This is a genomic window from Leisingera sp. ANG59, from assembly GCF_013317235.1.
Taxonomy (GTDB): domain Bacteria; phylum Pseudomonadota; class Alphaproteobacteria; order Rhodobacterales; family Rhodobacteraceae; genus Leisingera.
This window is the reverse complement of the sequence record NZ_WLCM01000007.1, coordinates 1-108,247: the sequence shown is the minus strand read 5'-3', so window position 1 is coordinate 108,247 and position 108,247 is coordinate 1. Positions and strand designations below refer to the sequence as shown.

Below are 108,247 nucleotides of genomic sequence, written 5' to 3'. Positions count from 1 at the left end.
TCGCCGTCCAGCTCATAGCCGGTGCAGATCTTCAGGGTTTCAAACCCGTCCAGCACGTCCAGCTTGGTCAGGCAGATGCCCTTGATGCCGGAGGTGGCGCAGGTCTGGCGCACCAGCGCCGCATCAAACCAGCCGCAGCGGCGCTGGCGGCCGGTGGTGGTGCCGAACTCATGGCCGCGGGTGCCCAGACGCTCGCCATCCGCATCCGGGGTGCCGTCTTCCTTCAGCAGCTCGGTCGGGAACGGGCCCTCGCCGACACGGGTGGTATAGGCCTTGACGATGCCCAGCACGTAATCGATCGAGCCCGGGCCGATGCCCACGCCGGTGGCCGCCTGGCCTGCAATCACGTTCGAGGAGGTCACAAACGGGTAGGTGCCGAAATCAATGTCCAGCAGCGCGCCCTGGGCGCCTTCGAACAGGATCCGCTTGCCCGCCTTGCGCTTCTCGTTCAGCACTTTCCATACTGGCGCCGCATAGGGCAGAATCTGCGGTGCGATCTCTTTCAGCTGAGCAATCAGCGCATCGCGATCGATGGGATCGACGCCCAGACCCTTGCGCAGCGGATCATGGTGCTGCAGCGCCCGGTCGACGCGGGCCACCAGAGTGGCCTCATCCGCCAGATCGGCCACGCGGATGGCGCGGCGGCCCACCTTGTCCTCATAGGCCGGGCCGATGCCGCGGCCGGTGGTGCCGATCTTGGTGCCTTTGCTTGACGCTTCCTCGCGCGCGCGGTCCAACTCGCCGTGCAGCGGCAGGATCAGCGGGGTGTTTTCGGCGATCATCAGCGTGTCCGGCGTGATCTCGACGCCCTGGGCGCGCACAGTCTCGATCTCTTTCAGCAGATGCCAGGGGTCCAGCACCACGCCGTTGCCGATGACCGACAGCTTGCCGCCGCGCACCACGCCCGAAGGCAGCGCGTGCAGCTTGTAGACCTTGCCGTCAATGACCAGCGTATGGCCGGCGTTATGGCCGCCCTGGAAGCGGGCGATCACGTCAGCGCGCTCGCTCAGCCAATCCACGATCTTGCCTTTACCCTCGTCGCCCCACTGGGCGCCGACTACGACGACATTGGCCATATCCGGTCCTTTACAGTCTGGTTCAAACCCACGCTCATATAGCGATGCTGCGCAGGCAGGGGAACCGCAAATTCGCCGCAGAGGATCGCTTAGCTGGGGATTTAGCACCATTCACCAAGGGCTGCGCCTGCCTGGGCGGGCGCGAATGCGTGTGCTTGCCGCTGATTCCCAAAGGACACCACACAGAATGGAGGGCGTGCGCCTGCCCGCGGGGCGGCGCAGCGACGCCTGTTCGGGGCACTTTATCCCTGCAACATCCGTACGAGTTAATGAAGGAGCGTTGCCCTCTCGAAAGCGCCAGCCCGGCGGGGCGGCCTCTCGCGCATTGCAAGGCAATGCGCGCCTTGTTCCGGGCTGGGTGTTGCGGACCCGGCGTACGGTGCCTTCACGCTATCCTCATTTCAATATTCCATACTCCCGGATGATCGCGATCCCCCGCCATGGTTCCCGCGCGCGGGCCCATGATACGAGGCGCAGGCATCTGTGGAGCTGCCTGCGCAACACCCGGAGACCGGCCCCGATAAAAAGGGGGTCGTCCAGGATATCCTGTCCGAGCAGGCCCCCCGTGGGGTCTGTCCACCTCCACCCGGCGGCGCCGCCCCCTTAACCGGGACACAGCGCAGACCCGAAGAATATGGAACGAAACAGACTATCAAGGTAAAACCGCCCCGGCACCAACCGCCACGGCGGCCAAAACTGCGCGCTCAGCCGCGCAGATGCACCGGTGCGCCATGCGGGGTGCTGAGATACGCCTCCTCCCAGCGGCTGCGCATCACCTCGGCCTCGGCGCGTGACGCCGCCCCATCCTCGGCCAGGAACATCTCCAGCGTCTCCAGCCAGGCGCGGAAGTAATCCTCGCCGCCGTCCAGCTCGCGGCTCAACCCATGGCGCTTGAGCGTCGCTGAAAACCGTTCCACCCAGTCGCCCCAGCTGAACCGGCCGCTTTCATTCAGATGCACGGTCAGGGCAAAGACCTGCGCGTGCCAGGGTTCGGCAAAGACCGGCTCCGGCGCGGATACTTCGGCACACTCACTCATAGCGGCTCCAGGTAGCTCTGCCACAGGTCCAGCACCACCTCGTCATCGGGATGCTCCGGATGCGCCCACAGCGCGCGGGAAAAGAAGCGCACCGCGTACAGCGGCTCCGGCGCCTCGCCCAGCCCGTGGGCATTGCTGTCGGGCAGCACATGCGTGCCATGCAGCCTCAGGATATAGCCCGGCACCCCGGCGGCGTATTGCGGCAGCCGGGTATGGCCGCCATCAACCAGGCTGTTATCCGCAGGGATTCGCGTCCGCACTGCCTGCCCGGGGGAGAACCGCGGCGCAGACCCGCCTACGCGGTCCGCAGGACCGCCTTTGGCCAGCGCTCCCGCCACGTTCTCCGCTTTCAAGGCCCGCTCCGCCAGCGCATGCAGCCCGGCGGCGCCCTTGCCCTGCAGGTCGTCCCGCGTCAGCACGCCCTTTTCGACCAGCAGATCCGCCAGCGCCGAGATCCATTTCTCGTAATAGGAAAACCGTGTGTAATCCTTGGGCGGCAGCTTCTCCCGCGCGTGGCGCGAGGTGTCGATGTTCCACTGCCCCAGCGCGCCGCAGGCCAGCGTCACCGCCAGCGCGCGGGCGTGCCAGTCCTCGGCAAAGACCGGCGCGTCCTCGGCCTCAGGCTGTACCGGCCCGTCGCCGAATCGCCCGCCCATGTCATGCACCCGGGTCATGCCGGCGCCTCCCCCGGCACCTTTGCCAGACCGGTGCCGATCATGCTGTCGCGGGTGACCAGCGCCGCCAGCTCCGCCTCGCTCAGGTCCTCAGCACCCTCGGGCCGCATCGGCAACACCAGATAGCGGACCTCCGCGGTCGAATCCCAGACCCGAACCGCAGCCTCCTTGGGCAGCGTCACCCCGAACTCCGCCAGCACCTTGCGCGGCTCGCGCACCGCGCGGGCGCGGTAGGCATCGGATTTGTACCAGCCCGGCGGAATGCCCAGGAGCGGCCACGGGTAGCAGCTGCACAGGGTGCAGACGACCATGTTGTGCAGCACCGGGGTGTTCTCCACCACCACCATATGCTCGCCCTGGCGGCCGTAATAGCCCAGCTCCGCCAGCACCGGGCCGGCATCGGCCAGCAGCGCCGCCTTGAAATCCGGGTCGTTCCACGCCTTGGCCACCACCCTTGCACCGTTCTGCGGGCCGATCCTGTTCTGATAGGTGTCGATGATCTCCTCCAGCGCGGCGGGGTCGATCAGGCCCTTTTCGGTGAGAATCGTTTCCAGCGCCTTCACCCGCAGGGCGGGATCGGGCGGCAGCAGGGCGTGCGGGTGGTCGGAATGATCATGGGGCATACCCCATGCTGCGCCCCCGCAGGGGCTGCTGTCCAGTCACGTTTCATGATGCAAGCATTCACGTTGCGTGACCTGCCGGGCAGTTCGCGTCAGCAGGCAAACTCCGCCCTTGCCCCCCCGGGCAATCTTGCCTATTTACCGCCCGGTACTTAGCCAACCGCCGCAGGGACCCATGGAAAACGTTGTTCTGATCATCCATCTTCTTCTGGCTCTCGGCCTGATCGCCGTGGTTCTGCTGCAGCGCTCCGAAGGCGGCGGCCTGGGCATGGGCGGCGGCGGCGGCGGCGGCGGCGCGATCTCCGGCCGGGCGGCGGCAACCGCGCTTGGCAAGGTGACCTGGCTGCTGGCCATCGCCTTCATCTGCACCTCGATCACCCTGACCATCATGGCGGCGCAGAAATCCGCGGGCTCCTCAGTGGCCGACCGCATCGGCGTGCCGCAGGAAGACGCAGGCGAGACACCCGAAGCCCCGGCGGCACCGCTGGGCAGCGATCTTCTGCCGCCCAGCGAGGGCGACAACGCTCCGCTGGTTCCCAGCGCAGACTGATCCACTACACCTTGAGAGGGTTATAGGAACCGCAACAGCATCTTGCGGTTCCCTTGCGCATTTCGCGCGAATCCTTTATATATGAAGTCCCGTGATGCTGCGGTTTTTGGAATGATTCCGATCACCGCCGGGCAGCTGAAATCTGACTTCTCACGGGGGCAGCCGAACACATATGGCGCGTTTTATCTTCATCACTGGCGGTGTTGTTTCATCCCTGGGCAAAGGCCTGGCTTCGGCGGCGCTTGGCGCTCTGCTGCAGGCGCGGGGCTACTCGGTCCGGCTGCGCAAGCTGGACCCCTATCTGAACGTCGATCCGGGCACCATGAGCCCGTTTGAGCACGGCGAGGTCTTCGTCACCGACGACGGCGCCGAGACCGATCTGGACCTGGGCCATTACGAGCGTTTCACCGGGGTTCCCGCGCGCAAGACCGACTCGATCTCGTCGGGCCGGATCTACACCAACGTGCTGGAGAAGGAGCGCCGCGGCGACTACCTCGGCAAGACCATCCAGGTGATCCCCCACGTCACCAATGAAATCAAGGACTTCATCTCGATCGGCGAGGATGAGGTCGACTTCATGCTCTGCGAGATCGGCGGCACCGTCGGCGACATCGAGGGCCTGCCGTTCTTCGAGGCGATCCGCCAGTTCGCCCAGGACAAGCCGCGCGGCGAATGCATCTTCATGCACCTGACGCTGCTGCCCTACATCAAGGCCTCCGGCGAACTGAAGACCAAGCCGACCCAGCACTCGGTGAAGGAGCTGCGCTCCATCGGCCTGGCGCCCGACATCCTGGTCTGCCGCTCCGAAGGCCCGATCCCGGTCAAGGAACGCGAGAAGCTGGCGCTGTTCTGCAACGTGCGCGCCGACTCTGTGATTGCCGCGCAGGACCTGAAGTCGATCTACGAGGCGCCGCTGGCCTATCACCGCGAAGGCCTCGACCAGGCGGTGCTGGACGCCTTTGGCATCGCCCCGGCCCCGAAGCCCAACCTGGAGCGCTGGGAAGATGTGGCCGACCGCATCTACAACCCCGAAGGCGAAGTGAAGGTGGCCATCGTCGGCAAATACACCCAGCTGGAGGACGCCTATAAATCCATCGCCGAGGCGCTGACCCACGGCGGCATGTCGAACCGGGTGAAGGTTAAGATCGAATGGGTCGATGCCGAGCTGTTCGACAAGGAAGACGCCGCCCCCTACCTGCAGGGCTACCATGCAATCCTGGTGCCCGGCGGCTTTGGCGAGCGCGGCACCGAGGGCAAGATCAAGGCGGCGCAATACGCACGTGAAAACAAGGTCCCCTACCTGGGCATCTGCCTCGGCATGCAGATGGCGGTGATCGAAGCCGCGCGCAACGTCGCGGGCATTTCCGAGGCCGGCTCCGAGGAGTTCGACCACGAGGCCGGCAAGAAGCGCTTCGAGCCGGTGGTCTACCACCTTAAGGAATGGGTGCAGGGCAACACGATGGTCGAGCGCAAGGTCGGCGACGACAAGGGCGGCACCATGCGCCTGGGCGCCTATGACGCGACCCTGGCCGAGGGCTCCAAGGTCGCCGGTGTCTATGGCAGCACCCACATCGAGGAGCGCCACCGCCACCGTTACGAGGTCGACACCAAGTATCAGGAGCAGCTGGAAAAATGCGGCCTCTCCTTCTCCGGCATGTCGCCGGACGGCCGCCTGCCGGAGATCGTGGAGTGGAAAGACCACCCGTGGTTCATCGGCGTGCAGTTCCACCCGGAGCTGAAATCCAAACCCTTCGCGCCGCATCCGCTGTTCGACGATTTCGTCCGCGCGGCCAAGGACGCCTCGCGGCTGGTGTAACCCCCGGCAGGCGGGGATCTCCCGCCCGCTGCTTTGCTCATGACACATGAGCAGCACCCGTTGGGCCCGGCGCCGCTGCGCGGCGCTGGGAGAGAACAGAAAAAGGCGGGCCGCTGGCCCGCCTTTTGCATTTTGATAGTCTGTTTTTCCGGCTCAGAAGCCGTGCATCCGCTTGGCCCATTGATAGGCCACCACCAGCCCCTTCATCCGCGGCAGCATGATCAGCGAGGCCCCCACCGTGATCACCGACATGATGATCGCCAGCGTCCAGGGGTCCGGGCGCAGCTGGGTGTAGACGATGTGCAGCGCAAAGCCGAGGATGTGGCCCACCACCAGGATGGTCAGATAGGCCGGGCCGTCATCGGCGCGCTGGTGGTGCAGCTCCTGGCCGCATTCGGTGCAGCTGTCGTTCACCTTCAGGTAGCTGTGCAGCAGCTTGCCGCCGCCGCAGTTCGGGCAGCGCAGCCGCAGCCCCTTCCACAATGCAGGCTTAAGCTCCCGCTGGTCCTGGTGCAAAACGTCCGCTTGGGTCATCGCGCGTCTCCTTGGGTTCCGGCGCCTGATAACGCGATTCCCGGATTGAATGCAATCAATATGCAAACATTGATGTTGCATTTATTGCCGCGGTCCGGCATTGAACCAGTCATTCAGGCAACAATGCGCCAACCGGAGACATGGCGATGAAACAATGGACCCCTGCCCGTCTGGACGGCACCCGGCCCCGCTACATTGAGCTTGCGGAGGCGATCGGCGCCGACATCGACGCCGGCGTGCTGGCACCCGGCGACCGGCTGCCGCCGCAGCGGCGGGTGGCGCAGGATCTGGGGGTGGATTTCTCCACCGTGTCTCGCGGTTACGCGGAGGCGGTGCGGCGCGGCTATATCGAGAGCTTTGTCGGCCGCGGCACCTTCGTGCGCAGCCGGGACGCGCTGCCCGAGCGCCCCGACCCGCGCCGGGCGCTGGAAGAAGACCCGATGATGAACATGCCGCCGGAGCCGGACGACCCGGCGCTGCTGGCACGGATGCAAAAGGGGCTGGAGCATGTCTCTGCCAACCTGCTGCCGCTGCTGCGCTACCAGTCGGTGACCGGCAGCCCGCAGGACCGCGCCCTGGCGGCGGAGTGGATGCAGGCCAACGGGCTGCCCTGCGCGCCGGAGCGGCTGGTGATCACACCGGGGGCGCATGCCAGCCTCTATGCCATTCTGACGGTGCTGTGCGAGCCGGGCTCCACCCTGCTGTGCGAGGAGGTGACCTATCCCGGCCTGCGCTCCATCGCGGCGCGGCAGGGGATCCGGCTGATCGGCCTGCCGGCGGACAAGGACGGCATCCTGCCGGATGCGCTGGAGAAGGCCATCACCGGCGACTGGCCTGCGGCGCTGTACCTCAACCCGACACTGCAGAACCCGACCACGAGGACCATTCCGGCCAAGCGGCGGCAGGAGATTGCCGCGGTGCTGCAGACACATGAGCTGCCGCTGATCGAGGATGACGCCTATTGCTTTGTCGACAACGGCGCGCCGCAGCCGGTCAGCAGCCTGATCCCCGATCTGGGCTGGCATATTGCCGGCCTCTCCAAGTGCTTCGGCGCCGGGCTGCGGCTGGCCTATACCACGGTGCCGAAACGCGCCCTGCTGGGCCAGTTCAGCCAGGCGCTGCGGTCGATGCATGTGATGGTGTCGCCGCTGAACCTGGCGCTGCTGGGCCGCTGGATCGAGGACGGCACCGCGGCCGAGCTTCAGCGCTTCATCCGCAAGGCCGCGGCGGAGCGGCAGGCGCTGGCGGCACAGGTGCTGCAGGAATGTTTTGTCGAGAGCGACCCGCTGGCCTTCAACCTGTGGCTCACCCTGCCCCGCGGCACCAGCCGGGCCGAGGTGATGGGCCGCATGGCGGGGCGCCAGATCGGCATCATGCCCAGCGACGCCTTCACCGTCTCCGGCCTGCCGGAGGAAGCGGTGCGGGTGTGCCTGGGCGGGCCGGTCGGCCTGGAGGAGCTGCGCGAGGACCTGCTGGCGCTGAACGATGCCGTCACCCGCAAGGACTGGCTGGGCTGAACAGGCGGGCAGCTGCGGCCCGGCCCGGCCCCGGTTGCGGAAATGCGCTGCAACATGGCGCGGGATGCGCGGAAATCCTTCTTCCGTTAGCGCAACACCCCGTTGTTTCCCGGCAGATTCGCGCTATAGACAGCGCCAAGACAGACCATTCCAAAGAAGAGTGACGCATTATGGCCAAAGACGCTTCTGTTCATCAGGAACAACTCGACCGCATCGCCTCCGGCAAGGGCTTCATTGCCGCGCTGGACCAGTCCGGCGGCTCGACCCCGAAGGCGCTGGCGCTTTATGGCGTGAACGAGGACGCCTATTCGAACGACGACGAGATGTTCGCCGAGATCCACAAGATGCGCACCCGCATCATCACCTCGCCGAGCTTCGGCAAGGAGCGCATCCTGGGCGCGATCCTGTTCGAGAAGACCATGGACGGCGAGATCGAAGGCAAGCCGACTGCCGAGTTCCTGTGGAGCAACTGCGGCGTGGTGCCGTTCCTGAAGGTGGACAAGGGCCTGGCCGATGAGGCCAACGGCGTGCAGATGATGAAGCCGATGCCGGAACTGGACGCGCTGCTGGCGCGCGCCAGCGAGAAGGGCATCTTCGGCACCAAGATGCGCTCGGTCATCAAGGAAGCCAATGCCGAGGGCATCAAGGCGGTGGTCGCCCAGCAGTTCGAGGTGGGCCAGCAGATCGTTGCGGCCGGCCTGGTGCCGATCATCGAGCCGGAAGTGGACATCAACTCTGCCACCAAAGCTGAGGCCGAAGAGCTGCTGAAAGCAGAGATCAAGGCGCAGCTGGATGCCCTGCCGGCGGACAGCAAAGTGGCGCTGAAGCTGACCATCCCGTCCAAGGCGGGCCTCTATGATGATCTGGCCGATCACGCCAATGTGGTGCGGGTTGTGGCGCTGTCCGGCGGCTACACCACCGATGACGCTTGCGCGCGCCTGGCGCAGAACAGCAAGATGATCGCTTCCTTCAGCCGCGCGCTGACCGAGGGGCTGAACGTGGCGATGTCCGACGCGGAATACGATGCGGCGCTGGGTGCCAACATCGGCAAGATCTACGACGCCTCGCTGTAAGGCTTTGCAGACCGGAAATTGAGAAGGCCGCGCCTGCACCCGGGCGCGGCCTTCTCCGTTGGTGTCACCAGCTGCTGTTGCGCCCGGCGCAGCACACCGCCAGCACCAGCCCGGCGCCGCTGAGGAAGGGCAGCCAAAAGAAGCGCAGCGCGGTCAGGGTGAACCAGCCGGGCTGCTCCTCCGGCGCCTGGCCCGCACCGCCGAGCCAGGCCCAGAAGATCAGCGCCGAGGCGGAGATCATCACCCCCGTCAGCGCCAGCAGCCAGCGCGCGGACCTGGGCATCTTTCCGTCGCTGACGGCAAGCCGTTCCGCCGTGCGGCTGGCGGTCAGCCACCCGCTCACGCGGCCTGGGTCAGCGACGGGCGCAGCCCGGCATAGCTGACCTTGTTCTCGTTCACCGCCAGATAGCGCTGCGCCTCCTCGCGGTCTCCGAAGCTCAGCGCCTCGTCGTAGAAATAGGTGATCCTGTCCCCGGTCCGGGACAGCAGGCCGCCGCTTTCAAACAGGATGAACCACTTCTTCTGCACCAGTTGCATCAGCCTCACTCCTTTCTGAAGCCCGGCCGCGGTGCGTCCTAGCCGCCGCCGGTTCTATTGCAGTTCTTCAGGGTGCAAGCGGCCATCCAGAGGCCCGCCGGGCCGCCGGTCAGCAGATTTCCAGATGCTGGATTGGCCATTCTTGCGCCCTGCTGAAGGCAGAATTCGCCCCCAGATGTTGCCAAAAAGTTAACGGGGATTGGCGCTGGTTTTACGCGGCATTTTCCTGCCGGCGGGCGGCGGTTTCCCGCCTGCCGGAAAGGGTTTCCAGACAATTTGGCGACATTCCGCTGTTGCAGAATCCGAAGACGTTACTGAAGCGTAAATTCCCTGTCCCGACGCGGCCCCGGGTGCCGCCGGCGGCACCGCCCGGCGGCACCGCCCGGCGGCACCCGGGGCATGGGTATTTTTGACCAGAAAAAAGCCGGACGGCGCGGATCAGCGGAAATCCGGCGGCCGCTTTTGCAGCTGGGCGGCCACCGCCTCGATCTGGTCGGGCTTGCCGATCAGCTCCAGCTGCTCGGCGCTTTCGCGCAGCAGCACATCCGCCTGGGAGGCACCGCTTTCGGCATAGGCAATCAGCCGTTTGGCGGCGCGCACCGCGGAGGGGCTCTTGCCCGCGATTTCCTGCGCCAGTTCATTTGCGCGGCTGAGCGGGCTGCCGGCCAGTTCGGTGACCAGCCCCCAGTCGAGCGCCTGCGGCGCCGCCACATTCTCCGCCGTCCAGGCGAGGCGGCGCAGCACGTCGCTGCGCACCAGCCGCGGCAACAGCGCCATGCCGCCCATGTCGGGGATCAGGCCCCATTTCATCTCCATCACCGACAGCTGCGCCTCCGGGTGGGCGATGCGGATGTCGGCGCCCAGCGCGATCTGCAGCCCGCCGCCGAAACAGGCGCCGTGGATGGCCGCAATCACCGGCACCGGCACCCGGCGCCAGACCATCGCCACCTCCTGGAACGCATTGGCGTCATGGTGGGTGCGCTCCATGATCAGGCTGCTGAGGTCGCGCTGCGCAAAGCCGGCCAGCGCCGCCATGTCGAGGCCCGCGCAGAAGCTTTTGCCGGCGCCTGAGAGCACCACCGCGCGGGCGTCCGACTCTGCCACCTCCTGGCCTGCGGCGATGATCGCATCAATCATCTCCTCATCCAGGGCGTTGTGCTTGTCCGGGCGGGCAAGCGTGACATAGGCGATGCGGTCCTTGTAGCCGGTGGTGACTTTTTTCATGGCTGCTCCCCCTCGGTTCCGGTTTACATGCAGCCTGCCCCGGAACCGGCGGACATGCCAGCCCTACCTGAGGTCAGGGGCGGGGCGTCAGGGGCATCCGGGCGAAGAACGGCGAGTCGAGGGTCATGACATAAAGCTGCCCGTTCATCACCTTGCCGCCGGTGGTAACGCCAAGGCGGCCGTCAGGGTCCTGCAGGCTGCGCAGCACATTCCCCTGCCCGTCCAGCTGCACCAGCATGCCGCGATGGACCGGCGCCGGGCGCACCATCGGGCCGAGGCGCCAGATCAGCTTGCGCAGGAAAGGATAGGGCATCAGTTTTTCCGACGGCACCCGCGGGCTGGCGAAGGCGAGCCAGTAGGTGCCGTCGCCTTGCGCCTCCAGATTGTCGGGGTAGCCGGGGAGGTTGTCGAGGAACACCTCGCGCTCGCCTGCCCGGTCCCCCTTGAGCCAGAGCCGGTGGATGCGGGCGCGGCCGGTCTCGTTGATCAGCAGGAAATCCTCCTCCGGCGAGAGCGCGATGCCGTTGGTGTAGACGAAGCCCGTGGCGATCTTCTCGGCACTGCCATCGGGGCGGATGCGGGCGACGTAGCCGCTGTCCGACTGCTCCCAGATCGTCAGGATCGAGGTCGGCTTGGTGCCGCCCATGGTTTCCGGGTCGAAGCGGTCGGAGGAGTTGGAGAAATAGACGGTGCCGTCGCGGGCCACGTCGAGCTGGTTGGCATAGACGATCGGGGCGCCGTCAATGCTGTCCGCCACGACCTCCAGCGAGCCGGGGCCGGACCAGCGCAGGATTCCGCGGAAACTGTCGGCGATAAAAAGCGCGCCGTCCGGGCCTGCCTTGAGCCCCAGCGGGCGGCCGCCGAGCTGATCAATCAGGACAGGTTCAGCGCCGTCGATACGGTAGAGATTGCCTGCGAGGCTGGTGGTGTAGATGGCGCCGTCCGGGGTTCGGGCGATGTCCTCCGGCCCCAGTTCTCCGTCTGGCAAATGGACCAGCGCGGCCGCATCCAGCGCATTGTTTTCCGCGTAATCGCCGGTGAAACCCGGCGGCTGCGGCGGGCCGTAGGCGACAGGGTCGACCGGCACCGGCCAGAACAGGAGGTAACCGAGGGCGGCAGCCAGCAGGGCCAGGGCAATGCGCATGAAAGAATCCCTTTGAAAACTTGATGCAGACTGCGCCTCCCTCAGGAGGGACGCAAGCCTTGCCCGCCGCCCGCGCTTGCGCTTATCTGCGGCCATGACTGGTCCCCGCTACACCCCGCTTGCCCAATCCCTGCCCGCCACCGTGCCCTTTGTCGGCCCCGAGACCCAGGAGCGCGCCCGCGGCCATGCCTTTGCCGCGCGGCTGGGGGCGAATGAGAACATCTTCGGCCCGTCGCCCAAGGCCGTTGAGGCGATGGCCAAGGCCGCGGCGGAAATCTGGAAATACGGCGATGCGGAGAACTTTGATCTGCGCCACGCGCTGGCGGCGCATCACGGGGTTAGCCCGGCGCATATCATCGTCGGCGAGGGCATCGACGGGCTGCTGGGGTACCTGGTGCGGCTGCTGGTCGGGCCGGGCGATGCGGTGGTCACGTCGCTGGGGGCCTATCCGACCTTCAACTACCATGTGGCGGGCTTTGGCGGGGTGATCCATACGGTGCCCTACAAGGACGACCGCGAGGATTTCGGGGCGCTGTTTGCCAAAGCGGCGGAGGTCGATGCCAGGATCGTCTACCTGGCCAATCCGGACAATCCGATGGGCAGCTGGCATAAGGGCGCGGAGATTGCGGCGGCGCTGGAGCATCTGCCGGAGGGCTGCCTGCTGCTGCTGGACGAGGCCTATGTCGAATGCGCGCCGGAAGGCACCGCGGCGCCCATCAGCGCGGATGACATGCGGGTGATCCGGATGCGGACCTTTTCCAAGGCCTATGCCATGGCCGGCGCGCGGGTGGGCTATGCCATCGGCCATCCCGAGCTGATCGCCGCCTTCAACAAGGTGCGCAACCATTTCGGCATGAACCGGGCGGCGCAGGCCGGCGCGCTGGCGGCGCTGCAGGATCAGGACTGGCTGGCAGAGGTGCTGGCGCAGATTGAGGCGGCGCGCGAGCGGATTGCCGGCATCGCCGCGGAAAACGGGCTGAGCGCCCTGCCCTCTGCCACCAATTTCGTCGCCATCGACTGCGGCCGGGACGGGGCATTTGCCAAGGCGGTGCTGGATGGGCTGGTGGATCAGGGGGTCTTTGTGCGGATGCCGTTTGCCGAACCGCAGAACCGCTGCATAAGGGTGAGCTGCGGGCCAGCGGCGGAGCTGGACGCCTTTGCCGCGGCGCTGCCGCTGGCGCTGGACACAGCACGGGGCGGCTGAAACCTGCCGGCGGAGGCCTGATCGCAGCAGTTTTACCGGACATTCACCGGTCCCGGACTACCATCAAAGGGTATCACCGGGAGAATTGTCATGCGTGACCCTGAACTGCCGGACGCCATGCCGGATTTCTTTACCGCCGCGATCATGTTTGCCGGCATCAACCTGATGTGGATCTTCTTTGTGCTCTGGGTGATGTACGGGCTGGTGCCGGTGCTGGTGCTGGCCGTGCTGATCAACCATTTCATCACCAGGCTGGAGATCCGGCTGAACTCGCATAAGGCGTGACCCCCGCGCAGCCCGGCTGCTGCAGACGGGCCTTCAGCGGCCCGCCAGCCCCCGTGCAGCTGCGTCCAGCGCGCCAGTGCCGTGCGGGATATTCAGCGCGGTGAGGCCGGTTTCTATGCCGCCCAGCAATCCCATCACCATCTGACCGTTCACGTGCCCCATGTGGCCGAGCCGGAAAAAGCCGTGCCATTCCGGGCTCTTTGGGGCGGCCATGCCGAGGCCGATGCCCAGCGTCAGGCCCAGGTTCTGCTCCAGCCAGGCGCGCAGCCGGGTGCCGTCCGGCGCGCCGATATGCAGCGCGGTGACCGCGTGGGAGCGCAAGGAGCGGTCCGCCACGTTCATCCGCAGCGGGCCGTCTGCGCCCCAGGCCTCGCAGGCGGCCCAGATGGCTCGGGCCAGGCGGGCGTGGCGGTCCCACACGTTTTCAAGGCCTTCGCCGTGGATCATGTCGAGCGCGGCGCGCAGCCCGTAGAGGTGATGGGTGGGCGCGGTGCCGCCGAAATACTGGTAGAACTCGGCCGGGTGGGCGCGCGGTTCCCAGTCCCAGTAGCGGCTGATCCGCGGCAGCGCCGCCCGCGCCGCGGCGGCCTTATCGTTGAAGAACACGAAGCTGAGGCCCGGCGGCATCATCAGCCCCTTCTGGCTGGCGGTGACCATGACATCGACGCCCCAGGCATCCATCTCGAAGCGCTCGCAGCCCAGGGAAGCGATGCAGTCGGCCATCAGCAGCGCCGGGTGGCCGGCCTGGTCCAGCAGGCGGCGCAGGCCCGCGATGTCGTTGCGGATCGAACTGGAGGTGTCCACATGCACGCCCAGCACCGCCTTGATGCGGTGTGTCTTGTCGGCGGCCAGCACCTCAGCAATCCGCGCCATGTCCCAGGGGGCGCTGGTGCCGAAGTCCAGGACCTCGGTCCCGATCCCCAAGCCTTCAGCCATTTCCGACCAGCCGATGGCAAAGCGGCCCGAGGCGGGCACCAGCACCAGGTCGCCGGGCTGCAGGGTGTTCTGCAGCGCCGCCTCCCAGGCGCCGTGGCCGTTGGCGATATATACCGCCGCGTGATGATCCGTGCGCGCCACCCGGCGCAGGTCCGGGATCAGGGCGGCGGTCATCTCCACCAGCTCGCCCGCGTAGATGTTGGGCGACGGCCGGTGCATTGCCTGCAGCACCCGGTCCGGCACCACCGAAGGCCCCGGTATGGCCAGATACTGCCGCCCTGCCGATACGTTCGCCGCTCCGCTCATGCCTGATATTCCCTGAAAGCGCGCCGCCCCGGGGCTGCCGCGGTTACCCATGACGGCACAGTATCTGCAGGGCGGGCAGCGTCAATTGCCAAGGACGCAGGGTCACGGCGAATTGCTTGCGCGCTGCCCCCCACCTGCTTAAATGGCGCAGGAACGACAGGGAAAGGCCCGCAATGACACGAATTTCCCGCAGGAGCGCGCAGTCATGAGCCAGCAGGAGCATAAATCCGCACGGGAGCTTCTGGGCTGGCTGTGGCGCGGTTATCTGCGCCGGTACATCGGGCTTCTGGGCATCGCCGTGATCTTCATGCTGATTGAAGGCGGCACCATGGGCGCGCTTGGCTACATGATGCAGCCGATGTTCGACCTGGTGTTTGTCGAAGGCAACACCGATGCTCTGTTCTGGGTGAGCCTGGCGTTCTTCTGCATCTTCGCCCTGCGCGGCGTGTCCGGCGTCACCCAGAAGGTGCTGCTGAGCAAGGTCTCGCAGACCTCCGCCGCGCATCTGCGCAAGGATATGCTGGCGCGGCTGATCCGGCAGGACCCGGCCTTTCACCAGGAGCACCCGCCGGGGGTTCTGATGCACCGCGTCCTGGGCGATGTCAGCGCCATCGATTCCGTGTGGCGGGCGGTGATCACCGGCGCCGGCAAGGATTTCGTCTCCCTGATTGCGGTGCTGGGCGTCGCCGTCAGCATCGACTGGCGCTGGACATTGGTGCTGTTGATCGGGGTGCCGGTGCTGCTGGCGCCGATCAAGATGGCGCAGCGTTATGTGCGCAGGAAGGCGACGCTGTCGCGGGACCTGAGCGCCAAGCTGTCGACCCGGCTGAACGAGATCTTCCACGGCATCGTGCCGATCAAGCTGAACCGGCTGGAAGACTATCAGAATGCGCGTTTCGGGACCGTGATGGACAATCTGGTCAAGGCCGATGTGAAGACCGCGCTGGGCGGCGCGTCGATCTCGGGGATGACCGACATCATGGCCGGTGCCGGGTTCATGGCGGTGCTGCTGTATGGCGGCAACGAGATCATCGCGGGCGAGAAAACCGTCGGCCAGTTCATGGCCTTCTTCACTTCGGTCGGCCTGTCGTTCGAACCGATGCGGCGGCTGGCGGCAATTTCCGGTGTCTGGCAGACCGCGGCGGCCTCGCTGGAGCGGGTCAAGGAACTGCTCGATGCGCCGATTCTGCTGACAGAGCCCGAGAACCCGGAACCGGCCCCCGAAGGGCTGCCGCCGATCAACCTCGAGAACGTCAGCCTCAGCTATGGCGACAGCAAGATCCTGCACAGTCTGTCGCTGGTGGCCGAAGGCGGCAAGACCACGGCGCTGGTCGGCGCCTCGGGGGCGGGCAAGTCCACCATCTTCAACCTGCTGACCCGCATGGTCGACCCGCAGGAGGGGCGTGTCTCGGTGGGCGGTGTCCCGGTGGACGCCCTGAAGACCGCCGATCTGCGCAGCCTGTTCTCGGTGGTGACCCAGGATGCGCTGCTGTTTGACGAGACGCTGCGGGAAAACATCGTGCTGGGCCGCACCGATGTGAGCGATGAGGAATTGCAGGCAGCGCTGGATGCCTCGCATGTGTCGGATTTCCTGCCCAAGCTGGAGCATGGTCTGGAGACCAGGGTGGGGCCGCGCGGATCGGCGCTGTCGGGCGGCCAGCGGCAGCGGGTGGTGATTGCCCGCGCGCTGTTGCGCGACACGCCGGTTCTGCTGCTGGACGAGGCGACCTCGGCGCTGGATGCGCAGTCGGAGAAGGTGGTGCAGCAGGCGCTGGACAAGCTGTCGGGCGGCCGCACCACGCTGGTGATCGCGCACCGGCTGTCGACCATCCGCAACGCCGACAAGATCGTGGTGATGGACCGCGGCCGGGTGGTGGACCAGGGCAGCCACGAGGAGCTGCTGGCCCGCGGCGGCATCTATGCCGACCTCTACCGGCTGCAGTTCCAGGACGGCAAGACGGTGGTGGACACCAAGGGCATCGCCGCCCAGGCCGAACAGGTGCCCGGCGGCAGCGCCCGCGGCAAGAACCGCTGGTTCCGCCGCTTTGCCAGCAAGGTGTTCGGCTGAGCCCGGCTCCTTTAACTTGCGACATAGGACAGCGCCCGGCAGATCACTTCACTTTCTGTAATCCGCAGCCAGTTTCTCGGGAGAGACCCCCATAGCGTATCTGGTCAGCGTCCACAGGTTGCGCCCGCCGCGCCGCAGCCAGCCCGCGCGCTGGTAGCGCACGGCGCTGGTCAGCGCGCTGCTTGGCAGCACCGTCAGCCTGTGCAGGCGCCGCACCAGCGCCACGTCTTCCATAAGCGGCTGATCCGGGTAGCCGCCCGCAGCCTCATAATCCGCGCGGGCAATCAGCAGGCCCTGATCGCCATAAGGCAGCCCGATCAGGCGCGTGCGCAGATTGGCCCAGGCCGCGACCCAGGCCGGCATCAAGCCGCGCGCCCGGAAGCGCAGCCGGAAACAGGCCGGGCTGCCGTGCCCCTCCTGCAGGTGCTGCGCCACCGCCGCAGCCCAGCCCGGCTCCAGATGGGTGTCGGCATGGATCACCAGCAGCCACTCCCCCTCTGCTGCCGCGCAGCCCCGGCGCAGCTGGCCGCCGCGCGACGGCGCGCCGCTGATCCATTCAGCGCCGGCGGCTTCGGCAATGGCGCGGGTGGCATCGGTGGAGCCGCCGTCTGTGATCACCAGCTCGCGGATCAGCCCGGCGGCCAGCCCCTCCATCAGATGCTCCAGCGTGGCGGGCAGCTCTCCTTCGGCGTTCAGGGTGGGAATGACGATGCTGAGCGGCGCGGGCATGAGCCCTCCTTGGGCGGATTTGCTGTTTTCTTCCGCCCTGCTTCCTATATCACTGGGCCAAGCAGTGAAACGCCCCCTGAGGCAGACAGGAGAAAACACATGAGCGACCGCCGCATCCTGCGCCTGAATGGCGCTGACGCCAAGAGCTTCCTGCAGGATCTTGTGACCAGCAATGTGGACCGGCTGAGCGAAGGCCTGGTCTATGCCGCGCTGCTGACGCCGCAAGGCAAATACATCGCCGACTTCTTTCTGGCGGCAGACGGCGATGCGGTGCTGCTGGATGTGGAAGCCTCGCTGGCCGAGGGGCTGCTGAAGCGGCTGAACATGTACCGGCTGCGCGCCGATGTGCAGCTGGAAATGACGGACCTGCAGGTGAAACGCGGCACCGGCGCGGCACCGGAGGGCGCGCTGGCGGACCCGCGCCACCCGGCGATGGGCTGGCGGCTATATGGCGCCGAGGGCGGTGATGACGGCACCGACTGGGACGCCATCCGGGTCGCCCACTGCATTCCCGAAACCGGCATCGAGCTGGGGCCGGAAACCTATATACTGGAAGCCGGGTTCGAGGCGCTGAAGGGCGTCGATTTCCGCAAGGGCTGCTATGTCGGCCAGGAGGTGACGGCGCGGATGAAGCACAAGACCGAGCTGCGCAAGGGCTTGCGCACGGTGGCGGTTGAGGGTGCGGCGCCGGTCGGCACGGAAATCACCGCCGGCGGCAAGGTGGTGGGCACGCTGTTCACCCAGTCCGGCGGCAGGGGCATCGCCTATTTGCGCCTTGACCGCGCCAAGGGGGAGATGCAGGCGGGGGACGCCCGCGTCACCTGGCAAGAGTGAGCGGGCTGGCCGAAACGGTTCTTTCCCTGCTAGGCGCGGGCATTGCGCGCAGCAGCCCGCTGCACGGCGGCGACCTGTCGGAGGTGCAGCTTCTTGACCTGACAGACGGCCGCCGGGTGGTCGCCAAGTCCGGGCCGCTGGTTGCGGCCGAGGCCGCGATGCTGTGCGCGATCCGGGACGCAGGCGCGCCGGCGCCGGAGGTTCTTGGCGTGGCAGGCCCTGTGCTGCTGATGGACGCGCTGGAGGAAACCGCGGCCGGCGCGGATGGCTGGCAGGCGCTGGGGCATTCCTTGCGGCAGCTGCATGCCGCGACCGGCCCGCACTACGGCTGGGCGGAGGACTACGCGTTTGGCGGTGTTGAGATTCCCAATGCGCCGTTGGAAAACTGGGTGGAGTTCTGGGCCAGCCGCCGCCTGCTGGCAAGCCCGGACGCCCTGCCCCGCGATCTGCGGCAGCGGGTTGAGGCGCTTTGCCTCCGGCTGCCGGAGCTGCTGCCCGCCGCGCCGCCCGCGGCCCTGCTGCATGGCGATCTGTGGAGCGGCAATGTGCTGTTCAGCGGACAGGCCGCCTATCTGATCGACCCGGCCTGTTACTGGGGGCATGGCGAGGTGGATCTGGCGATGCTGCATTTGTTCGGCGCGCCGCCCGCGGCCTTTCTCGACAGCTATGGCGCGCTGGAGCCAGGGTATGAGGCGCGCCGCGCCATCTATCAGTTATGGCCCGCGCTGGTGCATCTGCGGCTGTTCGGCAGCGGCTACCGCAGCATGGTGAAGGCCCGCCTGGAGGCATTGGGCTTCTGACAAGCCTCTGTTCATCTCCTTGCGTTAGGATCGCCGTCAGATTTGCTGAAAGGGTATTTGATGCGACTGTTGTTTGGAGTTTGTTTCGCCGCGCTGGCGGCCTTCCCGGTTTGGGCGGAGTACTGGAATTATAAGGACTGGCATGCCGCCACAGAGCCCCATGAGACCGAGCAGGACAGCTATCTGACCTGCCGCGCCTGGACCGGCGGCGATGGCGATCCGCTGCTGGCGCTGGAGGTGTTTTCCGGCGATGCGGGCCCGCCCGCGGTCTACCCGATGGCCAAGGTGCAGGAATATGCGCCGCGGCATTACCCGACGCTGATGCAGCAGGGCGGCACGGTGGATTTCATCTTTGACTTCGACCGCAGCTTTTCCATCGCGGCGGGGATCAATTCCTGGATCAGCGAGGAAGGGCTGGCCGAGGCCGAAAGCGCGCTGCGGCTCCAGGACCAGCTGGTGATGCTGCAGGCGATGAAACAGGGCAGCTGGGTGGAGTTCTGGGCCGGCAACGACATGTTCTACGAGGCCTCGCTCAGCGGGTTCACCGCAGCCTATGGCAAGATGATGGATGAATGCGGTTTTGATCCGGCGCTGCCGGCGGGGTGACCCGGCCAGCTGCCTGCGCAAAAGTTTTCAGAAAACTTTTGCCAAGACTTTTCTGAAAAGTCTTGGGCGGTGCGCAGAAACAGAAAAAGCCGCCCCCGAGGGAGGGCGGCTTTTCCGTTTTTCCGAAGGCGTCCCTGTTCAGGCGCGCTCGGAATATTCCATGGTCTCGGTGTTGACCACGATCATCTCGTCCTGGCCGACGAAGGGCGGCACCATGACCTTGACGCCGTTGTCGAGGATCGCCGGCTTGAAGGAGTTCGCCGCAGTCTGGCCTTTGACGACCGGCTCGGTCTCGACGATCTTGCAGGTCACTTTCTGCGGCAGGGTCGCGTTCAGCGCCTCGCTCTCGTAGAATTCCACCACGATGGTCATGCCGTCCTGCAGGAACGGGCGGCGGTCGCCCAGGAGGTCCGCGGGCAGCTCGATCTGCTCATAGGTTTCGGCATCCATGAACACCAGCATGCCGTCGCTTTCGTAGAGGAACTGCTGGTCCTTCTGCTCCAGGCGGACGCGCTCCACCTTGTCCGCCGAGCGGAAGCGCTCGTTCAGCTTGGAGCCGTTGCGCAGGTTGCGCATCTCGACCTGGGCGAATGCACCGCCCTTGCCGGGCTTCACGTGGTCGACTTTCACCGCTGCCCAAAGGCCGCCATTATGTTCCAGCACGTTGCCGGGACGGATTTCGTTGCCGTTGATCTTGGGCATGGGAAAATGCCTTTCAGATGGTTGATGATAATTTGCAAGACCCTATATCTGGCAGGCTTACCGCTGGCAAGACAAGGATATGGTGTGGAGGAAGCGTGAAAAAGCTATGCGCAATTTGCATGAAAGCTATGCATCTGCGCTCTATCCGAATCGTCACACTTCCGTCATAAGCAGCGCTACGCCGAAAATTGCAATAGCAAGAACAACAAGGGATACGAGATGCGAGATTTCGTAGACGGCACCGCTTATAATAACGAGCAAGGCAACCGCGCCCGCAAACTGTTTGCAGCCGTTGTCCTGGCCGCACTGGATGACGCCATCGCCGACGACAAGAAATACGGCAATGGCCCGGAACAGATCGCCCGCTGGGCACGCTCTCGCGATGGCCGCGAAGTGCTGTCCTGCGCCGGCATCGACCCGAACGAACGGGTTGTGGAAGGCCTGATGGACTTCGTGGGCCGCGGTGTGCGGACCTCGGTTGCTTTGTCGCGTGAAGAAAGCGAACGCCGCAACGCTGCGCAGGCTGAAGCCGCCTAAGGCTTCCCTTGCGCATTGCTGAAAAGCGCGCCCTTAGGGGCGCGTTTTTCTTTTGCGCGCCATGGCTTTCCGCAGGGTCAGCCTGTCGCGCGGCGGCTGCCGCGGGCCGCTTGCGGCACAGCCCCCATGGACGGGGGCGTCTAACCTGCTATGCAGGCCCCATGAGTTACGGGGCGCAGGCAGGGAGCGGCTGATGGCACGCGCAATCATGATCCAGGGCACCGGCAGCAATGTCGGCAAGTCACTGCTGGTGGCAGGGCTGGCGCGCGCCTATGTGCGGCGCGGGCTGAAGGTCGCGCCGTTCAAGCCGCAGAACATGTCGAACAACGCCGCCGTCACGCCGGAGGGCGGTGAAATCGGCCGCGCCCAGGCGCTGCAGGCGCGGGCTGCTAAACGCGCGCCGCATACCGACATGAACCCGGTGCTCTTGAAGCCGGAGACTGATACTGGCGCCCAGGTGATCGTGCAGGGCAAGCGCCGCGGCACCCAAGGAGCCGGGTCCTTCATGCGCGACAAATCGGGCCTGTTGGAGGCGGCGCTGGAGAGCTTTCACCGGCTGGCGGCGGACACCGATCTGGTGCTGATCGAGGGCGCGGGATCGCCTGCCGAGACCAACCTGCGCAAGAACGACATCGCCAACATGGGCTTTGCCTGTGCGGCTGAGGTGCCGGTGGTGATTGCCGGCGACATCCACCGCGGCGGGGTGATTGCGCAGATTGTCGGCACCCATGCGGTGCTTGAACGCCATGACCTGGAGCGGGTCGTGGGGTTCATGGTGAACAGGTTTCGCGGAGACCTGAGCCTGTTTGACGGCGGCCGGGACGATATCGCCGCCCGCACCGGCTGGCCTTCGCTGGGTGTGGTGCCGTGGTTCTGGGACGCCTGGAAACTGCCGGCCGAGGACATGATGGACATCGCCTCGCGCCAGGGCGGCGCCTGCAAGGTGGTGGTGCCGCAGCTGGAACGGATGGCGAATTTCGACGACCTCGACCCGCTGGCGGCGGAGCCGGAGGTGACGGTGGAGATCGTGCCGCCCGGGCGCGCCCTGCCCGGCGATGCGGATCTGATCATTCTGCCGGGCAGCAAGTCGACCATCGGCGACCTCAACTACCTGCGCGCGCAGGGCTGGGACATCGACATCCAGGCGCATTACCGCCGCGGCGGCCATGTGCTGGGCTTGTGCGGCGGCTACCAGATGCTGGGCAAGACCATCGACGATCCCGAGGGCGTCGACGGGCGGCCCGGCAAGGTGGACGGCCTAGGCCTGCTGGACGTGCACACGGTGATGGCAGGGGAAAAGCGGGTGACGCTGACCGAGGCCGTAACCCGCGACGGCAACCTGCCCGTAAGCGGCTATGAGATCCACATGGGCCGCACCACCGGCGCCGATTGCAGCCGGGCATGGCTCAGCATCGGCGGACGGCCCGAAGGCGCGGCCTCCGCCGACGGGCGCGTCAAGGGTTCGTACCTGCACGGTCTGTTTTCCGAAGACGCCTTCCGCGCCAGCGTGCTGGCAAGCCTCGGCCATGAAAGCCAAGCGGGATACGAGGACGGCGTCGAGGAGACGCTGGATGCGCTGGCCGATCACCTGGAGCGCTACATGGACCTCGATCAGCTGCTGGAACTGGCGCAGCCGGTGCGGTTCTGACCGCAGCCGCGGGACTGGTTTCCCGTTTTCTCTTGAGCCGGAAGCGAAACCTCAACCTGCCCGGTTCTTCAGTCCGCCCCGGTCTTCAGCCTGGCCCGTTCACAGCAGATCGTGGGCGGCCAAAGCGCGCTGGATTTCGCGGCGGACCAGTTTGCGGACGTTGCGGGTGATGCGCTCGCCCAAGGGGCCTTGCAGTTCCTCGCGCACTATGGAGGCCACCAGATCGCGCAGGGCGTCCTCGTCGAGGAAGCTGTCGCCCTCCTCCGCCAGGGTGTCCATGGCCGCGCCGGTGACCGCATCTTCCACCGCCGTTTCCGCCGAAGCAGCCGCCGAGTGCGGGTTCAGCGCAGCCTCGGGATTGTCCGGGGCTGTGACGGTTTCCGGTTCGAAACAGGACGCCGGAACATCCAGGATTTCTTCCTCCGGGTCCTGTTCGCGGCGCAGCGGCAGCGGCTCGTCGCGCCATTCGATGGTGTCGGCGCCGGCAAAGGGCGCTTCGGTCTGGCTGTCCGGCTCCCAGTCATGTTGCGTGCCCGCCTGCTGGGTACCGGCCTGCTGAGTGCTGGCCTGCGCGGCAGAGCTGCGCGCCTCCATCTCGGCGATCTTGCGGACCACGGAGGCGGCCCGGGCGCCGGCAGTGCCGCCCGCGAGCCCGCCGTCCTTGAGCAGGACGGGCGCTGGGTCAGCGGCCCCAGCCTCCGCGTCAATCCCGGCCCCGGTCTCAGCTTCTTCCGCCGCAGCAGCGCCGTGCCGACCGGCACCAGCCGCGGCTGCAAACAGGGTGGTTTCCGGATTGCCCCAGGGCGCGTCCGGGTTTGCTTGATCTGTATCTGCCTGTTCGGATTCAGAGGGATCCGCCGCGGCAGCATTGCGCCGCGACCGGGACAGTTCCCTGTGATGGCGGAAAGCCAGCGGCGGCTCCTCGATCAGCGGGCTGGCAGCGTCTTCGGCGGCGGGTCCGGCATCCGCGGCAGCACCGGAGGCAATCTGCCGGGGCTCAGCCTGTGATTGCGTTTCCGGCTGCTCAGCAGGCTCCGCCTCATGGTCAGACGGCAGATCGTTGCGAGGGGCGGATTCCTGCACCCGCAGGGCGGGCGTCAGCACCAGCCGCGCCGCCGGTTCCGGCGCCGCGGGCTGTTCCCGGGTGTCTTCGCTCACCAGACGGCGGATCGAGGACAGGACATCTTCAATCTCGGCGTGGGTAACTGGGTCGGACATTGATTTTTTACCACTCTTGCCTGTTGAGTCAGAGTGTAGCGGCCTTCCCGTTCCCGCACAACAGATAGAGTGAATTGTCAGTCCCGCCCCAAGGCCTTGAGCACGCGGTCCAGATCCTTGCCGCGCTTGCTGTGCTGGGCCGGCGCGTCCTTGACCAGGTTGTAATAGAGCGTCGGATCGTAGATCTCCACCGCCAGGCCGAGGTGTTCCGCAGTCAGCAGGCCCTGCGATTGCAGCAGCTGGTAGGCGGCAATCGCCTGGTTGGCGCGGGAGTTCACCTGCTCGGTCTGGGCGTCGAGGTATTCCTGTTCCGCCTGCAGCACGTCCAGCGTGGTGCGGGCGCCCAGGGTGGCTTCCTCGCGGATACCGTCAAAGGCGACCTTGGAGGCACGCACCCGCTCGCCCGAGGAGATCAGGCTGACGCGGGCGGTTTCGGCATTGTAGAAGGCGGCGCTGACCGCCTGGCGCACCGACCGCTGGGTGGTGATCAGGGTGCCGCGCTCGGCATCGGCGCTGGCGATGGCGCGGCGCCGGGTGGCGGCGTTGCGGCCGCCGGTATACAGCTCCTGCGACATGACCACCGCCGCCGTTGCATCCGAACTAATGCCGGTGCCATCGTTGATGTCGTCGCTCAGCCCGGCGGTGGCGCGGAAGCTGACGCTCGGCCCCAGGGCGCGGGTTGCGGCCTGGACCAGGATGTCGGCGGCCTTGACCGCGTGCTGCTGTGCCAGCAGATCCGGCTGGTTGCGCTGCGCAATGGACTGCGCGCGGTCCAGCGACGTGGTGCGGGAAGGCAGCCGGGGCTGGCCGGCAATGCTGCCGGGCGCATGGCCGACAACCTGCTGATAGGTTGCGCGGGCGGTCAGCAAAGTGCCCTCGGCATCGGTCAGGTTGGCGCGCGCGGCGGCGACCCGGCTTTCAGCCAGGGCGACATCGGTGCGGGTGACCTCGCCGACCTCGAAACGGTCCTGTGCGGCCTTCTGCTCCTCCTGCAGAAGTCGCAGGTTGTTGCGGCGCAGGGCGACGTTTTCCTGGCCCTGCAGCACACCGACATAGGCCTGCACCGCGGACAGGAGCACCTGCTGCTCCACTCCAAGCAGCTGCTGGCGGGTGGCCAGCACCAGCTCCTGCGCGGCGTCCTTGCGCAGGCGCGTCTCGCCGCCGTCATAGAGCAGCTGGGTCAGCTGCAGCTGGGTGCTGATGTCGTTGCTCGTCGCCTCGTTGAAAACGCCGACCTGGTTGGCGCCGCGGGCGTAGGAATGGCTGGCGGTGACGGTCCATTCGATCAGCGGCCGCAGCTGCGACAGCGCGATCGCAACATCCTCATCCGCGGCGCGCAGCAGCGCCCGGTTCTGCTCCAGCAGGCCGCTGGTCTTATACGCGCCGATCATCGCGTCGGACAGGTTGTCCGCCGCTGCCTTGAGCGGCATCATCACAGTGGCGGTCACGCCGCCGGCAAACACAAAAGCCTTAAACACACTCGCAGGAAATTTCATTCGCATCGGTTGCCTTATCTTTTGCCGCGCCGCCAGCCGCGGTGGGTTGGTCCCTGTTCCGGGCGCCGTCATGCGCGGCGCCCGGCCTTCGTTCTCGTGTTGCGGCAGCAGCTGCCGCGGCGCCAGGCCCGAAGGCTCAGAGCGCGAATTCCCGTGCCGCGGCAAAGCCCGGCAGCAACGGCGCGCTGGCGTTGAATTCAAACCGCCAGGAGATCCGGCCGCCGGTCTTGTACCCGATTTTGACCTCACCCAGGTTGCCGGCCACCATCAGCGCGGCGATGCGGCCGCCGTCCTTGAGCTGGTCCAGCAGCGCCGCGGGAAGCTCCTCGGCACCGCCCTGCACCAGGATCACGTCATAGGCGCCATGTTCCGCCGCGCCTTCCGCCAGCGGACCGGTGTGCACGATGGCATTGTCGGCGCCGGTCTCGCTCAGCAGCTCCTGGGCGTCCGCCGCCATCGCCTCGTCTTCCTCGACGCCGATCACCATCTGCGCGATCCGGGCCGCAACCGCGGTGGAATAGCCAAACCCGCAGGCCACATCGAGCACCAGTTCGTCGTTTTGCAGATCCACCGCGTCCAGCATCTTGGCCAGGGTGCGCGGCTCCAGCAGCACCCGGCCGCCGCCCAGCCGCACGTTCTGGTCGGCATAGGCCGCCTCGCGCTGCGCGGCCGGCACAAATTTCTCCCGCGGGACTGCCAGCATGGCCTCGATGATCGGGTATTTGGTGACATCCGAGGGACGGATCTGGGTATCCACCATCATGCGGCGGCGCTCAGTGAATTCTGGCATCTGCTAAACTCATTTGTTCAGTCGGTCAGGCCGGTTGTGGCATATCCCGCCCGGCACGGCAACGGGGCCTGTGCGCACGAAGGGCTAAAGTAGTGCAGCGCTGCCGCGGGGCAACTGCTCCTTGCGCGCCGACGCAAAAAGGCCAGCGGCCCGGCAGGCCGCTGGCAAGCGGAAGGAGGTGCACGTCCGCGCCGCCGAGGGCGCCGCGGTTACTGGGAGCAGGATTTGCAGAAGGGAGAGGCCGGGCGCTGGTCCAGCCAGTCGTCCCCCATGTCATCGCCGCAGATCCGGCAGTAGCCGTAGGAGCCGTCGCGCAAGCGGGCCAGCGCCGCTTCGATCCGGCGCAGCTCGTCATGGCTGGCGTAGGGCAGAACCTCAATCGCGCAGCCGGCGCCGCGCTCTGACCGCGGCTGGCGGTGGGACCCCATGCGGGGCGCCCGCGGCGCCTGCCCGGTCCGGGTCAGCAGCCCGGCCAGTTGCTGGCGCCGCGCTTCAAGCAATTGCTTTCTGGCGGAAAAGTCCATAGTCCATGCCCTCCAGTTCAGGTTTTGCGCAACTTGCCCCCCGGGTCAGTTCCATCTCCTTGATCCACGTCAATATACTCGCGATTTACGGGGATTGCACTACCTCATAAGTTGCAAATTTCTGGTAAATCCCCACCGAACCGGAGGCCGGCCCCTACCCCGCCGCAGCCCCCGCGCAGGTCTTGCACAGCGGGGCGGCGGGCAGCAGGTCCAGCCGCGCCTCGGAAATCCGCTCGCCGCACGCCGCGCAGATGCCGTAGGTGCCTGCTTTGATCCGCTCCAACGCGGCGTCGATCCGGCGCAGCTCGTCCAGCTCCGCCCTGCCAAGGCTTTCCAGCACCTCGTCGCCCTGGCGTTCGGAGGCGCGGTCCTCCCAGTCCTTCGGCATCGGCGCGTCAAGCGTGTGCTCGACCTTGGCAAGATGGCCGGTCAGTTCAGCGCGGCGCGCCTCCAGCGCCTGTTTGCGGGTGGTCAGGTCCATAGGGTCAGTCCTCCTGTTCCGGTTCCGCCGCAGCCTGGCCCGGCGCGGCCTGCGCCGCCTTGACCTCGCTCAACTCCGCCCGGTCCGTCCGCCTGCAAATCCTCTGGCCTGCAAATCCTCTGGTATGGGCCGGGGCGGCTTGCTAGACATCCGCCGAAGAGGTTTGAGCAGAGATGAGGAGCCTTCACCGATGATGCGGATTTTGACCTGTGCGCTGCTGCTGCTGGGGCTGGCGGCCTGCGAGACCGCCAAAGGCGCCGGGCGCGACATTTCCAAGGCCGGCAACGCGATCAGCGGCGTGGCGCAGGACGTGCAGAACAGCTTCTGAGCCGCCCTGCCCCGGAGCGGCAGAGCAGAAAAAACGCCCGGTTTGCCGCCGGGCGTTTTTCTTTTTGCCGGTTACTCGATCCCCAGCAGCCCCTTGGCTTCGGCCAGGGTCGCGACCGAGGCATCATGATCGCCGCTGTCATGCAGCGCCTGGCCTTCGTCGCGGAGTTCCTGAACGGTTGCCAGGTCTTCCTCCGACAGCTCCGTCCCGGCCGCCAGCGCGGCGTCGATGGCGGCAATGTCGGCGGGGCACTGCCCGGCCAGAAGCGGCGACGCCAGGAGGGTGATCGCGGCGGCCAAAGTCAGGTGTTTCATGGTGTTATCCTCCCCAGATGAACAGCGCGGAGGATAACACGGAATGCGCGCGTTTTCAGCAGCGGAATGGTGGCCTGGCCGCGGATGCGCGGAGAGTGGCGCATGGGCCAATCAGGCCTCCGTCAGCCAGATCATCGCTTCCCAACCGGCTTCGGCGGTGACTTCAGCCAGAACTTGCTTGTAGTAGCTGAAAGACGCAGCCAGGTCCTGCGCGCTGTTTTCGCTGAACTGAAACAGGAAAGACGCGATGCGAGCGGGGCGTCCGGGCTTCCGGCCACTGGATATCTGACAAGGTTTCCGCTGCCGTCCAGCACCTCAATTCTGGCAATCGCCATTCTCTGCTCTCTTGCAAAGGCCAGAAACCCGGCGATGTCCGAGAACGGCAGGGTGAACGGTGAGGACCAGGAAACCGAGGCGAAATCTGTCATATGCATTGGGCCTTTTGGAAACCCTCGGTCTGATCAGCACGCGGAGGGCAGCGCCCGGCCCGGCGGGGCGGGAAGCGAAGCGCCCGCATCGTGCTGAAAGCACGCCTCCGGCGTGGCGGGGGGCGGGACGGGCGCTGCCCGGTTTGGCGGCCGAACGAAATTTAATGCCATACTTGAATATCACGAATGCGTTACCAACTTGACTTGCATAACCATCAACCAAGGAGTGCATATGGTATACACAGAAGCGCAAATCCGCGATGAAGCCTGTAAAGAAATGCTGAAGGTTTCAGGGCAAACGCTTACAACGTCTGAACTCATTCAGCGCCTCTCTAAGCGCCTCAAGCCAACCGGCAAGGATGCCCAGCTGGCTAGAAACCGTAGCGACACCTATTTTTCTCAGAAGGTTCGCAATTTGGTTTGCCACAGAAACCAAAGCACTGGTTTGGCAGCTCGTGGCATCGCGGACTACGAAAAAGCCACAGAGTCTTGGACACTTACAAGAACTGGACGCCGCTACGCCGCCAATCTCAATTGAAGTCCATTTTCTTGTAACCGGTAGGCAACCAGCTAAGCTCTGTCCCGCCGCAATGGTCCTTATCCCAGACGAACCAAGCATAGGCAGTGGTCCCACTGCCTTTGCGTTTCACGCCTTTTGGATAGAATGTAATTCTCTCGCTGAACACCCAGACTCTACTAGGAGGCGCTTTGCTAAAAATGGTTGATCGCCGTTTAGCTCCCTCAAGAAATGCCAACCTTAGCAGTAAAGCAAATTTCTTGTCCGCAACCTTTAGTGCAGTATGAACAAAATCCTCCGCGGCGTTAAACGGCGGATTTGTAATAATGTTTGTCGCAGTGCGATTAGTCTCACGAAAGTCGATACCGGGTTCCCCGAAACCACGATCATACAAATCTGAACTTTCGACATTCTGCCCAGTTCTGCTCAAAACAGAACTCATTGCTCCATCACCACAAGCGCATTCCCAAATGTCGCCATGAAATTTTTCATTGTCAATCAGCGCGTAGGTTGCCCAAGCAGGAGTGGGGTAAAAGTCAGGTCCATCCAAATCGGCAACGCGTTTAAGCGTCGGTTGAGGCGCGGTAACAAATAATTGGTTCATGGCTCCCTCGTTTTCTTTCATGATACTTGAACCTCCACGCCCAACAAGCAGGTTGTGAATCTAAGAAAATTCAAATGCTTATGACGAAGTCGCAATCTGGACCGCCCATCAGTGCGCGTCTCTAGTGCCGTTTGTTCAAGCATTCAAGCATTACTCAGAACTCTTAAAAGAAACCACGCGGTTCTGTGCTAATGGCCTTCATAACTGACCCACTCGAAGGGCAGCGCCCGGTCCGAGGGTGGGGGCGAAGCGCCCGCCCTTGGGGGCGGATCGGGCGCTGCCCGGCCTCTCGGCCGGGCGGGACTTTGGAAGGGGCAGAAACAGAAAACGGGGCCGAAGCCCCGTGTTGGAACCGTTGAATAGGTGTTTCCGCCGCAGAACACTCCGGTGCGGGCACGCAATTGGCTGCGCCAACCGCTTTCGCCCGCGCGCCCTCGGAAATGGACAGCTTCAGCTGTCCATTTTGAGGGCGGAAATGAACGCTTCCTGCGGGATATCCACCTTGCCGAACTGGCGCATCTTCTTCTTGCCCGCTTTCTGCTTGTCCAAGAGTTTCCGCTTCCGGGTGGCGTCGCCGCCGTAGCATTTGGCGGTCACGTCCTTGCGCAGCGCCGAGAGGGTCTCGCGGGCGATCACCTTGCCGCCGATGGCGGCCTGGATCGGGATCTTGAACATGTGGCGCGGGATCAGCTCCTTGAGCTTCTCGCACATCGCCCGGCCGCGCATCTCTGCCCGGTCGCGGTGCACCATGGTGGAGAGCGCATCCACCGGCTCGTCGTTCACCAGCACCGACATCTTGACCAGGTTGTCCTGGCGGTAGCCGGTCATCTGGTAGTCGAAGGAGGCATAGCCCTTGGTCACCGATTTCAGGCGGTCGTAGAAGTCGAACACCACCTCGTTCAGCGGCAGGTCATAGACCACCATGGCGCGGGAGCCGGCGTAGGACAGGTCCATCTGGATGCCGCGGCGGTCCTGGCAGAGCTTCAGCACGTCGCCGAGGTATTCGTCCGGCACCAGGATGGTTGCCTTGATGCGCGGCTCCTGGATGTGGTCGACCTTGGAGGGGTCGGGCATGTCGGCGGGGTTGTGCAGCTCGATCATCTCGCCGGGCACATTGTCCTTGCCCTTCATGTAGATGTGATAGATCACGCTGGGTGCGGTGGTGATCAGCTCGATGTTGTATTCGCGTTCGATCCGGTCGCGGATCACCTCCAGGTGCAACAGCCCGAGGAAGCCGCAGCGGAATCCGAAGCCGAGGGCGGCGGAGGTTTCCATTTCAAAGCTGAAGGAGGCGTCATTGAGCGCCAGCTTGTCGATGGCATCGCGCAGGTCCTCGAATTCGGCTGAATCAACCGGGAACAGCCCGCAGAACACCACCGGCTGCGCCGGTTTGAAGCCCGGCAGGGCCTTTTCGGTACCGTTGCGGTCGTTGGTGATGGTGTCGCCGACGCGGGTGTCGCGCACCTGCTTGATCGAGGCGGTGAGGAAGCCGATCTCGCCCGGGCCCAGCTCATCCACCACCTGCATGGCGGGACGGAACACGCCGATGCGGTCGACGTGGTGCAGGGTATTGTTCGACATGAACTTGACCCGCATGCCCTTTTTCAGGACGCCGTCCATGATGCGGACCAGAACGATCACGCCGAGGTAGCTGTCGTACCAGGAGTCGACCAGCATGGCCTTCAGCGGCGCGTCGCGGGTGCCCTGCGGCGCGGGCAGGTGCTGCACGATCGCCTCCAGCGTTTCGCGGATGCCCTGGCCGGTCTTGGCCGAGACCTGAATGGCGCCGGTGGCGTCGATGCCGATCACATCCTCGATCTGCTCCGCCACCCGGTCGCAGTCGGAAGCCGGCAGGTCGATCTTGTTCAGGACGGGGACGATCTCATGATCCGCATCAATCGCCTGGTAGACGTTGGCCAGCGTCTGCGCCTCCACCCCTTGCGTCGAGTCGACAACCAGCAGCGAGCCTTCGACCGCGCGCATGGAGCGGGAGACCTCATAGGCAAAGTCGACGTGGCCGGGGGTGTCGATCAGGTTCAGGACATAGGTCTCGCCGTTCTGCGCTTTGTAGTCGATGCGCACGGTGTTGGCCTTGATGGTGATCCCGCGCTCGCGCTCGATGTCCATGGCGTCGAGCAGCTGTTCCTTCATATCGCGGTCCTTCACCGTTCCGGTCTCCTGGATGAGCCGGTCAGCGAGGGTGGATTTGCCATGGTCGATATGGGCGACGATGGAGAAATTGCGGATGTGAGCGAGGTCAGTCATGCTCAGGCATATGATTTGGATTCGGGGTTTGGTCAAGCGGGCGCTTTGACTACCGCGAGCAATATTTTAGGAATCTGGCGCGGTGATGGATTTGAAGTCTTCCGAAACTGAGATGCAACTGGAAGACTGGTTAGAGTCAAAGGATGCCCGGACCTGCCACGCCTTGACCGCGCGATCAGCACTTCGCTGTCTGCCTATATTCATGAATCAAATGAGCAGTCGCAATTCCACTGAAGCAACACAAGAAGACCTTCTTCTTTGCTTTCGAGCAGTTACTATTGCTTGCAGCACGGGCACCTCCACAAGTGAAAAAACCAGCAAACTGCACAGAGCTTCAAGATCCGCAACTGATGAGATTGCAAAGCTTTCCTCAAGGCTATCGACAAGTACGGCGCAACCAGACTTGCAGCACACAGCTGAGGCCATATTTCATATGCTTTGGGCCCGTTCAGAGACCACCTCAGGCCCTATTTCCGCGCTAAAATGCATCCAGAACACCGCCCAAGCAATCTCCTTACATACCCAAGCCGGGGTATAAGCAAACCTACGCAGCGACAGAATTCGACACTCGCATTCTTGGGCATGATGATCCGTTAAAGCATGCCGGTACAAACGCCATTCCAGCTTTGGAAAACGTCTTCAATGCTCCATTGTGGCTAAGCGCCGGAGACGCCCAAAACGTGCAATGAATGTGGAAGCGCTTCTGGAAAACCTTCAAAAAAACCAACGAATGGAGCTACTGGTGTGCTTGGTACCAGAGCTACTTCTCCGGCAAACCGCTTGACTGGGACCTCCAGCGGCGCGTGGCGCTGATCGACGATGACATACGGGACGCAGGCCACAAAGCCGTCGCCAAGGAAATCGAGCACATCCGCAGCCTGTTTGAGCTGGAGCAGGAAGTCGCCCGCCTCAAGGAACAGCTTGCCGCAGTTGAACGAACACCCGTTGCCGCTCTGATCGGCGACAACGGCGGGCCGCCGCTGGAGGATGCTTCGGCGCGTGCAATGCAGGCCGACCTCGCGCTGATCTGGAAACAGGTTGAGGAACTGGGAGAGGAGATTGCAAAACCTTCCCCCTCCCCTTCGCTGCTGGAAAAGATCGCCCAAGCCCTCTGGGACATTTCCCTGCGCATGGCCGCCTGCTGCGGGTCAGTTGCGGATGACATGATCCGTGAGGGTTCCAAGGAGTTCGCAAAAACCGGTGCAAAATGGACTGCAGGGGCGACAGCCGTCACGGTCACGGCACAAACTGAAAGTGTTCAATCCGTTGCCAAAGCCATTTGGACATTCATCAAGGCGCTCCAATAAGCTGACAGTTGGTTCCCCCCCGGCCGGCAGGCCGGAACACGCCTGACCTTCCCCCCCAGGGAAGGCGTGTTACGCCTCCCCTAAGGTCAGGCGCGTTCCTCAGTGGTTTACGCAATCGTTTCAGCCAAACTGACCCAATAGCGGCACTTTTAGCGGGCGCTACGCAGCCGACCGCGGTCGTGCGCTACCCTCTCCGCCAAGCGCCGAAACCCCGCAAATTCTCCCCGCCCCCTGCGCGGGCGCCCAAAATGCGCTATACTCCATGCGTACCGCGAGACGCGCGCCCCTTGGCGGGAGACACAAGCACAGGAGGACGATCCGCATGGATGCAATCAAAGCCGCTGAATATGCCCGCGCGCTCTACAGCGCGCATGGCGACAAGGCCGAGGCTGAGGCCGCGCAGAAAATGCGTGAGTGCGAAGAGGCCGGCAAGGACAGCGAGGCGGCAGACTGGAAGGCCGTGCGCCAGGCTGTCCGCGCAATGCGCGGACCGAACCAGACCTGAGCGAAACCAGCGCTGGAGGGCCGTGCCGCATGGCGCTCCAGCCCCCTTCATTCCCCGTTTACCACGATTGAAACGCGCCCCCGCTTTTGGCATACTGCGGCCAATTCCGCGGGCATCAGACCCGCTTGCCAAGAATGGGGCATGAGCAGATGAAACATTTCCTGACCACCGCGCTGTGCGCCGGCTTTCTGGCCGCACTGGCACCGGCGGGCGCCGAGGCCGGCGCCATTGAACGTGCCTGCCGCCAGTCGGACCGCACCGCGGCCTCGCCCGGCTTGTGCAGCTGCATCCAGCAGGCCGCCAACCGCAGCCTGACAGCCTCCGAGCGCAAGACCGTCTCCAAGTGGTTTGCCGATCCGCATCAGGCCCAGGTGGTGCGGCAGTCCAGCAACCGCAGCGACGAGCGGCTGTGGCTGCGCTACAAGGCCTTTGGCGACCACGCGGCGCGCAGCTGCGGCTGAGGCGGCGGCACAGCGCCAAGGTGATCGAGGGCGCCCCTGCGGGGCGCCTTTTTTCGGTTGGATCTCCGGTGCGTGAAGTGCCGCGCCGGAGCGCCATTTCAATTGATGCATCGGTACTGCGGCATTTTCGCAAGGGGGAAAGGCTGCGGCATTGCCACCCTTGACCGCGCAGCCTCAAACCGCAAAGAACGGCCTAAGGTATTGGAGCTGTTCATATGTTAATCAAGGGCGTTACCCTGCGCGGGCTGGAAGTGTTTGAGGCCCTGGCCAAAACCGGATCGGTGGCGCAGGCCGCCGAGATGACCGGCCTCAGCCAGCCCGCGGTCAGCCAGCAGATGCGCAACCTGGAAAAGGCGCTGGACAGCGAGCTGATCGACCATGGCCGCCGCCCGATGGTGCTGACCGCCGCCGGGCGCAGCTTCCTGGCCCGCACCGAGGCAGTGCTGGGCGAGCTGCGGCTGGCCCAGAGCGAGCTGACGGTGATGGACCTCACCCACCTGCAGGCGCTGTCGATCGGTCTGATCGACGATTTCGACAATGACCTGACGCCGCGGCTGGCCACCATCCTGGCCGACAGCCTGACCCAGTGCCGGTTCAAGATGATCACCGCCTCCAGCCACGACGTGGTGCGGGCAATGGAAGCCCGCGAGCTGCATATCGCCATTGCCGCCACCGCCGGGGGCTTGCACGAGGGGCTGGTGGAATACCCGCTGGTGCGCGATCCCTTCATCCTGGTGGCGCCGCGCGGCACGGTCTCAGACGCGGCGCAGGCGGCGGAGCAGCTGCAAAGCCTGCCCTTTCTGCGCTATGCCCGCGAGCAGCTGATCTCGCAGCAGATCGAGGGGCTCTTGAGCCGCCAGAAGCTGGAATTCGAGAACCGCTTCGAGGTCGGCTCGCATCTGGCGCTGATGGCGATGGTGGCGCGGCGGATCGGCTGGGCGATCACCACGCCGCTGGGCTATATGCGCGCCGGCCGGTTCCACGACCAGATCGATGCCTTCCCGCTGCCGTTCGGCGAGATGTCCCGCACGATCTCGCTGTTCACCGCCGCCGACTGGGCCGACCGGGTGCCGCGGGACGTGGCAGAGACCGTGCGCCGCCTGGTGCAGACCCAGATGATCGACCCGGCGGTGCAGCAGCTGCCGTTCCTGGCCGGCGGCTTCCGGGTGATCGCTGACTAAGTCAGAGTGCGGTTTTCAGCCCTCTCGCTGCCGCCTCGATCAGGTCGAGGCAGCCGTCGAAATCGCGGGTGTAATAGGGATCGGGCACATGGTCCGCGCCGGTTTCCGGCGCATAGCCCGTGAACAGATGCACCGGGGTCTCGCTGCCTGAGGGGCGCAAGGCCTCGATGTCCTCCAGGTTGCTGGCATCCATCGCGATGATCAGGTCAAAGGCCTCGAAATCGCCGCGCCGGAACTGCCGCGCGCGCAGGTCGGAGATGTCCAGCCCCCGCGCCCGCGCCGCCGCCTGCATCGGACCGTAGGGCGGCTCTCCAACGTGGTAGGAGGCGGTGCCTGCACTGTCGGTCTCGACCTCGGGACAGAGCGCGCGGAACACGCCTTCGGCCGCCGGGGAGCGGCAGATGTTTCCTAGGCAGACAAACAGAATACGGGTAGGCATTGGGTCATGGCTCCTGCTGGACAGGGCCAGTGATAGGAGGTTCTGCAGCGATGGGAAAGAGCAGCCGGAAGATCGTGATCCTGACCGGCGCCGGGATTTCTGCTGAAAGCGGGCTGGCCACCTTCCGCGACGAGGGCGGCCTCTGGGCGCAGCACCGGATCGAGGATGTGGCAACGCCGGAGGCGTTCGCGCGCAACCCGGACCTGGTGCACGGCTTCTACAACGCGCGCCGCAGGCAGGCGGCAGGGGCAGCGCCCAACCCGGCGCATCAGGCGCTGGCGCGGCTGCAGGCGGACCATCCGGGCGAGGTGGTGATCGTGACCCAGAATGTGGACGGGCTGCATGAGGCCGGCGGCGCGTCCCGCGTGCTTCATATGCACGGGACGCTGGCGGGCGCGCTGTGCGGTGCGTGCAGCCACCGCTGGGCTGCGCCAATGCAGATGCAAACCGGCCAACCCTGCCCCGCCTGCGCGGCGCCTGCGGGGCGGCCCGACGTGGTCTGGTTCGGCGAGATGCCGTATTTCATGGAGGAGATTTATGCCCATCTGGCCGGGGCGGATCTGTTTGCCGCCATCGGCACCTCGGGCGAGGTTTATCCGGCGGCGGCCTTTGTCGACGAGGCGCATCTGGCGGGCGCCCATACGGTGGAGCTGAACCTGGAGCCCTCCGCCGCCGCCTCCCGCTTTGCAGAGCGCCGCTTTGGCCCGGCCAGCGAGACCGTGCCTGCCTGGGTGGCGGAGCTGCTTACCTAGCCCCAAGCGGCAAAAAGCCCGCAACAGGGCGGGCTTTGGGCGCGAAGGAGGGCTGCAGCGCGGCCTGACGCCGCGCCCGCCCTGCCCTAGCGGATCAGTTGGAATAGCCGGAATGGTCGCCGTGGCCCTCGGCCTTACGCTCCAGATCCACCGGCACTTCGATCTCGACCTCGCCGGCCTTCTCAAACACCAGCGTAACCTTCACCACGTCGCCGTGGTTCAGTTCCTGGTTCAGGCCCATGAACATGATATGATCGCCGCCGCGCATCAGCATGTGGGTTTCGCCTGCCGGCACGGCAAAGCCTTCCTCCACATGCATCATCTTCATGACGCCGTCATCGCCTTCCTTGTGGGTGTGCAGCTGCACCTTGGCGGCCACGTCGGAACGCACGTCGATCAGCTGATCGTCGGCTTCGCCCTTGTTCATGATCTCCATGAAGGCCGCACCGGCCTTGGCTGTGGGCGAGGATACCCGCGCGTACTGGCCGTGCACCATGATCATGGCATCGCCTGCAAAGGCGGAGGTGGCAAAGGCAGCGGCAGCAGCGGCTGCAAAGACAACAGACTTCAGGGACATTTTCTGTCTCCTCTCAGTGGATGTTCAGTTTTCAAATGGGTGGTTTTCTTGGCCGTCAGACGGCGGCAGGAGGTGCGCGGGCGGTGGCGCGCAGGACATCCTGCGCCGAAGCGAGCGCAGCCTGCTGCCCTGCCGTCACTTCGCTGCAAGCCGCAGCCGACAGCACCAGCCCCGCAGGCTGCGCCACCGCGTCCAGCACATGCATCACGCAGTCGGGGCAATTGTGCGGCGGCTTGGCCGGCTGGCCCTCGCTGTCGACATAGACGGTGACAGGGCCGGTGCCGGTGCAGATCACCATCCGGCCGGCGGCATCGCGCTCCCCCTGCCGGGCGGCAGCGCTGTGGGCGGTCAGAGCGACGGTCAGGGCCAGGAACAGGCCAAGGCATATGCGGAAGGCGGGTATCATCACAGGCAGGTATGCCCCCAAGGCGCACGGCCTGCAAGACCCGGCTCTGCGGCAGATTGCGCAAACGCAAACACCGCGCAGGGTTGCCCCTGCGCGGTGTGTGTAATCCGATCCGGTGAAGGGATCAGGCCAGGAATTTAAGCCTGTGCGGCTTGTGCCTTGGCGATCTCTTTCTTCACTTTCAGCGCGTTTGCCGACAGCTCTTCGTCCTTGGCTTTGGCCAGGAACGCGTCCAGGCCGCCGCGGTGGTCGACAGAGCGCAGGGCAGCTGCGGAGATGCGCAGCTTGACGCCACGGCCCAGAACTTCGGACTGCAGGGTCACGTCGTTCAGGTTGGGCAGAAAGCGGCGCTTGGTTTTGTTGTTGGCGTGGCTGACATTGTTGCCAGTCATCGGGCCTTTTCCGGTCAGTTCGCAACGGCGCGACATATCTTCATCCTTCGTTTTTGGAGGCTCCGGCAGTCCGGCGCCAAATCACAAGGGGCGCGGCCATTGGCTGCGCCCGAAAACTGGTCCGCTGCTCTTACGCTCAACCGGCAACAGCGTCAAGTGATTCAACTCAGCTTTCTTGCCGGGCTTACTGCACCCTTTTTCCGCCTGCTGCAAGGGGCCTGCGGCACCCGCTGCTGCGGTCCTGCCGGCGCCGCCTCAGGCCGCGCCCAGCGCTTTCAGCATGATCCGCGCCGCCTCGCCCGGGCTTTTGCCGCCCTCGGCCACAGTTCCTGCCAGTTCCGCCATCTGCGCCTTGGCGTCCGGTGTTTCCAGCCGCGCCAAGAGCGCCTGGCGCACCTCCTGGTCAAACCAGTAGCAGGACTGGTCAGCGCGGCGGCGGTCCCAGTGGCCGTTCTCCTTGCGCCAGGCGGTCAGCGCCTGCATTTCTTCCCAGGCCTTGTCCAGCCCGTGCTCTTCAACAGCTGAGACCATCAGCGCCTTTGGGAAGCCCTCCGGATCCTGCCGGCGCTTGCGCAGCAGCCGCAGCGCACCGGCGTAATCGGCGCAGGTGCGGGTGGCGACGGGTTTCAGCGGCCCGTCCGCCTTGTTCACCAGGATGAGGTCGGCCATTTCCATGATGCCGCGCTTGACACCTTGCAGCTCATCGCCGCCGGCAGGCGCCAGCAGCAGCAGGAACAGGTCCGACATTTCCGCCACCACGGTTTCCGACTGGCCGACGCCGACGGTTTCGATCAGCACCACGTCGAACCCGGCCGCCTCGCATAAGGCAACCGCCTCGCGGGAGCGGCGGGCAACGCCGCCCAGGTGGCTCTGGCTGGGGGACGGGCGGATGAAGGCATTGCGCTCGCGGCTAAGACGCTCCATCCGGGTCTTGTCTCCCAGGATCGACCCGCCGGAGCGGGCGGAGCTTGGATCGACGGCCAGCACCGCGACCCGCAGTCCAAGCCCCGTCAGCATCATGCCGAAGCTTTCGATGAAAGTGGATTTGCCCACGCCGGGCGTGCCCGACAGGCCGATGCGCAGCGATTGGCGCTTGTGTTTTGCCAGCTCCGACAGCAGTTCGCCCGCATTGGCACGGTGATCCTCGCGGCCGCTTTCCACCAGGGTAATGGCCCGGGCCAGCGCCCGGCGGTCGCCATCGAGGATCTTCTGAGTCAGCTGTTCGGTGTCCATGCGTGTCTTCCTGATGTGTTGGGCGGACCTTGGCGCAAGCCGTGCCGCAAAGTCCAGCCCCTGCCGTCTGGCGGGCACCCTACATCAGCGGGCGCTGCAGGAAAGGCGGCAAATCCGCCGCGCTGAATGCGGTTTGCGCAGTGAAAGAAATGCATTCGAGCGCACCCCCCCCGACAAGGACTGCCGTGACTGTCCCGCCCGGCTGCAAGCCGGGCTGCGCCGGCCCGCCCCCATGGGGCGGCGCATTGGCACCACCCCGCGGGCCTTTGCAACCCTCCGCATTCTGTCAACAAACTCCTTCTCATGACACCGCTAGACCTCCCCCTCCGCTTTGGCGATAAGGCGGGAATGACCAGATTGCCGATCGAAGACGCCCTCCCCGACCTGCTGGACGCCCTGCGCGCCCGCGGCCGTGCCGTGCTGCAGGCGCCGCCCGGTGCGGGCAAGACCACACGGGTGCCGCTGGCGATGCTGGAGGCCGGGCTGACAAAGGGCCGCATCGTGATGCTGGAGCCCCGCCGTCTCGCCGCCCGCGCCGCTGCCGAGCGGATGGCGGAGACACTGGGCGAGAAACCGGGCCAGACCGTCGGCTACCGGGTGCGCGGCGACGCCAAGGTGTCGAAAGCCACCCGGATCGAGGTGGTGACCGAAGGCATCCTGACCCGGATGCTGCAATCGGACCCGGACCTGCCCGGCGTCGGCGCGGTGATCTTTGACGAATTCCACGAGCGCTCACTGAACGCCGACCTGGGTCTTGGCTTATGCCTGGAGGTGGCAGGGGCGCTGCGCGACGACCTGATACTGCTGGCGATGTCGGCGACGCTGGACGCCGGGCCGGTTGCGGCGCTGATGGACGCGCCGATGGTCACGTCCGAGGGGCGCAGCTATCCGGTGGAGACCCGCTGGCTGGAGCGCCCCCTGCCCGCGCGAGGACACCGCGCGGATGCGCTGGCGGATCTGGTGGTGCAGGCAGAGAAGGAAACCCGCGCCGCCGGACCCGGCAATGGCGGCGGCATCCTGGTGTTCCTGCCCGGCGAGGGCGAAATCCGCCGCGCTGCTGGTGCACTGGAAAAACGCCTGCCCGGCCACTGCCATATCCGCCCCTTGTTCGGCGCCCTGCCCTTTGCCGAGCAGCGCGCAGCGATCCAGCCGGAACCGCAGGGCCGCAAAGTGGTGCTGGCGACCTCGATCGCTGAGACCTCATTGACCATTCAGGACATCCGGGTGGTGGTGGATATGGGCCAGGCACGGCGGGCGCGGTTCGATCCCGGCTCCGGCATGTCGCGGCTGGTGACGGAGAAGGTCACCCGCGCCGAGGCCACCCAGCGCCAGGGCCGCGCGGGCCGGGTGGCGGAGGGCATCTGCTACCGGCTGTGGACCAGGGGCGAGGAAGGCGCGCTGATGGGTTTCCCGCCGGCCGAGATCGAAAGCGCCGACCTCACCGCGCTGGCGCTGGAGCTGGCGCTGTGGGGCGCCGCGCCCGAGGATCTGATGTTCCTGACCCAGCCGCCTGCGGGGGCGCTGGCGGAGGCCCAGACGCTGCTAACCATGCTAGGCGCGCTGGATGCGCAGGGGCGGATCACCAAGCATGGCAAGGCGCTGGCCGCCCTGCCGCTGCACCCGCGGCTTGGCCATATGCTGCTGCAGGCAGGCCCTGCCGCTGCACCGCTGGCCGCGCTCTTAGGTGAGCGCGACCCGCTGCGCGGCGCGCCTGCGGACCTCTCTCTGCGGCTGAAGGCGCTAAAAGACCCTAAGGGGTTTGCACGAAATCACCCCTATCAGCTGAACCGCCCGGTGGTGGAGCGAATCAAGAGCGAGGCGCGGCGGCTGGAGAAACAGGCAGGCCGCCGCGATGCCGGCCTGTCGCCCGCGATGATGGCAGCCCTCGCCTATCCCGACCGCGTCGGCCAGCGCCGCAAGGGCGATACCCCGCGGTTCGTGCTGTCCGGCGGCAAGGGGGCCGTTCTGGACGGCGGCGATACGCTGGCGGGGGCGCCCTTCATCGTGGCGCTGGACACCGACGGCAACCCGCGCGAGGCCAGGATCCGGATGGCGGCGCAGATCTCCTTGGCCGAAATCCGCGAGCTGTTTGCCGATCAGGTCGCCTGGGAAGACACCTGCGAGTGGTCCAAGCGCGACCGCCGGGTGGCGGCGCGCCAGCAGGAGCGTTTTGGTGCGGTGGTGCTGGACGACCGGATCTGGAAGGACGTGCCGCCGGACGCGGTGGCGCAGGCGATGCTGGACGGGGTGCGCGACCTGGGCCTGCGGCTGTCAGGGGCGGCCGCGCGGCTGGCGGCGCGGGTGGAGCTGGTGCGGGCGGAAGGCCATGATCTGCCGGACTTCTCCCTCTCCGGCCTGACGGAAACGCTGGAGGACTGGCTGCTGCCAATGCTGGACGGGGTGAAATCCGCCGAGGATTGGAAACGCTTCGACCTGCTGCCCGCGCTGAAGGCCGCGCTGAGCTGGGAGCAGACGCAACTGCTGGACCGTGAGGCGCCGGGCAGCTTCATCACCCCGCTAGGGCGCAAGATCCCGATCAGCTATGACGGCGAGATCCCGGAAATCTCGGTCCGCCTGCAGGAGATGTTCGGGGTGACCCGGCATCCGTCCGTGGGCGGGGTGCCGCTGAAGGTGTCGCTCTTGTCGCCGGCCCAGCGCCCGATCCAGATCACCCGCGACCTGCCGGGCTTCTGGGCCGGCTCCTATGCGGATGTGAGGAAGGACATGCGCGCCCAGTACCCCAAACACCCCTGGCCAGAGGATCCGACGCAGGAAGACCCGACGCTGCGGGCGAAACGCCGCAAGTGAGCGCCCGCAGCGCGCCGCAGGCGCGCTGCCCGGCCCAACCGCCGGCACTGCATCCTTGATGCTTTGACGCGCGGGCGGGAGCCCTGCCCTCGACGGCCTGCCGCCCGCGCGCATCACCTTGCACCCCCGGGCAATCAGGCGTAGATTCCCACAATTGCACACATAAACACGGGATCTTCCCCAACAACAAAGGCTGAGCACCCATGACAAGCCCGCTGACCCGCGCCTGGAACGAGATCATCAAACCGATGCTGCAGCGCCCTGCCCGCGTGCAGGTCGCCGCGCTGTGCTACCGCATGGGCGCGGACGGCAAAGAGGTGCTGATGATCACCAGCCGCGGCACCGGGCGCTGGATCCTGCCCAAGGGCTGGCCGGTCGAGGGCAAGGACGGCCCGGCCTCAGCGCTGCAGGAAGCCTGGGAGGAAGCCGGCGTCAAATCGGCCCGCATCACGCCGCAGCCGATCGGCGAATACCACTTCACCAAACGCCACGACAACGGCACCGAAGAGCCGGTGACCACGCTGATCTTCGAGGCCGAGGTGGAGCAGTTGGAAGACGATTACCCGGAATCCGCAGAACGCACGCGGCAGTGGATGAAGCCCGCGGAAGCGGCCGGGCTGGTGCACGAGCCGCAATTGCAGACCGTTTTGCGCCAATTGTAAAAGTTATGTGACATTTTCATGTCAGAAGCTTGAACCGTTTCCTGAGCGGGGGTAGGCGCGTGCGCAGACTCCGGAATCAGGAAAGCGACGATGAGCGACACAGATCAGCGCCCGCAATGGAACACGCTGGATAAGGATCTGAACAGGATCTCCCAGCTGGAGCTGGCGACCAGCTATGCCTCCCGCCCCTTGGTGGCGCCAGGCATCGCGCTGGCCTTCATCGTGGTGGCAGGCCTCGCCGCCGGCGTCTTCTTCGGCGGCTCAGCGATGAGCATGGTGGTGATCGCCGCCGCGGCGTTCGGCGCCTATATGGCGATCAACATCGGCGCCAACGACGTCGCCAACAACATGGGCCCGGCGGTGGGCGCCAACGCGCTGACCATGGGCGGCGCCATCGTGATTGCCGCCATCTGTGAAAGCGCAGGCGCCCTGCTGGCGGGCGGCGATGTGGTCTCGACCATTTCCAAGGGCATTATCGATCCCGCCGCGGTGTCCAGCAGCAGCATCTTCATCTGGGCGATGATGGCGGCGCTGATCTCCTCGGCGCTGTGGGTGAACCTGGCAACCTGGGTCGGCGCGCCTGTGTCCACCACCCACTCCGTCGTGGGCGGCGTGCTGGGCGCCGGCGTGGCCGCCGCAGGCACCGCCGCAGTGAACTGGCCCACCATGGGCAAGATCGCCGCCAGCTGGGTCATTTCGCCGGTGCTGGGCGGCATCATCGCTGCACTGTTCCTCGCCTTCATCAAGGCCAAGATCATCTATCAGGACGACAAGATCGCAGCCGCGCGCCGCTGGGTGCCGGTGCTGGTCGGCATCATGGCCGGCGCCTTTGGTGCCTACCTGGCCCTCAAAGGCCTGAAGAAGATCATCAAGATTGACCTGCAAACCGCGCTGCTGATCGGTGCCGGCGTCGGGGCCGTCTCCTATGTGATCACCGCGCCGCTGATCAAGCGCCAGTCCGAGGGCATGGAGAACCGCAACAAGTCGCTGAAGGCGCTGTTCGGCCTGCCGCTGGTGATCTCCGCGGGCCTCCTTTCCTTTGCCCATGGCGCCAATGACGTCGCCAATGCGGTCGGCCCGCTGGCCGCCATCGTGCACGCCACCGAGTTCGGCGATTTTGCCGCCAAGGTCGCAATCCCGACCTGGGTGATGGTGATCGGCGCCTTCGGCATCTCCTTCGGCCTGTTCCTGTTCGGCCCCAAGCTGATCCGCATGGTCGGCAGCCAGATCACCAAGCTGAACCCGATGCGCGCCTACTGCGTGTCGCTGTCCGCCGCCATCACCGTGATCGTGGCCAGCTGGCTGGGGCTGCCGGTCTCCTCCACCCATATCGCGGTGGGCGCGGTGTTCGGCGTCGGTTTCTTCCGCGAGTGGCACATGGAGCGCCGCCTGAAGAAATCCGCCGCGGGCCGCCCGGAGGCCAAGCGCATCGCGCCGGAGGAACGCCGCCGCCGCAAGCTGGTGCGCCGCAGCCACTTCATGACCATCGTGGCTGCCTGGGTGATCACCGTTCCGGCCGCCGCGCTGCTGTCCGCGGTGATCTACCTGCTGCTCAACACCTTCGTCGGCTGACCCTTCAGGCAAACGCAAAACCCCCGCGCCGTCCGGCTGCGGGGGTTTTTCTTTGCCTGAAGGGTCAGCCCCTAGAACCGCTCGACCCAGGGCCGCAGCACCAGCTCGTCGCTCCAGGCGGAGCGGTGCTGGCAGATCAGATGCATGTATTCCCGGGCGATGGCGTCGGGGTCGAGCATGCTGTCGGGATTGTCCGCGGCCTCGACCCGTTCCGGCCGCGAGGCATTGCGGATGCCGCCGTCGATGTTGACCCAGGCCACATGGATGCCCTTGGGATGCAGCTCCCGCGCCATGGATTGCGCCAGGCCGCGCTGCGCGAATTTGCCCATGGCAAAGGGCGCGGAGTGCGCGAACCCCTTCACCCCGGCAGAGGCACCGGTGAACAGGATGGTGCCGCGCCGCCCGTTTTCCGGCTGCTGCGACAGCATCCGTTTGGCCGCCGCCTGGCCGAGCACAAAGGCGCCAAAGGCCGTGATCTCCACCGCCTTGCGCACCGCCGCCGGGTCCAGCTCTGCCACCGGGCCGCGCAGCCGGGCCGAGGGGTTGTAGCAGGCCACCCTCAGATCGCCCGGCAGACAGTCTATGAGCGCCGCGGTTCCCTCGGCATCGGTGCCGTCCAGCACGTGCAGCTCTGCCCCGGATTCCGCCGCCAGCAGCTCCAGCTTGGCGGTATTGCGCGCTGCCAGATGCAGCACATAGCCCGCGCCGGCCAGCTGCCGGGCAAAGGCCGCGGACAGGCCGGTCCCGGCCCCGACGATCAGCGCCTGCGGTGTTGCGGATGTTCCGTCCATGATGCACCTCCCTTGCTAAACAAGGAAATGCTGGCGGCAATCCGGTGCCGGCACAAGGGGTAATGGGAGCCGGCCGTGGCTGGCGGCCTTGTCAGGCCTCTGCCCCGGCGGGCAGCTGCGCAAGCACATCCGCCGCCGTGACCACCTTGCCAAAGCCAGCGTGAAGGGCCGACAGGGTGACCTCCAGAACGGTCCCTGCGTCCAGCATGCCGCCGTTGCGCGCGGGCATGTCAAAGGCGATCAGCGCGTCCTCCGCGACCTCGACGCCGAACCCCAGATTGGCGGCAGAGCGCGCGGTCGAGTTGACGCAGAACGCCGCCACGCCGCCAACGATCACCAGCCGGGTGATACCCGCGTCCCGCAGATGGCGATCCAGCCCGGTGCCGCAGAACCCGGAAGAGCCGGTTTTCCAGAACACCGCCTCCCCCGCCTGCGGCACGGCGCAGGGCAAGGGCTGGCCGCTGGGCAGATCGCGGCGGAACTTGCTTTCGGGGCGCGGATCGTCATGCATCACATGCACCACCGGCAGCCCCGCCGCACGGAACGCCGCGGCCAGGTCTGCCACCACCTCTTCCGCCTGCGGGTTGGCCTGCGGACGGCCCGAGGCGGCCACATTGGCCATCTCCTGCTGCATGTCGACGATCAATAGGGCGGAGCTGCGGTCCATGGGAAAATCCTTGCGGTGAAATCCATGGCAGAAGGTTTGCCGATCACGGCGGCAAGGGCCAGCGCAAAAGCCGGTGCCCCCGCGTCACGGGCGCTGTCCGCATGAAAAAGGCGCGCATCAGCCCCGGCTGCGCGCGCCCTTCCAAATCAAATACCGCCTGCGGCTCAGCCGCCCATGCACCAGCGCATGATGGCCTTCTGCGCGTGCAGACGGTTTTCCGCCTCGTCGAAGATCACCGACTGCGGCCCGTCCATCACGGCGCTTGTCACCTCCTCCTCGCGGTGGGCCGGCAGGCAGTGCATGAACAGCGCATCCGGTTTGGCATGCGCCATCAGCGCATCGTTGACCTGATAAGGGCGCAGCATGTTGTGGCGGCGCTCTTTCGAGGACTGGCTGTCGTGCATCGACACCCAGGTGTCGGCGACCACCAGGTCGGCGCCTTCCACGGCCTTGGCCGCATCGCGCTCGACCACGATCCTAGAGCCCGCCTTGCGCGCCAGCCCCATGAACTCCTCCTCCGGGTCCAGCTGCGCCGGCCCGGTGAAGGTGAGGTCGAAGCCGAACTGGCCGGCCGCATGGATGAAGGAGGCGCAGACGTTGTTGCCGTCGCCGCACCACACCACCTTCTTGCCCTTGATCGGGCCGCGGTGCTCCTCGTAGGTCTGCACGTCGGCCATGATCTGGCAGGGGTGGGTGCGGTCGGTCAGGCCGTTGATCACCGGCACGTCCGAGTATTCCGCCATCTCGGTCAGCACGGTCTCGTCAAAGGTGCGGATCATGATCATGTCGACATAGCGGCTGAGCACCCGTGCGGTGTCGGCGATGGTCTCGCCATGGCCCAGCTGCATGTCCTTGCCGCTGAGCACCATGGTCTGGCCGCCCATCTGCCGCACGCCGACATCAAAGGACACCCGGGTCCGGGTCGAGGGCTTCTCGAAGATCAGCGCCACCATCCGGTCCTTCAGCGGCAGCTCATCATCCAGCGCCGCCTTGGGGCGGCCCAGGCGCGCCTGCTTGGTGGCTTTGGCCTGGTCGATGATCGCCCGCAGGTCTGCGGGGTCGGTTTTATGGATATCGAGGAAATGGTTCATGGTCGTATCGCTTTGTTCTGGCGAAGGCCGGGGGCTGCCTGCCCCCGGACCCCCGGGAGTATTTCTGCAAAGGTGAAGATCAGGCCGCGGCGACCTGGGCGGCGGTTTTTTCAAGGCGGCTGGCGGCCTCGGCGATGTCCTCGTCCGTCAGGGTCAGCGGCGGCAGCAGGCGGATCACATTGTCCGCAGCCGGCACGGTGATCAGCTCGTTGTCGTAACCTGCCTTCACCACGTCGGCGTTCGCCGCGGCGCACTTGAGGCCCAGCATCAGGCCCGCACCGCGGACCTCCTCGAACACCTCCGGATGATCGGCCACCAGCCCCTCCAGCTTCTGCCGCAGCAGGCCCGCCTTACGGTTCACCTCGGCCAGGAAAGCCTCGTCGGCAATGTGATCCATCACCGCGCAGCCCACCGCGCAGCCCAGCGGGTTGCCGCCATAGGTGGAGCCATGGGTACCCGCGGTCATGCCGCTGGCCGCATTTTCGGTCGCCAGCACCGCGCCCAGCGGGAAGCCGCCGCCGATGCCCTTGGCCACCATCATGATGTCCGGGGTGATACCCGCCCATTCATGGGCAAACAGCTTGCCGGTCCGCCCGACGCCGCATTGCACCTCATCCAGGATCAGCAGCAGGCCATGCTCATCGCAGATTGACCGCAGCGCCTTCAGCTCTGCGTCGGGGACCGGGCGGATGCCGCCCTCTCCCTGCACCGGCTCGATCAGGATCGCGGCGGTTTTCTCCGAGATGGCATTGGTCACACCGTCTAGATCTCCGAAGGTCAGATGCACGAAACCGGGCAGCAGCGGGCCGAAGCCCTTGACCATTTTCTCGGAGCCCGCGGCGGCGATGCCCGCGGAGGAGCGGCCGTGGAAGGAGCCGTCGAAGGTGATGATCTCCACCTTCTCCGGCTGCCCTTTGTCGTAGAAATACTTGCGCGCCATCTTCACCGCCAGCTCGCAGGCCTCGGTGCCGGAGTTGGTGAAGAACACGGTGTCGGCAAAGGTATGCTCCACCAGCTTGTCCGCCAGCGCCTGCTGCTGCGGGATCTGGTAGAGGTTGGAGACATGCCACAGGTTCTGCGCCTGCGATGTCAGCGCCTCGACCAGCGCCGGATGGGCATGGCCCAGCGCGTTCACCGCGATGCCCGACCCCAGATCCAGAAAGCGGCGCCCGTCCGCCGTGGTCAGCCAGGCGCCTTCGCCTTTGACGAACTCAAGCGGTGCACGGTTGTAGGTCGGCAGAACGGACGGGATCATCGGGATCATCCTTTTCAAAGGTGGAAGCCAAAGCTGTGACGTAAGCCTGGCCTTGGGTCAACGGTGGATCAATGGATTGCAGATGGGGGATGTGCTGCACGGCAGGCACATTAGATCAAGGGCCGGTCACGCCAGGCGGCGTCGGCGTCGCGAAACGGGGGTATATGCGCGTTTGATCATAGGCGGGTTCCATAGTGGAGGTTTCAGGGAAAGAAAACCCCTTTTGTGCAGCCCGCCCCGCCGTTTCGCCGCGGCCCTCCGCCCGGATCCTTCTTCTTTGCTGAAATACTCCGGGGTGAATTGGCCGCCAGGCCAAGAGGGGCAGCGCCCCTGCCATGCTGTCACTTTGCGTCACCGGCCGGCCCCTTTCCCCTTGCATCCCGCGGCGGCTTGCCGCACCGCTTGTGCCATGAGCATCGCCACACCGCAGAACCCGGCCCTGGCCGCCGCCCTGATCCTGGCGGCAACCACATTCATTGCGGGCACCACCCTGATGGCCAAGGCGCTGGGAACCGAGAGCCTGGGCGCGCCGCTGCACCCGCTGCAGATCAGCCACGGGCGCTTCCTGTTTGCCTTCATGGCGATTTCAACCGCCGTGCTGATCCTGCGCCCGCGCTTCATCCGCCCGCACTGGGGCTATCACATCGGGCGCACCACCTTCGGCTGGGCCGGGGTCACGCTGATGTTTGCCTCGGTGGCCTATATTCCGCTGGCCGATGCCACCGCGATCACCTTCCTGAACCCGGTCTTCGGCATGCTGCTGGCGATCCCGCTCCTGGGTGAACGGGTCGGCCCCTGGCGCTGGGGCGCGGCGCTGGTTGCGATGATCGGCGCGATGATCCTGCTGCGCCCCACCCCTGCCAGTTTTCAGCCCGCCGCACTGCTGGCCCTGGGGGCGGCGGCGGTGATGGGGCTGGAGCTGATTTTCATCAAGAAGCTGGCGGGCCGCGAAGGGCCGCTGCAGGTGCTGTGGTTCAACAACCTTTTGGGGATGATGATTGCCAGCTGCGCGGTGCTGCCGGTCTGGCAGATGCCCAGCCCGGCGCAATGGGCAGCGCTGGCGGCGCTGGGCCTCCTGATGGCCTGTGCCCAGGCCTGTTTCATCAACGGCATGGCGCGGGCCGATGCCTCCTTCGTGGCACCGTTCAGCTATGCCACGCTGGTGTTTGCCGCACTTTACGACTTCCTGGGCTTTGGCGCGGTGCCGGACGCCATCTCCTTCCTCGGTGCTTGCATCATCCTGGCGGGCGCCGCCATTCTGGCCTGGCGCGAAGGCCGGGTGCGGCCGCCTGCAGGCCGCGCGGCGGCTGCGGTGAAATAGCCCGCGCCCGAACCGTCCCCACGAAAAGTTATTTCATTCCAATGGCCCGGCGGCGACGCCGAGGTCGAAAACCGGCAATTTCCGCCTGCCCGGCGCGCCACCCTGCCTGTTAGCAGGACAGGAGAAAACAGATGCACGAAAGGCGAATCCCCGATTGGCTGCGCCACACGCCGATGCCCTCGGTCCGGGATTTCGGGATCCTGGCGGGGCTTGAGGCAGTGGTGCGCGGCATCCTGATTTCGGTGTTTCCGCTGATCATGTACCGGGCGCTGGGGGATGCCGGGCTGGTCTCGGCCTCCTATTTCGCGGTTGGCATCCTGTCGCTGCTGGCCGGGCTGATGGTGCCCGCGCTGATCCGGCTGGTGCCGCGCCGCTGGGCCTACAGCCTGGGCGCCCTGATGTTCGTGGCCTCGGCAGCCCTGGCGATCGAAGGCAGCCCCGCCTCGGTGCTTGCGGCGCTGGCGCTCAACACGGTGGCGGCGGTCACCACCTTCATCTGCTTCAACGCCTATGTGCTCGATTATATTTCCCGGGTCGAGCTGGGCAAATGCGAGACCTCGCGCATGTTCTATTCGGCGCTTGGCTGGACCGCCGGGCCGATGGCCGGCGTGCTGCTGCTGGAGGTCTGGGCGCCCGCCCCCTTCCTGATCTCCGCCGCGGCGGCGCTCATGATGCTGGCGGCCTTCTGGTGGATGCGGATGGGCAACGGCAAGCAGATCGCCCGCGCCCGCGGCCCGGCCTCCAACCCGCTGAAATACCTGCCGCGGTTCCTGGAGCAGCCGCGGCTGATCACCGGCTTCCTGTTTGCGGTGATCCGCTCCTCCGGCTGGTGGATCTATGTGGTCTACCTGCCGATCTTTGCCATCGAAAAGGGGCTGGGGCAGGAACTCGGCGGCATCCTGCTGTCAGTGACCAACGCCAGCCTGTTTGCCGCGCCGCTGCTGCAGCGCTGGGTGCAGCGGCATTCGATCCGCTTCGCGGTGCGCACGGGGTTTCTGGCCGTTACGGCCTGTTTCGGCGCCGCAGCAGCGCTGCAGGGCTGGCCCGATGTCTCCGTGGCCTTGCTGATGGCCGGGTCCGCGGCGCTGATCCTCTTGGATATCTGCGGCGGGCTGCCCTTCCTGATGGCGGTGAAACCCTCGGAGCGCACCGAGATGTCGGCGGTCTATTCCAGCTACCGGGACATCTCCGGCATCCTGACGCCGGGGGCCGCCTGGCTGGTGCTGATGGTGTCGCCGCTGGCCGGGATCTTTGCGGCGGGGGCCGCGGCGGCCGCCTATGCCGCGCTGCTGGCGGGCAAGCTGCATCCGCGGCTGGGGCGCAAGAAGCTGGAGTCCCCGCCCGCGGACGGCGCGCTGCCTGCGGAATAGCGGCGTCAGGGTTTCAGCCGGTAGCCGGTGCGCAGCATCCCCCAGGCCAGCAGGCAGACGGCAAAGGTGGCGCCGCTGCACACTGCCAGCCCCAGCAACGGCGGGCTGTCGGAGGTGCCGATCACCCCGAATCGCACACCGTCGATCAGGTAGAACACCGGGTTCAGGTGCGAGATCACCTTGAGAACCGGCGGCAGCGCCTCCACCGAGTAAAAAGTGCCGGAGAGGAAGGCCAAGGGCGTCACGATAAAATTGGTGATCGCCGCCATCTGGTCGAACTTGTCCGCGAACACGCCGGCGACGATGCCCAGGCCGCCCAGGAACGCCGCCCCCAGCACGATGAACAGCAGCGCCGTTACGGGATGCGCGGGCACGATCTGCAGCACCGCCATCAGCCCCAGCCCGATGCCCAGCGCCACCAGCGTGCCGCGCGCCACCGCGCCTGCCAGATAGCCCAGCAGGATCTCCAGCCCCGACAGGGGCGGCATCAGCGTGTCGACGATATTGCCCTGCACCTTGGCAATAACGATGGAGGATGAAGTGTTTGCAAAGGCGTTCTGGATCACCGTCATCATCATGATGCCCGGCGCCAGGAAGGTCAGGAAGGGCACCCCCATCACGTCGCCGCGCTTCGGCCCGATGGCGATGTTGAAGATCATCAGGAACAGCGCCGCGGTCACCAGCGGCGCCAGCAGGGTCTGGGTCCAGACCGCCAGGAACCGCTTCACCTCGCGCCAGGCCAGCGCCTTGAGCCCCAGCCAGTTCACCCGCCCGAAGCGGCGCGCGCCCAATTCCACCTGATAGCCCTGGTCTGCCATGCTGCCCCCTGAATTTCCTTGGCCTGACTGCATAACGGCTGAGGCAATAGGCGCAAGATGCCTTGTAACTCCGCCCGCAGTGATTAGAATAGGGCGATCACACGGAATATGATGGCGGCCGCAGAACCCCTGGGGCCGCTATTAGCTTGGAAAGGCAACAGATGTCCTGGACAGACGAGCGCGTCGAACTGCTCAAGAAAATGTGGGGCGAGGGCCAGTCGGCCAGCCAGATCGCCAAGGAACTGGGCGGCGTCACCCGCAACGCCGTGATCGGCAAGGTGCACCGGCTCGGCCTGTCCAACCGCAACAGCGGCGGCGCCAAGGCGGCCGAGCCCAAGGAAAAGCCGGCAGCAGCCCCCGCGGCCGCCGCGCCGAAACCTGCCGCAGCAGCCAAGCCCAAGCCGCAGCCCAAGACCGAACCGGCCCGCCCGGCCGCGGCGCAGCCGGCAGGGGACGCCAAGCCCGCAACGCCTGCCCGCCGCCAGATCATCCCGGCCGGCCAGCCGCTGCCGCCGCAGCCCTCCGCCAATGAAATCAGCCCCGAGGCGCTTGCCAAGGTCAATGAGATCGAGAAGAAGGCCAAGAAGCTGGGCCTGATGGAGCTGACCGAGCGCACCTGCAAATGGCCGGTCGGCGACCCGGCGACCGAGGACTTCTGGTTCTGCGGCCTGCCCGCCCAGCAGGGCAAGCCCTATTGCGAGGCGCATGTGGGCGTGGCGTTCCAGCCGATGTCGTCGCGCCGCGACCGCCGCCGCTGAGGTCCGGCACGCTGCCAGCAAATATCAGCCCCGGGCCTGGTAAAGGCGCCGGGGCTTTGCTTTTGCGAGCGCCTCAGGGGTGCATCCGGGCGCCCTTGGTGATCTTGTCGGCCGCCTTCCGTTCTGCCCGCAGAGCCAGGCCAACGATATTGAGATCCGCCGCCGAATATTCCGCTACCACGGCGCGGTTGGCCGCGTCATGGCCGGTGGCAAACATCTCTTCGGTATACAGCGCAACCTCAGCACCGCGGGACAGCGCCCGGCCGTGGATGGTTTTCAGCTTGCCCGCGTCTGCGGCCAGCACGATCATCGGCTGAATGGCCAGCGGCGCATAGCGGTTGCCGTCCCTGTCCAGATAAGGCTCCCCGATTAGATCCGGGCTGGCACCCGCCAGGCCGGTGGCCAGAAAGGCGGTAACGTTCAGTTTCTGCCACGCGGCCAGATCCTCGCGCACCACAATGGCGATCTTGGTATCAAACATCCTGTGCGCCCTCCGGACTGCCGCCCTGGCGCTGGGGCAGCAGCCGCCTGGGCTCGGCAACGGTCAGGCCGCTGACCGCATCGCCGGTGTTCAGGGTTCCCGCCGGTTCGAACATCAGCACCACCGGCGCTTCGCTCAGGGCGCGCGGACGGTGCTCCACCCCGCGCGGCACCAGCAGGAAATCCCCGGCGCCCAGCTCCACCGCGCCGTCGCGGAAATCAATCGCCACCGCGCCGCGCAGCACCAGAAACGCCTCATCCTCTGCCGGGTGGGCATGCCAGTCGAATTCAGGGCCGAACTTGGCCACCTTGACCTGGCTGCCGTTCACATCGGCCACGATATGCGGATCGAAGGTGCGGGTAATCTGGCGGTCCGCCGCAGCCAGGATATTGAGTTTTGCCGGGGGCATTCACGGGCTCCTTATTGCGTTTCCGGGGCCAAAGCCCCAGTTTGCTGCATGAATTGCGCATCCCGGCCCCCAGGCCGGACCGCGCGCCAACCGGAATTGTTATGGCAAAGCAGCCCCCGCAGCGTCTTGAACGATCGTGCAGAAAAGACTGGCTGCGCGAGGCCCCCGGGCAGGAAGGGCTGGCGCGGATCGAGGCCTTTTTCGGCGGCCATGCCTATTCGCTGCACCGGCATGACACCTATGCCATCGGCTACACGCTGCAGGGGGTGCAGAGCTTCCGCTACCGCGGTGCCCGCACCGACAGCACTGCCGGGCGGATCATGGTCATTCACCCGGACGAGCTGCATGACGGCCAGGCAGGCTGCGAGGATGGCTTCCGCTACCGGATGATCTATGTCGCCCCAGCCATGATCCGGGCGGCGCTGGGGCCGGAGGCCGCCGCCCTGCCCTTTGTCAGGGACGCCGTGTTTTCCGACCAGCGGCTGCTGCCGGCCTTGCATGCCGCCTGCGGCGACCTGAGCCGCCCGCTGGAGCCGCTGGAGCAGGATCAGGCGATTGCGGTGCTGGCCGAAGGCCTGTTGTGCCATGACCGCTCTGCCCGGGGGCGCCCGCGCAAGCGGCCGGACCTGCGCGCAATGGAACGGGCCCGGGATTTTCTTGAAGCCCATGCTGAGCGCACGGTCCGCTCCGAAGAACTGGAGGAGGTCTGCCAGCAGGACCGCTACAGCCTGGCCCGGCAGTTCCGGGCTGCCTACGGCACCAGCCCCTACCGTTACCTGACCCTGCGCCGCCTGGACCGCGCCCGCGCCGCAATCTCACGCGGTGCAGCCCTGGCTGAGGCCGCGGCCCTTGCCGGTTTCAGCGACCAGGCGCATCTCACCCGCCAGTTCCGGGCCGCCTATGGCATGGCCCCCGGTGCCTGGGACCGCCTTGCACGGGCGCCGGGGCCGGTTTCCGTGGCGTGAGACAGGAGCGGCGGCAAGGCAAACCCGATTGCAAGGCGCATTTGGGCGTGGTGTTCCAGCCGGTGTCCGCGCGCCGCGGCTGAGCGCATCCGGCGGCTGGAAATATTGAAAGTGTCCGCAGGGGCGCCTTTTTCTTGTTCGGCCTCAGCCGCAAGCCCAGACACAGCAGCTGCAGTGCTCCGCCTCCCGGGAACACTCAAAAAAGTGTATCATAGCAAAGTCCGCCACCGCCCTGGCGGCGGCGGGCCTGACACAGCGAGGAGGCCAACATGAAACGCACAGCATCCGCGGCCTGCGCCGCCCTTGGCGCAGCGATTGCCCTGTCTCTTGCTCCGGCATCAGCCGACACCGTATCGGAACCGGTTCTGAAGACTGAGCTGGAAGGTATGCCCGGAACCGAAGCCAATATCGTTGTCTTCGACGTGGACCCGGACTGGGAAACCGAGCATCATTACCATCCAGGGCACGTCTTCGTCTATGTGATCGAAGGAACGGTGAAGATTGATGTCGACGGGGAAGACCCTGTCGAATACAGCGCCGGCGAAGCGTTTTATGAAAGGCCGAACATCAGCATGGTCGGCTCAAACGCCAGCACCTCGGAGCGGGCCAAGATCGTTGTCTTTCAGGTCGGAGAGGCCGGCAAGCCGCTGATGGTGGCCAACTAATCCGCCTCCCCCGCACCGGCCCGGGACCGGACGCCGCCCTTGCTGCCTGCGCAACCGGGGCGGCGACAGCGGATCTGTGCCGTCAGTTGGCAACCGGCCCTTCGGAGGTGAATTTCGGGATCACGCTGTCCGACGCTGCTTTCCCCTCGATCCCCGGCCAGTTGCTTTCGGCCAGGGTGATATTGCCGGGGATGTCCTCTTCCCAGAAGCCGACCACGACGTCGGTGATGTTGAGGTACAGCTTGTCATCGACGATGCGCCACAGGTTCGGGTTGGCCGGCACCTTGCCGCCCTTGGAGACGCCATAGGCGCAGTGGCCGTCATACTGCGGCGCGTAATAGGCCGGGTTTTCCAGGAATTTGTCGCGGTTCTCAGCCGAAGCGAAGGCCCAGGTTGCGCCGTTGTAGTCCGCGGTGAACGCGGTGCTGCCGCGCACCGGGGCGGTCTGCGGCGTGCCGACCGGGCTCATCTCCAGACTGCGGTAGGCCACCACGTCATAGCCGGAAACCGCATAGCCGGTGCCGTCGACATACTGCTCGCCGGCAAAGGCCGGCAGGGCAAAAGACAGCGCTGCCGCAGCAGCAAAAACAAGACGCTTCATGAAATCATCCCTTTCCTCGGTGATCGCTTCAACTTGGGCACCGGCTCGCTGCACCGGCCTTGGCATCGACATTACCGCCCCGGCGGCAAATGCGAAGGGGGGCTCACGGCTCTGTGTCCGCGGACGAGAGGATGTGAGCACATTGTAAATTTTCCGCGCGCAGACCTTCCAGTCATTGGAATTTCCGAAAATCCCCTTATCTCTGCCGGAACCGGTCGCCGCAGCGCGTGCGATTGAAACGCAACAGGAAACAATCAGGACAAGGCCGACAGATGAGCGACACCCCCTATACCCCGCCGAAAGTCTGGAAATGGGAACAGGCGAACGGCGGCGAGTTTGCCTCCATCAACCGCCCCATCGCCGGTGCCACCCACGACAAGGAGCTGCCCGCGGGCAAGCATCCCTTCCAGCTCTACTCCCTGGCGACGCCGAACGGGGTGAAGATCACCGTGATGTTCGAGGAGCTGCTGGCGGCGGGCCACGCGGGTGCCGAATATGACGCCTGGCTGATCAGGATCGGCGACGGCGACCAGTTCGGCTCCGGCTTTGTCGAGGTGAACCCGAACTCCAAGATCCCGGCGCTCCTGGACCGCAGCGGCGCGGAGCCGGTGCGGGTGTTCGAGAGCGGTTCGATCCTGCTGCATCTGGCGGAGAAGTTCGGCGCCTTCCTGCCCAAGGAGGGCGCGGCCCGCACCGAGACCCTGAACTGGCTGTTCTGGCAGATGGGCAGCGCGCCCTACCTGGGCGGCGGCTTCGGTCATTTCTATGCCTATGCGCCGGAGAAATTCCAGTACCCGATCGACCGTTTCACGATGGAAACCAAGCGCCAGCTGGATGTGCTGGACCGGCAGCTGGCGGAGCATGAGTTCGTCGCAGGCAGCGAATACACCATTGCCGACATCGCCATCTGGCCCTGGTACGGCCAGCTGGTTCTGGGCCGCAACTATGGCGATGCCGCCGAATTCCTGGATGCCGGCAGCTACAAAAACGTGGTCCGCTGGGCCAAGGCCATCGACGCCCGCCCGGCGGTGCAGCGCGGCCGCATGGTGAACCGTACCTCCGGCGATCCGGCCATGCAGCTGCATGAACGCCACGATGCCAGCGATTTCGACACCCGCACTCAGGACAAGCTGGAAGCGGCGGAGTAACCGAGCCCCCGTCTTTGGCCGGATCAGGGGCTGCGCCAGCAGCCGCGCAACGCGCGATTCCCCCTTGAGGCGGTCAAAGGCGGATACACCCTCGATATGGCGCTTCAAGGGCAAAACTGCTCTTGAACGCTTCTCAGAAAAAGAGCACCCGCGCTGTGCGCAGCACAGCGCCGCTCCCAACTGTGACGCACATCCAAAAGATGTGCAGGAACAGGCGGGAGCGCTCCCGCCCGGTCAGACCAGCCGCGGCGGCTTTTCCGGGTCGCTGCCGGGCTTCACCGGCTTCATTTCCTGCGGCGCCTTCGGCTGCGGCAGGTCAAAGCGCAGGCCGACCCGGGCCAGGCTGGCGGCCACCGGGTCCTCGGCCGCGAAGAAGCCGACATCCATCGCCCCGGCCTCGATGCCTGAGAAGGTGAGCGCCTCGCCGGCGGCCTTGGCCAAGGAGGCCTGCGCGGCCTCCTTGGCGCCGACAAAGCCCAGCAAATGCCCCTGCCCGCCGGAGGCATAGCGCACACCGGCCAGATAGGCCGCCGCCGCCAGACCGCCGGCGGTGGCGAGCTTGGCGTCCAGCGCGGTCAGCAGCGCTTCCGGCAGGCCCTTGGGGGCGGTGAATTCGGTGACGCCTGCCTCCACCTCCTGCGGCGCGTGGCCCAAGGTCTGATGCAGCCAGCTGATGGCTTCCGCCGGGATCAGGAAGGCGGACGGCGCCACCTCCAGGTTCAGCCCCAGCCCGATCCCCTGCCCGGCCAGCATCTGCGCAACGATCCGGCCCGACAGCGCCGCGTAAGGCACAGGCCTGCCGGCAAATTGCGCCAGCCGCTCCTCGCGGTCGAACACCAGCACAAAGGCGCCCTCCGGCGTCTCGAACAGCTCCGGCGAAATCTGCTCCCCCGCGGCCTCTTCCGACAGCATCAGGAAAAGCTCGGCATCCGCCAGCCGCTCATAGAACCGGAGCCGGGCGGCATCATCCTGCGGCGTGGCCTCCATCGCGGCATGGGCCAGATCCAGCGGGGTTTGCTCTGTCATTGCATCAGCTCCTTCACCCGGGCTTGCAGAACCGGCAGCAGCTCCGCCTCGAACCAGGGGTTTTTCTTCAGCCATCCGGTATTACGCCACGACGGGTGCGGCAAGGGGAAGACCTGCGGCGCATGATCCCGCCAGCCGCGGACAACATCTGTCACCGGCCCTTTCAGCCCCAGGTGATAGCGCTGCGCATGGGCACCGACCAGCACCTTGAGCTGCACATCCGGCAGATGCGCCATCACCTGGTGGTGCCAGGTTTTTCCGCAGACGGCGGGCGGCGGCAGGTCGGCTTTCTTGTCGTTGTATCCCGGAAAGCAGAACCCCATCGGCACCACCGCAACGCGGTTCTTGTCATAGAATTCCGCCTCTGCCAGGCCCAGCCAGGCCCGCAGCCTGTCGCCGGAGGGGTCGGTGAAAGGCCTGCCGCTGCCGTGCACCCGCAGCCCCGGCGCCTGTCCTGCAATCAGGATGCGGGCGGAGGGGCGGAACCACACCACCGGGCGGGGCTCATGCGCGGTGGCGGTGGCGGCAAATCGCTCTGCGCAGATCCGGCAGTTGCGAATCTGCTCCTTCAGCCGCCGGCTGCTTTCAATTGTTTCGGAACTGGAAACAGCCACCTGGCACCCCGCGAACCTCTTCTGCCTGCATTTTCCGGACCCTGCGGCCCGGATCCGCGGCAAATCGGTTAAGATTTGGTTGATGATTTATGTCACAATTCGACATAATAAGGCCAAATTCACCGCGTAGGCCATTAACACCCTTTTGATAAGAAAGGGCCATAGGCGCCCTGCAAGCGCCTTGGCAGTGAGGCAGACGAGAGAGCCCGCCAGCGGGCCGCACGGGCAGTACCGGGACAAGCGATGCTTGAGTTTGAAAACGTCAGCAAGTCCTTTTGGACTGGAACCCAGCGCAAGGTGATCCTTGACCGCGTGTCGTTCCGTATCGAGCCCGGCAAATCGCTGGGCGTGCTGGCCCCGAACGGCACCGGCAAGACCACTCTGATCAACATGATGGCAGGCCTCGAAAAACCCGACGAGGGCGAGATCCGCCGCAACTGCAAGGTGTCCTTTCCGCTCGGGTTCATGGGCGGTGTCATCAGCCGCCTGTCGGCGATGGAGAACTGCCGCTACATTGCCAAGCTCTACGGGCTCGACCCGGATTATGTCGAGGCCTACTGCCGCTGGCTCTGCGGGCTCAAGGAATATTTCGACCAGCCGGTGGGCACCTATTCCTCCGGCATGCGGGCACGGTTCAGCTTTGCGCTGATGCTGGCGCTGGATTTCGACATTTACCTGATCGACGAGGGCATGCCCTCCACCACCGATGTGGAATTCAACCGCAAGGCCGGCGAGATCCTGCAGGAACGGCTGCTGACCACCACCATTATCATCGTCTCGCACCAGGCCAAGACGCTTGAAAAATTTGCCCGTTCAGCTGCCGTCCTTCTGCAGGGGCAGCTGCACATGTTTGACACTTTGGAAGAAGCGAAACAGCTCTATGACTACGAAACCGAGAGCTAAGAAGTTCCGCATCCGCCGCAGCAGCCCTGCGGACGGCAGCGAGGCCAAGCCGCAGGCGCCGGAACAGCCTGCCGCAGCCGCCGCCAGGCCCGCGGCGGCCGCCGCTGCGCCAGCAGCTGCCGGTGCGCCCGGCGCGCCGCTCTCAGGCATGGTCAGCTCAGCCCGCGAAACCAGAATGGAAACCGATATCGACGCGATCCGCCAGGAAGGGCTGACCGGCCGCCAGCTGCGCCTGGCGCGGCGGATGGCGCAGAAGCACAACCTGCCCGCAACCTCTGACTTTGAGGCGGTGCGGATGCTGCGGGAGCGCGGCCTCGACCCTTTCAAGCGCGCCAACATGCTGGAACTGGTGGTGCCGCAGAACAAGGCGCAGCCTGCAGGCGCCCCGCCCGCGCCCGGCAAGGTCCAGCTGCCGCAGACGGTCCCCGCGGCCAAGACCACCCTGCCCTCGACAGAGCTGAGCCCGGCCGAGCGGCGCGCCCGCGAAATCCAGGACATCCAGCGCGACATCGCCCGCCGCCGCCGCCGCAAGCTGACGCTGCTGGCGGCACGGCTTGCCTTCTTCGTGATGCTGCCGACCCTGGCGGCGGGCTATTACTTCTACGCGGTGGCCACGCCGATGTATTCCTCCAAATCGGAATTCCTGGTGCTGAAGGCCGACAGCGCCGGCGGCGGCGTCGGCGGCCTGCTGTCCGGCACCCAGTTTGCCACCAGCCAGGACTCGATTGCGGTGCAAAGCTACCTGATGTCCAAGGAGGCAATGCTGCGGCTGGACCGCGAGGTCGGGTTCAAGGCGCATTTCACCCAGGAGTGGCTGGACCCGATCCAGCGGCTGGAGAGCGACCCGACCAACGAGGAGGCCTATGCCACCTACAACCGCAATGTGAAAATCGGTTATGACCCGACCGAGGGCGTGGTGCGGATGGAGGTCTCTGCCGCGGATCCCCAAGTCGCGGCGGAGTTTTCGCGCAAGCTGATTTCCTATGCGCAGGAGAAAGTGAACAACCTGTCGCAGCAGAAACGCGCCGACCAGATGTCCGAAGCCGAAACCGCGCTTTCCGACGCCGAGGCCCAGCGCCGCGCCGCGCAGGAACGGCTGGTGGTGCTGCAGCAGCAGGGGGCCGTCCTCGACCCAGAGGGCGTTGTCGCCTCGCTGCGCACCCAGATCAGCACCTTTGAAATCCAGCTGGAGGAAAAGCGGCTGGAACTGGCAGCGCTTCTGGACAATGCCCGCCCCAACCGGGCCAAGGTGTCCGGCGCCGAGGCTGATATCAAACGGCTGGAGGCGGTGATTGCCAGCCTCAACAACCGGATGACCGATGCCTCGGCCGGCGAAAATTCGCTTGCCAACCTGCGCATCCAGATCCAGATGGCGCAGGCCGATCTCGCGACCCGCGACCTGATGCTGCAATCGGCCTTGCAGCAAGTGGAAACCACCCGCCTGGAGGCCAACCGCCAGGTCCGCTACCTGACCACCGCGGTGGAGCCGGTTCCGAGCGACGAACCCTCCTATCCGCGCAAGTTCGAGAATACCGTTTTGGCATTCCTGATCTTTTCCGGTATCTACCTGATGTGTTCGCTCACCGCGTCCATCCTGCGGGAGCAGGTGTCATCGTAAAGCCATCGGGTACCCATGAAAAACATCGATATCGCCGGCCTCACCGTCGGCAATGATCGTCCGCTGACCATCATTGCCGGCCCCTGCCAGCTGGAAACCGCAGACCACGCCCGGATGATTGCCGGGCAGCTCAAGGAAGCCTGCGACAAGGCAGGCGCCCAGTTCGTGTTCAAGGCCTCCTACGACAAGGCCAACCGCACCTCGCTGTCGGGCAAGCGCGGCCTCGGCATCGACGAGGGGCTGAAGGTGCTGGACATGATCCGCCGCGAGTTCGGCGTGCCGGTGCTGACCGATGTCCACACCGAGGAACAATGCGCGGTGGCGGCCGAGGCCGTCGATATCCTGCAGATCCCGGCCTTCCTGTGCCGCCAGACCGACATGCTGCTGGCGGCGGGCCGCACCGGCAAGGCGGTGAACATCAAGAAGGGCCAGTTCCTGGCGCCCTGGGACATGGCCAATGTGGTTGCCAAGGTGGAAAGCACCGGCAACCAGAACATCCTGCTGACAGAGCGCGGCACCTCCTTCGGCTACAACACCCTGGTCGCCGACATGCGCTCGCTGCCGCAGATGGCGCAGGGCGGCTATCCGGTGGTGATGGACGCGACCCATTCGGTGCAGCAGCCCGGCGGCAAGGGCGGCTCCACCGGCGGCCAGCGCGAGTTCGCGCCGCTGATGGCGCGCGCAGCGGTCTCGCTCGGCATCGCATCGGTCTTCATCGAGACTCATCAGGACCCGGACAACGCGCCGTCCGACGGGCCGAACATGATCTATCTCGACCAGATGCCGCAGCTGATCGACAGCCTGATGCGCTTTGATGCGCTGGCCAAGGCCGACCCCATTCGTATTTGACCTTCAAAAGAGATTTCAGACATGACCAAACCGCAGCCTGAGGTGACCCCGAACACCTGGAGCTTTCTGCGCGACGCGATGATCAAGCCCACCGGCTTTCGCGAATATGACGCGCGCTGGAAGTACCCGGAGGAGATCAACCTCCCCGGCATGACCGCCCTGGGCCTTGGCCTCGGCACCCAGATGCGCAAGCGCGGCATCGAGCCGGTGATCGCCGTCGGCAACGACTACCGCGACTATTCGCTGGCCATCAAGAACGCGCTGATCCTGGGCCTTATGCAAGCCGGTATCCAAGTAAAGGACATCGGCCCGGCACTGTCGCCGATGGCCTATTTCGCCCAGTTCCACCTGGATGTGCCCGCGGTCGCCATGGTCACCGCCTCGCACAACCCCAACGGCTGGACCGGCGTTAAGATGGGCTTTGACCGCCCGCTGACCCACGGCCCGGACGAGATGGCGGAGCTGCGCGACATCGTGCTGAACGGCGAAGGCCAGCCTGCCCCCGGCGGCTCCTACGAGTTCGTCGAGGGCGTCAAGGAAGCCTATCTCGACGATCTCGTCGGCGACTTCAAAATGTCCCGCCCGCTGAAGGTGGTCTGTGCCACCGGCAACGGCACGGCCTCGGCCTTTGCGCCGGAGCTGTTCAAGCGCATGGGCGTCGAGGTGGTCGAGAGCCACAACCGGCTCGACTACACCTTCCCGCATTACAACCCGAACCCGGAAGCGATGGAGATGCTGCACGACATGTCAGCCTCCGTGAAGGCCTCCGGCGCCGATCTGGCGCTTGGCTTTGACGGCGACGGCGACCGCTGCGGCGTGGTCGATGACGAGGGTGAGGAGATCTTTGCCGACAAGGTGGGCGTGATCATGGCCCGCGACCTCAGCAAGCTCTATCCGAATTCGACCTTTGTGGCGGATGTGAAATCCACCGGGTTGTTTGCCAGCGATCCCGAGCTGCAGAAGAACGGCGTCACCGCCGATTACTGGAAGACCGGCCACAGCCACATGAAGCGTCGGGTCAAGGAAATCGGGGCGCTGGCCGGGTTCGAGAAGTCCGGCCACTACTTCCTGGCCGAGCCGGTGGGCCGCGGTTACGACTGCGGCATGCGGGTCGCGGTTGAGGTCTGCAAGATGCTGGACCGCAACCCGGACCAGTCGATGTCAGACCTGCGCAAGGCGCTGCCCAAGACCTGGTCCACCCCGACCATGTCGCCCTATTGCGCCGACACCGAGAAATACGCCGTGCTGGAGCGGCTGGTGCAGAAGCTGGTGGCCAAGCATGAGGCGGGCGAGCAATTCGCAGGCCGGGCGATCAAGGAAGTTGTAACCGTGAACGGCGCCCGGGTGATCCTGGACAACGGCTCCTGGGGGCTGGTGCGGGCGTCATCGAACACCCCGAACCTGGTGGTGGTTTGCGAAAGCTCCGGCAGCGAGGCGGAGATGCGGGCGATCTTTGCGGATATCGACGCGGTGATCCGCACCGAGCCGCTGGTCGGTGACTACGACCAGACCATCTGATCCGCCGATCAAGAAGGATTTCGCCTGCTTCGCAGGCGATCCGCGCCCGCCTTTGGCGGGCGCTTTTTCTTTGGCTGAGAAGCGATCTAAGTACAAGTCTGCCCTTAGATGCGCGTTCCCCAGTGTAAGACGCCTGCAGCCGCGTCAAAGACACGCCGGGCGTTGCCCGGAGGCCTGCGGCCTTCCTTGACCCGGCCTCCGGCTGTGGGGGGCGTCAGTCGCCGCCCAGGAGCTTCAGCAGCTGGTCGCGGGCCTCCTGCTCGATGCGCTGCTTCAGCACATCGTTGATGTCCTGTTCCGGCGCGATCTCCGTTTCCAGGTTCAGCTCCTCGGCCAGCTTCTGGCGCACCCGGTCCTTGGCCTCCTGCTCGACATCGTCGATCCGGGTCTGCAGCGCCTGGCCGAAGTCCGGGCGGATGTCCGGGTCCTCCCAAGGGCCGGTGATCCGCACCGGGATGGTCAGCACCTGATCCCGGCCCGCCCGCACGATCTGCGGCGTGAACAGGTAATCAAGGTCGCGCGCCCCCAGCCCGATCCTGCCCTTGCCATCAGCCCGGAAGCCCTTGAGCAGCACCAGCAGGTCCTCGTTGCCCAGGTTGCCGCCCTCGATCGTGTAGCTGGCGGTCAGCTGGTCGAACACGGTGCTGCCGCCGTTGCCGCCCGAGCGCATCAGCTGCTCCAGGTCGAAGCCGGTGAAGAACCCCTTGCCCGCCTCCAGCCAGCCCTTGCCGCTGAGCGAGCGCATGATGGCCGCGACCGAATTGCCGGAGCCGAGGAACTCCAGCGCGCCCAGCGCCTCGCCGTTCAGCCGGTCATATCCCGCGGTTTCGCCCAGCGCACGCTCCAGCCGGATGCCGGTGAAGGTCAGATTGCCGCCCACCGACAGCCCGCTGCGGTTGTTGGCGACCACCTGCCCCTGCACCTGGCCGCCGAACATCGCCGCAGGCAGGAAATTCAGCACCGCGCGGCTGCGCTCCACCGTCAGGTTCAGCTTGCTGGCGCCAAGGGTCAGGCCGCCGGTGCGAAGGCTGTCAAACGCCAGGTCCACCGCCGCGTCCGCCAGCCCCAGCGCCGAGGCGTCGATCACCCCCTCCGGCCAGCCGCGGCGTGCCGGTCCGCCGCTGCCGGCACCACCGTGCCCGGCAGCATAGCGGGAGAAATCCAGCGCCCCGCCCTGCAGCTGCGCGGTGATGCTGGGACGGTCATTGAATTCCACATCCGCCGCGCCGGTCAGCCGGTTGGCGCCCAGCTCCAGCGCCAGGTCCCGCATCGACAGGCGCCCGTCGGCGGTATAGGTCACATCGGCGCCGAACACCGCCTTCTGCGCCAGCGCATCGGGCAGGAACACCCCGAGCGCCACACCGGTCTGCAAGGCGTCTTCGGCGCCGAAGGTCAGCCGCCCGCTGGCCTCGCCGTTGATATCGGCGTGGCCGTCAAACCGGCCCTTGCCGCCCGGTGCCGTAACGGTGGCCCCGACCGAGGACACCTCACCGGCCAGGAAACCCGCAAAGGTGCCGATCTCGGCGTCCACATCCACCGGCTCCCCCGCCGGGCGCAGCGTGGCCTTGGCGCTCGCGGTGCCGGCCGGGTCCGGCCACAGCAGGCTGAGGTCGATGTTCTTCATCACCACCGGCTCCTGCCCGTGCGCCGCATAACGCAGCGAGGCGCCGGTCAGCTCCACCGCCTCGATCCGGAGCGGCAAGGCACCGCCGCCGCCGCCCGGGGCGCCGCCCGGCGCCGCGCCGGTGCCGCCCATGACCCAGTTGCCGGTGCCCTCCGCGTTGGTGGCGAGGTTCAGATGCGGCAGGATGGCAGAGACTTCAGTGACCCGCACATCGCCCTGCAGCAGCTCTGCCGCGGAGACCCCGATGGTCAGCCGTTCGGCCCGCAGCATCGGCTCCGGCCCGGCCCAGTCCGCATTGGAGATCGTCACCGCATCGGCCTTCACCCCCAGCGTCGGCCAGAAGGTGAAGCGCACCTTGCCGCCGAAGTCCAGCTTGCGCCCGGTCTGGGTTTCCAGCTGATCGGCGGCCAGCCGCGCGATCTTCTCGCCCGGCAGCAAGAGCACCAGCGCCGCCAGCACGACCACCGTCAGCACCAGCGCCGTCACGACCCGGATTATCAGCTTCATCATCCCGCTCCTCTTGCCTTGTCCCCCTGTTCCCCGAGGGTCTTTTTCCCAGCTTACCGCCTGAGCGCGGGGGCGCAATGCATAGAGGGGTCAATGGATGGTGTTGTCATTTGTGGACAGCCCCTGTTTTGCAAGAGTTTTCTTAAGGATTGAGATCTTATTGCTAGCGGTCATTTGTCCGGCCTGTTTGCGCGGCGCATTTGTCCGCTGGCCTTGATGAAGTCCGCTGACCGGATCCCTATCACGTTAACGGGCTATGGCGCCCTGACAACACCACGGGGTGTTCCGGTTGCGGCTGCATTGATCATCATCACGCCGATTGCTCTTGCATCCTTGTTTGCGACAACTTGCTTGCCGCACGAAGTTTATGCAGTGCGGTAAGTTTCTCCTTTTGCCAGAATGGCCCAAGCGATCCTGGCGGTCTTGTTGGCCAATGCAACGCTGACCAACCGTGGTGGTTTGCTCTCCAGCAGGTGACGCACCCATTCTCCAGTTCGTGTTTGTGCTTGGATCGCTCGTCTGAGAACAGCCGTTGCGCCAATGACAAGAAGCTTGCGCAAATAAGCGTCCCCCATCTTCGTTATGCGTCCCAATCTTTCCTTGCCGCCCGATGAGTTTTGTCGTGGCACCAGACCAAGCCAGGCCGCGAACTGGCGGGCGGATCGGAAGAGGGCCGGATCACCAACAGTCGCTGCCAAGGCCGTTGCGGTGAGCACTCCGACCCCCGGTATTGTAGCCAACCTCTGGCTGGCCTCGCTCTGCCGGTGCCAGGTCCGTATCTCTCGATCGAGCCGAGAAATCTCATCTTCCAGGCCATCCATCTGACGGATCAGGCTTTGCAGCGCAGATTGGGCGACCTCGGGGACGCTGCAACTGTCATCCTGCAGATGGATGAGGAGTTCGCGTATCTTGTGCGGCCCGCGCGCGGCGACGATGCCAAACTCTGCCAGATGGGCACGAAGCGCATTGATCAGCATCGTGCGTTGTCGCACCAGAAGATCCCGCGCACGATGCAGCATCAGAACCGCCTGTTGATCGGTACTCTTGATCGCGACGAAATGCATATTCGGTCGATTGACGGCTTCACATATCGCCTCGGCATCCGCCATGTCGTTTTTCTGACGCTTCACATAAGGTTTGACGTAAGCTGGCGGGACCAGACGCACATCGTGGCCCAGAGCTGAAATCTCACGTCCCCAGTGATGCCCGGTCGCGCAGGCCTCCATGCCAATCAGGCAGGGACTGAGTTCAGTGAGAACATCAATCAAGGCGCGACGCCGGACTTTCTTTCTGAGAAGGACGTTCCCATCTGCATCGACTCCGTGAAGTTGAAAGACAGACTTGGCAATATCGATCCCCAATGTTGTAATCTGCATGTGGATGGCTCCCTTTTCTGTTGGGTTCAACAACTCCAACATGGCACATTGCGATGCCGCTGCGTGGGGCTGTCCACACCATCACGTCTTCGAGAGGTCCGCGCCCGCCCCGGGGGGGCGCCCTTCTGGCGTAACGGGGCGGGGAGAACCGGGCCGCAGCGGCCCGGGACGTTCATGTTTTCACCGCAGCCGGAACCGCTGCCGCAGGCCCAGGCCGAGGAAGAAAAGGAGCGGCAGGCTGGCGACGGTCTGGAAGCCAGATAGGGTTTTCAGTACCGCAGGCAGCTTCATCATGAACTCCGCACCGAAATAGACCCGCCCGAACCCGAACAGCGGAAACAGGTTGGAGAAGCTGAGCGCCATCGCCGACCCCATCGGGCGTTCGATCACTTCATGCGGCGCTGGCACGCAGCAGCCGGAGAAATAGCCCCAGAAGGCGGCAAAGCCCAAGGCCCAGACGCCCAGCAGCCACAGCGTGGGCCGCAGGATGGAATGGCCGTATTCGGAGAACAGTCCGAACAGCAGATAGGGCAGCCGCTGCCAGATGGAGCCGATCTTGCCGGCAAAATGCATCTCCCGGCGGAAGTAGAAGTGCTCGTCTTCGGGGAGGCCTTGTTTGGCGAGGATGTGGCGGATGATGGCGCAGCTTTCGCGTGCTGTTTCAAGGTCTTGCGCAGGAGAAGCCGGCCAGTACAAACTGCTACCGAGCGCTTCCCCCCATCTGCAGGAACCGACTTCGCAGTGAATCTGGTTTTATCATGCAAAATGGTACCAGAAAAATTCGGGAAGGCATCATGAAATTTCGCGCCACGAAACGACGTTGGTTTTGAGAAGTGGCACTCGGAAAAATTCGAGAGGCATGGTATTCCCCCAAGCCTGCCAAACACCGCGCCTGCAAAGTAAACAAATCCTTTAAAAGTCGTCAGGCTAAACTGAGCATTCTGAAAAAACTTTGCGGATTGGAACAAGGCCGATTTCCTGAAGCTCGCCTCTTCAAAGTTAGCTTCGCCCGTAAAAAGTGCTTCTCGAAAATCGACATCCACACTCCATTTGGCAGACTGAAAATATGCTAATTTCTTGAATTCAGCTTTCCCGAATTCAGTCCATTGTGAGAAACTCACAGAGGGGAAGAATGCCTTCCCTTCGAACTTCACGGAATAGAAATACGCATCACGTAGAAACATTGCGCCTGAATAGTTCGCCCCATGACAAAATATTGATTCTCCAAAATCAGCAGAACCACAAAATAGCATGCCAGAAAACTGCACTTGCTTAGAAAACTCAATTTCCTTACAGCTAATAAGCCTCCTTGGATCAGGCAGCTCAGGCGGGTGGTCAACATTGGGGTTGCGCCGCAAATACTCCGCAAGGTACCGAGCAGTTATTTCGTCAGAAATCTTTTCCCATGCTTCCAGCTCACCCCATGTTAATCGTGAACTATTTACCACTTCACCCTTTTCTTCCGAACTAAGAGACTGACTCGCCCAAGCGTTCCACGCGCGCCGATTTTTCTCATGCAACTCAAGGTCAACTCTTTTCCCCTCCCGCTCCCCATAAAGTGTCATCAGCACATACCAGGGGTTCTCGTTGGCGGGGGTCAGCTTGCGCTGCAGTTCGTTCGTGGCCTCCGGTGTTTCAATCTCGCCACGCATCAATCGCTCTCGTCATTCAAATTCGCTTCGCTGCAGGCTACGGGCTTTGGCGCTCCGGCTTCAACACCTAACGGAGGGCAGCGCCTGACCTTGGGTGGGCGCGATAGCGCCTTCCCAGGGGGAAGGTCAGGCGCTGCCCGGCCTGCGGCCGGGCAAAGGGTAAATGCAGCCCCCCGGTGCACAGGGGGTGTACAGGCGGTGCACGGCTTGCACCCCCCGTTTTCCTTGCCTCCTGCCGCATTCCTGATATATGCGCGCGCATGACCAGTACCCCGTCCAGCAACCCGCCCAGCCTCCGCCCCGACCTTGCTCCGGAACCGCAGTTCCGCGAGGCGCCCCGTGACGGCCAGCCGACCCTCGGCATGGTCTCGCTCGGCTGCCCCAAGGCGCTGGTCGACAGCGAGCGGATCCTAACCCGGCTGCGCGCCGAGGGCTACGGCATCTCGCCCGACTACGCCGGTGCCGACGCGGTCATCGTCAACACCTGCGGCTTCCTCGACAGCGCCAAGGCGGAGAGCCTCGAGGCGATCGGCGAAGCGCTGAAGGAAAACGGCAAGGTGATCGTCACCGGCTGCCTGGGCGCCGAGCCGGACTACATCCGCGAGCATCACCCGCGCATCCACGCCGTCACCGGCCCGCACCAGTATGAACAGGTGCTGGACGCGGTGCATTCCGCGGTACCGCCCTCCCCGAATCCTTACGTGGACCTGCTGCCCGCAGCCGGTGTGAAACTCACCCCGCGGCACTTCAGCTATCTGAAGATCTCCGAGGGCTGCAATCACAAGTGCAAGTTCTGCATCATCCCGGACATGCGCGGCAAGCTGGCGTCGCGCCCGGTGCACGCGGTGCTGCGCGAGGCGGAGAAGCTGGTGGATGCCGGGGTGCGCGAACTGCTGGTGATTTCGCAGGACACCTCCGCCTACGGGCTCGACCGCAAGTATTCCGCCCACCCCTGGAAAGGCGAGGAGGTGCGCAGCCATATTCAAGACCTCTCAAGGGAACTCGGGCGGCTTGGCCGTCCGCAGGACCTGTGGGTGCGGCTGCACTATGTCTACCCCTACCCGCATGTGCGCGAGCTGATCCCGCTGATGGCGGACCCGGACAATGCGCTCTTGCCCTATCTGGACATCCCCTTCCAGCACGCCCATCCGGATGTGCTGCGCCGCATGGCCCGCCCCGCAGCGGCGGCCAAGACGCTGGACGAGATCAACGCCTGGCGCGCGACCTGCCCGGACATCACCCTGCGCTCCACCTTCATCGTCGGCTTCCCGGGAGAGACCGAGGCGGAGTTCCAGCACCTGCTCGACTGGATGGACGAGGCGCAACTGGACCGGGTCGGCTGCTTCAAATACGAAAACGTCGACGGCGCGCGGTCGAACGACCTGCCGGACCATGTGCCGGAAGAGGTGAAGCAGGAGCGCTGGGAGCGCTTCATGGAGAAGGCGCAGGCGATCTCTGAGGCCAAGCTGGCGGCCAAGGTCGGCCAGACCCTGCAGGTCATCGTGGACGACATCGACGAGGACGGCATCGCCACCTGCCGCACCAAGGCCGACGCGCCGGAGATCGACGGCAATCTGTTCATTGATGAGGGAACAGAGGGGCTGCAAACCGGTAATCTGGTGACGGTCGAGGTGGACGAGGCCGGGGAGTATGATCTATGGGGGCGCCTGCCGCAGTAGGCGGCTGCCCTGACACTCACAAACTGCTCCAAAGGCGGCCCCGAACCCGGGCCGCCTTTTGCTTATCAGCTGCACCGCTACGAAAAACCCGTTCCCGAATCTCCACTTTTAGTTATGTTTATTTCCTGACAGGAAATTCAAAAACACAACTAAAAGACCTCAACAGTGGAGACAACCGTGACCAAACCTGCATTTACCAAACTGCCTGACCGCTCTGTCGATCCGGTTCTGGATGACCTTGAGGGCTGGACCAAAGCCGAGGGCAGCCCCTCGATGAAAACCTGGATCGAATACACCTCCGAGGACGGCGGCATCATCAGCGGCTGGTGGGAAGCCACGCCGGGCACCTATCACGCCACCTATGACGCCTGGGAATTCGTTCACATGATCGAAGGCCGGATCGTCATCACGGCTGAGGGCGAAGACCCGAACGAAGTCGGCCCGGGCGATGCCTTTGTTGTCGAAAAAGGCTTCGCTGGCACCTGGGAGATCAAGGAAAAAGTGCTGAAGCACTTCGTGATCAAGCTAAAGTAATCTTGCGGGGCGGCTGTAAAGAGCCGCCCCGCCCAAAGAATGCAACCAGCCAGGGAGAGCGCCCAGCCATGACAGACACACCGGAAATCGCCCAGAAAGCCCCCTTCCCGGTCGAGGTGACCGCGGGAAAGACCTATTTCTGGTGCGCCTGCGGCAGGTCCAAGCGGCAGCCGTTCTGCGATGGCTCGCACAAGGACACGGCGTTCGAGCCGGTGAAATACAAGGCGGAGAAGGACGGCAAGCTGTTCTTCTGCGGCTGCAAGCACTCGGGCAAGAAGCCGCTCTGCGACGGGACGCATTCCAAGCTGTAACAGGCTAAGCCGCAGGCGCCGCGCGGCGGCGGGTCAGCCCATCAGCCGCTTGAACACATCCGCGCTGGGGCAGAACTCCGGCACTGCGGGCATCTCGCCGCCCCGGCGGGCGGACAGCCACAGCGCGCAGGACTTGCCGCAGCCCGCGCCGCGGCAGCTTGTCACCATCCGGGCATAGTCCAGGCCGCTGAGCCGGCCCCCCTTCACCGCCTGGTCCAGATCGACGCCCGCGGCCTCTGCCACGGCGCGCAGCAGCCACAGGTGGCGGAAGATATTGCCGAGGCCTTCGGCCTCCGCCGCCATGTCCTTCATCGGGCCTGCTCCTTGAGGCGCAGCAGGTCTTCGGAATTCAGGCAGCCGGGCATCGGGGCGCTGGCGTCCTCATGCTCTGCCAAGAAGGCAGCGCATTGGCCCGGTGCGCTGCAGCCGCGGCAGCGGGTGACCATATCGGCCCAATCCTGATTGCTGATCCGGCCCGCGGCCAGGGCGCCGGACAGGTCGGCGCCGATGGCCTGTCCCATGCGGGACATCAGCCGCAAATGGCGCAGCGGCTCACCCAATGGCTTCATGTTTCGATCTCCTGGGATGGGGCGGAGCGGTCAGGCCTGCTGCTCGTTCAAATAGCCGAGCAGATCGCGGTTGCGGCAGAAATCGGGGGCATCGGCACCCGGGCGCATGCCATCAGCCAGCCATTTGCGGCAGGCGCCGACACCGCCGCAGCGGGTGCAGCGCAGCACCGCCTCGGCGATCTCGTCAAAGCGCAGATGGCCGCTGACTGCCTCTTCCTCCAGGTCCAGGCCAACGGCGCAGGCCATCCGGTCGAACAGTTCGGCGTGGATTTTCAGATCAGCTTCGGCGGTCATCGCGCATACCCCGTAATGATGCATTGCCGGGGCAGCTTAGCGATTGGCGGCGGGAGCGGATTTGACTCAGGTCAACCGGAGAGAATTTTCACGCGGGCTTACCGCCCCGGTGGTCCAGATAGGCGCGCACCGCATCCTGCACCCGGCGGAAACGGTCGCCGCCCAGCTTCTTGCCGCCGTACCAGCGGGTGACGATGATGACGTGGTCTGTGATCCCCTCGCGCTCCAGCATCCGCAGGATCACCATGCCCGCGCCGCTTTCGCCGTCATCGGCCTTGAGCCCGCCGGTTGGCAGCACCGCCGCCCAGGTGTTGTGGGTAGCCTTGGCGTAGGCGCGCTCAGACTTCAGCTCCGCCAGCACCGCATCGACGTCCTCGCGCGAAGTCACACGCGCGCCGCTCACCGCGTATTTCGAGCCGCGGTCGGTCAACACTACGCCGAGCTTTTCCAGCCCGGGGGCAGAGGTGTCCCTGGCTGCCACGGTCAGTTCAGATTGTTGCGCGCGATGGTGGCCTGCACCACCCGCACCCGGTCCGGATTGGCCGGGTGGGTACCGAGGAAGCGGTCGCCGGGATCCGGCAGCCGGTTGAAGAAACGCACGCCGACGCTGGGCCGGTAGCCGGACTTGTGGGTGATGATGGTGCCCAGCTCATCCGCCTCCAGCTCGAAATCCTTGGAATAGGTGCGGGCGCCGACAAAACCGCCGATATCCTGCGCCGTGGACACGCTGGCGGACCCGCCCCCCGCCAGCGCGGTGATCAGCCCGGCGCCGACGCTGACCAGCGCCGAATTCGTCGCCTGCCGCGCCAGGTGGCCACGGATGTGATGGGCCGCCTCATGCGACATCACAAAGGCCAGTTCGTCGTGGTTGGCGATCTGCCCCAGCATCCGCCGGGTGAAGGTGATCACCGGCCGGCCGTTGCGGTCAAGGCTCTGATAGGCATTGGGGGCGGCGTTCGGGTTCGGGTCGATGCGGATCAGGAAATCGCAGTTCAAACCTTGAGTGCGGCTGCGGCATTCCCGCTCCGCCACCGGCTCCACACGGCGGGTGACCGCGGCAAAGGCGCTGCTCGCCTGACCCGGCGCCAGCCCCTGCACCGGCTGCTGCGGCGCGGTCCGGGCAGGCTGGGGCGCAGGTTCCACCACCATGTTGCAGGCGCTGGCAGTCAGGGCGATGAGACACAGAAAACGGCGCATGGCACATCCTTTTGCAAATCAGCCGCACAATACCGCGCAAGCCCCGGGGATAGCAATTGGCAGGCGGCGGAAGTCCGCCGTTACATTGGAACGATAGTCTGCAATTGCAAGGCCTTGCCAGCAGGTTGCCGGCAGTGCAGGCTGGGGCCATGTTTACCATCGAACATGAATTCGACTCGACGGTCATCACCCTTGTTGACGAGAACGGCACCCCGCTCAACGAGGATGTGACCATCAATTCCTTTGCCGAATGCGTCACGGTCGAGCAATACGACCCGCGCACCGACAGCGTGCAGAAAATCACCCTCTCGCACCTGCAGGTGCGGGACCTCGCCGCCGCACTGGACCTGCCCGAAGGCGTCTACCGCCTGGTTGGCGAGGAGTAGTTCAGCCCGCGCCGGTATAGACAAAGACCTTGTCCCGGGAGGTTGCGCCGCGGCGCAGCTCCAGGTTCGACGCCGCGGTGCCCATCGCCATGGCCAGCAGGCTGCGGATCGCCTCTGTGGCCTTGCCATTCTCCGGCGCCGCAGTGACCGAGACCTTCAGCCCGCCCTCTGCCTGCATGATGGCGTTGCGCGCGGCCTTGGGTGTGGCGCGCACTGCAATCTCCGCGCCCGGCACGCACAGGCGGCTCAGATCCGGCAGGTCTTTCTTCTTCGGTTTTCCCATGAGGTCACTGATGCCCTGTGCAGGCGGCAAAAGCCATAGACTTCACCGCTCTGCCACGGCTATCACCCTGCCAGCGAAACCCGAGCCCCGCCGCCTGCTGCATTTCCGGCACAGATGGCACGCAAGGCCCATTGGCTCTTGAAAAAACGCCCACGGCCGCCGAGATAGGCGGCACCAGATGTAAAAAGGTTTCACATATGCCTGCACGCAATGACGCAGCCCTTGATTTCCTGCTGTCGCGCCGCTCGCGCCCGGCCAAGACGCTGGTGGCGCCCGCCCCCTCGCGGGATGAGCTGCTGCCGATCCTGACCGCCGCCGCCCGCTCCCCCGACCATGGCAAGCTGGAGCCTTGGCGCTTCATCGTGGTGGAGCGGCCCGCAATGGCGCGGCTGGCAGAGCTGACAGAAGAAACCGGTAAACGACTTGGCAAAAGCCCGGAGGACATTGCCAAGGGCCGCGGCCAGTTCGACCAGGGTCAGCTTGCCGTTTTCGTGGTCGAGGTGCAGAAGGACAGCCCCAAGGTCCCGGCCATTGAACAGACCTATTCCGCCGGCGCGGTCTGCCTGGCGCTTCTGAATGCAGCGCTGGCCGCAGGCTGGGGCGCCAACTGGCTGACCGGCTGGGCCAGCCACGACCGCGGCTTCTGTGAAGCCGCCTTTGGCTTGGCGGAAAACGAGCGTATCGCCGGCATCATCCATATCGCCACCGAAAGCTCCGCCCCGCCGGAGCGCCCGCGCCCGGACCTCGACGCAATCACAACCTGGATGAGCGCATGATCTTCACCGCCTTTTTCAAAACCCTCGGCCAGACCGGCGACCCGCGCTTCCGTAAGGTGCTGTTCTTGGGGCTGGGGCTGACCATCGCCCTGCTGATCGCGGCCTATGCGGGCTTCCTGATGCTGATCCAATGGCTTGTCGGCCCGGAGGCCACGCTGCCCATTCTGGGCAAAGTCACCTGGCTCGACGACCTGCTCTCCTTCGGCTCGCTGTTTTTCATGCTGTTCCTGTCGGTGTTCCTGATGGTGCCGGTGGCCTCCGCCATCACCTCGATGTTCCTGGAGGAAGTCGCCCAGGCGGTGGAGGACAAGCACTATCCCGCCCTGCCCCCGGCGGCAAAGGTGCCGTTCTGGGATGCAGTCAGGGACACGGTGAACTTCCTTGGCCTGCTGATCGCGGCCAACATCCTGGCGCTGTTCCTCTATGTGACGTTCCCGCCTGCGGCGCTGTTCATCTTCTGGGGTCTGAACGGCTTCCTGCTGGGCCGGGAATATTTCACCCTCGCCGCTGCCCGGCGGGTCGGCACGGCTGAGGCCAAAAAGCTGCGCCGCCGCCATTCCACCACCATCTGGGCCGCCGGGACGCTGATGGCAGTGCCGCTGTCGGTGCCGCTGGTGAACCTGGTGATCCCGATCCTGGGCGCTGCCACCTTCACCCATATTTACCACGCGCTGTCCCGCCGCTAGGCCGGGGCAACCCACGGCTCAGGCCGCATCCGGGTCAAGGCCGGCGCCAGCCGCCGCGCGGCACGCGCGGTTCAGCCTTGACGCGGCGAAGGCCGCAATACGCGGCAGATGGCGCCTTCAGGGGCAGTCCTGCCCTTGAAGCGCTTCTCAGTAAATCTCTTCCAGGTTCAATCTTGCGCTGCCACCCGCTCCAGCCCAACGGGCTGGCTGCAACCGCGCCGCGCGCCAGCGCGGCGCCATGCCCAACCGGTCCTGAGGCATATCAATGCCTCCCAGACCGGGCGGGAGATCCTGTTGTCGTGATAATCAGATACTGGTGCGGTTCACTGCTGTTCCGGCATCATCCCCATCCAGTCGAAATCATGCACCGAGATCACCCCGGACAGGATGATCGCGCAGATCACGCCCCACAGCACCGCGGCGACGCCGGTGGTGATCCAGGCCTTCTGCTTCAGGAAGTGCTTTTCCGGCGCGCCTGCATGGGTGCCGGGCACCACCTCGCCCTTGTCGCCCTGGGTTTCCAGCCGGATCGGGATGATCACCAGGAAAGTCATGAACCAGATCACCGCATAAAGCACGATTGCGGATGTAATGCCCATTTCCCTGATCTCCCGGAATTGCCCTGCCCCGCATCCGGGACAGGGTGCTCATAGCGTCAAACTTCTTCGAGTTCCACCAGGCAGCCGTTGAAATCCTTGGGATGCAGGAACAGCACCGGTTTGCCATGGGCGCCGATCTTTGGTTCGCCCGAGCCCAGCACCCGCGCACCCTCGGCCTGCAGGTGATCACGCGCGGCCAGAATGTCCTCCACCTCATAGCAGACATGGTGGATGCCGCCTGCCGGGTTCTTTTCCAGGAAGCCGTTGAGGGGAGAATTCTCCCCCAGCGGATACAACAGCTCGATCTTGGTGTTGGGCAATTCGATGAACACCACGGTGACACCGTGATCCGGCTCGTCCTGCGGCGCGCCGACATTGGCGCCCAGCGCGTTGCGGTATTGCGCCGATGCCGCCTCCAGATCCGGGACAGCAATGGCAACATGGTTCAGTCGGCCGATCATCTCTGTTGTGCTCCTCTCACAAACATTCCTCCGCAGCGGTTATGGGGCCATTGCTGCGCCGCGGCAAGTGCGCCAATCCGCACGGGGCGCGGCTTCCGGCGGCAGCGCACGCCGCGTTAACGAGTAATTAGCCTCGTTTCCCTAGCGTTGGAACATATCCGGCTAGGAGGATGTGTCATGGACGATTCGGAACTGTTTGCGGCAGCCCAGCGCCTGCCCACCACCCGGCGCCCGCTTCTGGGGCTGACTATCCTGGTGGTGGAGGACAGCCGCTTTGCCTGCGAGGCGCTGCGCCTGCTGTGCCTGCGCAGCGGTGCCCGGATCCGGCGCGCCGATTGCCTGAAGTCCGCCCGCCGACACCTGCAGGTCTACCGCCCTTCGGTGCTGATCGCCGACGTCGGGCTGCCGGACGGATCCGGCCTCGACCTGATCCGCGAGCTGGCGGAGGCCAACCCGCGCCCCAGCGTGATCCTGGCCACCTCCGGCGACTCCAGCCTGGCAGAGGCCGCGATCGAGGCCGGCGCCGCCGGCTTCCTGGAAAAACCGATCACCTCCCTGGCCGCTTTCCAGCAGGCCGTGCTGTCCAACATGCCCGCAGACCGCCAGCCTTCCGGCCCGCGCCTGCTGGACGATGAAATGGTGCAACCGGACCTGATCGCCTTCCGCGACGACATGGCCCATGCCGCCGACGTTCTGAACATGGGGCAGGAGGAAAAGACCCTGGCCTATCTGGCGCAGTTCCTGGGCGGCGTTGCCCGCAGTGCCGGCGACCGGCCGCTGGCCGATGCCGCCGACCGGCTGGCCCGCTCCCGGCAGAAGGGCAAACCGCTCACTCAGGAGGCTGCAACGCTGGCTGGCCTGGTGCAGGAACGGCTGCAGCGCCGCGCGGCGATCTGATATGGTGGAAGCCTCCATCCTCGCCCTCGCCACGCTGGTCATCGTGCTCTACGGCCAGGTCCGCCTGGAAGCCCGCGCCATCCGCCGCAACCGTACCAGCGATGCAAGCGGCCGCTCTCTGATCCTGCAGCGGCGTGAACGTTAAGCCCGGCAGTACCGGCCTCTGCCGCCTCTTCCGGCGCAAAACCCAAACCCGCGGCCAGCAAGCCACTTCAGCGGCACATTGCAGCAGTGCACCCGTTCAGAAGGATCAGGCTGCACCCCTGCCTCTCCCCTTCTTGCCCGCAATTCTCCCGCGCCCGCAGCCGCACGGCTTGCGCCGTGCCGCTTGGCGGCCTTGCGCCCGGCACCGCCTTTCAGGCGGTGCCGGGCGCAATGGGACGGACCGTTCCCTGAACGGGGCCGAACCGGCGGGAGCCGCTGCCTGCCCCGGCTCTGCACCATTGGTAGCAAGGCCTTACAGCAACAGCCCCGGGTTGCCGCCCATATTCAGGCCGGGAAACACATCCGCCTCCAGCCCGCTCCGCCCGGCACCGGTCAGCCCATGCAGCAGCCAGGCTAGGGGACTGCGCACATCCGCGGTCGGCATCAGGTCGCGGCGGTCGTAAAGATCCGCCTCCGCCAGCCCCGGCCAGCGGCCCAGCACCCGCCCGCCGCGGATGGCCCCGCCTGCCAGCAGCATCGCGCCGCCGGTGCCGTGGTCGGTGCCGCCGGTGCCATTCTCGCGCACGGTGCGGCCGAATTCGGTCACCGCCGCCACCGCCGTCTTGCCCCAGGCCTCCGGCCCCAGGCCGTTCCGCAGGGTCAGAATGGTCTCTGCCAGCCGCCCCAGCGCGTTTTTCAGGCCATTGGCCTGCCGCTGATGGGTGTCCCAGCCGTTGATCGAAAAGGCCGCGATCCTGCTATCGCCGCGCAGCTGCTGCGCCGCATAGGCAGCCACTTCGGCATGGGCCTTGCCCCTCGGCGCGGTCATCATCGACATCATCATGTCCGCATCGCCATCATCCCCGCCGTCCGCCGCGCCCAGGGACAGATCCTGCCGGGTCAGCTCCAGCGCCTCGTTCAGCGCGGCGTGGAACAGCGGGTCGTCCTCCATCAGCAGGCCCGCCAGCCGCTCCGCCTGCGGACTCATCATCAGCCCGGCGCCCGGCGCCCAGTGCGACACCGGCGCGTCTCCTTCCATCAGCAGCATCCGCTCCTGGCCGATCGCAAAGGCGGTGCGCGCCTCTATCCCCGGCAGCAGCTGCAGCAGGCGGTTCAGCCAGCCCCCCGCCGCCTGCCCCGGTCCGGCGGTTCCCGCCTCCAGCAGATCCTGGCCATCGAAATGGCTGCGCCGGTCGCGGTAGGGGGTGGAGACCGCCTGCACGAAGCCCAGCTCTCCCTGCCGCCACAACGGCAGCAGCGGCGCCAGGCCCGGGTGCAAAGCATAAAACCCGTCCAGATCCGATGCCCCTGCGTCCGGGCCGCCGGACAGGGTCCGGCGCAGCCCGGCATAGTCCGGATCGCCATAAGGCTGCACCACATCCAGCGCATCCATGCCGCCGCGCAGGATGATCACCACCAGCCTTGCATCCCAGGGCGCCGCGGCAAGGGTGACCGGAGTCAGCAGCGGGCTGGCCGCCAGCGAGCAGCCCAGCGCGGCAGAACGGGCAAGCAGCGAACGTCTGGTCAGTTTCATCACAATGGCCTCCTGTTAGCGGCGCTGAAAGGCGGGAGAAGAAAGGATCAAGCCGATCCCCTCGGACCGGGTCTCCGCGGCGCGGGCGGCAAAACGGATACGCTCATTGGCATAGGAGCCAAGGGCGGCTTCTGCAAAGGCGCGCGGGTCCGGCAGCTCCCGCAGCAGCCGCCGCGGCGCCGCCATCGCCCAGCGCAGCCGGGCGGCCAGCGCCTGCGGGGTGATCCAGGCGGTGTCTGCCTCCGCCCAGCCGTCCGGACCGGCAGCAAACTCCCAGCGCTGACCCATCGGCGTCAGCGGCGCCAGCAGCAGACCGTTCAGCGGCCCCGGTTTCAGGCGTGCGATCCGTGCCTCCGGCACCGCCAGCGCCCGGCAGGCGGAGGCCAGAAAATCATACGGCGGCTTTACGTTGCCCAGCTCCGGCGCCCAGGCCGCCGGATGCTCCAGCAGCGCCGCATAGACCTGCATCAGATCGCCATTGCCGGCCCGGTACTGTGCGGCCAAATGGTCCACCAAGGCTTGTTCCGGCGCGTCAGAGGTGAAATGCACCGCCAGTTTCCTGGCGATATGGCGCGCGGTGGCAGGATGGCGGGCCAGATCGCGCAAGGCCGCCAGCACCTGCTCCAGCTCCGGATTGCCGCCGCCGTATGCCTTTCCCAGCACCGTCTCAGACCCCGGCTCCGCCATCCCGGGCCGGAAGACAAACCCGTCCTTGCCGCTGAAGGAAAGTCCGGTGAACAGCTCAGCCAGCTGGCGCACATCCGTCTGGCTGTAGGGGCCGTCCACCCCCAGCGTGTGCAATTCCAGCACCTCCCGCGCCAGGTTCTCGTTCAGCCCCGCCAGCCGCTTGCGCCGCTTTGCGGCCCAGCTGGCTGGGCCGGCAGAGTCTTTCTGATCCAGATAGTGCAGCATCAGCGGGCTGGTGACGGCGGCGATCAGCATGTCCTCGAACCGGCCCGCCAGATGCGGCCGGATCACGGTTTCCGCATATGGCGCCGCCAGAACCCGCAGGGCGCCGTTCTTGCCTTGCGCCGTGAAATGATCGGCCCAGAACAGCGCCAGCCGCTCGCGAAAGCCGTCGCGGGTATGGATATGGCGCAGCAGCCGCTGGCCGTGCCATCCGATCCGGGCGTGATTGCGCGCCCGCCGGAAGTCCTTGAAGGCCTTGTCCGCTGCCTCATATCCGGGCTTGCCTTCCTGCCGCTTGCGCTCCTGCCGCAGCTGCCAGAAGGTCCGGCCGCCCGCCATCGCCTCATCGAAACCGGGAACCGGAAAGGCCTGCGCGATGCCGTCCGGCCCTTGCAGGCGCCCCAGCATGGCTTCCGCCGAGGCAGGCGGCGGCACCAGCGGCGACAGCCCGGCGCCAAAGCGGATCTCAGCCATTTCCCCGTCAAACCGCATTGCCCTGCTCTCTCCCTGGACTGTCTGTGCACATGCAGGTTAGGGCATCGCCGCCCCGGCCCACAGGTGATTTTCAAGTGATACGCAAATCTCCGCGCATTCCGTCGCCTGCGCAGCAGTATTTCCGGCCGCAACGAAAAAAGGCCCGGACATCTGCCCGGGCCTCTGAAAAACTCTTGCGGCGGTTACTGATCCTGCGGGATCACCCGCAGCCCCAGCTCCATCAGCTGCTCGGCCATCGGCTCGGAGGGCGCCGCCATCATCAGATCCTCGGCGCGCTGGTTCATCGGGAACATGATGACCTCGCGGATGTTGGCCTCGTCGGCCAGCAGCATCACCATGCGGTCGATGCCGGCCGCGCAGCCGCCGTGCGGCGGGGCGCCGTACTGGAAGGCGTTGACCATGCCGCCAAAGCGCTTGCGCACTTCTTCCTCGCCGTAACCGGCAATTTCGAAGGCCTTGAACATGATCTCCGGCTTGTGGTTCCGGATCGCGCCGGAGACCAGCTCATAGCCGTTGCACGCCAGGTCGTACTGGTAGCCGGTGACGGCCAGAGGATCGCCTTGCAACGCATCCATGCCGCCCTTGGGCATTGAGAACGGGTTGTGGTCGAAGTCCAGCTTTCCGGTCTCCTCGTCCTCCTGGTAGATCGGGAAATCCACGATCCAGGCAAAGGCGAAGCGGTCCTGTTCGGTCAGCCCCAGCTCTTCGCCGATCACGTTGCGCGCCTTGCCTGCAACGGTCTGGAACGTCTTGGGCTTGCCGCCCAGGAAGAAGGCCGCATCGCCCACGCCCAGCTCCAGCTGCTGGCGGATCGCCTCGGTGCGCTCGGGGCCGATGTTCTTGGCCAGCGGGCCTGCCGCTTCCATGCCGTCTGCCCCCTCGCGCCAGAAGATGTAGCCCATGCCCGGCAGGCCCTCTTTCTGGGCAAAGGCGTTCATCCGGTCGCAGAACTTGCGGGAGCCGCCGGTGGGTGCCGGGATGGCGCGGATTTCGGTGCCGTCCTGCTCCAGCAGCTTGGCGAAGATCGCAAAGCCCGAGCCGCGGAAGTGGTCGGAGACCACCTGCATCTTGATCGGGTTCCTGAGGTCCGGCTTGTCGGTGCCGTACCACAGCGCTGCATCCTTATAGGAGATCTGCGGCCAGGTCTGGTCCACCTTGCGGCCGCCGCCGAATTCCTCGAACACGCCCTTCATCACCGGCTCGATGGTGTCGAACACGTCCTGCTGGGTGACAAAGGACATTTCCATGTCGAGCTGGTAGAAGTCGGTCGGCGAGCGGTCGGCGCGCGGGTCCTCGTCGCGGAAGCAGGGCGCGATCTGGAAATACTTGTCAAAGCCCGACACCATCATCAGCTGCTTGAACTGCTGCGGCGCCTGCGGCAGCGCATAGAACTTGCCCGGGTGCAGGCGCGACGGCACCAGGAAGTCGCGCGCGCCCTCGGGCGACGACGCGGTGATGATCGGGGTCTGGTATTCGTTGAAGCCGATGTCCCACATCCGGCGCCGGATCGAGGCCACCATGTTGGAGCGCAGCAGCATGTTCTTCTGCATCTTCTCGCGGCGCAGGTCCAGGTAGCGGTAGCGCAGGCGGGTTTCCTCCGGGTATTCCTGCTCGCCGAACACCATCAGCGGCAGTTCCTCGGATTTCCCAAGCACTTCGATGTCGCGGATGAAGACCTCGATCTCGCCGGTCGGGATCTTGGGGTTCACCAGGCTTTCGTCGCGCGCCAGCACGTTGCCGTCGATGCGGATGCACCATTCGCTGCGGACCTTCTCGATCTCGGCAAACACCGGGCTGTCCGGGTCGGCCATGACCTGGGTCATGCCGTAGTGGTCGCGCAGGTCGATGAACAAGAGGCCGCCGTGGTCGCGGACGCGGTGGACCCAGCCCGACAGGCGGACGGTTTCACCCACGTTGGATTTGTTCAGTTCGGCGCAGGTATGGCTGCGGTAGGCGTGCATGGCTCGGCCTTTCGTTATGCGGGTCGCGGGTCCTTCGGGACCGTCATTCGGGAAATGCGCAAAAGGGCGCGGAATTCGTCCGGGGTGGTACACAAGGTTGCAGCCCGCTTGTCAAGCAAACAGGGCCATTTCCGCGCGGTCTGGCGCCGGAAACCCGCGGTTCCTTACGCCGGCCGGGACCTCCCGCCCCTTCCAGCCCCGCCGGCAAAGCGCCGCTGCGCTGCCTGTCAGACCAGCCGGGCCGGGATCAGCCCGCGCAGCGAGTTGCCCATGTGGATGGCGTTTGCGTCCCTCAGATCCTCTAGGCGCAGCACAGCCTCCAAGCATTGGCCGCTTTCCAGCATCACCTGCCGCAGAATGCCCGGCAGCAGCCCGCAGGAAAGCGGCGGCGTCACCATCCGGCCATCTGCACGGGTCACGAAGAGATTGGTGATAGTGCCCTCGCAGACCTCGCCGCGCCGGTTCAGGAACAGCAGCTCATCCACGCCTTCCGGCATCCCGGCCCGCGCCGTATCATAAAGCGCGCGGCGGGTGGTCTTGTGCTGCAGCCAGATGTCATCGGCCTCCAGCCTGGTGCCCGCTATGCCGAGGCGCCATTCGGAGGGGCTGTTTCCCAGCGGTGCTGTGGTCAGTTCCATTTGCCCGGCCGCATCCAGTGTCAGGCGGCAGCGCAGCGGCGCATTTCCGGCGGCCTCAGCCAGAACCGCCTGCGCCTGCTCAGGATCAAAGGGAATGCCAAAGGCCGCCGCGCTGCGCCCTATCCGGGCCAGATGCTGCGCCAGATGCCGGAATCCCTGCCCCGGATGCCAGCCCAGCGTTTCGATCAGGCGGAAAGCGGGATCGTTCTGGAGGGCGTCACGCGGGCGAACCGGGCTTTCCATAGGGCTTCCTCATATTCCGATTCCGCAGTGCTGTCCCAGACCACGCCGCCGCCCACGTTGAGCGTCGCGCGGCCGTCTTCCAGCATCAATGTGCGGATGGCCACGTTGAACTCCGACGCGCCGTCCGGCGCGGCCCAGCCGATGGTGCCGCAATAGATGTCGCGCGCCCAGGGCTCCAGCTCGGCCAGGATCTCCATCGCGCGGATCTTGGGCGCGCCGGTGATGGAACCGCAGGGGAACAGCGCCGCAAAAATCTCTGCCAGCCCGGCATCGGGCTGCAGCTTTGCCCGCACCAAAGACACCATCTGGTGCACGGTGGCATAGCTCTCCACCGCAAACAGCTCCGGCACATGCACCGAGCCTGTTTGCGCCACGCGGCTGATGTCGTTGCGCAGCAGGTCGACGATCATCAGGTTCTCGGCCCGGTTCTTCTCATCCTGGCGCAAAAAGTCGCGGCGGCGGGCGTCCTCCACCGGGTCGTCGCTGCGCGGCTGGGTGCCTTTCATCGGGCGGGTCTCGATCACGCCCTCCGCATCGGTGCGGAAGAACAGCTCCGGCGAGCGCGACAACAGGTCCGGCAGCCCGTCCTGTTCGACCAGCACGCCGTGGCCGACCGCCTGCTTGGCTTGCACGGCGGCATAGAGCTCCTCAGCCGTGCCATAGGCGTCCGCATCAATCGGAAAGGTCAGGTTGGCCTGATAGATGTCACCCTTGCCGATGTTGCGGTTCACCTCAGTGAAAGCTTCGGCGTAGCGCTCGTAGGTCCAGCGGGGTGTAATGCCCTCTAATCCTGCATCACCCGGCTGATAAGCCGGGCAGCGCCCGTCCCGCCCCCCACGGGGCGGGCGCTTCGCTTCCTCCTCGTCGGGCCGGGCGCTGCCCTGAGCATCTTGAGGCAGCGGTTCTTCATAAACCCCGAAGCAGATCAGCGGCAGCCGCCGGTCTGTTGGCATCCGGCCCGCCAGCTTTGGCTCCAGCGCATAGCCCAGCTCATAAGACGCATAGCCCGCCAGCCAATGCCCGGCGTCCCGCGCCGCATCCAGCGCCGCCAGCGCAGCAGACACCTCTTCCGGCCCGTCCGCGCGGATCATGCGCAGCGGCTGGTCAAAGCATGTGCCAGCCCCCTTGGGGCCCCGGTCAAAGCGAATCCGCACTGAAAAAATCTCCGCGAGTTTCTTGCCCCCACATATATCTGTTCGCTATGCGAACAAAAGGGGTGGATGCGGCATTTCCAATTCCGTTTCCGATACCCCTTGAACCTTTCGGCGCGGTCCCTATAACGCAGGACAATTTGGGCGCACGCCAGCGCCCGTGATTCAAAGCCTGCTCGCGCGAAAAACCAAAGGAAGCCTGCCATGCCCAAGAGAACGGACATCCAGTCGATCATGATCATCGGAGCCGGTCCGATCGTCATCGGGCAGGCCTGCGAGTTTGACTACTCCGGCGCCCAGGCCTGCAAGGCGCTGCGCGAAGAAGGCTACCGGGTCATTCTGGTGAACTCCAACCCGGCCACCATCATGACCGACCCCGGTCTGGCCGACGCCACCTATATCGAACCGATCACGCCCGAAGTGGTCGCCAAGATCATCGAGAAAGAGCGCCCCGACGCGCTGCTGCCGACCATGGGCGGGCAGACCGGCCTCAACACCTCGCTGGCGCTGGAAGAGATGGGCGTGCTGGAGAAATTCGGCGTTGAGATGATCGGCGCCAAACGCGACGCCATCGAGATGGCCGAAGACCGCAAGCTGTTCCGCGAAGCGATGGACCGCCTCGGCATCGAGAACCCCAAGGCCACCATCGTCACCGCGCCCAAGCGTGAAAACGGCACCGCCGACCTGGACGAAGGTGTGCGCATCGCGCTGGAAGCGCTGGACGAAATCGGCCTGCCCGCGATCATCCGCCCTGCCTTCACCCTCGGCGGCACCGGCGGCGGTGTGGCTTATAACCGCGACGACTACATCCACTTCTGCCGCTCCGGCATGGATGCATCGCCGGTGAACCAGATCCTGGTGGATGAAAGCCTGCTGGGCTGGAAAGAATATGAGATGGAAGTGGTCCGCGACAAGGCGGACAACGCGATCATCGTCTGCTCCATCGAAAACGTCGACCCGATGGGCGTGCACACCGGCGACTCGATCACCGTGGCGCCGGCGCTGACGCTGACCGACAAAGAATACCAGATCATGCGCACCCACTCGATCAACGTGCTGCGCGAGATCGGCGTGGAAACCGGCGGCTCCAACGTTCAGTGGGCGGTGAACCCCCACGACGGCCGCATGGTGGTGATCGAGATGAACCCGCGGGTATCGCGTTCTTCCGCGCTGGCCTCCAAGGCAACCGGCTTCCCGATTGCCAAGATCGCGGCCAAGCTGGCGGTGGGCTACACCCTGGATGAGCTGGACAACGACATCACCAAGGTGACTCCGGCCTCGTTCGAGCCGACCATCGACTATGTCGTCACCAAGATCCCGAAATTCGCCTTCGAGAAATTCCCGGGCTCCGAGCCCTACCTGACCACCGCGATGAAATCGGTGGGTGAGGCGATGGCCATCGGCCGCACCATCCATGAATCGCTGCAAAAGGCGCTGGCCTCGATGGAATCGGGCCTGACCGGCTTTGACGAGGTGATGATCGACGGTGTCGGCGCCGGACCGTGGGAGCCTGCAGGCGACACCGCCGCGGTGATCAAGGCCATCGGCAAGCAGACCCCCGACCGGATGCGCACCATTGCGCAAGCAATGCGCCACGGGCTTTCGGATGATGAAATCCAGGCCGTCACCAAGTTCGACCCCTGGTTCCTGGCCCGCATTCGCGAAATCGTCGAGGCCGAGGCCGAAATCCGCGAAAGCGGCCTGCCGTCGGATGAGGCCGGTCTGCGCGCGCTCAAGATGCTGGGCTTCACCGATGCCCGCCTGGCCAAGCTGACCGGCCAAAAAGAGGCCGAGGTCCGCAAGGCCCGCCGCGCCCTGGGCGTCAACGCCGTGTTCAAGCGGATCGACACCTGCGCCGCCGAATTCGAGGCGCAGACCCCCTACATGTACTCGACCTACGAGACCCCGGCATTCGGCGACGTCGAATGCGAGGCGCGCCCCTCGGACAAGAAGAAAGTCGTCATCCTCGGCGGCGGCCCCAACCGGATCGGCCAGGGCATCGAGTTCGACTACTGCTGCTGCCACGCCTGCTTTGCGCTGACCGACGCGGGTTATGAAACCATCATGATCAACTGCAACCCCGAGACTGTGTCGACCGACTATGACACCTCGGACCGGCTGTATTTCGAACCGCTGACGTTCGAGCACGTGATGGAAATCCTGCGGGTGGAGCAGGACAACGGCACCCTGCACGGCGTCATCGTGCAGTTCGGCGGCCAGACCCCGCTGAAACTGGCAAACGCGCTGGAGGCCGAGGGCATCCCGATCCTGGGCACCTCCCCCGACGCCATCGACCTGGCCGAGGACCGCGAGCGCTTCCAGGCGCTGGTCAACCAGCTGGGCCTGAAGCAGCCGAAGAACGGCATCGCCTCCACCGACGAACAGGCGCTGGAAATCGCAGGCGAAATCGGCTTCCCGCTGGTGATCCGCCCGTCCTATGTTCTGGGCGGCCGGGCGATGGAAATCGTCCGCGACATGGACCAGCTGAAGCGCTACATCGCCGAGGCGGTGGTGGTCTCCGGCGACAGCCCGGTGCTCTTGGACAGCTACCTGGCTGGCGCGGTTGAGCTGGACGTGGATGCGCTCTGCGACGGCAAGGACGTGCACGTCACCGGCATCATGCAGCACATCGAGGAAGCCGGCGTGCACTCCGGCGACTCTGCCTGCTCGCTGCCGCCCTACTCGCTCGACAAGGACGTGATCGAGCAGATCAAGGAACAGACCAACGCCCTGGCGCTGGCGCTGAACGTGGTCGGCCTGATGAACGTGCAGTTCGCGATCAAGGACGGCGAGATCTACCTCATCGAAGTGAACCCGCGCGCCTCGCGCACCGTGCCGTTTGTTGCCAAGGCCACCGACAGCGCCATCGCCTCCATCGCCGCCCGCGTGATGGCCGGCGAGCCGCTGACCAACTTCCCGATGCGCCCGCCCTACGGCCCGGATGCGGGCTATGACGTCAACACCCCGATTGCCGACCCGATGACCCTGGCCGACCCGGACATGCCCTGGTTCTCGGTCAAGGAAGCAGTGCTGCCCTTCGCCCGCTTCCCGGGCGTCGATACCATCCTCGGCCCGGAAATGCGTTCCACCGGCGAAGTCATGGGCTGGGACCGCTCCTTTGCCCGCGCCTTCCTCAAGGCGCAGATGGGCGCCGGCATGGTGCTGCCGTCCAAGGGCCGCGCCTTCATCTCGATCAAGGACGCCGACAAGGGCCAGCTGATGCTGGAAGCGGCGCAGATCCTGGTGGAACAGGGCTTCACCCTGGTTGCCACCCGCGGCACCCAGAACTGGCTGGAAAGCCAGGGGGTGGCCTGCGAGCTGGTGAACAAGGTCTATGAGGGCCGCCCGCACGTCGTGGACATGCTGAAGGACGGCGGCGTCCAGCTGCTGATGAACACCACCGAGGGCGCGCAAGCGGTTGAGGACAGCAAGGAAATGCGCTCCGTCGCGCTGTATGACAAGATCCCCTACTTCACCACCGCGGCCGGCGCCAACGCCGCCGCCCGCGCCATCAAGGCGCAGGCCGAAGGGGATGTCGAGGTGAAGTCGCTGCAGGGCTGAGCACGCACCCGGACACGCTCAGTGCGTCACTGAAAGACACAAGAAAGCCCCGGGGATTCCCCGGGGCTTTTAGCTTTTGCAGATGTGCCCGCGCGAACCGGGCCTACCCTGCCTGGCCGATCAGCTTCTGCAGGTCATGCCCCAGGGGGGCGGCAAGCGACACGCCCTTGCCGCCCATCCGCGCCTTGGAAGAAATCACCGATACCAGCTGCGGCAGCCGGCCGGGCCGTGTCTGCAGCACTGGCGAGCCGGAAGCGCCATAGTCCACCCGGCAGGTGGTGATGACCGAGCTCTGGCGCGCCGCGATCACATGGCAGGCGCTTTGCAGCCGCGGCGAGGAGGCGTTGCTGTGGGAATAGGACATCACGTCCACCTGAGCGCCTTTCTGCGGCGCGGCAGCCAGCGACAGCGGGCGGACAACTTCGCCGCTGATCGCCCGGTCCAGGCGCAGCACGGCAATATCGGTGCCGGTCTGGAACTGGCTGGTCCGGCCGTGGCGGTAGCCGGGGTGGATCACCACCTTGGCCACACTGCGCGCGGCCTTGGACTGGCGGCCGTTGAGGCCGGCCTCGAACTTGATGCTGCGCGGGTTCACCCGCCGCCCGTGGCGGATGTCATGCATGCAATGGGCAGCGGTCAGCACCAGGTCCGGCGCAATCAGCGTCGCCGTGCACATGGCCCGGCCGCCGATGTTCAGCCGGCCCACCGCCTGCCAGCCCGGCACCGCCTGCACGGCAGTTCCCTGCCCCCCTGCCGCGGCGGCATTGGCGCCGGCTGCAACGGCGATTGCAGTGAAAATTCCCAGAAGCCCTTTCATGACCCACACTCCATGTTTGCTCATCATCAGGATGGGTGAGGCCTTGGGCCGGAATGGGGCCTGCTGCGGTGCTGCGCTGGCAGAAAGATGCGCAGAATGTGGCAGGCTTAACAGAAGGTTAACCGGCGCCTTTGTTGCCAAAGCCAGCGCGCATAAACCCCTTATTTACTTAACGGGCGCCGTCAATTTTCGAAAAAACCTATTTAAAACAAGGAAAAATGCCACCTGTTTCGTTAGGAGAAAAATCCTTGGTTTCCGCTGGTTTTACGGCTTTTCCGGCCCGGCCGGTAACTTCGCGGCCCAATTGCGGCGCAAATAAGCCTTAACAAGCGGCTAAAGAGCCGGATCTGCACCGCCCAATTGCTTAACCGCTGCCCGCACCTATGAGGCGAACGGAGAGGCAAAGGGCTCTCCCCGCTCCGCAAAACTGATCCGGAACGAAGAAGCCCCGGCGCTGCCGGGGCTCTGTCAGCTTGGCTCCGGGTGCCTGCGCCCCGGGCTACTTCTGCGACACCCGCTTGTGCACCTCTTCGGCGCTTTCGACCCGCTCGGAGTAACGGTCGGTCAGGTAATCCTTGCGGCCGCGCACCAGCCAGGTGAACTTCACCAGTTCTTCCATCACATCGACCAGGCGGCGGTAGAACGGGCCTTCGGGCAGCCGTTCGCCTTCCTCGAATTCCAGCCAGGCCTTGGGGATCGAGCTCTGGTTCGGGATCGTCACCATCCGCATCCAGCGGCCCAGGATGCGCATCTGATTGACCGCGTTGAAGCTTTGCGAGCCGCCGGAAACCTGCATCACCGCCAGCGTCTTTCCCTGGGTGGTGCGGATGCCGCCCTGCAGGGACAGGGGCAGCCAGTCGATCTGCAGCTTCATGATGCCGGTCATCGCGCCGTGGCGCTCCGGGCTGGACCAGACCATGCCCTCGGACCAGACCGCCAGCTCGCGAAGCTCCGCCACCTTAGGATGGTCCGCCGCGCCCGTATCATCCGGCAGCGGCAGGCCGGAGGGGTCGAAGATCCGCGTCTCGCAGCCCAGGGCGCGCAGCACCCGCGCCGCTTCCTCCGCCGTCTTGCGGGAATAGCTCACCTCGCGAAGGGAACCGTAAAGCAACAGGATGCGCGGCGGGTGGCGCGGATCACCCGGCGCCGACAGCAGGTCCACGTCAACCGGATGCAGCTGATCCGCCGCAATCCAGGGCAGATCGCTCAGATCAGGCGTGTCAGGCACTTTCTTCTTCCAGATGCAGCTTCATATCCAGCAGCACCTGCTGCAGCAGCACCGTCTCGCGAAGCAGGCGTTTTGCCTCATTGACGGTGATGATGCCGTCTTCCATCGCGGCCTGGTACTCGCACATCAGCTGGGCGAACCGCTGGCTGAGAGCAATCACATCCGAGTTCACGCCGCCGCTGCGGCCGGTTTCCTCGGCACTGCCATTGCCGTTGTAGGACAGGGTGATGTTCTTCAGATCCGCCAGCGCCGAGGTCACATGCGGATAGGACGACGCGCTTTCCAGCTTGGCCACCGCATCCACCGGCATGAACCGGTCGGCATGCTCTGCATTGTCCGAGTAATACCGCCCCAGTGTCGCCTTTGACTTGCCGGTGATCTGGCAGGCAGCTTCGATACCCACATCCTTGACCAGCGCCTCTGTGTGCTTTTTCAGATACGTCCCGATTTCCGCCATAAAATTCCTGCCTGGCTTGACCGCCGCGCCCCATGGGGAACGAACCAGTTAATTTCCCATATCCGAGTTGTAGAGGAATTGCGATACCTTATCCATCCCTCAGGTTTTCAGGGATTTAGCAAGTGACATGGTGCGATTGGCATCTGTTGTCCAGTGCAAAGCAGGATGGGTGAGTGACATCCTGCCTTCAGGGTAATTGGTCTGCCCGGAACTTGTGCTCTCCGGGGCAAATGGCGTTGGCCGCCGAAAAGGGTTTTGTTCCACCCTGGCCGCGTCTGCCCCGGTGAGCCTTCCTTTGTCTCCCCCTTTGCCTCGACAGTCCCGCGGCGGCGTCCAAGAATCCGGTTTCCCCGGCGCCCCCATGCAGGTAAACCCGCCGCCATGGCCAAGCTTTATTTCAATTACTCGACCATGAACGCGGGCAAGTCGACGGTGCTGCTGCAGGCGTCGCACAACTACCGCGAAAACCATATGGAGACCTATCTGCTGACCGCCCGGCTGGACGACCGGGCCGGCGCCGGCAAAATCGCGTCTCGCATCGGCATCGGCGAGGAGGCGGATATGTTCGCCGCAGGCGACGACCTCTATGCCCGGATCGAGACGCGCCTGGCCCGCGGCCCGCTGGCAGCAATTTTCGTGGATGAGGCGCAGTTCCTGGAGCCTCAGCAGGTCTGGCAGCTGGCCCGCGTGGTCGACGACCTGCGGGTGCCGGTGCTGGCCTACGGGCTGCGCGTGGATTTCCAGGGCAACCTGTTTCCCGGCTCTGCCACTCTCTTGGCGCTGGCCGATGAGATGCGCGAGGTGCGCACCATCTGCCATTGCGGCAAGAAGGCCACCATGGTTGTGCGGCAGGACGATCAAGGCCAGGTGATGACCGAGGGCGACCAGGTGCAGATCGGCGGCAATGAGACCTATGTCTCGCTCTGCCGCCGCCATTGGCGCGAGGCCACCGGCGACACCCCCAAAGACAGAACAGCCGCCCCGTAGGGCGGCTGCATCATTCCAGCCGTACGCACAGCTTGGCTTAAACCCGGTTGGGAAGCTCTGCGCCCGCCAGATAGGCCTCGACGTTGTCCAGCGCCATATGGCCCATGTTGCTGCGCACTTCCTCGGTGGCGGTGCCCAGATGCGGCAGCAGGGTGGCGTTGTCCAGATCAATCAGCGCCTGCGGCACTTTGGGCTCGAACTCATAGACGTCCAGACCCGCACCGCCGATCCGGTTGTTTTGCAGCGCCTCGATCAGCGCCGCCTCTTCCACCACTTCGCCGCGGGCGATGTTGATCAGATGCGCATGGGACTGCATGGCGTTCAGCACTTCGGCGTTGATCAGATGCGTGGTTTCCGCGCCGCCCGGGACCGCCACCACCAGAAAGTCCACTTCACCCGCCATCGCAATCAGGCTCTCGGCGCGGTCGGCCGGGAAGTCCAGTTCCTTGGGGGAGCGCGCCACATAGGACACATCCATGCCAAAGCCGAAATGGCAGCGCCGTGCAATCGCCTGGCCGATGCGCCCCATGCCGGCGATGCCGACGCGCTTGCCGGTGGCATGCAGGCCCAGCATCTGGGTCGGGTGCCAGCCCTCCCAATCGCCCTTGCGCAGCATCCGCTCGCCCTCGGAGGCGCGGCGCGCCGACATCAGGATCAGCGTCATCGCGATATCGGCGGTGGCATCTGTCACCGCGCCCGGCGTGTTGGTCACCTCGACGCCCGCCGCCCGCGCGGCCTCCACGTCGATGTGGTTGTAGCCGACCCCGAAGTTGGCCAGCAGCTTGCAGCGGGGCGTGCCCGCCTTGGCAAAGATCTCCGCCGAAAACTTGTCGCCCAGCGTCGGCACGACGATGTCGAACTCGGACAAAGCCCGAAGCATCTCCGCCTCGCTCATCACCGCGTTGGTCTCACGGATTTCCAGATCACCAAAGGCCTCCCGCGCCCGTGCCGTGACCGCTGCCGTCATCGGCCGCGCAATCCAGATTTTCATCTCAGTGCATCCTCCCGCCCAGCGGGACCTTTCCATCAGGCCCGGCCAGGAATATCTCTCCGTTTTCATCCGGCAGGCCCAGAACCAGGATCTCTGACATGAACTTGCCGATCTGCCGCGGCGGGAAGTTTACGACGGCCAGAACCTGCTTGCCCACCAGCGTTTCCGGCATGTAATGCGCCGTAATCTGCGCTGAGCTCTTTTTTACGCCGATTTCGGCCCCGAAATCGACCCAGAGCTTGATTGCCGGCTTGCGCGCCTCGGGAAACGGCTCCGCGCGGACCACTTCGCCCACGCGGATGTCGACTTTCATGAAGTCATCGAAGTTGATCTCAGCCACGCGACAGCTCCTTGGAGCGGTTGGTGGCCGCGGCAACGGCACGGTTCAGCAGTGCCGGGAAACCGTCGTCATCATCCATCAGCACTTCCAAAGCTGCCTGGGTGGTGCCGTTGGGGCTGGTCACATTGATGCGCAGCTGGCTGGGGCTTTCCTCTGCCGCCTCTGCCAGCGCACCGGCACCGCCCACGGTTGCCTTGGCTAGCTTCATCGCCAGCTCAGCAGGCAGCCCCTGCGCTTCGCCCGCGGCAGCCAGGGTCTCGATCAGGTGGAACACGTAGGCCGGGCCGGAGCCGCTGACGCCAGTGACAGCATCCATCTGGCCCTCGTTTTCCAGCCGCACGGTCTGGCCCACGGCCTGCAGCAGCCCCTCGGCCCGGCCGATATCCGCATCACTGGTATGGGCATTGCCGATAATCGCGGTGATTCCCCGGCCCACGGCGGCCGGCGTGTTGGGCATCGCCCGCACGATCGGCGACTGCGCGCCCAGAACATCTTCGAAAGTCGCGATAGAGGTGCCTGCTGCAACGGAAATGAACAGGGTGGTGCCGTTGCCGTAGCTCTGCAGCACGGGCAGCGCCTCGCCCATCATCTGCGGCTTCACCGCGATCAGCACGATCCCCGGCGCCGCGGGCAGCTCTGCGTTGATGTGAACGCCGGTGCTCTTCAGCCACTCCGACGGGTGCGGGTCGATCACCCAGACCGAGGATGCGGGCAGTCCGCCCTCCAGCCATCCGGCCAGCATCGCCGATCCCATCTTGCCGCAGCCCAGCAGCACCAGGCCGCGGGCAGCGATATCCTGCATATCCATGTTTCGCCCCTCCCCTTCGTATCAGGTTCAGGGCACAGGTTTACGCCCGCCCGTAAGCCTCTGCAATGGCGACCTGCATCGCCTCCTGCGGGCTGCGCTGGCCCCAGACCGCCAGCTGGATCGCCGGATAGTAGCGCTCCGCATTGGCCACCGCCGCGTGCAGCATCGCGTCGATCTGCTGCGGCGTTGCCATTTGGCCGCCGGACAGCATCAGCCCGTACCGGAACAGCATCAGCTTGTGGTCCGCCCAATAGGTGAAGGAGCCTTCCCAGCACTGGTCGTTCATGCAGTTGATCAGCTCATAGAGCTGCGGCAGCTCCGCCTCCGGCGGCTCCATCTCGAAGCTGCAGACCAGCCGCAGGCATTCTTCATAGCCCGACCAGGCCAGCGTCAGCGAATAGGTGCGCCACTGCCCTTCCACCGACATCGCGATCTGATCGTCCCCGACCCTGTCGAAGTCCCAATCGTGGTGCGACGCCAAGGTCTCAACGATGTCGATCGGATGGACGTCTTCTTCCAGGTGAAGCTCGGATAGTGCCATGATGCCACCTCTCATTTTGCCTAGCGCATCAGGGCACAGAGGCGCCCTATAGCTAGGTTTTTGTGCTACGGGCCGGGGAGGCATCCCCGCTCCCATACTAGATATGGTGGGGCCGAAAAGGTGATCTGGCAACCCTTTATTTTGGGGATATCTGCAATAACTTGTGGATGAACAATCCACAGCCCCCTAAATGCCGGCTGCGTGACTATGGAGCCGGCGGGCGCAGAGGTAAAGCCCGGAGCACCGCCCCAGGCCCGGATTTTGCGGTCTGTGAAAGGCCAGGATCAGGACGGCTGCGCCAGCTCCGCATCCATCGCATCAAAAGAGGCCGGCCAGAATTCCGACAGGAACCCCACCGCCTCCTGCTCCGAGACCTCAGACCGGTTGCCTGCACTGTCACAGGCCCGGCCCATGGTATAGCGCAGCGCGGTCCCGTCCCCGTCTGGCGTCAGATGGTAGGTTTCAGGCAATTCGATGCCGTCGCGGCCAGGATCCTTGATCCGGGTCGAGAAATACTCGAACGGCTGCCAGTCGGTGACCCGGTAGACAAACTCCGCCAGGGAATGGCCGCAATGATAGACCGATCCGGCCCCCAGGCGGCCGTCCGGATTGTCCATCTCCATGGTGCTGACCTGATCCATCCAGCGCAGCTTGAATTCCGGCGCGGTCAGCGCCTCCCAGACCAGCTGCGGCGGCGCCTTGAACCGGCGCCGGTAGGTCCAGATCCCGTCCGCCTCCTCCAGGAAATCCCGCGCCTGCCCGGCCCGGAAGTGCTCCCAGGCGCGGGCCAGGTCATAGACCTGCATGGTGACGTCGCCGAAATGCTCGATTTCTTGTGAATAGGGCTTCATCGCCGCCTGCAGCTGCATTGCCTGCACCGCGGCATCGCTGAACAGCGCATAGCTGCGCACGCCGGTTTCCGCCGCGGCCTCGGTCTTGGTCATCCGGTGCACCAGAATCACGTCGGCACCCGACAGATCCTTGACCGGCCCCACCTGCATCTCGTCAAAGGCGCCGTAGTGGACGATGACCTTCAGATCCAGCCCGCCGGCATTGGCGCAGGCGCGGCAGGGGCATGTGGTATTGGCCACGATATCCTGCCGCCGGGCGGCAAAGGCGTTATAGAGGTTCTCGCAGAACGTCAGCAGCAGATCGCCGGAGACCAGCTCAGCCCGGGTCGAATAGGCCAGCACCGCGTCGCCTTCCAGCTTCCAGAAATGCAGCGGCTCGCCGACCTGCTCCGCCACCGCCTGCAGCAGCGACTGCAGGATCGGATTGGCGTGATCCAGCTCCGAGGAGGTCAGGAACTGCGTGTACCCGGATATGTCCGCAATCAGCATATAGCCGTTCTGTGCCGCCATCGTACCTGTCCCCCGCTGAACACACCCGGGCGCCGCACGGCAGCCCGGGTGCAATATAGCAGAACACATCGTAAATGGCGCATGGATGGCGGGCCCGCGCTGCAAAGACCGCGGGTCATTGCGGCCCAAGGCTCAGCGGAAGGCCGGCCCGTGCGCCCAGACGGTCAGCGACTTGCGCTCGCCGCGGGTGACCGGAGTCACCTGATGCAGCAGGAAGCTGGGAAACACCGTGGCGCTGCCCTGCACCCGGCTGGCCGCCACCACATGGGCGCCCGGCATGATCTCCAGGTCGCCGCCGTCATAGGCGCCGGGCTTGCTCAGCTGCACGATCAGGCTCAGCTTGCGCTTGCCCGCCACCGGCCCGTCGCCGATGTCCGAGTGCCAGGCGAAATGGCCGCTGTCTTCGGATTTGTAGCTGGCCGCCTGCGGGCTTTCGGCAAACTCGCGCAGGTCAAAGCCGAAGCGCTCCTTGTTAGCCCGCCGCACCAGCGAGATCAGCCGGTCCATCACCCAGCCGGTGCCCGGCACGTCGTCCAGCCAAACCACGCTGGCGCGGCGCAGGTTGTGATCCCGGGTCTGGCCCACCAGCAGCGCCTCGCTGTCCGGCGCCTCCTCCGCCTTGCGGATGATTTCCGCGCATTCCTGAGTGCTGAACGCCCCCGGCACCGTATAGACAGACACCATGCTGTGATCCCTCTGATGAAGCTGAGCCAGCATGTACCGCCCGGCCCGCAAACCGCTGCGCAGTTTTCGACCAAGCGGGCGGAAAGCGACCTGTTTTTATCCACAGCCCCGCAGGGCAGCTATGCGTGCTGTGCAGACCGCCGCCGGGCGGGCACTCTGCCCGCCTCTCCCCGGAAAAACACGGGGCACGAAAAAGCCCGCCGCAGCACCACGCCGCAGCAGGCTTCCATTCACCGCAGGGCAGGCAATACGCCCGCCAGCGCCTTGGCTCACTTCTGCGCCGCCTCCAGCGCGTCCAGCCGCGCCTTCAGCGCCTCGTTCTCCTCGCGCGCCTTCTGCGCCATCGCGCGCACCGCGTCGAACTCCTCGCGGGTGACGAAATCGCGGTCGGCCAGCCAGCGGTCGATCATGCTCTTCATCGCGGTTTCCGCCTCGTCCTTGGCGCCCTGGGCCACGCCCATCGCATTGGTCATCAGCTGCGAAATATCGTCCAGGATCTTGTTGCGGGTCTGCATGTTCTTCTCCGTCTCGGGGTTGTGTCCTATATGGGCAAGCACACGCCCGGCTGCAAGCCGTTGACTTCCCCCGGAGAGCAGAGGCATTCAGACGCACATGCAGGCCATGTTCCAATTCCCCGACCTCTCGCCCGAGATCTTCTCGATCGCCCTCGGCTCTTTCGAGTTCGCCCTGCGCTGGTACGCGCTGGCCTATATCGCGGGCATCGTCATCGCCTGGCGCCTGGCCGTCGCGGCGCTGCGCCGCCCCGCGCTGTGGCCTGCCAATCAGCCGCCGATGAAACCCGGGCAGGTCGAAGACCTTCTCACCTGGATCATTCTCGGCGTGATCCTCGGCGGGCGGCTCGGCTTTGTGCTGTTCTACCAGCCCGCCTACTACCTGACGAACCCTGCGGAGATCCTGAAGATCTGGCAGGGCGGCATGGCCTTTCACGGCGGGTTGATCGGGGTGATCGCAGCCTCCTGGATCTACGCCGCGCGCCACGGCATCCCGCGCCTGCAAATGGCCGATCTGGTGGCCCATACCGTCGCGCCGGGGCTGCTGCTGGGCCGTCTCAGCAATTTCATCAATGCCGAACTCTGGGGCCGCCCGACCGGCCTGCCCTGGGGCGTCGCCTTCCCCGGCCCGGCGGCGCAGGACTGCGGCCAGGCGCTGGGAGAGCTTTGCGCCCGCCACCCCTCGCAGCTCTATGAGGCGCTGATGGAGGGGCTGATCCTCAGTGCCGTGCTCCTGTACCTTGCCTGGCGCCGCAATGCCTTCCACACCCCGGGCCGCCTCTTGGGCGTGTTCCTGGCGGGCTACGGGCTCGCCCGGTTCATTGTCGAGTTCTTCCGCCAGCCGGACGCCCAGTTCGTCACCCCCGGCAACCCGCTGGGGCTGGCCTGGCACATTGACGGCATCGGCCTGACCCAGGGCCAGGCGCTGTCGCTGCCGATGATTGCGATCGGCCTCTGGTTCCTGATCCGCGCCCGGCACGCGGCCCGGAGCACCGCATGAGCCTTTTGAACCATCTCCACGCACGCATCCGCACCGATGGCCCGATGTCGGTAGCGGACTACATGGCCGACTGCCTGCTGCACCCGCAGTTCGGCTATTACACCACCCGCGACCCGCTGGGTGCCAAGGGCGATTTCACCACCGCGCCGGAAATCAGCCAGATGTTCGGCGAGCTGCTGGGCCTGTCGCTGGCCCAGGCCTGGCTGGACCAGGGATCCCCCGCCCCCTTCGCGCTGGCCGAACTGGGCCCCGGCCGCGGCACCCTGATGGCGGATCTTCTGCGCGCCACCCGCGGCGTGCCCGGCTTCCACGCCGCCATGCGGATCCATCTGGTCGAGGCCTCGCCAACCCTGCGCGCGGCCCAGGCCAAGGCGCTGGACGGCTACGCGCCCCAATGGCTGGACACCGTGGATGCGCTGCCCGCTCAGCCGCTGTTCCTGGTCGCCAACGAGTTCTTCGACGCGCTGCCCATCCGCCAGTTCATCCGCGCAGGCGACGGCTGGAGCGAGAAGCGCATCGGCCTGCAGGGCGGCGCCCTCAGCTTCGGCCTCAGCCCCGCCGCGCCGCAGCCTGCGCTGGACCACCGGCTGGCCGACACCCGGGACGGCGATGTGGTCGAGATCTGCGAAGCCGCCGCCCCGGTCACCCAGTCCATCGCCGCCCGAATCGCTGCCCATGGCGGCGCCGCGCTGATCGTGGACTACGGCGACTGGCGGGCGCTGGGGGACACCTTGCAGGCCCTGCGCGCGCATGAACCCGCTGATCCGCTGCAGACCCCCGGCGAGGCCGATCTGACGGCGCATGTGGATTTCGAGGCGCTGGCAATGGCAGCGAAAACCGCCGATTGCGCCTTTACCCGCCTCACTCCGCAGGGCGTTTTCCTGGAACGGCTCGGCATCACCGACCGCGCCCGCGCCCTGGCCGCCCCGCTGCAGGGCGCGGCGCTGGACTCCCTGATCGCCGCACATCGGCGGTTGACGCACCCGGACGAAATGGGAAACCTGTTCAAAGTGCTCGGCCTCTGCCCGCCACAGGCTGCCCCTTTGCCAGGATTGAACCCATGACGCTTGAAATTCTCACGTCCGATCTGCTTGGCCCGGTGCGGCACGGGTTCTTCACCCGCAAGGGCGGCGCGTCCTCCGGCATCTACAAGGGTCTGAACTGCGGCCTCGGCTCCACCGACCAGCGCGAGGCGGTACGGATCAACCGGGCCCGCGTGGCCGCCGCAATGGAGGTTCCGCCGGAACACCTGAGCGCCGTGCACCAGGTCCACAGCGCCGATGTGCAGGTGGTGACAGAGCCGTCGCAGGAGCGGCCGCAGGCAGACGCAATGGTCACCAATGTGCCGGGGCTGGCGCTGTCGATCCTGACCGCCGACTGCCAGCCGGTGCTGTTCTCCGACCCCGAAGCCGGCGTCATCGGCGCTGCCCACGCGGGCTGGCGCGGCACCTTGGACGGGGTGCTGGAGGCGACGCTGGACGCGATGGAGGGCCTCGGCGCCCGGCGCGAAAACACCGCCGCGGTGATCGGCCCGACCATTTCCCAGCGCGCTTATGAGGTCGGCCCGGAATTCTTCGACGACTTCATGATGCAGGACGACGCCTACGCCCGCTTCTTTGCCAATGGCGAGGGCGACCGCTACCTGTTCGACCTGCCCGGCCTCGGCCTGTACAAGCTGCGCCAGGCCGGTATCGGCGCAGCCGAGTGGAGCCGCCACTGCACCTATTCAGACGCGGAGAAGTTCTTCTCCTACCGCCGCGCCACCCATGCAAAAGAGGCCGACTACGGCCGCCTGATCTCCTGCATCCGCCTTTAAGGCCCCGTTAACCTGCGCAATTGTGGCGGATTTTGTTAAATTCCGCCGCAATCCCGGCCTTTGACACTCCCGCGCTCTGCGGCAAGCCTGCATTTTCCTTTGCAATCAGCCGCCTGACACAGCCGCCCTGTGGCTGCGCCCGCCCCGGAGACAYCCCCCGCCGTGACCGAAAATGCCCTGTGCGGGCCATATTCAGGGCGCAAAGATTACTCATAAATCAGGTCAGACAAGCAAAAAACAGCAGCCGCCCGGCACCCCGGGCGGAACTGCCGGGCGAAGGACAGACTGACCATGAAAATGAACAAGCGTTTCATTGCCTCAATTATCCGCTCCGCCAGGAGCGAAGCCGCCCCCCTGCCCTGGAGGACCGCCCGCCGCCACCGCCAGGCGCATCTTCCTGGATCCGCGCGGAAACTGGGTTAACGCCGGGGACGGATGCCCCCGCGGCGGCCCCCCTGGCGCATCCGCGCCGGCCCGGCCAGCCGCCAAGGGGGCATCCAACCGGCCTGATTTTGCGGTTCGCCGGTGCTGAGCCGCCACCGCTGCCCGGCTTGACCAGTGCATTAACCAGTTTGCTTCAGATTTTTTGACAATTTGAGATAAATCCGGGAAAGCTGGGCGCATCATATCGTTCAAGCACGTCTGTGTTGCCGGTGGGGGCCGATGCAAGCGGGCAGTTTGAAAGGAAAGGTCTGCTGTCATGACCATCCCCCAGTCGCTGCACAGGGCTGCAGCCAATGCCGTCGAGGCCACTGCAATCCTGCAGGACCCCGCTGCGCTGCGCAGCGCAAACAAGCCGCAGCTGCGCCGCTACGAGGTCAGCTGCCTGCTGCCCGGCGGCGGCATCTCGGAAACCCGCCACATCGCCCCGGCCCTGCCGCTGTTCGACGACGCCTTCAGCGCGTTTTCCCGCGGCTCGCTGGTGGAAACCGCGCAGGGACCGATCGCGGTCGAGGACCTGCTGCCCGGCGATGAGATCCTGACCCGGGACGGCGGCAGCCAGCCGCTGCTGTGGATCGGCCGCACCAGCGTGCTGCCCGGCCGCTCCGGCAGCCGCACCCTGACCAGTTTCATGGCCGACAGCCTGGGCCTGCAGAAACCCTCTGCCAGCCTAGTGGCCGGCCCCGCCGCGCGCCTGCTGCGCACGCCGCCGCACCGGCAAGGCGCTGGCGACGGCCAGCTGCTGACCCTGGCATCCGAATTCCAGGACGGCATGAGCATCTTTGAAACCGCACCGCCGGCGCCGGTCGATCTCTACCACCTCTGCCTGCCGCGCCATGCGGTGATCACCGTCGGCGGCCTGGCCTTTGAGACCTACCACCCGGGTCCGGACGCGCTGAAGCTGGCAAGCTATGCGATCAAGACGCTGTTCCTGAACCTGTTCGCCCATACCGACAGCATCCAGGGCTTCGGCCCGCTGGCCCACCCGCGGGCCGGCAGCGTCAGCCGGCCGGGGCCAGCGATCCTGTAATGCCGGTCCGGCGGGCGGAGACGCCCGCGGCCTCCGGCCTGATCTCTCGGTATTTGTTCAGGCCTCGCGCGCCAGCCGTTCTTCCAGAACCTCGAACGGCACGCCGGGCTCATCCTTGGCGCCGCGGATCACCAGCGATGTCTTGACGCTGGCCACATTCGGCGTCGTCAGCAGATCGCCGGTCAGGAAGCTCTGGAAGGTGCTGAGGTCGGGGGAGACGCACTTCAGGATGAAATCCACTTCGCCGTTCAGCATGTGGCACTCGCGCACCAGCGGCCAGCTGCGGCATTTCTCTTCGAAGGCGCTCAGCTCCGCCTCGGCCTGGCTCTCCAGCCCCACCATGGCAAAGACCTGCACCTCGAACCCCAGCTCGCGCGCGTTCACATCCGCGTGGTAGCCGTGAATCAGACCGGCCTCCTCCAGCGCCCGCACCCGGCGCAGGCACGGCGGCGCGGAAATGCCGACCCGCTTGGCCAGCTCGACATTGGTCATCCGCCCATCGGCCTGAAGCTCCGACAAAATCTTGCGATCAATCGGATCAAGACGGGTTGTGACCATGCCGGAAACTCCTGTGAGATTTGCGTTTCTTATAGCACCGCCGCCGGGCTGCGCAATATTGTTTCATCGCCGCGCAATATTCTTTGCGCTGCGAAGGTGCAACCCACTATTCTGCCCGATACCGTCAAAACCGCATCCCGCGGCATACAAGCCCTTGGGGGTTTAAGCCCGCGTGCCCTGCCGCTATATGCATTGCCTGACGGCGGCACGCCCGCCAGGCTGCATTACGTGGGGACACAACACATGAGCGAGACGCGCCACACCAAGGTTCTGATCATCGGCTCCGGGCCGGCCGGCTATACCGCGGGGGTCTATGCCGCCCGCGCCATGCTGGAACCGATCCTGGTTCAGGGCATCGAGCCCGGCGGCCAGCTGACCACCACAACCGAGGTCGAGAACTATCCCGGCTTCACCGAGGTGCAGGGCCCCGACCTGATGATCAAGATGCAGGAGCACGCCCAGGCGATGGGCTGCGAAGTGATCGGCGACTACATCACCTCGCTCGACACTTCCGTGCGTCCGTTCGTGGCCAAGGCCGACAGCGGCACCACTTTCACCGCCGACGCGGTGATTCTGGCCACCGGCGCCCGCGCCAAATGGCTGGGTCTGGAAAGCGAAGAGAAGTTCAAGGGCTTCGGCGTCTCCGCCTGCGCCACCTGCGACGGCTTCTTCTACCGCGGCCAGGAGATCGTGGTGATCGGCGGCGGCAACACCGCCGTGGAAGAGGCGCTGTTCCTCACCAACTTCGCCTCCAAGGTGACCCTGATCCACCGCCGCGACGAGCTGCGCGCCGAGAAGATCCTGCAGGACCGCTTGATGAAGAACGAAAAGATCGAGACCCTGTGGTTCCACACCCTCGAAGAGGTGGTGGGCACCGACAACCCGCTGGGGGTCGAAGGCGTCGTGGTCAAGAACGTGCAGACCGGCGAAATCAAGGAAATCCCCTGCAAGGGCGTCTTTGTCGCCATCGGCCACGCCCCCGCCAACGAACTGGTCAAGGACGTGCTGGAGCTGCACAACGGCGGCTATGTGAAGGTGAAGCCGGGCTCCACCGAGACCTCGATCCCCGGCATCTATGCCGCCGGCGACCTGACCGACCACAAGTACCGGCAGGCGGTCACCTCGGCCGGCATGGGCTGCATGGCCGCGCTCGACGCCGAGCGTTTCCTGGCTGAGCAGGAGTAAAGAGGATGCCGCATGATTTCGACGCGCAGCGGGCTGAAACCGTTGCGGCATTCAACGAGCTGCAGGCCGAACACGGCCTGCCCGAGGCGGCGGACGTGGATTATTTCTTCGTCCCCGCCCGCGGCGGCGCCGACTGGCGCCCGCTGGCCGAAGAACTGAGCCGCGAAGGCTACGCCTGCGAGTTCTTCGAGGCCGAAGGCGAAGACCCCGCCTATCTGGCCGCCACCCTGCCGGACCAGATCATCTCTGCCACCGGCATCTGGATCGGCGAGGAACTGGCCACCCGCACGGCCCTCTCGCACGGGTTTGCGCCGGACGGCTGGGGGCTGGAGGGCTGATCCCGCTTCTGCGGCAGGCACCGGCGCCGATTGCAGGCGCAGGACCTAGCGGCACCCCAGCAGCTGTTCCTGCGCCTTCAGCCTGGTGACCTCCGCCCGTTCCGCCGCGCTCAGCGGCACGTCTCCCGCACGCATTCCCGGAATGCATCCGGCGTTGGAAAACGCCGCCTGCCCGCGCGGGCTTTGAAAACAGTAACCGCGGCGGGCAAAGATCGAGTTGCGCTGGAACCACAGGGCATCGCACTGGTTCTGCGCAACCGGCGCGGCGGCGCTGGCCGCGGCGTCCTTGCGGATCCAGTTGGAATGGGCCCAGCCCTCCAGCCCGGTTTCGGTCCGCACCCGCAGCCAGCGCCCGCGCTGCGCAAGAACTGCCAGCCGCGTGCCCTCGCCCATCTTGGCCAGCCGCCGTGCGCCGGAGGTGGTGCCGTCGCGCAGCGCCAGAAACCCGTCGCCGTTCGGGTCCAGGCCGGAAACCCGGTAGTCGAACTGCTGCGCCCGCGGCCGGATCTGCCCGGAAGGCACCGCCTGAACGGCGGCACCACCTCCGGCAGCCGGGTCAGGCGCAGCTTGCCCGCGCGCCGCCAGATAGACCTCGTCAATCAGCGAGGAGTTTTCCCAGGGCACCTGGCTGCCGCCGGTTTCCGCCACCACATCGGCCCGCACCCGCCGCATCATCGCGTGCAGATCCTCGTGGCGCGTGATGTGCCGCAGCAAGGCCGCCGTGAACGGGCTGTTCTGGCCGCTGCCGTCCAGCGCCACATTGCCCGGCTGGGTGGAAAACGCGATGTAAGAGCCGACGCCCGCATCCACCCGGGCCAGCCCCCGCGCCGCGCCGCCCAGGCTGCGCGCCGCCATCCGCGACTGGAACGGGTTGTTGCGGCAGGCGTCCAGAACAATGATGTTGCGCCCTGCCCGCAGCTCCATCTCGCGCAGGATCGCCTGCAGGCTCACCGACGCCGCCTTCAGCTGCTGCTCATCCGATCCCGCAACATCGACCGGCAGCACGAAATTCTCGGCCCCCAGCTGCACCCCGTGGCCGGAGTAGTAGAACAGCGCCGTGTCCTCCTCCCGCAGCTGGCCGGTGACTTGCTGGGCCAGGCGCAGGGTGTCCCGGCGGCCCAGGTTATAGCCGTCATGCACCTCGAACCCGATGCCGCGCAGCGCCGCCGCGATATCGCGCGCATCCCGCTCGGCATTGGGCAGGTAAGAGGCGTTCTGATACTCCGAATTGCCCAGCACCAGTGCGATCCGCCGCCCGGCCTCCGCCAGCGGCGCCGACCAGACCAGCGGCAGCACCGCCAGCAGCAATGCCTTCAGGAAATTCAACGCCATATCTATCCCCGCCAAACCGATTTGCGGCCACCGTGGCACAGGCCGCAGGGCGCAATCAAGACAGCCGCTGGCTTGACCGCCCCGCCCGCCGCAGCCAGTTTGGCATCAGTACAGGCAAGCGGAAGGGCAAACCGTGGCAAGCGCGCTCTGGCAGGGCAACTGGATAACCCGCACCCGGATCATCACCGGGCTGGTGCTGCTGACCTATGCCTTCTTCCACTTTCTCAACCTCGGCCTGGGGCTGCTGTCGCCGCAATGGATGGATGAATTCCAGGACGCCCGCCAGCTGATCACCCGCAGCCTCTTGGGCAGCCTGATCCTCTACGCCTCGCTGATCCTGCACGCGGGGCTTGCGCTGTGGAACCTGGCCCGCCGCCGCACCCTGCGGATGCGCTGGGGCGAGGCGCTGCAGACCGTGCTCGGCCTGCTGATCCCGCTGCAGCTGCTGGCGCATGTGGTCTTCACCCGCTACTCGCACGAGGTCTACCGCACCAACGACGAGTATCCCTACCAGATCATCCTGATGTGGAACTCGCCCGAGGTCTGGCAGCAAAGCCTGCTGTTGCTGGCGGTCTGGATCCACGGCTGCATGGGGCTGCATTACTGGCTGCGGCTCACCCGCTGGTGGCGCCCGCTGATCCCCTGGATGGCGGGCATTGCCGTGCTCATCCCCGCTTTTGCATTTGCCGGCCTGCTGACAGAGGGCCGCCGCATCTACGGCCTGTTCACCGAAGGCACCGAACGCGCTGCCCTGATGGAGGAGTTCAACTGGCCCAGCCAGCAGGCCTTTGCTGAGATGTTTGCGACCGAGCGCCTGTGGCTTTCGATCTTCTTTGCGCTGCTCGGCCTCACCGCCGCCGTCTACCTGCTGCGCAAGCTCATCCGCCGCCGCCGCGCCGTCACCATCCGCTATGCCTTCGGGCCGGAAATCCGGGCCGAGCGCGGCATGACGCTGCTGGAGATGTCGCGGGCGGGCGGCGTCCAGCACACGTCGCTCTGCGGCGGCAAGGGGCGCTGCACCACCTGCCGCGTGGTGGTGGATGAGGGCGGCGAGCACCTGCCGCCCCCGGAACCGCCCGAGGCCCGCAGCCTGGAACGGGTCAAGGCCCCCGCCAACATGCGGCTGGCCTGCCAGATCCGCCCGCAGGCGCCGCTGACCGTCACCCGCCTGTTCCGCCCCGACGGCCGCAAGGGCCGCGCCCATGCCAGCCAGGGCAGCGAACAGCAGCTGGCGGTGCTGTTCCTCGACATGCGCGGCTTCACCGCCCGCACCGCAGGCCAGCTGCCCTATGACGTGGTGTTCCTGCTGAACCGCTTCTTCGACGCCATCGTGCCCGCCATCACCAGCGCCGGCGGCACGGTGGACAAATACCTCGGCGACGGCTTGCTGGCGCTGTTCGAGGCGCCCACCCCTGCCCGCTCCGCCGCCGCCGCGCTGGACGCCGCCGCCGCCATCGGCACCGCGCTGCAGGACTTCAACGCGCAGCTGGCCGCCGACGGCGAGCCGGAGGTCCGCATCGGCATCGGCGTGCAWCTGGGCGAGCTGGTGCTGGGGGAGATCGGCAGCGCAGGCCACGCGCCGCGCACCATCATCGGCGGCAGCGTCAACACCGCCAGCCGGCTGGAGGCCAAGACCAAAGAGCTGGGCGTCGAGCTGCTGATCTCGGCCCGGGTGCTGGAGGCCGCAGGATATGATTCGGGGCATCTGGCGCTCGAAACCTTCCAGCTGCGTGGCGTTTCCAGGCCGCTGGACGCCCTGCCCGTGCCCCACGCCGCCGCCCTGCCGCGCACTCTGGCCGGAGAACATCATTAGGCCCAAGGCCCGAAGCGCAAAACGCCTGTTTCCCGCGCCGCCCCGGCCCGAGCCAGCCATCCGGCTCAGCACGCCGGAGGAGAACAAGCAGCCCTGCCACCCGCAGCCGTTGCAGCCCTGCAACGCAGCGGAAAATCGCCGCCTGCGGCCAATTCACCCTTTGCATCCTCGGCAAACCATGCAATGCGTTCACGCGTGAACACACTTTTAACCCGCTGACCGTACTGCTGCCCGCGATGACCGACACCGCTTCCACACCCACCCCGGACGGCGAAGACCTGCTGTTCCGCCTCCTGCGCCAGCTCGACGCGGCGCCGGATGCGTCGCAGCGCGCAACCGCCGCGGCGGTGGGGATTTCACTGGGGCGGCTCAACACTTTGCTGCGCTCTGCCGCGGACAGCGGCCTGATCACCATCAGCGCCCGCCCCGGCCCGGACAAGCGGCAGCGGTTCGCCTATTCGCTGACCACCCGGGGCGCCGCGGAAAAAGTGCGGCTCACCGATCAATTCCTTGCCCGCAAGCTCGCAGAATACAACGCGCTGCATGCGGAACTCACCGGCTCCGCTAGCGGCCTACCTCCTCTCAAACACAGGACCAACCCGATGCAAAGCAACCTGGCTCCGATTCCTGAGCTTTATGTCTCCTACGAAAGCGCCCAGAAACTGAAGGTCGAAGCGGCCGATCTGGTCAGCTGGGACCTGACCCCGCGCCAGATCTGCGACCTGGAACTGCTGATGAACGGCGGCTTCAACCCGCTGAAGGGCTTCCTGTCCGAGGCCGACTACAACAGCGTCGTCGACACCATGCGCCTGACCGACGGCTCGCTGTGGCCGATGCCGATCACCCTGGACGTGTCCGAGGACTTCGCGGCCAAGCTGGAAGCGGGCCAGGACATCGCCCTGCGCGACCAGGAAGGCGTGATCCTCGCCACCATGACCGTCACCGACAACTGGGTGCCGAACAAGGCAAAAGAGGCCGAGAAGGTCTTTGGCGCCGATGACGATGCCCACCCGGCAGTCAACTACCTGCACAACCAGGCCGGCAAAGTCTACCTGGGCGGCCCGGTGACCGGCATCCAGCAGCCCGTGCATTATGACTTCCGCGCCCGCCGCGACACCCCGAACGAGCTGCGCGCCTACTTCCGCAAGCTGGGCTGGACCAAGGTTGTTGCCTTCCAGACCCGCAACCCGCTGCACCGCGCCCACCAGGAGCTGACCTTCCGCGCCGCCCGCGAGGCCCAGGCCAACCTGCTGATCCACCCGGTTGTCGGCATGACCAAACCGGGCGACGTCGACCACTTCACCCGCGTCCGCTGCTACGAGGCGGTGCTGGACAAATACCCGGCCGCCACCACCTCCATGTCGCTGCTGAACCTGGCGATGCGCATGGCCGGCCCGCGCGAGGCGGTCTGGCACGGCCTGATCCGCAAGAACCACGGCTGCACCCATTTCATCGTCGGCCGCGACCACGCAGGCCCGGGCAAGAACTCCGCCGGCGAGGATTTCTATGGCCCCTATGACGCGCAGGACCTGTTCCGCGAGTTCCAGGGCGAAATGGGCATCGAAATGGTCGACTTCAAACACATGGTCTATGTGCAGGAGCGCGCCCAGTACGAGCCGAACGACGAGATCGAAGACCGCGACAACGTCACCATCCTGAACATCTCCGGCACCGAACTGCGCCGCCGCCTGGCCGAAGGCCTGGAAATCCCCGAGTGGTTCTCCTTCCCCGAAGTGGTCGCCGAGCTGCGCAAGACCAAGCCGCCGCGCTCCAAGCAGGGCTTCACCGTGTTCTTCACCGGTTTCTCCGGCTCCGGCAAATCCACCATCGCCAACGCGCTGATGGTCAAGCTGATGGAAATGGGCGGCCGCCCGGTGACCCTGCTGGACGGCGACATCGTGCGTAAGAACCTCAGCTCCGAGCTGGGCTTCTCGAAAGAGCACCGCGACCTCAACATCCGCCGCATCGGTTATGTCGCGTCCGAGATCACCAAGAACGGCGGCATCGCCATCTGTGCCCCGATCGCGCCTTATGCCACCACCCGCCGCGCCGTGCGCGAGGACGTGGAACAGTTCGGCGCCTTTGTCGAAGTGCATGTTGCCACCTCGATCGAGGAATGCGAGCGCCGCGACCGCAAGGGCCTGTACAAGCTGGCCCGCGAAGGCAAGATCAAGGAGTTCACCGGCATCTCCGACCCCTACGACGTGCCGCAAAACCCGGAGCTGTCGGTCGAGACCGAAAACGTCGACGTCGACAACTGCGCCCACCAGGTTCTCCTGAAGCTGGAAAGCATGGGGCTGATCAAGGCCTGAGCCTGACGGCAGCGCGAAATGCGAACGGCCCGCCACCCGGCGGGCCGTTTTTTTAGAGAATACGCTGGCCGGCTCTTGAGCCCACCCTGCGCCTTCGTCAGGATGCAGCGAATGTCTGGGTTCAAGCTTCAGCGTAGCGCTTTAGTCGTTCCTCCAACGTGCCGCTGTGCAATTCAAACATGTGGTTGTCGTAGTCGTAGAAGTAGATCGAATGGCCCTCGCCCTCTACTCTTGAGCGGCCTTCCCGCACCTCCAGACCGAGTGCCTTTATGCGGTGAAGCCTGTCATCATAGTCATCTGCTGCCATTTTGAAAGCTACATGGTTGTAGGTCTTATTTGGAAGGGGTTCGCCTTCCATCGTCGCCACCCAGATGCCTGCAATATCGAAAAACCGCTCTTTGGAGAGCGAGAATGTCTTGTCGCCACTGTCATAGATTTTCTTGGCGTCCAAAACTGTCGTAAGCATCTCTTCCATCTTGTCGAGATCGCTCACGATGAACGTCATGTGACTTAAACCTTGAACCACTGCTTTGCCTCCGAAGTATCTTTCCTTGGAATCTTAGCAGACGCTCACCTGATGTCAGTAAAGTCCGCCAAGCGGCCAGTCCACTGCCCCCTCACCCGCGCTCAACGCCCCCCTAGCC

General features: G+C 65.5%; 116 protein-coding genes and 1 pseudogene (1 of these 117 cut by a window edge). 51 read left to right on the top strand and 66 right to left on the bottom strand.

The window, feature by feature from the left end; all coding sequences use genetic code 11:
* The 4 genes from GKC28_RS08935 to nthA all read right to left on the bottom strand — a co-directional run.
* A protein-coding gene (locus GKC28_RS08935) for an adenylosuccinate synthase (RefSeq protein ID WP_174146558.1) crosses the window boundary here: on the bottom strand, window positions 1–1,076 show its 5' portion. The gene continues 238 nt to the left of window position 1, outside the view; only the first 1,076 of its 1,314 coding nucleotides appear in the window; it begins with the start codon at window positions 1,074–1,076; its stop codon lies beyond the left edge, outside the window.
* 704 nt (window positions 1,077–1,780) lie between these two features.
* Complete coding sequence (locus GKC28_RS08930) at window positions 1,781–2,113, bottom strand: nitrile hydratase accessory protein (protein WP_174146557.1); 333 nt, start codon at window positions 2,111–2,113, stop codon at window positions 1,781–1,783.
* The gene (nthB, locus tag GKC28_RS08925) at window positions 2,110–2,787 is read right to left on the bottom strand and encodes a nitrile hydratase subunit beta (RefSeq protein WP_174146556.1); all 678 of its coding nucleotides are present in this window, start codon (window positions 2,785–2,787) and stop codon (window positions 2,110–2,112) included. The genes GKC28_RS08930 and nthB overlap by 4 nt, the downstream gene beginning before the upstream one ends.
* Window positions 2,784–3,410: a nitrile hydratase subunit alpha gene (gene nthA, locus GKC28_RS08920; RefSeq protein ID WP_174146555.1), complete on the bottom strand. Its 627-nt coding sequence runs from the start codon at window positions 3,408–3,410 to the stop codon at window positions 2,784–2,786. Before nthA ends, nthB begins: the two co-directional genes overlap by 4 nt.
* Before the next feature lie 172 nt (window positions 3,411–3,582).
* Here nthA and secG point away from each other — a divergent pair, with 172 nt between their 5' ends.
* Window positions 3,583–3,957, top strand: coding sequence for a preprotein translocase subunit SecG (secG, locus tag GKC28_RS08915; protein WP_174146554.1), 375 nt, complete (start codon window positions 3,583–3,585; stop codon window positions 3,955–3,957).
* A 172-nt stretch (window positions 3,958–4,129) separates the two neighbouring features.
* The gene (locus GKC28_RS08910; protein ID WP_174146553.1) at window positions 4,130–5,773 is read left to right on the top strand and encodes a CTP synthase; all 1,644 of its coding nucleotides are present in this window, start codon (window positions 4,130–4,132) and stop codon (window positions 5,771–5,773) included.
* Window positions 5,774–5,926: 153 nt separating this feature from the next.
* On the opposite strand, the gene GKC28_RS08905 is transcribed toward GKC28_RS08910, so the two are convergent.
* Window positions 5,927–6,307: a DUF983 domain-containing protein gene (locus GKC28_RS08905; protein WP_174146552.1), complete on the bottom strand. Its 381-nt coding sequence runs from the start codon at window positions 6,305–6,307 to the stop codon at window positions 5,927–5,929.
* 146 nt (window positions 6,308–6,453) lie between these two features.
* Here GKC28_RS08905 and GKC28_RS08900 point away from each other — a divergent pair, with 146 nt between their 5' ends.
* Window positions 6,454–7,824, top strand: coding sequence for a PLP-dependent aminotransferase family protein (locus GKC28_RS08900; RefSeq protein ID WP_174146551.1), 1,371 nt, complete (start codon window positions 6,454–6,456; stop codon window positions 7,822–7,824).
* Between the two features lie 170 nt (window positions 7,825–7,994).
* Complete coding sequence (locus tag GKC28_RS08895) at window positions 7,995–8,897, top strand: fructose bisphosphate aldolase (protein WP_174146550.1); 903 nt, start codon at window positions 7,995–7,997, stop codon at window positions 8,895–8,897.
* A 64-nt stretch (window positions 8,898–8,961) separates the two neighbouring features.
* On the opposite strand, the gene GKC28_RS08890 is transcribed toward GKC28_RS08895, so the two are convergent.
* From GKC28_RS08890 to GKC28_RS08875, 4 genes are all read right to left on the bottom strand, one after another.
* Window positions 8,962–9,240 (bottom strand): hypothetical protein, encoded by a 279-nt coding sequence (locus GKC28_RS08890; protein ID WP_368041107.1) that lies wholly within the window; start codon window positions 9,238–9,240, stop codon window positions 8,962–8,964.
* The gene (locus tag GKC28_RS08885) at window positions 9,237–9,434 is read right to left on the bottom strand and encodes a hypothetical protein (protein ID WP_174146549.1); all 198 of its coding nucleotides are present in this window, start codon (window positions 9,432–9,434) and stop codon (window positions 9,237–9,239) included. The genes GKC28_RS08890 and GKC28_RS08885 overlap by 4 nt, the downstream gene beginning before the upstream one ends.
* Before the next feature lie 438 nt (window positions 9,435–9,872).
* Window positions 9,873–10,658 (bottom strand): crotonase/enoyl-CoA hydratase family protein, encoded by a 786-nt coding sequence (locus GKC28_RS08880; protein ID WP_174146548.1) that lies wholly within the window; start codon window positions 10,656–10,658, stop codon window positions 9,873–9,875.
* A 73-nt stretch (window positions 10,659–10,731) separates the two neighbouring features.
* On the bottom strand, window positions 10,732–11,802 hold the full coding sequence (locus tag GKC28_RS08875) for an SMP-30/gluconolactonase/LRE family protein (RefSeq protein WP_174146547.1): 1,071 nt from the start codon (window positions 11,800–11,802) through the stop codon (window positions 10,732–10,734).
* 94 nt (window positions 11,803–11,896) lie between these two features.
* On the opposite strand from GKC28_RS08875, the gene GKC28_RS08870 reads away from it, so the two are divergent.
* Window positions 11,897–13,006 (top strand): pyridoxal phosphate-dependent aminotransferase, encoded by a 1,110-nt coding sequence (locus GKC28_RS08870; RefSeq protein ID WP_174146546.1) that lies wholly within the window; start codon window positions 11,897–11,899, stop codon window positions 13,004–13,006.
* Between the two features lie 90 nt (window positions 13,007–13,096).
* The gene (locus GKC28_RS08865) at window positions 13,097–13,291 is read left to right on the top strand and encodes a histidinol phosphate aminotransferase (protein WP_174146545.1); all 195 of its coding nucleotides are present in this window, start codon (window positions 13,097–13,099) and stop codon (window positions 13,289–13,291) included.
* 33 nt (window positions 13,292–13,324) lie between these two features.
* On the opposite strand, the gene GKC28_RS08860 is transcribed toward GKC28_RS08865, so the two are convergent.
* Entirely contained in the window at window positions 13,325–14,533 is a 1,209-nt protein-coding gene (locus tag GKC28_RS08860; RefSeq protein WP_174146544.1) for an alanine--glyoxylate aminotransferase family protein, read from the bottom strand.
* 205 nt (window positions 14,534–14,738) lie between these two features.
* Here GKC28_RS08860 and GKC28_RS08855 point away from each other — a divergent pair, with 205 nt between their 5' ends.
* A complete protein-coding gene (locus tag GKC28_RS08855; RefSeq protein WP_174146543.1) occupies window positions 14,739–16,601 on the top strand; it encodes an ABC transporter ATP-binding protein in 1,863 nt (620 codons plus the stop codon).
* Between the two features lie 48 nt (window positions 16,602–16,649).
* On the opposite strand, the gene GKC28_RS08850 is transcribed toward GKC28_RS08855, so the two are convergent.
* Window positions 16,650–17,330, bottom strand: a complete 681-nt coding sequence (locus tag GKC28_RS08850; RefSeq protein WP_174146542.1) for a TIGR04283 family arsenosugar biosynthesis glycosyltransferase — start codon at window positions 17,328–17,330, stop codon at window positions 16,650–16,652.
* Between the two features lie 99 nt (window positions 17,331–17,429).
* Here GKC28_RS08850 and GKC28_RS08845 point away from each other — a divergent pair, with 99 nt between their 5' ends.
* Genes GKC28_RS08845 through GKC28_RS08835 form a run of 3 tightly spaced genes read left to right on the top strand, consistent with a single transcriptional unit; the run spans window position 17,430 to window position 19,570 of the window.
* A complete protein-coding gene (locus GKC28_RS08845) occupies window positions 17,430–18,164 on the top strand; it encodes a folate-binding protein YgfZ (protein WP_174146541.1) in 735 nt (244 codons plus the stop codon).
* Window positions 18,161–18,964 (top strand): fructosamine kinase family protein, encoded by an 804-nt coding sequence (locus GKC28_RS08840; RefSeq protein WP_174146540.1) that lies wholly within the window; start codon window positions 18,161–18,163, stop codon window positions 18,962–18,964. Before GKC28_RS08845 ends, GKC28_RS08840 begins: the two co-directional genes overlap by 4 nt.
* A 60-nt stretch (window positions 18,965–19,024) precedes the next feature.
* A complete protein-coding gene (locus GKC28_RS08835; protein WP_174146539.1) occupies window positions 19,025–19,570 on the top strand; it encodes a hypothetical protein in 546 nt (181 codons plus the stop codon).
* A gap of 138 nt (window positions 19,571–19,708) precedes the next feature.
* Here the strand turns inward: GKC28_RS08835 and efp are convergent, their stop codons facing one another.
* Complete coding sequence (gene efp / locus GKC28_RS08830) at window positions 19,709–20,272, bottom strand: elongation factor P (RefSeq protein WP_174146538.1); 564 nt, start codon at window positions 20,270–20,272, stop codon at window positions 19,709–19,711.
* A gap of 219 nt (window positions 20,273–20,491) precedes the next feature.
* On the opposite strand from efp, the gene GKC28_RS08825 reads away from it, so the two are divergent.
* Both GKC28_RS08825 and GKC28_RS08820 read left to right on the top strand, forming a co-directional pair.
* Window positions 20,492–20,809, top strand: coding sequence for a DUF6280 family protein (locus tag GKC28_RS08825; RefSeq protein ID WP_008556013.1), 318 nt, complete (start codon window positions 20,492–20,494; stop codon window positions 20,807–20,809).
* 193 nt (window positions 20,810–21,002) lie between these two features.
* Window positions 21,003–22,457: a cobyric acid synthase gene (locus GKC28_RS08820; protein ID WP_174146537.1), complete on the top strand. Its 1,455-nt coding sequence runs from the start codon at window positions 21,003–21,005 to the stop codon at window positions 22,455–22,457.
* 99 nt (window positions 22,458–22,556) lie between these two features.
* Here GKC28_RS08820 and GKC28_RS08815 read toward each other — a convergent pair whose 3' ends face one another.
* The 5 genes from GKC28_RS08815 to GKC28_RS08795 form a co-directional block, all read right to left on the bottom strand.
* Window positions 22,557–23,675, bottom strand: coding sequence for a hypothetical protein (locus GKC28_RS08815; RefSeq protein WP_174146449.1), 1,119 nt, complete (start codon window positions 23,673–23,675; stop codon window positions 22,557–22,559).
* Window positions 23,676–23,752: 77 nt separating this feature from the next.
* Window positions 23,753–25,177, bottom strand: coding sequence for a TolC family outer membrane protein (locus GKC28_RS08810; protein ID WP_174146536.1), 1,425 nt, complete (start codon window positions 25,175–25,177; stop codon window positions 23,753–23,755).
* A gap of 130 nt (window positions 25,178–25,307) precedes the next feature.
* Entirely contained in the window at window positions 25,308–25,961 is a 654-nt protein-coding gene (locus tag GKC28_RS08805; protein ID WP_174146535.1) for a protein-L-isoaspartate O-methyltransferase, read from the bottom strand.
* Window positions 25,962–26,170: 209 nt separating this feature from the next.
* On the bottom strand, window positions 26,171–26,485 hold the full coding sequence (locus GKC28_RS08800) for a hypothetical protein (protein WP_174146534.1): 315 nt from the start codon (window positions 26,483–26,485) through the stop codon (window positions 26,171–26,173).
* 154 nt (window positions 26,486–26,639) lie between these two features.
* Window positions 26,640–26,966 (bottom strand): TraR/DksA family transcriptional regulator, encoded by a 327-nt coding sequence (locus GKC28_RS08795; protein WP_174146533.1) that lies wholly within the window; start codon window positions 26,964–26,966, stop codon window positions 26,640–26,642.
* Between the two features lie 190 nt (window positions 26,967–27,156).
* Between GKC28_RS08795 and GKC28_RS08790 the strand changes: the two genes are divergently transcribed.
* Window positions 27,157–27,294 carry an entericidin A/B family lipoprotein gene (locus GKC28_RS08790; RefSeq protein ID WP_174146532.1) on the top strand — a complete coding sequence of 46 codons (138 nt, stop codon included), beginning with the start codon at window positions 27,157–27,159 and terminating at the stop codon, window positions 27,292–27,294.
* Window positions 27,295–27,365: 71 nt separating this feature from the next.
* Here GKC28_RS08790 and GKC28_RS08785 read toward each other — a convergent pair whose 3' ends face one another.
* Together GKC28_RS08785 and GKC28_RS08780 are read right to left on the bottom strand one after the other, a co-directional pair.
* Complete coding sequence (locus tag GKC28_RS08785) at window positions 27,366–27,608, bottom strand: hypothetical protein (RefSeq protein ID WP_174146531.1); 243 nt, start codon at window positions 27,606–27,608, stop codon at window positions 27,366–27,368.
* A 131-nt stretch (window positions 27,609–27,739) separates the two neighbouring features.
* On the bottom strand, window positions 27,740–28,036 hold the full coding sequence (locus tag GKC28_RS08780; RefSeq protein WP_174146530.1) for a hypothetical protein: 297 nt from the start codon (window positions 28,034–28,036) through the stop codon (window positions 27,740–27,742).
* A gap of 232 nt (window positions 28,037–28,268) precedes the next feature.
* On the opposite strand from GKC28_RS08780, the gene GKC28_RS08775 reads away from it, so the two are divergent.
* Window positions 28,269–28,574, top strand: a complete 306-nt coding sequence (locus tag GKC28_RS08775) for a hypothetical protein (RefSeq protein WP_174146529.1) — start codon at window positions 28,269–28,271, stop codon at window positions 28,572–28,574.
* Here the strand turns inward: GKC28_RS08775 and GKC28_RS08770 are convergent.
* Window positions 28,567–29,178 (bottom strand): hypothetical protein, encoded by a 612-nt coding sequence (locus tag GKC28_RS08770; RefSeq protein ID WP_217434019.1) that lies wholly within the window; start codon window positions 29,176–29,178, stop codon window positions 28,567–28,569. The two genes, GKC28_RS08775 and GKC28_RS08770, sit on opposite strands and share 8 nt — an antisense overlap.
* A 429-nt stretch (window positions 29,179–29,607) precedes the next feature.
* Window positions 29,608–31,422 carry a translation elongation factor 4 gene (gene lepA, locus GKC28_RS08765; protein WP_174146528.1) on the bottom strand — a complete coding sequence of 605 codons (1,815 nt, stop codon included), beginning with the start codon at window positions 31,420–31,422 and terminating at the stop codon, window positions 29,608–29,610.
* A gap of 689 nt (window positions 31,423–32,111) precedes the next feature.
* Here lepA and GKC28_RS08760 point away from each other — a divergent pair.
* The 4 genes from GKC28_RS08760 to GKC28_RS08745 all read left to right on the top strand — a co-directional run bounded on the left by GKC28_RS08760 (window position 32,112) and on the right by GKC28_RS08745 (window position 34,876).
* Window positions 32,112–32,729 carry a hypothetical protein gene (locus tag GKC28_RS08760; RefSeq protein ID WP_174146527.1) on the top strand — a complete coding sequence of 206 codons (618 nt, stop codon included), beginning with the start codon at window positions 32,112–32,114 and terminating at the stop codon, window positions 32,727–32,729.
* Between the two features lie 322 nt (window positions 32,730–33,051).
* Window positions 33,052–33,234 (top strand): hypothetical protein, encoded by a 183-nt coding sequence (locus GKC28_RS08755; RefSeq protein ID WP_174146526.1) that lies wholly within the window; start codon window positions 33,052–33,054, stop codon window positions 33,232–33,234.
* 149 nt (window positions 33,235–33,383) lie between these two features.
* Window positions 33,384–33,695, top strand: coding sequence for a hypothetical protein (locus GKC28_RS08750; RefSeq protein WP_174146525.1), 312 nt, complete (start codon window positions 33,384–33,386; stop codon window positions 33,693–33,695).
* A gap of 215 nt (window positions 33,696–33,910) precedes the next feature.
* Window positions 33,911–34,876, top strand: coding sequence for a LysR family transcriptional regulator (locus tag GKC28_RS08745; RefSeq protein ID WP_174146524.1), 966 nt, complete (start codon window positions 33,911–33,913; stop codon window positions 34,874–34,876).
* Window position 34,877: 1 nt separating this feature from the next.
* Here GKC28_RS08745 and GKC28_RS08740 read toward each other — a convergent pair whose 3' ends face one another.
* A complete protein-coding gene (locus tag GKC28_RS08740; RefSeq protein WP_174146523.1) occupies window positions 34,878–35,315 on the bottom strand; it encodes a low molecular weight protein-tyrosine-phosphatase in 438 nt (145 codons plus the stop codon).
* A 50-nt stretch (window positions 35,316–35,365) separates the two neighbouring features.
* On the opposite strand from GKC28_RS08740, the gene GKC28_RS08735 reads away from it, so the two are divergent.
* Entirely contained in the window at window positions 35,366–36,067 is a 702-nt protein-coding gene (locus tag GKC28_RS08735) for an NAD-dependent deacylase (RefSeq protein WP_174146522.1), read from the top strand.
* A gap of 94 nt (window positions 36,068–36,161) precedes the next feature.
* On the opposite strand, the gene GKC28_RS08730 is transcribed toward GKC28_RS08735, so the two are convergent.
* The 4 genes from GKC28_RS08730 to meaB form a co-directional block, all read right to left on the bottom strand.
* Entirely contained in the window at window positions 36,162–36,644 is a 483-nt protein-coding gene (locus tag GKC28_RS08730) for a copper chaperone PCu(A)C (RefSeq protein WP_174146521.1), read from the bottom strand.
* A 55-nt stretch (window positions 36,645–36,699) separates the two neighbouring features.
* Window positions 36,700–37,050, bottom strand: coding sequence for a hypothetical protein (locus tag GKC28_RS08725; RefSeq protein WP_217434026.1), 351 nt, complete (start codon window positions 37,048–37,050; stop codon window positions 36,700–36,702).
* A gap of 137 nt (window positions 37,051–37,187) precedes the next feature.
* On the bottom strand, window positions 37,188–37,478 hold the full coding sequence (gene rpmB, locus GKC28_RS08720; protein ID WP_019296104.1) for a 50S ribosomal protein L28: 291 nt from the start codon (window positions 37,476–37,478) through the stop codon (window positions 37,188–37,190).
* Between the two features lie 219 nt (window positions 37,479–37,697).
* Complete coding sequence (gene meaB / locus GKC28_RS08715) at window positions 37,698–38,675, bottom strand: methylmalonyl Co-A mutase-associated GTPase MeaB (RefSeq protein WP_174146519.1); 978 nt, start codon at window positions 38,673–38,675, stop codon at window positions 37,698–37,700.
* A gap of 348 nt (window positions 38,676–39,023) precedes the next feature.
* On the opposite strand from meaB, the gene hrpB reads away from it, so the two are divergent.
* From hrpB to GKC28_RS08700, 3 genes are all read left to right on the top strand, one after another.
* A complete protein-coding gene (gene hrpB, locus GKC28_RS08710) occupies window positions 39,024–41,483 on the top strand; it encodes an ATP-dependent helicase HrpB (protein ID WP_174146518.1) in 2,460 nt (819 codons plus the stop codon).
* 203 nt (window positions 41,484–41,686) lie between these two features.
* Window positions 41,687–42,145: an NUDIX hydrolase gene (locus tag GKC28_RS08705; RefSeq protein WP_174146517.1), complete on the top strand. Its 459-nt coding sequence runs from the start codon at window positions 41,687–41,689 to the stop codon at window positions 42,143–42,145.
* Window positions 42,146–42,235: 90 nt separating this feature from the next.
* Window positions 42,236–43,717, top strand: coding sequence for an inorganic phosphate transporter (locus GKC28_RS08700; protein ID WP_174146516.1), 1,482 nt, complete (start codon window positions 42,236–42,238; stop codon window positions 43,715–43,717).
* 71 nt (window positions 43,718–43,788) lie between these two features.
* On the opposite strand, the gene GKC28_RS08695 is transcribed toward GKC28_RS08700, so the two are convergent.
* The 4 genes from GKC28_RS08695 to GKC28_RS08680 form a co-directional block, all read right to left on the bottom strand.
* Entirely contained in the window at window positions 43,789–44,508 is a 720-nt protein-coding gene (locus GKC28_RS08695; protein ID WP_174146515.1) for an SDR family NAD(P)-dependent oxidoreductase, read from the bottom strand.
* A 91-nt stretch (window positions 44,509–44,599) separates the two neighbouring features.
* Complete coding sequence (locus tag GKC28_RS08690) at window positions 44,600–45,175, bottom strand: isochorismatase family protein (RefSeq protein WP_174146514.1); 576 nt, start codon at window positions 45,173–45,175, stop codon at window positions 44,600–44,602.
* Window positions 45,176–45,339: 164 nt separating this feature from the next.
* Window positions 45,340–46,266, bottom strand: a complete 927-nt coding sequence (argF, locus tag GKC28_RS08685) for an ornithine carbamoyltransferase (RefSeq protein WP_174146513.1) — start codon at window positions 46,264–46,266, stop codon at window positions 45,340–45,342.
* A 79-nt stretch (window positions 46,267–46,345) separates the two neighbouring features.
* A complete protein-coding gene (locus GKC28_RS08680) occupies window positions 46,346–47,521 on the bottom strand; it encodes an aspartate aminotransferase family protein (RefSeq protein WP_174146512.1) in 1,176 nt (391 codons plus the stop codon).
* A gap of 409 nt (window positions 47,522–47,930) precedes the next feature.
* Here GKC28_RS08680 and GKC28_RS08675 point away from each other — a divergent pair, with 409 nt between their 5' ends.
* Both GKC28_RS08675 and GKC28_RS08670 read left to right on the top strand, forming a co-directional pair.
* Window positions 47,931–48,842 (top strand): DMT family transporter, encoded by a 912-nt coding sequence (locus GKC28_RS08675; protein WP_174146511.1) that lies wholly within the window; start codon window positions 47,931–47,933, stop codon window positions 48,840–48,842.
* Between the two features lie 131 nt (window positions 48,843–48,973).
* Complete coding sequence (locus tag GKC28_RS08670) at window positions 48,974–50,212, top strand: MFS transporter (RefSeq protein ID WP_174146510.1); 1,239 nt, start codon at window positions 48,974–48,976, stop codon at window positions 50,210–50,212.
* Between the two features lie 5 nt (window positions 50,213–50,217).
* Here the strand turns inward: GKC28_RS08670 and GKC28_RS08665 are convergent, their stop codons facing one another.
* Window positions 50,218–51,030, bottom strand: coding sequence for an ABC transporter permease (locus tag GKC28_RS08665; RefSeq protein WP_174146509.1), 813 nt, complete (start codon window positions 51,028–51,030; stop codon window positions 50,218–50,220).
* A gap of 161 nt (window positions 51,031–51,191) precedes the next feature.
* Between GKC28_RS08665 and GKC28_RS08660 the strand changes: the two genes are divergently transcribed.
* Window positions 51,192–51,788: a GcrA family cell cycle regulator gene (locus GKC28_RS08660; protein WP_174146508.1), complete on the top strand. Its 597-nt coding sequence runs from the start codon at window positions 51,192–51,194 to the stop codon at window positions 51,786–51,788.
* A 73-nt stretch (window positions 51,789–51,861) separates the two neighbouring features.
* On the opposite strand, the gene GKC28_RS08655 is transcribed toward GKC28_RS08660, so the two are convergent.
* On the bottom strand, window positions 51,862–52,269 hold the full coding sequence (locus GKC28_RS08655) for a DUF2000 family protein (RefSeq protein ID WP_174146507.1): 408 nt from the start codon (window positions 52,267–52,269) through the stop codon (window positions 51,862–51,864).
* A complete protein-coding gene (locus GKC28_RS08650) occupies window positions 52,262–52,678 on the bottom strand; it encodes a cupin domain-containing protein (RefSeq protein ID WP_174146506.1) in 417 nt (138 codons plus the stop codon). The genes GKC28_RS08655 and GKC28_RS08650 overlap by 8 nt, the downstream gene beginning before the upstream one ends.
* A gap of 101 nt (window positions 52,679–52,779) precedes the next feature.
* On the opposite strand from GKC28_RS08650, the gene GKC28_RS08645 reads away from it, so the two are divergent.
* A complete protein-coding gene (locus GKC28_RS08645) occupies window positions 52,780–53,643 on the top strand; it encodes an AraC family transcriptional regulator (protein WP_174146505.1) in 864 nt (287 codons plus the stop codon).
* Window positions 53,644–53,912: 269 nt separating this feature from the next.
* Window positions 53,913–54,308, top strand: coding sequence for a cupin domain-containing protein (locus GKC28_RS08640; protein WP_174146504.1), 396 nt, complete (start codon window positions 53,913–53,915; stop codon window positions 54,306–54,308).
* An 82-nt stretch (window positions 54,309–54,390) separates the two neighbouring features.
* Here GKC28_RS08640 and GKC28_RS08635 read toward each other — a convergent pair whose 3' ends face one another.
* On the bottom strand, window positions 54,391–54,909 hold the full coding sequence (locus tag GKC28_RS08635) for a YHS domain-containing (seleno)protein (protein ID WP_174146503.1): 519 nt from the start codon (window positions 54,907–54,909) through the stop codon (window positions 54,391–54,393).
* A 272-nt stretch (window positions 54,910–55,181) separates the two neighbouring features.
* Between GKC28_RS08635 and yghU the strand changes: the two genes are divergently transcribed.
* Window positions 55,182–56,057 carry a glutathione-dependent disulfide-bond oxidoreductase gene (yghU, locus tag GKC28_RS08630; RefSeq protein WP_174146502.1) on the top strand — a complete coding sequence of 292 codons (876 nt, stop codon included), beginning with the start codon at window positions 55,182–55,184 and terminating at the stop codon, window positions 56,055–56,057.
* A 234-nt stretch (window positions 56,058–56,291) separates the two neighbouring features.
* On the opposite strand, the gene GKC28_RS08625 is transcribed toward yghU, so the two are convergent.
* Window positions 56,292–57,083: an SseB family protein gene (locus tag GKC28_RS08625; protein ID WP_174146501.1), complete on the bottom strand. Its 792-nt coding sequence runs from the start codon at window positions 57,081–57,083 to the stop codon at window positions 56,292–56,294.
* Entirely contained in the window at window positions 57,080–57,673 is a 594-nt protein-coding gene (locus tag GKC28_RS08620) for a uracil-DNA glycosylase family protein (RefSeq protein ID WP_174146617.1), read from the bottom strand. Before GKC28_RS08620 ends, GKC28_RS08625 begins: the two co-directional genes overlap by 4 nt.
* A 267-nt stretch (window positions 57,674–57,940) precedes the next feature.
* On the opposite strand from GKC28_RS08620, the gene GKC28_RS08615 reads away from it, so the two are divergent.
* The 4 genes from GKC28_RS08615 to GKC28_RS08600 are packed head-to-tail and all read left to right on the top strand — an operon-like array spanning window position 57,941 to window position 62,585.
* The gene (locus GKC28_RS08615; RefSeq protein WP_174146500.1) at window positions 57,941–58,600 is read left to right on the top strand and encodes an ABC transporter ATP-binding protein; all 660 of its coding nucleotides are present in this window, start codon (window positions 57,941–57,943) and stop codon (window positions 58,598–58,600) included.
* A complete protein-coding gene (locus tag GKC28_RS08610; RefSeq protein WP_174146499.1) occupies window positions 58,578–60,218 on the top strand; it encodes a capsule biosynthesis protein in 1,641 nt (546 codons plus the stop codon). Before GKC28_RS08615 ends, GKC28_RS08610 begins: the two co-directional genes overlap by 23 nt.
* Before the next feature lie 15 nt (window positions 60,219–60,233).
* Window positions 60,234–61,067, top strand: a complete 834-nt coding sequence (gene kdsA / locus GKC28_RS08605; RefSeq protein ID WP_174146498.1) for a 3-deoxy-8-phosphooctulonate synthase — start codon at window positions 60,234–60,236, stop codon at window positions 61,065–61,067.
* A gap of 21 nt (window positions 61,068–61,088) precedes the next feature.
* Window positions 61,089–62,585, top strand: a complete 1,497-nt coding sequence (locus tag GKC28_RS08600) for a phosphomannomutase/phosphoglucomutase (RefSeq protein WP_174146497.1) — start codon at window positions 61,089–61,091, stop codon at window positions 62,583–62,585.
* Between the two features lie 214 nt (window positions 62,586–62,799).
* Here the strand turns inward: GKC28_RS08600 and GKC28_RS08595 are convergent, their stop codons facing one another.
* From GKC28_RS08595 to GKC28_RS26815, 4 genes and pseudogenes are all read right to left on the bottom strand, one after another.
* Window positions 62,800–64,716, bottom strand: a complete 1,917-nt coding sequence (locus tag GKC28_RS08595; RefSeq protein WP_174146496.1) for an AsmA family protein — start codon at window positions 64,714–64,716, stop codon at window positions 62,800–62,802.
* A gap of 365 nt (window positions 64,717–65,081) precedes the next feature.
* Entirely contained in the window at window positions 65,082–66,092 is a 1,011-nt protein-coding gene (locus GKC28_RS08590; RefSeq protein WP_174146495.1) for an IS110 family transposase, read from the bottom strand.
* A 180-nt stretch (window positions 66,093–66,272) separates the two neighbouring features.
* Window positions 66,273–66,788 carry a hypothetical protein gene (locus tag GKC28_RS08585; RefSeq protein ID WP_254604189.1) on the bottom strand — a complete coding sequence of 172 codons (516 nt, stop codon included), beginning with the start codon at window positions 66,786–66,788 and terminating at the stop codon, window positions 66,273–66,275.
* Window positions 66,789–67,090: 302 nt separating this feature from the next.
* A pseudogene (locus GKC28_RS26815) lies at window positions 67,091–67,276 on the bottom strand (hypothetical protein); the annotation flags it as partial.
* 728 nt (window positions 67,277–68,004) lie between these two features.
* On the opposite strand from GKC28_RS26815, the gene rimO reads away from it, so the two are divergent.
* From rimO to GKC28_RS08570, 3 genes are all read left to right on the top strand, one after another.
* Entirely contained in the window at window positions 68,005–69,423 is a 1,419-nt protein-coding gene (gene rimO, locus GKC28_RS08580) for a 30S ribosomal protein S12 methylthiotransferase RimO (protein ID WP_174146493.1), read from the top strand.
* 177 nt (window positions 69,424–69,600) lie between these two features.
* The gene (locus tag GKC28_RS08575; protein WP_368041106.1) at window positions 69,601–69,957 is read left to right on the top strand and encodes a cupin domain-containing protein; all 357 of its coding nucleotides are present in this window, start codon (window positions 69,601–69,603) and stop codon (window positions 69,955–69,957) included.
* A gap of 68 nt (window positions 69,958–70,025) precedes the next feature.
* The gene (locus tag GKC28_RS08570) at window positions 70,026–70,268 is read left to right on the top strand and encodes a CDGSH iron-sulfur domain-containing protein (protein ID WP_174146492.1); all 243 of its coding nucleotides are present in this window, start codon (window positions 70,026–70,028) and stop codon (window positions 70,266–70,268) included.
* A gap of 33 nt (window positions 70,269–70,301) precedes the next feature.
* Here GKC28_RS08570 and GKC28_RS08565 read toward each other — a convergent pair whose 3' ends face one another.
* From GKC28_RS08565 to GKC28_RS08545, 5 genes are all read right to left on the bottom strand, one after another.
* A complete protein-coding gene (locus GKC28_RS08565) occupies window positions 70,302–70,580 on the bottom strand; it encodes a DUF6455 family protein (RefSeq protein ID WP_174146491.1) in 279 nt (92 codons plus the stop codon).
* Complete coding sequence (locus GKC28_RS08560; RefSeq protein WP_174146490.1) at window positions 70,577–70,837, bottom strand: DUF6455 family protein; 261 nt, start codon at window positions 70,835–70,837, stop codon at window positions 70,577–70,579. Before GKC28_RS08560 ends, GKC28_RS08565 begins: the two co-directional genes overlap by 4 nt.
* 30 nt (window positions 70,838–70,867) lie before the next feature.
* Window positions 70,868–71,131 (bottom strand): DUF6455 family protein, encoded by a 264-nt coding sequence (locus GKC28_RS08555; RefSeq protein ID WP_174146489.1) that lies wholly within the window; start codon window positions 71,129–71,131, stop codon window positions 70,868–70,870.
* Window positions 71,132–71,219: 88 nt separating this feature from the next.
* On the bottom strand, window positions 71,220–71,612 hold the full coding sequence (locus GKC28_RS08550; RefSeq protein ID WP_174146488.1) for a YigZ family protein: 393 nt from the start codon (window positions 71,610–71,612) through the stop codon (window positions 71,220–71,222).
* 2 nt (window positions 71,613–71,614) lie between these two features.
* On the bottom strand, window positions 71,615–72,328 hold the full coding sequence (locus GKC28_RS08545) for a M48 family metalloprotease (RefSeq protein WP_174146487.1): 714 nt from the start codon (window positions 72,326–72,328) through the stop codon (window positions 71,615–71,617).
* A gap of 149 nt (window positions 72,329–72,477) precedes the next feature.
* Between GKC28_RS08545 and GKC28_RS08540 the strand changes: the two genes are divergently transcribed.
* Entirely contained in the window at window positions 72,478–72,714 is a 237-nt protein-coding gene (locus GKC28_RS08540; protein WP_174146486.1) for a hypothetical protein, read from the top strand.
* Between the two features lies 1 nt (window position 72,715).
* Here the strand turns inward: GKC28_RS08540 and GKC28_RS08535 are convergent, their stop codons facing one another.
* A complete protein-coding gene (locus GKC28_RS08535; RefSeq protein WP_174146485.1) occupies window positions 72,716–72,997 on the bottom strand; it encodes a DUF167 domain-containing protein in 282 nt (93 codons plus the stop codon).
* A gap of 197 nt (window positions 72,998–73,194) precedes the next feature.
* Here GKC28_RS08535 and GKC28_RS08530 point away from each other — a divergent pair, with 197 nt between their 5' ends.
* Together GKC28_RS08530 and GKC28_RS08525 are read left to right on the top strand one after the other, a co-directional pair.
* Complete coding sequence (locus GKC28_RS08530; RefSeq protein ID WP_174146484.1) at window positions 73,195–73,773, top strand: nitroreductase family protein; 579 nt, start codon at window positions 73,195–73,197, stop codon at window positions 73,771–73,773.
* Complete coding sequence (locus tag GKC28_RS08525) at window positions 73,770–74,459, top strand: EI24 domain-containing protein (RefSeq protein ID WP_174146483.1); 690 nt, start codon at window positions 73,770–73,772, stop codon at window positions 74,457–74,459. Before GKC28_RS08530 ends, GKC28_RS08525 begins: the two co-directional genes overlap by 4 nt.
* 323 nt (window positions 74,460–74,782) lie before the next feature.
* On the opposite strand, the gene GKC28_RS08520 is transcribed toward GKC28_RS08525, so the two are convergent.
* The gene (locus GKC28_RS08520) at window positions 74,783–75,058 is read right to left on the bottom strand and encodes a DUF1467 family protein (RefSeq protein ID WP_174146482.1); all 276 of its coding nucleotides are present in this window, start codon (window positions 75,056–75,058) and stop codon (window positions 74,783–74,785) included.
* A 56-nt stretch (window positions 75,059–75,114) separates the two neighbouring features.
* A complete protein-coding gene (gene mce, locus GKC28_RS08515; RefSeq protein WP_174146481.1) occupies window positions 75,115–75,519 on the bottom strand; it encodes a methylmalonyl-CoA epimerase in 405 nt (134 codons plus the stop codon).
* A gap of 177 nt (window positions 75,520–75,696) precedes the next feature.
* Between mce and GKC28_RS08510 the strand changes: the two genes are divergently transcribed.
* Window positions 75,697–76,416 (top strand): response regulator, encoded by a 720-nt coding sequence (locus GKC28_RS08510; RefSeq protein WP_174146480.1) that lies wholly within the window; start codon window positions 75,697–75,699, stop codon window positions 76,414–76,416.
* A 1-nt stretch (window position 76,417) separates the two neighbouring features.
* Window positions 76,418–76,561 (top strand): hypothetical protein, encoded by a 144-nt coding sequence (locus tag GKC28_RS08505; protein WP_174146479.1) that lies wholly within the window; start codon window positions 76,418–76,420, stop codon window positions 76,559–76,561.
* 312 nt (window positions 76,562–76,873) lie between these two features.
* Here the strand turns inward: GKC28_RS08505 and GKC28_RS08500 are convergent, their stop codons facing one another.
* The 5 genes from GKC28_RS08500 to GKC28_RS08480 all read right to left on the bottom strand — a co-directional run bounded on the left by GKC28_RS08500 (window position 76,874) and on the right by GKC28_RS08480 (window position 83,494).
* The gene (locus GKC28_RS08500) at window positions 76,874–78,094 is read right to left on the bottom strand and encodes a DUF1501 domain-containing protein (protein WP_174146478.1); all 1,221 of its coding nucleotides are present in this window, start codon (window positions 78,092–78,094) and stop codon (window positions 76,874–76,876) included.
* Window positions 78,095–78,109: 15 nt separating this feature from the next.
* Complete coding sequence (locus GKC28_RS08495) at window positions 78,110–79,495, bottom strand: DUF1800 family protein (protein WP_174146477.1); 1,386 nt, start codon at window positions 79,493–79,495, stop codon at window positions 78,110–78,112.
* A 185-nt stretch (window positions 79,496–79,680) separates the two neighbouring features.
* Window positions 79,681–81,459, bottom strand: a complete 1,779-nt coding sequence (gene aspS, locus GKC28_RS08490; protein ID WP_174146476.1) for an aspartate--tRNA ligase — start codon at window positions 81,457–81,459, stop codon at window positions 79,681–79,683.
* 227 nt (window positions 81,460–81,686) lie between these two features.
* Window positions 81,687–82,340: an aminotransferase class IV family protein gene (locus tag GKC28_RS08485; protein WP_174146475.1), complete on the bottom strand. Its 654-nt coding sequence runs from the start codon at window positions 82,338–82,340 to the stop codon at window positions 81,687–81,689.
* Window positions 82,283–83,494 carry an aminodeoxychorismate synthase component I gene (locus tag GKC28_RS08480; protein ID WP_174146474.1) on the bottom strand — a complete coding sequence of 404 codons (1,212 nt, stop codon included), beginning with the start codon at window positions 83,492–83,494 and terminating at the stop codon, window positions 82,283–82,285. The genes GKC28_RS08485 and GKC28_RS08480 overlap by 58 nt, the downstream gene beginning before the upstream one ends.
* 201 nt (window positions 83,495–83,695) lie before the next feature.
* Between GKC28_RS08480 and carB the strand changes: the two genes are divergently transcribed.
* Window positions 83,696–87,052 (top strand): carbamoyl-phosphate synthase large subunit, encoded by a 3,357-nt coding sequence (carB, locus tag GKC28_RS08475; RefSeq protein ID WP_174146473.1) that lies wholly within the window; start codon window positions 83,696–83,698, stop codon window positions 87,050–87,052.
* A gap of 103 nt (window positions 87,053–87,155) precedes the next feature.
* On the opposite strand, the gene GKC28_RS08470 is transcribed toward carB, so the two are convergent.
* The gene (locus tag GKC28_RS08470) at window positions 87,156–87,869 is read right to left on the bottom strand and encodes a serine protease (RefSeq protein ID WP_174146472.1); all 714 of its coding nucleotides are present in this window, start codon (window positions 87,867–87,869) and stop codon (window positions 87,156–87,158) included.
* On the opposite strand from GKC28_RS08470, the gene GKC28_RS08465 reads away from it, so the two are divergent.
* Window positions 87,868–88,188: a hypothetical protein gene (locus GKC28_RS08465; protein WP_174146471.1), complete on the top strand. Its 321-nt coding sequence runs from the start codon at window positions 87,868–87,870 to the stop codon at window positions 88,186–88,188. The two genes, GKC28_RS08470 and GKC28_RS08465, sit on opposite strands and share 2 nt — an antisense overlap.
* A gap of 180 nt (window positions 88,189–88,368) precedes the next feature.
* On the opposite strand, the gene arsH is transcribed toward GKC28_RS08465, so the two are convergent.
* Both arsH and GKC28_RS08455 read right to left on the bottom strand, forming a co-directional pair.
* Complete coding sequence (gene arsH / locus GKC28_RS08460) at window positions 88,369–89,097, bottom strand: arsenical resistance protein ArsH (protein ID WP_174146470.1); 729 nt, start codon at window positions 89,095–89,097, stop codon at window positions 88,369–88,371.
* Entirely contained in the window at window positions 89,090–89,554 is a 465-nt protein-coding gene (locus GKC28_RS08455; protein ID WP_174146469.1) for a hypothetical protein, read from the bottom strand. The genes arsH and GKC28_RS08455 overlap by 8 nt, the downstream gene beginning before the upstream one ends.
* A 381-nt stretch (window positions 89,555–89,935) precedes the next feature.
* Here GKC28_RS08455 and GKC28_RS08450 point away from each other — a divergent pair, with 381 nt between their 5' ends.
* Window positions 89,936–90,541: a thymidine kinase gene (locus GKC28_RS08450; RefSeq protein ID WP_174146468.1), complete on the top strand. Its 606-nt coding sequence runs from the start codon at window positions 89,936–89,938 to the stop codon at window positions 90,539–90,541.
* A 37-nt stretch (window positions 90,542–90,578) separates the two neighbouring features.
* Here GKC28_RS08450 and GKC28_RS08445 read toward each other — a convergent pair whose 3' ends face one another.
* The 7 genes from GKC28_RS08445 to GKC28_RS08415 all read right to left on the bottom strand — a co-directional run bounded on the left by GKC28_RS08445 (window position 90,579) and on the right by GKC28_RS08415 (window position 95,781).
* Window positions 90,579–91,532 (bottom strand): D-glycerate dehydrogenase, encoded by a 954-nt coding sequence (locus tag GKC28_RS08445; RefSeq protein WP_174146467.1) that lies wholly within the window; start codon window positions 91,530–91,532, stop codon window positions 90,579–90,581.
* A gap of 1 nt (window position 91,533) precedes the next feature.
* The gene (locus GKC28_RS08440; RefSeq protein WP_174146466.1) at window positions 91,534–91,872 is read right to left on the bottom strand and encodes a tRNA-binding protein; all 339 of its coding nucleotides are present in this window, start codon (window positions 91,870–91,872) and stop codon (window positions 91,534–91,536) included.
* Window positions 91,865–92,680: a pyrroline-5-carboxylate reductase gene (proC, locus tag GKC28_RS08435; RefSeq protein WP_174146465.1), complete on the bottom strand. Its 816-nt coding sequence runs from the start codon at window positions 92,678–92,680 to the stop codon at window positions 91,865–91,867. The genes GKC28_RS08440 and proC overlap by 8 nt, the downstream gene beginning before the upstream one ends.
* A 40-nt stretch (window positions 92,681–92,720) precedes the next feature.
* Entirely contained in the window at window positions 92,721–93,221 is a 501-nt protein-coding gene (locus GKC28_RS08430; RefSeq protein ID WP_174146464.1) for a YbjN domain-containing protein, read from the bottom strand.
* A gap of 284 nt (window positions 93,222–93,505) precedes the next feature.
* Window positions 93,506–94,582, bottom strand: coding sequence for a DUF2652 domain-containing protein (locus tag GKC28_RS08425; RefSeq protein WP_174146463.1), 1,077 nt, complete (start codon window positions 94,580–94,582; stop codon window positions 93,506–93,508).
* Window positions 94,583–94,714: 132 nt separating this feature from the next.
* Window positions 94,715–95,266: a 2OG-Fe(II) oxygenase gene (locus tag GKC28_RS08420; protein WP_174146462.1), complete on the bottom strand. Its 552-nt coding sequence runs from the start codon at window positions 95,264–95,266 to the stop codon at window positions 94,715–94,717.
* Between the two features lie 269 nt (window positions 95,267–95,535).
* The gene (locus tag GKC28_RS08415; protein ID WP_174146461.1) at window positions 95,536–95,781 is read right to left on the bottom strand and encodes an accessory factor UbiK family protein; all 246 of its coding nucleotides are present in this window, start codon (window positions 95,779–95,781) and stop codon (window positions 95,536–95,538) included.
* Window positions 95,782–95,878: 97 nt separating this feature from the next.
* Between GKC28_RS08415 and lgt the strand changes: the two genes are divergently transcribed.
* The 4 genes from lgt to GKC28_RS08395 all read left to right on the top strand — a co-directional run bounded on the left by lgt (window position 95,879) and on the right by GKC28_RS08395 (window position 100,065).
* Window positions 95,879–96,778: a prolipoprotein diacylglyceryl transferase gene (gene lgt, locus GKC28_RS08410; protein WP_174146460.1), complete on the top strand. Its 900-nt coding sequence runs from the start codon at window positions 95,879–95,881 to the stop codon at window positions 96,776–96,778.
* Window positions 96,775–97,842: a class I SAM-dependent methyltransferase gene (locus GKC28_RS08405; RefSeq protein ID WP_174146459.1), complete on the top strand. Its 1,068-nt coding sequence runs from the start codon at window positions 96,775–96,777 to the stop codon at window positions 97,840–97,842. The genes lgt and GKC28_RS08405 overlap by 4 nt, the downstream gene beginning before the upstream one ends.
* Window positions 97,839–98,594 carry a peptidoglycan editing factor PgeF gene (gene pgeF, locus GKC28_RS08400; protein ID WP_174146458.1) on the top strand — a complete coding sequence of 252 codons (756 nt, stop codon included), beginning with the start codon at window positions 97,839–97,841 and terminating at the stop codon, window positions 98,592–98,594. Before GKC28_RS08405 ends, pgeF begins: the two co-directional genes overlap by 4 nt.
* A gap of 700 nt (window positions 98,595–99,294) precedes the next feature.
* A complete protein-coding gene (locus GKC28_RS08395; RefSeq protein ID WP_174146457.1) occupies window positions 99,295–100,065 on the top strand; it encodes a Hint domain-containing protein in 771 nt (256 codons plus the stop codon).
* A 57-nt stretch (window positions 100,066–100,122) separates the two neighbouring features.
* On the opposite strand, the gene GKC28_RS08390 is transcribed toward GKC28_RS08395, so the two are convergent.
* Window positions 100,123–100,623 (bottom strand): Lrp/AsnC family transcriptional regulator, encoded by a 501-nt coding sequence (locus GKC28_RS08390; RefSeq protein WP_174146456.1) that lies wholly within the window; start codon window positions 100,621–100,623, stop codon window positions 100,123–100,125.
* Between the two features lie 243 nt (window positions 100,624–100,866).
* Here GKC28_RS08390 and trxB point away from each other — a divergent pair, with 243 nt between their 5' ends.
* Window positions 100,867–101,808, top strand: coding sequence for a thioredoxin-disulfide reductase (trxB, locus tag GKC28_RS08385; protein ID WP_174146455.1), 942 nt, complete (start codon window positions 100,867–100,869; stop codon window positions 101,806–101,808).
* 5 nt (window positions 101,809–101,813) lie between these two features.
* Entirely contained in the window at window positions 101,814–102,146 is a 333-nt protein-coding gene (locus GKC28_RS08380) for a hypothetical protein (protein WP_174146454.1), read from the top strand.
* Between the two features lie 45 nt (window positions 102,147–102,191).
* Here the strand turns inward: GKC28_RS08380 and GKC28_RS08375 are convergent, their stop codons facing one another.
* Complete coding sequence (locus GKC28_RS08375) at window positions 102,192–103,478, bottom strand: caspase family protein (RefSeq protein ID WP_174146453.1); 1,287 nt, start codon at window positions 103,476–103,478, stop codon at window positions 102,192–102,194.
* Between the two features lie 133 nt (window positions 103,479–103,611).
* On the opposite strand from GKC28_RS08375, the gene GKC28_RS08370 reads away from it, so the two are divergent.
* Both GKC28_RS08370 and GKC28_RS08365 read left to right on the top strand, forming a co-directional pair.
* A complete protein-coding gene (locus GKC28_RS08370) occupies window positions 103,612–105,291 on the top strand; it encodes an adenylate/guanylate cyclase domain-containing protein (protein WP_174146452.1) in 1,680 nt (559 codons plus the stop codon).
* 236 nt (window positions 105,292–105,527) lie between these two features.
* On the top strand, window positions 105,528–107,603 hold the full coding sequence (locus GKC28_RS08365; protein ID WP_174146451.1) for a bifunctional sulfate adenylyltransferase/adenylylsulfate kinase: 2,076 nt from the start codon (window positions 105,528–105,530) through the stop codon (window positions 107,601–107,603).
* Window positions 107,604–107,724: 121 nt separating this feature from the next.
* On the opposite strand, the gene fosX is transcribed toward GKC28_RS08365, so the two are convergent.
* Entirely contained in the window at window positions 107,725–108,108 is a 384-nt protein-coding gene (fosX, locus tag GKC28_RS08360) for a FosX/FosE/FosI family fosfomycin resistance hydrolase (RefSeq protein WP_217434018.1), read from the bottom strand.
* Window positions 108,109–108,247: the final 139 nt, after the last annotated feature.

Excerpts from the sequence above, each read along its gene's own strand:
- GKC28_RS08885 (WP_174146549.1), bottom strand. The coding sequence starts at position 9,434 with ATGCAACTGGTGCAGAAGAAGTGGTTCATCCTGTTTGAAAGCGGCGGC.
- GKC28_RS08810 (WP_174146536.1), bottom strand. The coding sequence starts at position 25,177 with ATGCGAATGAAATTTCCTGCGAGTGTGTTTAAGGCTTTTGTGTTTGCC.
- GKC28_RS08755 (WP_174146526.1), top strand. The coding sequence starts at position 33,052 with ATGGATGCAATCAAAGCCGCTGAATATGCCCGCGCGCTCTACAGCGCG.
- GKC28_RS08815 (WP_174146449.1), bottom strand. The coding sequence starts at position 23,675 with ATGTCCGACCCAGTTACCCACGCCGAGATTGAAGATGTCCTGTCCTCG.
- fosX (WP_217434018.1), bottom strand. The coding sequence starts at position 108,108 with ATGACGTTCATCGTGAGCGATCTCGACAAGATGGAAGAGATGCTTACG.
- GKC28_RS08425 (WP_174146463.1), bottom strand. The coding sequence starts at position 94,582 with ATGGCGGCACAGAACGGCTATATGCTGATTGCGGACATATCCGGGTAC.
- mce (WP_174146481.1), bottom strand. The coding sequence starts at position 75,519 with ATGATCGGCCGACTGAACCATGTTGCCATTGCTGTCCCGGATCTGGAG.
- GKC28_RS08650 (WP_174146506.1), bottom strand. The coding sequence starts at position 52,678 with ATGCCCCCGGCAAAACTCAATATCCTGGCTGCGGCGGACCGCCAGATT.
- carB (WP_174146473.1), top strand. The coding sequence starts at position 83,696 with ATGCCCAAGAGAACGGACATCCAGTCGATCATGATCATCGGAGCCGGT.
- GKC28_RS08530 (WP_174146484.1), top strand. The coding sequence starts at position 73,195 with ATGCCTGCACGCAATGACGCAGCCCTTGATTTCCTGCTGTCGCGCCGC.
- GKC28_RS08565 (WP_174146491.1), bottom strand. The coding sequence starts at position 70,580 with ATGAAGGACATGGCGGCGGAGGCCGAAGGCCTCGGCAATATCTTCCGC.
- GKC28_RS08690 (WP_174146514.1), bottom strand. The coding sequence starts at position 45,175 with ATGGACCGCAGCTCCGCCCTATTGATCGTCGACATGCAGCAGGAGATG.
- GKC28_RS08555 (WP_174146489.1), bottom strand. The coding sequence starts at position 71,131 with ATGACCGCCGAAGCTGATCTGAAAATCCACGCCGAACTGTTCGACCGG.
- pgeF (WP_174146458.1), top strand. The coding sequence starts at position 97,839 with ATGACGCTTGAAATTCTCACGTCCGATCTGCTTGGCCCGGTGCGGCAC.
- GKC28_RS08660 (WP_174146508.1), top strand. The coding sequence starts at position 51,192 with ATGTCCTGGACAGACGAGCGCGTCGAACTGCTCAAGAAAATGTGGGGC.
- GKC28_RS08745 (WP_174146524.1), top strand. The coding sequence starts at position 33,911 with ATGTTAATCAAGGGCGTTACCCTGCGCGGGCTGGAAGTGTTTGAGGCC.
- GKC28_RS08570 (WP_174146492.1), top strand. The coding sequence starts at position 70,026 with ATGACAGACACACCGGAAATCGCCCAGAAAGCCCCCTTCCCGGTCGAG.
- GKC28_RS08420 (WP_174146462.1), bottom strand. The coding sequence starts at position 95,266 with ATGGTGTCTGTCTATACGGTGCCGGGGGCGTTCAGCACTCAGGAATGC.
- GKC28_RS08655 (WP_174146507.1), bottom strand. The coding sequence starts at position 52,269 with ATGTTTGATACCAAGATCGCCATTGTGGTGCGCGAGGATCTGGCCGCG.
- lgt (WP_174146460.1), top strand. The coding sequence starts at position 95,879 with ATGCAGGCCATGTTCCAATTCCCCGACCTCTCGCCCGAGATCTTCTCG.
- GKC28_RS08470 (WP_174146472.1), bottom strand. The coding sequence starts at position 87,869 with ATGAAAGGGCTTCTGGGAATTTTCACTGCAATCGCCGTTGCAGCCGGC.
- hrpB (WP_174146518.1), top strand. The coding sequence starts at position 39,024 with ATGACCAGATTGCCGATCGAAGACGCCCTCCCCGACCTGCTGGACGCC.
- GKC28_RS08645 (WP_174146505.1), top strand. The coding sequence starts at position 52,780 with ATGGCAAAGCAGCCCCCGCAGCGTCTTGAACGATCGTGCAGAAAAGAC.
- GKC28_RS08780 (WP_174146530.1), bottom strand. The coding sequence starts at position 28,036 with ATGACAGATTTCGCCTCGGTTTCCTGGTCCTCACCGTTCACCCTGCCG.
- rpmB (WP_019296104.1), bottom strand. The coding sequence starts at position 37,478 with ATGTCGCGCCGTTGCGAACTGACCGGAAAAGGCCCGATGACTGGCAAC.
- GKC28_RS08495 (WP_174146477.1), bottom strand. The coding sequence starts at position 79,495 with ATGCGGTTTGACGGGGAAATGGCTGAGATCCGCTTTGGCGCCGGGCTG.
- GKC28_RS08930 (WP_174146557.1), bottom strand. The coding sequence starts at position 2,113 with ATGAGTGAGTGTGCCGAAGTATCCGCGCCGGAGCCGGTCTTTGCCGAA.
- GKC28_RS08590 (WP_174146495.1), bottom strand. The coding sequence starts at position 66,092 with ATGCAGATTACAACATTGGGGATCGATATTGCCAAGTCTGTCTTTCAA.
- GKC28_RS08880 (WP_174146548.1), bottom strand. The coding sequence starts at position 10,658 with ATGAAAAAAGTCACCACCGGCTACAAGGACCGCATCGCCTATGTCACG.
- GKC28_RS08865 (WP_174146545.1), top strand. The coding sequence starts at position 13,097 with ATGCGTGACCCTGAACTGCCGGACGCCATGCCGGATTTCTTTACCGCC.
- GKC28_RS08725 (WP_217434026.1), bottom strand. The coding sequence starts at position 37,050 with ATGATACCCGCCTTCCGCATATGCCTTGGCCTGTTCCTGGCCCTGACC.
- GKC28_RS08610 (WP_174146499.1), top strand. The coding sequence starts at position 58,578 with ATGACTACGAAACCGAGAGCTAAGAAGTTCCGCATCCGCCGCAGCAGC.
- GKC28_RS08380 (WP_174146454.1), top strand. The coding sequence starts at position 101,814 with ATGCCGCATGATTTCGACGCGCAGCGGGCTGAAACCGTTGCGGCATTC.
- GKC28_RS08895 (WP_174146550.1), top strand. The coding sequence starts at position 7,995 with ATGGCCAAAGACGCTTCTGTTCATCAGGAACAACTCGACCGCATCGCC.
- GKC28_RS08405 (WP_174146459.1), top strand. The coding sequence starts at position 96,775 with ATGAGCCTTTTGAACCATCTCCACGCACGCATCCGCACCGATGGCCCG.
- GKC28_RS08705 (WP_174146517.1), top strand. The coding sequence starts at position 41,687 with ATGACAAGCCCGCTGACCCGCGCCTGGAACGAGATCATCAAACCGATG.
- GKC28_RS08750 (WP_174146525.1), top strand. The coding sequence starts at position 33,384 with ATGAAACATTTCCTGACCACCGCGCTGTGCGCCGGCTTTCTGGCCGCA.
- GKC28_RS08785 (WP_174146531.1), bottom strand. The coding sequence starts at position 27,608 with ATGAAACACCTGACTTTGGCCGCCGCGATCACCCTCCTGGCGTCGCCG.
- GKC28_RS08775 (WP_174146529.1), top strand. The coding sequence starts at position 28,269 with ATGGTATACACAGAAGCGCAAATCCGCGATGAAGCCTGTAAAGAAATG.
- trxB (WP_174146455.1), top strand. The coding sequence starts at position 100,867 with ATGAGCGAGACGCGCCACACCAAGGTTCTGATCATCGGCTCCGGGCCG.
- meaB (WP_174146519.1), bottom strand. The coding sequence starts at position 38,675 with ATGGACACCGAACAGCTGACTCAGAAGATCCTCGATGGCGACCGCCGG.
- GKC28_RS08855 (WP_174146543.1), top strand. The coding sequence starts at position 14,739 with ATGAGCCAGCAGGAGCATAAATCCGCACGGGAGCTTCTGGGCTGGCTG.
- kdsA (WP_174146498.1), top strand. The coding sequence starts at position 60,234 with ATGAAAAACATCGATATCGCCGGCCTCACCGTCGGCAATGATCGTCCG.
- GKC28_RS08455 (WP_174146469.1), bottom strand. The coding sequence starts at position 89,554 with ATGGCGGAAATCGGGACGTATCTGAAAAAGCACACAGAGGCGCTGGTC.
- proC (WP_174146465.1), bottom strand. The coding sequence starts at position 92,680 with ATGGATATGCAGGATATCGCTGCCCGCGGCCTGGTGCTGCTGGGCTGC.
- GKC28_RS08520 (WP_174146482.1), bottom strand. The coding sequence starts at position 75,058 with ATGGGCATTACATCCGCAATCGTGCTTTATGCGGTGATCTGGTTCATG.
- GKC28_RS08445 (WP_174146467.1), bottom strand. The coding sequence starts at position 91,532 with ATGAAAATCTGGATTGCGCGGCCGATGACGGCAGCGGTCACGGCACGG.
- efp (WP_174146538.1), bottom strand. The coding sequence starts at position 20,272 with ATGCCCAAGATCAACGGCAACGAAATCCGTCCCGGCAACGTGCTGGAA.
- GKC28_RS08735 (WP_174146522.1), top strand. The coding sequence starts at position 35,366 with ATGGGAAAGAGCAGCCGGAAGATCGTGATCCTGACCGGCGCCGGGATT.
- GKC28_RS08675 (WP_174146511.1), top strand. The coding sequence starts at position 47,931 with ATGAGCATCGCCACACCGCAGAACCCGGCCCTGGCCGCCGCCCTGATC.
- nthA (WP_174146555.1), bottom strand. The coding sequence starts at position 3,410 with ATGCCCCATGATCATTCCGACCACCCGCACGCCCTGCTGCCGCCCGAT.
- GKC28_RS08625 (WP_174146501.1), bottom strand. The coding sequence starts at position 57,083 with ATGACAGAGCAAACCCCGCTGGATCTGGCCCATGCCGCGATGGAGGCC.
- GKC28_RS08875 (WP_174146547.1), bottom strand. The coding sequence starts at position 11,802 with ATGCGCATTGCCCTGGCCCTGCTGGCTGCCGCCCTCGGTTACCTCCTG.
- GKC28_RS08395 (WP_174146457.1), top strand. The coding sequence starts at position 99,295 with ATGACCATCCCCCAGTCGCTGCACAGGGCTGCAGCCAATGCCGTCGAG.
- GKC28_RS08905 (WP_174146552.1), bottom strand. The coding sequence starts at position 6,307 with ATGACCCAAGCGGACGTTTTGCACCAGGACCAGCGGGAGCTTAAGCCT.
- rimO (WP_174146493.1), top strand. The coding sequence starts at position 68,005 with ATGACCAGTACCCCGTCCAGCAACCCGCCCAGCCTCCGCCCCGACCTT.
- GKC28_RS08430 (WP_174146464.1), bottom strand. The coding sequence starts at position 93,221 with ATGGCACTATCCGAGCTTCACCTGGAAGAAGACGTCCATCCGATCGAC.
- GKC28_RS08525 (WP_174146483.1), top strand. The coding sequence starts at position 73,770 with ATGATCTTCACCGCCTTTTTCAAAACCCTCGGCCAGACCGGCGACCCG.
- GKC28_RS08505 (WP_174146479.1), top strand. The coding sequence starts at position 76,418 with ATGGTGGAAGCCTCCATCCTCGCCCTCGCCACGCTGGTCATCGTGCTC.
- GKC28_RS08510 (WP_174146480.1), top strand. The coding sequence starts at position 75,697 with ATGGACGATTCGGAACTGTTTGCGGCAGCCCAGCGCCTGCCCACCACC.
- GKC28_RS08805 (WP_174146535.1), bottom strand. The coding sequence starts at position 25,961 with ATGCCAGAATTCACTGAGCGCCGCCGCATGATGGTGGATACCCAGATC.
- GKC28_RS08760 (WP_174146527.1), top strand. The coding sequence starts at position 32,112 with ATGTGGAAGCGCTTCTGGAAAACCTTCAAAAAAACCAACGAATGGAGC.
- GKC28_RS08535 (WP_174146485.1), bottom strand. The coding sequence starts at position 72,997 with ATGGGAAAACCGAAGAAGAAAGACCTGCCGGATCTGAGCCGCCTGTGC.
- argF (WP_174146513.1), bottom strand. The coding sequence starts at position 46,266 with ATGAACCATTTCCTCGATATCCATAAAACCGACCCCGCAGACCTGCGG.
- GKC28_RS08635 (WP_174146503.1), bottom strand. The coding sequence starts at position 54,909 with ATGAAGCGTCTTGTTTTTGCTGCTGCGGCAGCGCTGTCTTTTGCCCTG.
- GKC28_RS08870 (WP_174146546.1), top strand. The coding sequence starts at position 11,897 with ATGACTGGTCCCCGCTACACCCCGCTTGCCCAATCCCTGCCCGCCACC.
- GKC28_RS08910 (WP_174146553.1), top strand. The coding sequence starts at position 4,130 with ATGGCGCGTTTTATCTTCATCACTGGCGGTGTTGTTTCATCCCTGGGC.
- GKC28_RS08595 (WP_174146496.1), bottom strand. The coding sequence starts at position 64,716 with ATGAAGCTGATAATCCGGGTCGTGACGGCGCTGGTGCTGACGGTGGTC.
- GKC28_RS08365 (WP_174146451.1), top strand. The coding sequence starts at position 105,528 with ATGACCGACACCGCTTCCACACCCACCCCGGACGGCGAAGACCTGCTG.
- GKC28_RS08730 (WP_174146521.1), bottom strand. The coding sequence starts at position 36,644 with ATGTCCCTGAAGTCTGTTGTCTTTGCAGCCGCTGCTGCCGCTGCCTTT.
- yghU (WP_174146502.1), top strand. The coding sequence starts at position 55,182 with ATGAGCGACACCCCCTATACCCCGCCGAAAGTCTGGAAATGGGAACAG.
- GKC28_RS08795 (WP_174146533.1), bottom strand. The coding sequence starts at position 26,966 with ATGGACCTGACCACCCGCAAACAGGCGCTGGAGGCGCGCCGCGCTGAA.
- GKC28_RS08670 (WP_174146510.1), top strand. The coding sequence starts at position 48,974 with ATGCACGAAAGGCGAATCCCCGATTGGCTGCGCCACACGCCGATGCCC.
- GKC28_RS08860 (WP_174146544.1), bottom strand. The coding sequence starts at position 14,533 with ATGAGCGGAGCGGCGAACGTATCGGCAGGGCGGCAGTATCTGGCCATA.
- GKC28_RS08545 (WP_174146487.1), bottom strand. The coding sequence starts at position 72,328 with ATGCGCCGTTTTCTGTGTCTCATCGCCCTGACTGCCAGCGCCTGCAAC.
- GKC28_RS08825 (WP_008556013.1), top strand. The coding sequence starts at position 20,492 with ATGCGAGATTTCGTAGACGGCACCGCTTATAATAACGAGCAAGGCAAC.
- GKC28_RS08465 (WP_174146471.1), top strand. The coding sequence starts at position 87,868 with ATGACCCACACTCCATGTTTGCTCATCATCAGGATGGGTGAGGCCTTG.
- GKC28_RS08800 (WP_174146534.1), bottom strand. The coding sequence starts at position 26,485 with ATGGACTTTTCCGCCAGAAAGCAATTGCTTGAAGCGCGGCGCCAGCAA.
- GKC28_RS08415 (WP_174146461.1), bottom strand. The coding sequence starts at position 95,781 with ATGCAGACCCGCAACAAGATCCTGGACGATATTTCGCAGCTGATGACC.
- GKC28_RS08540 (WP_174146486.1), top strand. The coding sequence starts at position 72,478 with ATGTTTACCATCGAACATGAATTCGACTCGACGGTCATCACCCTTGTT.
- GKC28_RS08485 (WP_174146475.1), bottom strand. The coding sequence starts at position 82,340 with ATGGAAAGCCCGGTTCGCCCGCGTGACGCCCTCCAGAACGATCCCGCT.
- GKC28_RS08845 (WP_174146541.1), top strand. The coding sequence starts at position 17,430 with ATGAGCGACCGCCGCATCCTGCGCCTGAATGGCGCTGACGCCAAGAGC.
- GKC28_RS08770 (WP_217434019.1), bottom strand. The coding sequence starts at position 29,178 with ATGAAAGAAAACGAGGGAGCCATGAACCAATTATTTGTTACCGCGCCT.
- nthB (WP_174146556.1), bottom strand. The coding sequence starts at position 2,787 with ATGACCCGGGTGCATGACATGGGCGGGCGATTCGGCGACGGGCCGGTA.
- GKC28_RS08700 (WP_174146516.1), top strand. The coding sequence starts at position 42,236 with ATGAGCGACACAGATCAGCGCCCGCAATGGAACACGCTGGATAAGGAT.
- GKC28_RS08560 (WP_174146490.1), bottom strand. The coding sequence starts at position 70,837 with ATGAAGCCATTGGGTGAGCCGCTGCGCCATTTGCGGCTGATGTCCCGC.
- GKC28_RS08615 (WP_174146500.1), top strand. The coding sequence starts at position 57,941 with ATGCTTGAGTTTGAAAACGTCAGCAAGTCCTTTTGGACTGGAACCCAG.
- GKC28_RS08740 (WP_174146523.1), bottom strand. The coding sequence starts at position 35,315 with ATGCCTACCCGTATTCTGTTTGTCTGCCTAGGAAACATCTGCCGCTCC.
- GKC28_RS08600 (WP_174146497.1), top strand. The coding sequence starts at position 61,089 with ATGACCAAACCGCAGCCTGAGGTGACCCCGAACACCTGGAGCTTTCTG.
- aspS (WP_174146476.1), bottom strand. The coding sequence starts at position 81,459 with ATGCACGCCTACCGCAGCCATACCTGCGCCGAACTGAACAAATCCAAC.
- GKC28_RS08695 (WP_174146515.1), bottom strand. The coding sequence starts at position 44,508 with ATGGACGGAACATCCGCAACACCGCAGGCGCTGATCGTCGGGGCCGGG.
- GKC28_RS08450 (WP_174146468.1), top strand. The coding sequence starts at position 89,936 with ATGGCCAAGCTTTATTTCAATTACTCGACCATGAACGCGGGCAAGTCG.
- GKC28_RS08375 (WP_174146453.1), bottom strand. The coding sequence starts at position 103,478 with ATGGCGTTGAATTTCCTGAAGGCATTGCTGCTGGCGGTGCTGCCGCTG.
- GKC28_RS08665 (WP_174146509.1), bottom strand. The coding sequence starts at position 51,030 with ATGGCAGACCAGGGCTATCAGGTGGAATTGGGCGCGCGCCGCTTCGGG.
- GKC28_RS08790 (WP_174146532.1), top strand. The coding sequence starts at position 27,157 with ATGATGCGGATTTTGACCTGTGCGCTGCTGCTGCTGGGGCTGGCGGCC.
- GKC28_RS08835 (WP_174146539.1), top strand. The coding sequence starts at position 19,025 with ATGCGACTGTTGTTTGGAGTTTGTTTCGCCGCGCTGGCGGCCTTCCCG.
- GKC28_RS08500 (WP_174146478.1), bottom strand. The coding sequence starts at position 78,094 with ATGAAACTGACCAGACGTTCGCTGCTTGCCCGTTCTGCCGCGCTGGGC.
- GKC28_RS08850 (WP_174146542.1), bottom strand. The coding sequence starts at position 17,330 with ATGCCCGCGCCGCTCAGCATCGTCATTCCCACCCTGAACGCCGAAGGA.
- GKC28_RS08680 (WP_174146512.1), bottom strand. The coding sequence starts at position 47,521 with ATGATCCCGTCCGTTCTGCCGACCTACAACCGTGCACCGCTTGAGTTC.
- GKC28_RS08900 (WP_174146551.1), top strand. The coding sequence starts at position 6,454 with ATGAAACAATGGACCCCTGCCCGTCTGGACGGCACCCGGCCCCGCTAC.
- lepA (WP_174146528.1), bottom strand. The coding sequence starts at position 31,422 with ATGACTGACCTCGCTCACATCCGCAATTTCTCCATCGTCGCCCATATC.
- secG (WP_174146554.1), top strand. The coding sequence starts at position 3,583 with ATGGAAAACGTTGTTCTGATCATCCATCTTCTTCTGGCTCTCGGCCTG.
- GKC28_RS08640 (WP_174146504.1), top strand. The coding sequence starts at position 53,913 with ATGAAACGCACAGCATCCGCGGCCTGCGCCGCCCTTGGCGCAGCGATT.
- GKC28_RS08390 (WP_174146456.1), bottom strand. The coding sequence starts at position 100,623 with ATGGTCACAACCCGTCTTGATCCGATTGATCGCAAGATTTTGTCGGAG.
- GKC28_RS08820 (WP_174146537.1), top strand. The coding sequence starts at position 21,003 with ATGGCACGCGCAATCATGATCCAGGGCACCGGCAGCAATGTCGGCAAG.